Source organism: Nocardiopsis sp. L17-MgMaSL7 (assembly GCF_003182025.1).
Classification (GTDB): Bacteria; Actinomycetota; Actinomycetes; order Streptosporangiales; family Streptosporangiaceae; genus Nocardiopsis; species Nocardiopsis prasina.
Genome location: NZ_QGTF01000009.1, coordinates 1 through 114,188 on the forward strand (window position 1 = coordinate 1; position 114,188 = coordinate 114,188).

Genomic DNA, 114,188 nt, shown 5'->3' on the forward strand with positions numbered 1-114,188 from the left:
CCCTGGGAGTAGCGGGAGCGCACGAAGCCGAGCGAGTCCTCACCGTCCAGGTTCTGGAGTCCGGCGTCCAGCACCAGGTGCGCCTTGGGGTCGTCCACCGGCTCGGGGATGCACATCTCCACCCCGCCGATGGAGTCCACCATGTCCTTGAACCCGATGAAGTCCATCATCAGGAAGTGGTCCAGGTGCACGCCGGTGACCTGCTCGACGACCTTCCACTGGCAGCCCACCCCGCCGAAGGTCATCACGGAGCTGATCATGCCCTCCTGCGGCTGCATGCCCTCGTACCCCTCCACGGCGTCGCAGCCGGGCAGGTCGACCATGAGGTCGCGGGGCAGGTTCACCAGCGTGGCTGCGCCGTTGTCCACGTTGATGCTCGCGATGAGCATCGTGTCCGGCCGCTCGCCCTCGGCGGCACCGTAGTCGGCGTTCTCGCCGGAGCGCACGTCCGAGCCGATGACGAGGATGTTCAGGACGCCCTCGACGTTCGTGGGCCGGTCCCACTCGTCGGTGTCGACCTGGGCGGTCGTGATGTTGCCGACCAACCCCCGGTACCAGCCGTAACTGAGCAGGCTCGCGATGATGACCAGCGCTGTCGCGGCGCAGGCGACCCACTTTCCAGTGGAAAGCCCCAGGGATGGCGAACCCGACAAATCCCCGTCTCCTCTCGTTCCGGCCGAACCCGAACAGCGTGTCAGTGGTTTCTGAGTACTTCCTGAGGACAACCTGAAGACGCCCTTCAGGTTGGGGCCGGAAGCCGTGGCGCGGCGTCGCGCCACCGCGAGCGCGGGACGTTCAGTCGTGCGCGCGAACGTCCTCGACCGCGCCGGAGAGGTCGAGGATCACCTCGTAGTCCTGTCCGTCCGCACCCAGGACCCGGACCGCCCACCCCTGCCCGGCGCCCTCGTCGAGCCGCTCGACACCGGTGGCGCTGGCACCCTCGCCGACGGCCTCCTGGGCGGTGGCGGAGACCTCCTCGCGGTCGGCCTCGCGCCCGTCCCCGGTGTCCTCCCACGGGGCGGGGCCGCCGTCGGTGTCACGGAACTGGAGCCCGTTGACGGTGAAGACGACCGCGCCGTCGCGGGCACCGTCGCCCTCGGGTCCGTAACGGACTCCGAGCGTCACCTCGGTTCCCTCCAGGGCTCGCAGCTCCTCCAGGATCGTGCCCGCGGTGCCGTCACCGTCGAAGTCCTCCACCACCGGGTCGGTGAGCAGCCACGCCCGAGGGCCGAAGTCGACACCCACTCCGGCGACGTACCAGTCCTCGGGGGCGCCGCCGGCACGCAGTTCGCCGATCAGCTGCTCGAAGCCGTCGACCGGCCTGGACGTTCCCTCACCGACCGGGTAGCGGAGCGTGGGGGCCCCGGTGAAACCGTCGAGGCGGATCGTTTCCACCGTCAGTTCCGGGTCCTTGAGCACGACGTACCCGCCCGCGCCCAGGACCGACAGGGCGGCCGCCGCGCAGGTGACGAGGATCGTCCTGCGGCGTCGCGTCATCGGTCCCTCCAACTCCGGGTGTCGAGAGGACCCCATTGTCCATCAGGTCGATGATGGGAACCTGAAACCAACCTGAAGACGGCTTTCAGGTTTCCTTCATCATGGGCTCAGCATCGACCGGCATGCTGGGCTGTCCGAGGCAAGGGGAGGGTTGGGCGCGGTGGCGATTCTGGTGGTGGAGGACGAGGAGGGCATCGTCTCCTTCCTCCGGCGCGCTCTGGAGAACGCCGGCCACACGGTGGTGACCGCCTCGGACGGAGTCGACGGGCTGGTCATGGCGCTGTCGACCGACGTCGAGCTGGTCGTCCTCGACCTCGGGCTGCCCGGCCTGGCGGGCGAGGAGGTCCTGCGCCGACTCCGGCTGCGCCGTCCCTCGGTACCGGTCATCGTGCTCACCGCCAAGGACGCCGTCAGCGATCGGATCGTCAACCTCGACGCCGGGGCCGACGACTACGTGGTCAAACCGTTCAGCGTGAACGAACTGCTGGCGCGGATCCGTGCCAGGCTGCGCACCAGCGCGCCGGACCGCGCCGACGCCGTGACCGCCCGGGGCGTGACCCTCGACATGGGAGGGCACACCGCCTTCGTGGACGGAGTCGTCGTCGCCCTGTCCGCGCGGGAGTTCGCCCTGTTGTCGGTCCTGCTCCACCACCCCAGCCAGGTCTTCTCCCAGGCTCAGCTGCTCGACCTGGTGTGGGGCTACGACTTCGACGGGGCCTCGAACGTCGTCGAGGTCTACGTCAGCCAGTTGCGCCGCAAGCTCGGAGCGGACCGCATCCAGACCGTGCGCGGAGTCGGCTACCGGCTGAGCGGCGGCGAGGGGTGAGCCTCACCAGGCGCCTGGTCCTGCGGGCACTGACGGTGATGGTGCTGGTGATCGGTGGCGTCACCGCCCTGACCCACCAGTTGGTCCTCGTCTCGGGCCGCAACGACGTCGACGACCTGCTGCGCCAGGAGTCCGCGCTGCTGAGCGACACATTGGGGGAGCAGCTGCCCGCCGCCGCCGGGCTGGACGGCATGGTGTCGGGCCCCGAGGCCGAGCGCGCCGCGCACCGGGCACTGGCGATCCGCCCCAGCGGCCCCCGGCACGTGTCGCTGGTGCACGTCGACGGGGTCCGTCTCCAGAGCACCGGCGGCCCGGCCGAGGTCGCGGGGCTCATGCGCGGGGACGACGCGCCCGCCTCGGCGCCCGGGGTCGCCCGCACCCTGGACACCGACATCGGTCGGGTCCGGGTGCTGGACACGCCCCTCACCGACGCGGCCGACGAGAAGATCGCCGTCGTCACCGTCGCCGCGCCGTTGGACACGGTCCAGGACACGGCCACCACGGTCCTGCTGTTCACCGCCGTGGCCGGGGCCATCGGCATCGGCGGGGGAGGGGTCGCGCTGTGGCTGGTGGTGCGGCGCACCCTGACTCCGGTGCGGAAGGTGTCGGCGGCCGCGCAGAGGATCTCACCGACCGACCTGGCCACCCGGGTGCCGGTGCCGGACACCGGCGACGAGATCGCGGAGCTGGCCTCCGAGATCAACCGGATGCTCACCCGGATCGAGCAGGCGGACACGGGGCGGCGCCGCTACCTGGCGGCGATCTCCCACGAGATCCGCACCCCCCTGGCCGTCGCGGAGGGGCACCTGGAGCTGCTGGGCGGCCCGGAGGCGGAGATCGTCCACGCCGAGCTGGAGCGGTTGCGCCGTGTGCTGGAGGACCTCATGGCGGTGGCGCGCGGCGGTGACGGGATCGACGCCGACCGCGGCCCGGTGTTCCTGCCCGACCTGTTCGACGCCGTGCGGGCCAGGGTCGGGTCCCTCTCCCACGCGCGGTCCGTGGTCTTCCACGAGGCCTCCCCGCAGGTCGTGCTCGGGGACCAGGCCCGGTTGGAGCAGTGCCTGATGAACCTGGTCTCCAACGCGATCGACCACAATCCGGCGCACGTCCTCGTTGACGTCGCGACCAGGGTCGAGGGGGACACGGTGGCCCTGACTGTCGCGGACGACGGGAACGGGATCGACCCCGACGTCCTCCCCCTCGTGTTCGAACCCTTCGTGACGACCCGCCCCAACGGGGCGGGCGGGCTCGTCGGCCTGGGACTGTCGATCGTGCGGTCCCTGGTGACGGCCCAGGGCGGAGGCGTGGACCTCGAGAGCGGCCCCGAGGGAACCACGGTCCGGATCCTCCTGCCCATCGCCAGGGCCTGACCGAGGCGCCCGGACGGGAGCGGGACGCCTCCTGCGGAGATTCGGTCACCTCCCTCCGCAACCGCCGACAGCACGTCAGAACCGCCTGGTTGTGGCAAACCTCGCGTTCGGCGACCCCCAGCGGGCCCTGGAGAGACGGTTTTTGTGGAGATCCCACAAAGCCTCGGCCCCGGCGTGAGCAATTCGGGACATTGGTGTACCTCCAACTGATCCACCAAGCTAGAGGAAGGTGCAGGCGGCGCTCCGAGATCCGGACGTCGCCTTCTGCGTTGAGGTACTTGGGAGGGGCATTCGGTGTTCAGTCGTGTCGCCATCGTCAATCGTGGAGAGGCCGCGATGCGGCTCATCCACGCCGTCCGGGACCTCTCGGCGGAAACCGGGGCACGGATCGAGACGATCGCCCTCTACACCGACGCCGACCGCAACTCGACCTTCGTGCGCGAGGCCGACGTCGCCTACGACCTCGGCCCGGCCTCGGCCCGGCCCTACCTCGACCTCGCCGTCCTCGAACGCGCCCTGCTGGAGACGAAGGCCGACGCCGCATGGGTCGGCTGGGGGTTCGTCGCCGAGGACCCGGCGTTCGCTGAGCTGTGCGAGCGGATCGGCGTCACCTTCGTCGGCCCCAGCCCCGAGGCCATGCGCAAACTCGGCGACAAGATCGGCTCGAAGCTGATCGCCGAGGAGGTCGGCGTCCCCGTCGCCCCCTGGAGCCGGGGCGAGGTGGCCACCCTGGAGGACGCCCTGCGCGCCGGTGACGAGATCGGCTACCCGCTGATGCTCAAGGCCACGGCGGGCGGCGGCGGTCGCGGTATCCGCATGGTCGCCTCCGCCGAGGACCTCACCGACGCCTACGAGCGCACCAGCCAGGAGGCGCTGCGCGCCTTCGGTTCCGGTGTGGTCTTCCTGGAGCGCCTGGTCACGGGGGCCCGACACGTCGAGGTGCAGGTCATCTCCGACGGCCAGGGCACCGCGTGGGCGCTGGGCGTGCGCGACTGCTCCGTGCAGCGCCGCAACCAGAAGATCATCGAGGAGTCCGCCTCCCCGGTCCTGGAGCCCGAGCAGGCCGCCGAGCTCAAGGCCTCCGCCGAACGCCTCGCCGTGGCCGTCGGCTACCGGGGCGCTTGCACCGTCGAGTTCCTGTACCACCCGGGTGAGCGGCTCTTCGCGTTCCTGGAGGTCAACACCCGCCTCCAGGTCGAGCACCCCATCACGGAGATCACCACGGGCACGGACCTGGTCCGCATGCAGCTCTTCGTGGCCTCCGGCGGGAAGCTGGAGGGCACACAGCCCGGGGAGATCGGGCACGCGGTGGAGGCCCGCCTCAACGCCGAGGACCCCGACCGCGACTTCGCGCCCTCCCCGGGCCGCATCACCCGTCTGGACATGCCCTCCGGCCCCGGCATCCGCGTCGACACCGGTGTGCGCGAGGGTGACAGCATCCCCGCGGACTTCGACTCGATGATCGCGAAGATCATCGCCTACGGCCGCGACCGCGAGCAGGCGCTGGGCCGCCTCCGCCGCGCCATGTCCGAGACCACCGTCATCATCGAGGGCGGCGCGACCAACAAGAGCTTCGTCCTCGACCTGCTCGACCAGCCCGAGGTGATCGACGGCAGCGCCGACACCGGGTGGATCGACCGCGTGCGCGCCGAGGGCCGTCTGGTCGCCCACCGGCACTCCGCCGTCGCCCTTGCAGCGGCGGCCATCGAGGCCTACCGAGACGAGGAGGAGGCCAGCCGCCAGCAGCTGCTGTCCACCGCCCATGGCGGCCGTCCGCAGGTGCAGCACGACACCGGCCGTCCCCTGGACCTCAAGCTCCGCGGCGTCGGCTACCGGGTGAGCGTGGCGCGGATCGGGCACAACCGCTTCCGTGTCGGCGTGTCCGGCGGCGGCGACGTCCACCCCGCCGACGTCCAGGTGGAGCGGTTCGACGCCCACAGCGGGCACATCACCGTCAACGGCCGCCGGTACCGGCTCGTGTCAGCCACGCACGGCCCGGTCCACCTCGTCGAGATCGACGGCGTCACCCACCGGGTCAGCCGCGACGAGGGCGGCGTCGTTCGCTCGCCCGCCCCCGCCCTGGTGGTCGCCACGCCGCTGTCCGTGGGCGACGAGGTCGAGTCGGGCGCCCCGATCCTGGTCCTCGAGAGCATGAAGATGGAGACGGTGCTGCGGGCGCCGTTCCGCGCCCGGGTGCGCGAGTGCCCCGTCGCGGTGGGCGGCCAGGTCGAGACCGGAGCCCCGCTCATGCGTCTGGAGCCCCTGGGCGACGACGACGCCGAGGACACCGACGACCAGGCCGGGACCGTCGAGATCGACCTGCCCGCACCGGTTCCGGCCGCCTCCGCGGGACAGCGCGCCGACCAGGGGCTCAGCGACCTGCGCGGTCTCCTGTTGGGCTTCGACTTCTCCCCGGAGGAGCGCTCGCGTGTGCTGGCCGGCTACCTCACCGCCCGTGAGGAACTCGGCGCGGAGCCGATCGAGGGCGAACTCGACCTGCTCACCGTGTTCGCGGACCTGTCCGAGCTGAGCCGCAACAAGCCGGGCGGCGCCGTCGACGCCGAGCAGGACCACCGGGTGCACAGCCCCCGCGAGTACTTCCACAGCTACCTCCAGAGCCTCGACGTCGAGCGCGCCGGGGTCATCGAGGGCTACCAGAACAGGCTCACCCGGGTCCTCGCCCACTACGGCGTCACCGACCTCGACCGCACCCCGGAGCTGGAGGACGCGGTCTTCCGGATCTTCCTCGCCCAGCAGCGCATGGGCGGCTACGTCACGATCGTGACGGAGCTGCTGCGCCGCTGGCTGGCCGACGCTCCGCCCCAGGAGCCGCTCGGCGAGCGCGCAGGGCTCGCCCTAGAGCACCTGATCGAGGCCACCCAGGTCCGCTTCCCGGCCGTGTCCGACCTGGCCCGGGGCGTGGTGTTCCGCTGGTTCACGCAGCCGCTGCTGCGCCGCAACCGCGCCAGGGTCTACGCGTCCGTCCGTGACGAGCTGCGCCACCTGGACCGCGAACCGGACTCCCCGGACCGCGCCGACCGGATCCAGACCATGGTCGCCAGCTCCGAACCGCTGGTGCGACTGATCGGCCAGCGGATCGGCCGCCCCGGCAAGGACCACGCCCCGCTGCTCGAGGTCCTGACCCGCCGCTACTACGGCAACCGTGGCCTGTCCGAGGTCTCGGCCAGCCAGAGCGGCGGTTGCCAGCTGGTCACCACCGAGCACACCAACGCCCAGGGGGTGACCCGTGTGGTCGCCACCGCCGTGGACCTCGCCGACCTGCCCGACGCCCTCGGGGCCGTCGCCGAGCTGGCCGCCGACGCCCCGGAGCACGGACTGGTCGCCGACCTGTACGTGACCTGGGAGGACCAGCCGGACGCCGACGCCATGGCGGTGCGGCTCGCCCGGATCCTGGCCGACCACACGCTGCCCAAGGGTGTGCGCCGCGTCACCGCCACCGTGGCCGGGACCAGCGGCGCGGTCATGCACCACCACTTCACCTTCCGTCCTGAGGGCGGCGAACTGGTCGAGGACCGGCTGATCCGGGGTCTGCACCCGCAGATCGCGCAGCGCCTCCAGCTCCAGCGGCTGCGGGAGTTCGACCTCACCCGCCTGCCGTCCGCCGACGAGGAGGTCTACCTCGTCAAGGCCGTGGCGCGCAGCAACCCGTCCGACGAGCGGCTGATCGCGCTGGGCCAGGTCCGCGACCTCACCCCGCTGCGCGACGCCGAGGGCCGCCTGGTCGCGCTGCCCGCCGTGGAGGGCACGCTCGCCGCCTGCCTGGACGCGATCCGCAACATCCAGGCGCAGCGCCCGCACAACAAGCGCTTCGACACCAACCGCATCCTCATGTACGTGTGGCCGCCCACCGAGCTGAGCATCGACGAACTCAACGCCCTGGTGGAGCGCATCCTGCCGACCACCGACGGCGCCGGGCTGGAGGAGGTCCAGTTCGTGGCCCGCCAGCGCACCGACGAGGGCGAGCTCACCGAGATGGCCGTGCGCGTGGCCCTCGAACCGGGCAGCGACGCCCGCGTGCACGTCGGGGAACCGTCCACCGAACCGGTGCTGCCGCTGGACGACTACCGTCAGAAGGTCCTGCGCGCCGCCCGGCGCGGAACCGTCTACCCGTACGAGCTGACCGACATGCTCACCGGGACCGACGGGACCTTCGTCGAGCACGACCTCGACGAGAACGGCGTGCTCGTTCCGGTCGACCGGCCCCGGGGACGCAACACGGCGGCGATCGTGGCCGGCGTGGTCACCACTCCCACCGAGCGCCACCCCGAGGGCGTCACCCGCGTGGTGCTGCTCGGCGACCCGACCAAGGCGCTGGGCGCACTGTCCGAGCCCGAGTGCTCGCGGGTCATCGCCGCGATCAACCTGGCCGAGAACACGGGGGTGCCCCTGGAGTGGTTCGCGCTCTCCGCCGGCGCGCGCATCTCGATGACCTCCGGCACCGAGAACATGGACTGGGTCGCGGCCGCGCTCAAGCGGATCGTGGAGTTCACCCAGGACGGCGGCGAGATCAACATCGTGGTCGCCGGGATCACGGTGGGCGCCCAGCCGTACTGGAACGCCGAGGCGACCATGCTCATGCACACCAAGGGCATCCTGGTGATGACGCCGGACTCCGCCATGGTGCTCACCGGCAAGCAGTCGCTGGACTTCTCCGGTGGTGTGTCGGCCGAGGACAACTTCGGTATCGGCGGCTACGACCGGGTGATGGGCCCCAACGGCCAGGCGCAGTACTGGGCGCCGAACCTGCCCGCCGCCCGCGACGTGCTGATGGCGCACTACGACCACACCTACGTGCTGCCGGGCGAGGACGGGCCGCGCCGGGCCGTCACGAGCGACCCCGACCACCGGGACGTCTCCGACTTCCCGCACTCCGTCGAGGGCAGCGACTTCACGACGGTGGGGGAGATCTTCTCCGCCGAGCACAACCCGGACCGCAAGAAGCCGTTCGACATCCGCACGGTGATGCGGGCCCTGGCCGACCAGGACCACCCGGTGCTGGAGCGCTGGGCCGGGATGGCCGACGCCGACACCTCGGCGGTGCAGGACGCGCACATCGGCGGTTGGCCGGTCTGCCTGGTGGGCATTGAGTCCCGCTCGGTGGCGCGGCGCGGGTTCCCGCCCACCGACGGGCCCGACACCTACACGGCGGGCACGCTGTTCCCGCGTTCGTCCAAGAAGACCGCGCGGGCGATCAACGCGGCCTCGGGCAACCGCCCGCTGGTGGTGCTGGCCAACCTGTCCGGCTTCGACGGTTCGCCGGAGTCGATGCGCAAGCTCCAGCTGGAGTACGGCGCGGAGATCGGCCGGGCGATCGTCAACTTCGACGGCCCGATCGTGTTCTGCGTGATCTCCCGCTACCACGGGGGAGCGTTCGTGGTGTTCTCCAAGGCGCTGAACCCGAATATGACGGTGCTGGCCCTGGAGGGGTCGTTCGCGTCGGTGCTGGGCGGCGCTCCGGCCGCGGCGGTGGTGTTCGCCGGTGAGGTGAACAAGCGCACCGCGACGGACCCGCGCGTGACCGAGTTGCAGACCCGGGTGTCGGAGGCCAGTGCCGCCGAACGCGCCGAGCTCAACGCGGAGCTCTCCGAGGTGCAGGCCTCGGTGCGCGCCGAGAAGCTGAGCGAGGTCGCCACGGAGTTCGACGGCGTGCACAGCATTCAGCGCGCGGTCGAGGTGGGTTCGGTCGACGCCATCATCAGCGCCGCCGAGCTGCGCCCGAGCATCATCGACGCCATCGCCAAGGGCATGAAGCACTAGACGGTACGGAAACGGCCAGCCCCGTTCTGGGGGCTGGCCGTTTCCGTGTGTCCCTGTGGAATGATGTCCGCCAAGCCTTCGCTAATACGAGCCAGGCGATTATCAAGCGGAGATAACGGCCCGCATCGCCGCAGGTCATTAAGTGTGAGCCCCGCGCACGCGGGGATGGGGCCCCTGCGGAACCCGGACCCGGCCGGTACAGGATGCGTTGATGCGATCCGTCGGGCCCGCTTAGGGTGTCGGCATGCCAACCCCCGCAGGCCCGGAACCGTCAGAATCCACCGGTTCGTCCTCCTTCCAGTCGCAAAGGCGAACCCCCTCGCGCCGGTTGATCCTTGCGGCGGGAGCTGGCGTGCTTGCCGCAGTCGGGATCGCCTGGCTCGTACTCCCAACAGGACCGATGGAGCTCGGTGGCCCGCCCCCGGTGGGGCCCGGAGACCATGCCCCGATGCCGGTATGCGCCAGCGCAGACGGGACGATTCTGCGCGCTGACCTGGACGGTGACGGCCGCTTGGACGAAGTACGCGACCCGGAACGTGAGGGCACGGTCGCCGTCGTCTCCGATAGTGATGGAGACCCGTGGCGGGCGGACCTCGATCAGGCCCTGGACTGGTGGCACTCAAGGACTTCAGGCCTGGAGGCGCGGGGCACATTCGGAGACTTCGACGGTGACGGCTATGTCGACCTGGCCTTGTTCTTCAGCGAACCACACCTGGGCGACGATCCGGTGGACAATATGCCCGTCCACGAAGTGCGTTACGGGCCGCTCGCCCGTGACCTGTCGAGCGACAGGGTGGGCCCCATCCGCATCGGCTGGGGCGGGTTCGTGTACGGAGTACGTGCCACCGACCAGGATGGCGACGGCCGCGCCGAACTCCAGGTGTTCCAGACCGCAGGAGACGGAGCAGTCAACCACTTCACCGGCCGTCAGGACGACGGCGGCGTGACCGTGAACGAGGAAACGGTTGACTTCCACGATCGCTCAAGCTGGAAGGCGACCGATCTGGGGTGGAGCGATTTCGGCACCTGCCCCGAGGATTGAGCATGCCGACTGGCCCATCCCCAGACGGGTGCCCCCACCACCCGGACCGGTGGCGGGGGCTGGTGCCTACTCCATCTCCTCACCGGCGGGGAGCGGGAGCGGGAGCGCCGGTGGACCGACCGGCAACTCCCCCTCCAACGCCCTCCAGGCGGCCGCCCACCGCTGGAAGTCGGCGGACGTTCCCTCGAGAGCGACGACGAAGGCGTTGAGCAGGGCGAACGTGGGGAGCCTGTCGGATCGGAGCGCCTCGCAGAAGCGGGACGAGGACCTCACACCCACCCGGTCCGCCATCACCCTGAAGGACGGCGATCCGGCCCAGCGCCGGTACTTGTTCATCAGTTCGATGAACTCGGGGACGCTCTTGGCCTGCACCGGGTCCGGCTTCATCCCGGCACCGGGCAGATCCTCGGGAACCTCGGGTACGAATCGCGCCTGCACGAAACTCCGCTCACTCGGGGACCAGATGTGGGTCCGGCGTTCGGGACCGACCGGTCCCTGGACCAGGAGGACGGGGACTTCGCCCCAGAGGTTGCCGTCCTCGTCCATACGGATGTTCTGGGGGTCGACGTCGGTCTGGACGACGTACCTGGGTCCGCGTGCCTGGTCCATCAGCTCGCCTCCCGGGAACGTCGGTTTCCCGGGGAATCCGGGTGTCGATGTGCGGTCAAAATGGGAGAACCCTTCATGGCTGGTTTTCATGTTCGGGGTTTTCGTGGTCGGCTGGATGATCGCCTGGCCCATTTGTGTGCAGATCGGGGCGAGGGATTGGAGACGCCGCAGACCGGCTGGGAGGTGACCGATGACCGATGAGGGGAAATTACCTCACCAAGAGGCCGCATGCCCACCAGGACACTGGAGGTATGTCCGCCCCTGGTCGCTTAGGTGTCGTAATTGACTGTGTCGCCATTAGGCACGGATTTGTCACCGGTGCAGTCCTATGGTGTTCGGAAGTGTTCGATAATGTTCGTTTGGCGTCGAATGTCGTTCGACGGCTTTAGAATGTGGACTGATGGGTATGAGTGTGTTCGGTCGCGGGTCTTTGTTCGGGCCATTTTCGGTCTTGCGGATACCCGCATTGCGGCATAATGCCAAATGGGAGGGACGGCTGGATGACGGTCGGTTGGGACTGGAGACCCCAGTCGACCGGCGACGGGCCCTCCACGCACAAGGGCCGCACCCCGAGGGGTGCGGCCCTTGCTCACGGCGAACCGGTCAGATCCAACCGTGCTCCGAGGCGATCCGCGCGGCCTCATGACGGTTCGAGGCGTCGAGCTTGGAGATCACCGAGGCGAGGTGGTTGCGCACGGTCCCCCTGCTGAGGCAGACACGTCGGGCGATCTCCTCGACCGGCGCGCCGTCGCGCGCCAGGGCGAGGACGTCGGACTCACGCGGACTGAGCGGGGAGTCCCCCGCGCTGATCGCCTCGGCGGCCAGGTCCGGGTCGACGTGCCGACCACCGTTCGCGACCTTGCGCACGACCTCGGCGAAGGTCCGGGAGGACACGGTCTTGGGCAGGAAGCCGCGCGCGCCCGCGGCGAGTGCCGACTTCAGGTAACCGGGGCGTCCGTGCGAGGTGACGATCACACAGCGACATCCCGGCAGCTCGGTCGATAGCCGACGGGTCACCTCGATGCCGTCGGGCCCGGGCAGTTGCAGGTCGAGCAGCGCCACGTCGGGGCTGACACGAAGCGCCGTGGCCAGTGCCTCGTCGCCCGACGCCGCCTGGCCGACCACCTCGAAGTCGTCCTCCAGAGCGAGCAGTCCGGCGATGGCGTCCCGGATGAGGTGTTCGTCATCGGCGACGAGGAGACGGATCACGCCTGGCCCCCTCTGCGGAGCGGGATCGCGGCGTGGAGCCGGAACCAGTCGCCGTCATGGCCGGTGCGCACCCGTCCGCCGATCGCGCGCACGCGCTCGGACATCGCGTCCAACCCGGTCCCCTCGGCGAGCCGCGCGGGATCGGCGGGACCGGCTCCGTCGTTGGCCACGCTCAGGTGCATCTCGTTGTCCTCCTCCTTGGTGGTGAGCGTGACCCGCGTCGCCGTCGAATGACGCAGCAGGTTCGTCACGCCCTCTCGTACGACCCGTGCCAGCGCCTCGGCGTGCGCCGCGGGTACGGGATCCCCGGTCACCGTGCAGCGGATGCCAGCGGACTCCAGGAGGGATCTCGCTCCCGACAGTTCGTCCTCCCAGGTCGTGCGGTGTTCGCCCCGCACGACTCGGCGGACCTCGCTGCCCGCGTCCTCCGCGAGGCGCCGCACCTCGGTGATCTCCGCCGCGGCGCGTTGGGAATGGCCACGATGAACGAGCTCCGAAGCGAGGGAGCTCTTGACCGCCATGGTCGCCAGGGTCCGGCCGAAGACGTCGTGGAGGTCGCGGGAGATGCGCAGGCGTTCGTTGGCGAGGGCGAGCGCCGCGCGGTCCTCGTGTGCGGCCTGGAGGTCCAGGAGTACTCGAAGCATCCACGCGCTCGACCAGCAGAGCCACAGGACGACGGTGACCATGACCAGCCCGACCACCAGGAGAACGGGATCGCCGCAACCCACCAGCGCGACGGTGAGGGCGAGCGCCGCGGCGTTGAGCAGCAGCATCCGGTCTCCGCTGAGGGAGAGCCCGATGCTGGCGCCGCTCGCACCGATCGCCGCCGCGACGGTCAGGCCCGGAGCGGGGAACGGAAGCGTGAGGGTCACCGCGACGAAGGCGGCGAGGACCAGTACCCACGCTGACACCCAGATCAGGGGGAACCGCCCCGCGCGGCCGACCACGGAGTCGACGCTCCAGTTGGCGACGAGGACGTTTCCGGTGACCAGGACCAGGGTCAGCGCCCCCAGCGCGACCAGTGACACTGTGGGCGCCGCGGTCGGGCCCCCGGCCTCGACCACGCTCCTGAAGAGGGTCCCGGAGGGGATCGTGGTGGCGAAGTAGGTGGACCAGCGCAGGTACGCCTCGAACCTGCGCGGGCCGACCGAGGGGGAGGCGTTCATGGCCCTCATTCTCCCCTCACCGCTGCTCGGGGTGCGGGCTCGCGGGGGTCAGGGCCGGTCCGGTCCTGTGCGAACGCCACCACACCACGGCGGCGATCACGGCGACCGTGAGGGTGGGAACCAGCAGGACCGCGGACCCCGCACCCGCGGACCGGTCCGTCACGGCGGAGCCGATGTCCGTGTGCAGGGCCGCGGCGAGCACGAAGGTGACCGTGTTGAGCAGGGCGTGGATGACGACCGCGATCTCGATGCCGCCGGTGCGCCAGGTGATGACGGCCAGGCTGGCCGCGAGCGTGAAGTACCAGAGGTTGATCCAGGGGTCGTCCGCGCCGTGGAGGACCGTGAACAGTGCGCTGGAGACGAGGACGCCGAGGAAGAGCGAGACGCGTGGTCCGCGTCCCCAGCTCCCCGCGATCCGGAACACGAGGCCGCGCAGCCCGTACTCCTCACCCGCTGATTGCAGGGGGGTCAGTAGGAGGGTGATCACGATCAGGACCACCAGAGAGGCGGCCGACCAGTGCGTCCGTTCCCCGGCGGGGGACAGGTTCAGGACGAGTAGCGAGAGCAGCCAGACCGGGCCGATGAACACGAGGGCCCGACCGAGGACGTCGAACCTGAACCGGGAGGCCACCGAGTGCAGCGAGGCTCCCCTGACTCCGTAGAGCCAGCGCTGGAGCACCATGCTCCACGGGATCAGGAGGGCGAGGGAGAACATGGTCGCGCCGTGGTAGAGCGGTGTGTAGTCGGTTCCGCCCATGGCCGGGTTGACCCTGCCCATCCTCAGGTCGGCGAAGCCCGCTGCCTGGGCGGCGGCGAAGCTGAGGACGAACATGCCGAGGATCAGGAGCGCGATGGCGAGGAGCCCGCGTCCGACGCGGCGTTTCCCTCCGGCGAGGACCCGGTGGTACTCGACCCCGGGCGGGACGTGTCCGCGTGCGCGGACGTGCTGTTCTCCGGCTTCGGGCTGCGGAAGCGTGTCGTTGAGGCTCATGTCCCGAACCTAGGCAGACGAAGCCCTGTCACACAGTGTCACCAGTCAGGGTCTGGTTCGGTGTTCCGCATGGAGTGGCCATGACAGATGTCATGGGCCGGATCGACTGTCCCGGCCCGGTGCGCAACCTGGGTTGACAGAGATCGGCCGCGCAACCTAGGTTGACACCCATGGACGCGATGGAACTGGCGGCCACCGCCTCGGACACCTCCACCCCCGTCGAGGGGCTGCGCGCGGTCTCCTCGCTGCGCACCCTGGTTGACGCCTTGGAGCTGCGGCAGGTGGAGGAGGCGCTGCGATCCGGAGAGTCATGGACCTCCATCGCGGCGGCCCTCGGGGTGACCCGGCAGGCCGTCCACAAGAAGTACGGGAAGAGACTGCGCCACATCACGGAGAGAGGCCGGGCATGACCAACCAGTCCGCGAGACAGGGCCTGCTGAGCATGGGGAGCGACCGCGCCGCCATCGAGATCGCGGCGGGCCGGGAGGCCTCCCTCGCCGGTCACGCCGAGGTGGGGTTCGAGCACCTTCTGCTGGGCGCCCTCGTCAGTGGCGGTCCCGGCGCCCGCCACCTGATGGACGCGGGGCTGGACCTGACGGAGGCGCGTGCCGCCATCCGTACTCTGCTGCGTGACGATCTCGCCCTGCTGGACATCGACACGTCGCTGACCGCTCAACCGGGCGGCAAGGAGGAGGCCGTCCGGCTTCCCCAGTCCGAACGCGTGAGTGAACTCCTCGTCGACTGCCCCTGGGCCGGAGGCGACGTCGCCCTGATCGCCGCGCTCATCGACGACGAGGGAGGGCGGGTCCGGCGTCTGCTGGAGCGTTCCGGTGTGGACCCCGACCTCGTGCGCGAGGGCCTCGACGGGCTCTCCCCGGGCTCCATGGAGCCCGTCGGGGCGGCCGATCCGGGTTCCGTGCCGGACGGGTGGGACAGCCTCACATACGAACGGGAGGTTCCGGTCTCGGCCGCGCGCCTGTGGGCCCTGGTCTCCGACCCTGAGCGTCGGGCGGAGTGGGAGCCCGGCCCGACCGAGGCGCGGGTGGTCGGTGACGGAGCGGTCGACCTCGTGTCGCCGGACCAGCCCGTGCGGAGGGAGGCGGTCACGCACCGGGTCGAGGGACGGGAGATCGTCTGGACGCGGGACGACGAGGGGGCAAGTCGGGCGCTCCTGATCGTCGTCGAGCCGCTCGGTGAGCGCGCCCGGCTGCGGGTGCGCAGGAGCTGGCCGAGCGCGCTGCGCCACCGGCGGATTGCCAACCGCCTGCTCCACTGGATCGTCCGCAAGCAGCTGCGGATCCACGTCCAGACCATCACCCAGGCCGCCGCCTAGGACGATCGTCCGCGCCCCGAAGCGCGTCTAGGACTCTGCGCTGAGGAGGGCGGACACGCGCTCGGCCTCGGCCGTCAGGAGGGCGCCCAGTTCGGCGACGCGGGGCTGGTCCAGACGATAGACCGGACCCACGACGCTGAGGGCCGCGACGATTCCCGTCGCGGCCCGCACCGGGGCGGCGACGGCCATGACCTCGGGTTCCACGATGGAGACCGTGGCGATGAACCCCTCGGGAGGGGTGGCGTCGCGCAGGGCCTGACCCACGGCGGACCCGTCCTGCGGGAAGCGGTGCCCCACCCAGCTGACGTGGCGGATCGTGTGGCTGCCCTCGGCTTGGGCGATGTACAGGACTCCCTGGTCCGGCGTGCCCACGCACAGGTAGCTGGACTCGCCGGTCGCGCGGGCCAGCTCGCCCAGGGACGGCTGCGCGAAGGCGACGAGTGAGTCGTGGCTCAGCGCCCTGGCCCCGATGCCGATCAGCCGGTGACCCGGGCGAAAGGCACCGTCCTCCCCTCGGAGGGCGAACCCCGTGGACTCCAGGGTGCGCAGCAGGCGCAGGGCGGTGCTGGGCGCCAGGTCGGTTCGGCGCGCGCATTCGGTGAGCGAGACCTCGCCCTGTTCGGCGACAACCGCCAGGAGTTCCAGGGCCCTCTCGACGGTCCGGGTCGACTGCTCAGCCACGTCGTTCCTCCGGTGAGAAATCCGCCCGGGAGACGGGCGAACCTCGGGTTCGTTTCATACAATGGAATCAAGCTGCCACCTGATGGCAGACTATCGCCCCGGGAGGTTGAGGGAGGCGGGCATGCTGAACCTGGACGGATCTCCTCTGGACTGTGGCCGGATCGCGCGGGCGGCACGGTTCGAGGAGCCCGTCGCGTTGACGTCCGAGGCCTGGGCGCGGGTCGCGGCCGCGCACCGCGGGGCCGCGAGGGCCACGGAGCGCGGTCCGGTCTACGGACGCAACACCGGGGTGGGTGCGAACCGGGACGTCGCGGCCGGAGCCGAGGGGCACGGCCTGCGCCTGTTGCGAAGCCACGCGGCGGCGGGCGGGGCGCCGTTGCCCGGGGAGGCGGTGCGCGCGATGCTCCTCGTGCGGATCAACCAGATCGCGGTGGGCGGCTCGGGGATCTCCCCGCAGACCACCCGGGCACTTCTCAGCATGCTCAACACCGGGGCCCTCCCCAGCGTCCGGGAGCACGGCACCGTGGGCACCGGTGACCTGGCGGCACTCGCCGGGGCGGGGCTGACGTTGGTGGGCGAACGGCCGGCGGACGCCCCCTGGGCGCCGATGCGAGGCTTCCCCGAGACGGACGCGTTGGCGCTGATCAGCAGCAACGCACTGACCCTGGGCAGGGCCGCGCTCGCGGTCGCCGACCTGGACCCGCTGCTGCGCGTCGCCACGGTGACCACGGCCCTGTCCGCGCTGGCCTGCCGGGCCAACCCGGAGGCCTTCTCCGCTGAGGCCGCCCGCGCCGCCGTCGTGCCGGGCGCGGCCACCGTCGCCCGGGGGCTGCGTGAACTCATGGGACCCGTTCGGCCCGCACGGGTCCAGGACGCGTTCGGGTTCCGAGCGGCGCCCCAGGTCCAGGGGGTCGTCGTCGACGCGCTGACCGAACTCGCCGGGCTGGTCGGCTCGCTCACCGCCGCCGCGCAGGAGAACCCGTTGGTCGTGGCGGACGGGGTCGTGCACCACGGCGGGTTCCACATGGCCGGGTTGACCCTGCGTCTGGACGCCCTGAGGCTGGGCCTGGCCCAGGCGGCCCCGTCGCTGTTGGGGCGGTTGCGTGCCCTGTCCGACCCGGCGGTCACCGGGCTGCCCGCCTTCCTCGCCACGGGGCCCGCGGGTTCCTCGGGCACCATGATCATCGAGTACACGGCGGCCTCCGCCTACGGTGTCCTCCGAGCGTCGGCGGCCCCGGCATCCCTGGAGACCGTGGTCCTGTCCCGGGGGGCGGAGGAGGACGCCAGTTTCGCGCCGTTGGCGGTGCGGCAGACGGAGACCGCCACCGCCGCTCTGCGCACCCTCCTGGCCTGCGAGCTCCTCACCGCCCTGCGCGCGCTGTCGTTGCGGGGGAGCGACGCGTCCGTGTTCCACCGGGCCCGGCACGCCCTGCGCGCACAGGGCGGTGAGGACGACGACACCGGCGACCGCGACCTCCAGGAGGACCTGGACGCGGCCGAACGCGCGCTCCCGCAGCTCGGGGCTCCGCTGGTACCGCAGTCGGACACGGTGTCGGAGCGGGCGGAGGCGAGCGGGTTCTGACCGGCAGACGGGACCAGGACGGGCGAGGCTCTGGGTGGGTGCGGCCCACCCACCCACACCACTTCCGGCCGAAACCGCCCTCGGCCTAGCCTTGACGCCATGGGCACCGACCGAAGCTCCGATCCCCGCTTCCACCTGGGGGAGTTCCTGAGCGCCAGACGTTCACGGCTGCGTCCCGAGGACCTCGGGCTGGTCGCGTACGGCCGCCGCAGGGTTCCCGGCCTTCGCCGCGAGGAGGTGGCGCTCCTGGCCGGGGTCAGCACCGACTACTACATGCGCCTGGAACAGGGTCGCGAACGCCACCCCTCCGCGCAGGTGGTCGAGGCGCTGGCCAGGGCGCTGGACCTGGACGGGGACGCCGCGGACCACCTGCGTCGCTTGGCGCGCGCCGAGGGACGCCCGCGCGGGCGGGCCCGCCGGGACACACGGGTCTCCCCGCACCTGGCCCGTCTCCTCGAACGCTGGAGCGACACTCCGGCCTTCGTGCTGGACCACCCCCTGGACATCCTGGCACGCAACCGCCTCGCCGAGGCCCTGCACTCCGACTTCGCCCTGGACGACAACCTGGCGCGCATGGTCTTCCTCGACCCGGCCGCGCACCGATTCCACCGCGAGTGGCGCCGGACCGCCTCGGCGACCGTCGCCGAACTCCACCGCGCGGCGGGCCTGAACCCGGACGATCCCCGGCTGAACGAGGTCGTCGGTGAGCTCGCGCTCAAGAGCGCGGAGTTCCGTTCGCTGTGGGCGCGACACGACGTGCGGGGCAAGACAGGCGACGCCAAACCGCTGCACCACTCCGAGGCGGGTGACCTGGACCTGCGCTACGACAGCTTCACGGTCAACGGCGCACCCGGGCAGCAGCTGATCGTCTACCAGGCGGAACGGGGGAGCCCCTCGGAGGGCGCTCTGGCCCTGCTCGGATCCCTGCACGCCGATGTCCACGATCGGGGCGACCAGACGGAGCTGGACCGCAACGGCCGGGACCGGTTCGATTCGAGACCGGGGTTCCGGGAGGCGCCGCCCCGGTGACTGGGAGTCGCGCACCAGGGATGACGGCGACCTGGTTGCCCCGCCGGAGCGGGACGAGACTTCGGGGTGAAGGCGGTGGAACCCTCCACCGCGCGGCATCCGACCGAGGAAGCATTCATGAGCTCCGAGACCATCGAACACGACCCCGGGAGCCCCGTCCTCCTGGAGGAGATCCGGCGTCGGGCCGACGACCCCGGGCGGCGTGTCCTGTTCACCAACGCGACCGTGGTCACCATGGACCCGGAACTCGGGACCCTGGAGCGCTCGGACGTCCTGGTCGAGGGGGACTCGATCGCCCAGGTGGGTCCCGGCCTGGAGGCGGGGGACGCGGTGGTGGTCGACGCCACGGGCACGATCATCACTCCGGGTTTCGTGGACACCCACCGGCACGCCTGGCAGTCCCAGCTGCGCAGGATCATGCCGGACGTGGACGATCTCGTGGACTACGTGACCACCACGCTGGCCGGTTACGCGCCTCTCTACGAGCCCCGGGACATGTACGTCGGCACCCGGCTGGCCGCGCTGTCGGCGATCGACAGCGGCATCACCTGCATGCTCGACTTCTCGCACAACTCGAGGTCGCGCGAGCACTCCGACGCCGCGGTCCGGGCGCTGGTGGACAGCGGCGTCCGCGGTGTCCACGCCGCGATGGGGCCGCACTTCGGCGCCTGGGACCAGCAGTGGCCCGGAGACCTCGCCCGGCTCCGGGAGGAGTACGCGGACGGTTCGGACCGGATGCTGACCCTGCGGGTCGGGGCGCTGGCCACCGACGAGATCGCCGGACCGTCCCTGGCCTACGGGCCGGAGCTGGCGCGCGTCGCCAGGGAACTGGATATCGGGGTCAGCGTTGACGCGGTCTTCGGTACCGCGTCGTCCCGGTCCGTGCGGGCCTGGGCAGACCAGCGGCTGCTGGGGCCGCACGTCACCCTGATCCACGCCACCGGCCTCACCGACGAGGCGTGGAAGCTGATCGGGGACACCGGGACCACGGTCTCCCTGGCACCGACCTCCGACGCCCAGATCGGTCTGGAGACCGCGATCCCCGCGGTCGACGAGGCACTCGCCGTGGGAGTGCGCCCGGGGCTGAGCATCGATGTGGAGGTGGCCCTGGCCGGGGACATGTTCACCCAGATGCGGGCCCTGCACACCGTGCAGCGGATGCGCGCGGTCAACGCCGCCTACGGCGCCGAGACCGAACCGGTCCGGATCGGCGTGCACGACGTGCTGGACTTCGCCACCCTCCAGGGGGCACGGACCAACGGGCTGGCCGGAGTGACCGGTTCGCTCACCCCCGGCAAACGCGCCGACCTCCTGGTCATCGGCGCCGAGGACCTGAACAACATGCCGCTGAACGACCCGGTCGGCACCGTGGTCCTGGGCGCGGACGCCCGCAACATCACCGCCGTCCTGGTCAACGGCGAGCCCCGCAAATGGGGCGGAAGGGTGCTGGACGTCGACCTGGCCGACCTGCGGGAACAGGTCCACGTCTCACGGGACCGGCTCCTCGCTCAGGCGAGGGCCCGGAGATGACCGCACGAGCGGAACCGAACGACCACCGACGCGTGAACGCCACCAAGCGAGAACAGGACACACGGAGCACCATGAACAACATCCCGACGACCACCCCCGCGTCGAGCGGCACGGGGCCCGCGATCCAGCCGAGGCGCGACGAGGCGCTGCTGGCCCAGGTAGGTGAACCCGGCGGACGCCCGCTGCTGCTGACCGGCGGCGTCGTCATCACGAACAACCCGCTGATGGGCGACTGGCAGCGGGCGGACGTCCTCATCGGAGGAGAGGTGATCGTCGGGGTCGGTCCGGGCCTGCTGACGGCGGCCGGAGACGACGGCATGATCGTGGTCGACTGCTCGGGAACCGTCGTCCTGCCCGCCACCCTCGATCTCACCCGGGACCACGTGGGCGGCACCCTGACCCCGGGCGGGCCCGCGGATGTCGCCGTGTTCCGGGTCGCCGACGAGCCCGGAGCCCCCAAGGGAACCGCCCCGGCCGGGAACGGCCGCCTCGACGTGCAGATCACCGGCGGGCGGGTCCGGGTCTGGGACGGACAGCCGGTCCAAGGGCCGGGCTCCGCCCCGGAGCGGGCGAAGGAGCCCGTCCATGACCCGCACCACCCCCACACGGGGCTGTGGGTGGAGGAGAACGGGTTCGTCCGCCAGGAGCTGCTGCCGAACGGTCGCTACGACGAGGCACGGGGGGACAGGGAGAGCGCCTACACCGGCCGGTACTGGATCGACGGATCCCGGATCGACTACCTCGACGACCTGGGTTTCTGGGCCTTCGGAGAGTTCGACGGAGACGTGCTGCACCACGCCGGATACCGCTTCACCAGGCGCTGAGGTGCTCGGGCGGCGCCGAACGGTCACGGGCTGACATGGACGGTGCCGCCCGGGACTCACCGAACGACGTCGAGGATCTGCTTCTGCACGCCGTTGGAGTACACCTGGTGCTCGACGAGTGCGAGCCGGGTCAGGTCCTTGTCGGTGTCGCTGAACAGCCGCTTGCCCGCTCCCAGGAGCACCGGGAAGACCAGCAGGTGGTAGCGGTCGACCAGTCCGGCGTCGGCGAGGGCGTGGCCCAGGGTGGCGCTGCCCTGGACGGAGAGCGGACCGCCCTCGGTCCTCTTCAGTTCGGCGACGTCCTCGACCGTGCGCAGGATCGTGGCGGGCCAGCGCGGGTCCTCCTCGGTGAGCGTGGTGGACACCACGTAGCGCGGCTTGCGGTTGTACCCGGCGAACTCCTCCATGCGGGGCCACACCCCGGCGAACGCCTCGTAGCTGCGCCGGCCCAGCAGCAGGGCGCCAGCCTCCTCCTGTTCCCGGCCCTTGATCTCGAAGGCGGCCTCGTCAGGCTCCACGGAGTTCATGGTCCAGCCGGAGTTGCGGTACCCGCGTTCTCCGCCCGGGGCCTCCATGACCCCGTCGACGGACACGAAGGCGGTGACGATCAGGCTGCGCATGGTGGCTACCTCGCTGCTGGGGCGTTGGCTGTCCCGGGTTTTGTACCACCGGGGTCCGACGATCCGGGGTAGGCGGCCGCCATGCCGGCGGCGCGTCGAACACGCCGAGCCGGGGACATGGGTTGATCCGGTGGGGTGACCGGTGACAGGCTCCTGTGCGAGGAGACCGCCACGACAACGGCGTCGTGGCGGCCTCCCTCCGCACCGTTCAGTCCCGGCTCGGCGGTTCCTCTCCGAGGAAGAAGGCGGTGGTCCGGTCCCGGGCCGCCTCGGCCTGGGGACGCGATTCCCCGGAAGCCACGCCGGCCTCGGCCCACTGCGCGCTGCTCGCCGTGATGAATCGGCGGCCCTCGTCGGTGCGCTCCCAGCCCTCCGCCTCCTGAGGCGTGAGCGCGCCCGCGTGCAGGTGCTGGGCCAGCCCGAGCAGGGCCAGGTCCCAGCCCACACCGGTGGCGCCCGGGCCGAACTGCTCCCAGAACTGAGCCACCGAGTCCGCGTCCGCGGTGTGTTCGAGGGTCAGCCGCGCGCCGTCGCCGTCCGGGTCCACCCGGACCGCGATCCAGCTGACGTCCCCGCCGTACTCCCAGGTGGCGCTGAAGGAACGGGGTGCCTCACAGGTCTCGACGGTGCCGTTCGCGTTGCCCTCCACCTGGTATCGGCCGCCCGGTCGCAGGTCGCCCGAGACGGGGGCGAACCAGCGGGGGAGCCGTTCGGCGGAGGTGCAGGCCTCCCACAGGTCCTCGACCGTGGTGGAGTAGCGCTGGCTGATGGACGACACCAACGTCCGGCGTCCGTCACGTTCCCCGGTCTCCAACGCTCGGGAGACGGCTTCGATCTGCCCGTCCACGTCGACGGGGTCGCGCTCGCTCATGGTCACTCCTGGGTGCGTCGTTGTCGCTTTCCCCGGGCGATCTCGGTCTCCAGGGCGGCCAGCCGCGGCGCCCAGAACCGGCGGAACGGATCCAGCCAGTCGTCCACGGGGCGCAGCGCCTCGGCGTCGATGGAGTACAGCCGCCGGGCCCCTTCGGCGCGCACGGTCGCGAAGCCGTGGTCCCTCAGCACCCGCAGGTGCTGGGAGACGGCGGGCTGGCTGATCCCGAACTCCTCGCGGACCACCGTGGTGAGTTCGCCGGAGCTGAGCTCCCCGTCGGAGAGCAGTTCGAGGAGCCGCCGTCTGACCGGGTCACCGAGAACGTCGAAGGCATGCATGACCAGAGTATATCAACCTTGGCTTATATAAGTGGAGGCTGAGGTAAAGGATCTCGGGGACGACGGAGCCCCGCGAGCCGACCGTGCGGCTCGCGGGGCTCCGTGGGGAGTCGGGGTCAGCCCAGGACGACGGGCAGGCGGTCGAGACCGCTGGAGACGATGGAGGCCGTCTCGGGGAACTCCTCGCCCTCGGCCAGGCGGAGGTTCGGGAACCGCGTGAACAGCTGCTCCAGCGCCGTGACCCCCTCCAGTCGGGCCAGCCCGGCGCCGAGGCAGAAGTGCGGGCCGTGCGAGAAGGCCAGGTGCGAGTTCTGGGCGCGGCGCAGGTCGAAGACGTCCGCGTCCCCTCCGTGCTGGGCCGGGTCGCGGCCGGCGGCACCGAAGCCCATCAGCAGGGCCTCGCCCTTGGGCACGCTCACCCCGCCCAGGGTGACCTCCTCGGCCGTGTAGCGCAGGGGCATGTACTGGACGCTGGCGTCCCAGCGCAGGGTCTCCTCCACGGCGTCGGCCCAGGACGCCTCGCCGCTCCGGATCAGGGCGAGCTGGTCCGGGTGGGTGAGCAGGGCGTGGACCGCGTTGCCGATGAGGTTCATCGTGGTCTCGTAGCCCGCGCCGATCATGAGGATCAGGGTCCACACGAGTTCGCTCTGCGACAGCCGCTCGTCGCCCTCGGCGCGCGCGTCGAGCAGGGCACTGGTCATGTCGTCAGCCGGGTTCCTGGCCTTCTCTGCGGCCAACTCGCCCAGGAAGCTCTGGAGGTCCGCGTTGGTCTGGGCGGCCACCTCGGGGGTGATGGTCGCGTCGAAGACCCGGTGGATCAGCGTGTGCAGGGTGTCGCGGTGCTCCTCGCCGACACCGAACAGCTCGGAGATCACCGTCATCGGCAGGGGCAGAGCCAGGCCCGCCCGGAGGTCGACCGGACCCGGCCCGGCGGCCTCGACGGCGTCGAGCAGTCGCGCGGTGATCGCCTCGACGCGGGGACGCAGCGCCTCGACCCGGCGCGGGGTGAACGCCTGGGACACCAGGGCGCGCAGTCGCCGGTGCCTGTCCCCGTCCGCCGTGAGCATGTTGTCCGGGGCCACCCAGGAGATGAGCGGCCAGTCCATGGGGATCTCGCCCTCGGCCCAGGGACGCCAGTGACGCGCCTCCTTGCGTACGCCGGGGTGGGAGAGCGCCTCCATGAGCACATCGTGTCCGGTCAGCGCCCGAACAACCACGCCACCAACGATCTCAACTTCGACGACGGGGCCTCGGGAGCGGAGTTCTGTGGTCTGTCGGTGGAGGTCGTAGGGGTGGAGGACGGGGATGTCTGTTGCCATGGAGGTGTCGTGCCCTTCGAAGAGACGGGGGTGAACGTTACCGGCAGCTGGGAGAGAGCCAGGGCGAACGGGGCGGGTCGTCGGTGGACGTCCTCCTTGTTCGTCCGTAGGTCGGGCAGACGCTTGGTAAGGGTCTCGACTCCGACCTGCGCGATAGCGTACGCGAACCCCTGCGCCGGGCATCGGTGAGGTCCGACCCCGAACGCGAGGTGTGCGCGGTTGCCCGACTCGATGTCCGGGCCCTCTCCGGCCATGGTCGCGTGCGCGGCCGCGTACCCGAGCAGGATCGGCTCACCGGCCCGGATGACCGTGCCCGTGCTGACCCGCACGTCCTTCACCGGGTACAGGACGGGGTAGTTGTTGACCGGGGGGTCGATCCAGAGCAGCTGGTCGATCGCCTCGCCGATCCCCACGCGGGCACCTCGGAAGGCCTGCCGGACCTCGTCGTCCGCGAGGAGGGTGTGGGTGGTCCCGGAGATGAGGTTAGCGGTGGGTTCGGCCCCGGCCCCGATCGTCACCACGAGCTGGTGCAGGAGCTCCTCGTCGCTGAGTCCGGACCGGTGCTGGAGAAGCCAGGAGGTGACGTCCTCGCCGGGCTGGGCGTGCTTGGCGGAGATCGCGTCGGACAGCGCCCGTTCGTACTCGCCGTTGGACTTGACGACGTCGATGCCGTCCCACAGGGCGCTCAGGGAGTTCAGCACGCGCTCACCGACGTCGCGGGAGAAGCCGAAGATCTCGCACAGGACCAGGAGCGGAAGCAGGCGGGCGTACTCGGATACGAGCTCGGCCTCACCGCGTTGGCAGAAGGCGTCGATGAGGATGTCGGCGTGCTGGCGGGTGATGTCCCCGATCCGGCTCTCCGGGACGCGGCCCAGGGAGTCGATCACCGAGCGCTTGAGGCGGGCGTGCTCGTCGCCGTCGGAGTACAGGAGGTTGGGCCGGTGCATCATCATCGCCACGACCGGGGCGTCGTCGGGGATGCGGCCCTCACGCCAGTCGAGCCACAGGCGTGAGTCGCGGCGGAAGGTGCGGGTGTCCCGGCACCACGCGGTGATCAGTGCGTAGTCGGCGACGACCCAGGCCTTGATCCCGGGGAAGATCTCGGCGGGGAACACGGGGCCGTGTTCCTTGACCATGCGCCGGTTGACCGCGTGCGGGTCGGCGGTGAATTCAGCGGAGTGCAGCTCGGCGTACGGGCATCGGGGGGCCACGGGCATCCTGTTCTGGGAGGCGACGAAGCGCCCAGTCTAATGAAACTTTGGGTACTTTTTACATCTTGCGTCACTCCCAAATCTCTTGCCCCAGGGGGTCTGCGGTCTGTGGACTCACGCCGGGCGGGTTCGGACATCAAGGTGAAAAACGGGCGTCATTGCGCTGACCAGGCAGGCCGCTGGCGAACTCGCCCCCACGGTCTGGAGGGGCCCCGCCAGTGAGTTCGGCCGGTGTTCGGCCCGCGTTGGGGAACCCTTCGGATCGCCGGTGACCGGCACCACCACCGGTCCGCTCCGCCCCGTCGCCGGGCGTCCGCGCGGTCGGGCAGTCGGGCGGTCGGTGCACCTAGCCGAGGAGGGCCTGTTCGATCTGACGGGTGGTCTGCGCGGCGATGTCCGGGTGCGCGGCGGCGTGGACGACGTGCGCGATCAGACCGGTGGCCAGGGCCCAGCCCCGGCCGCGCGCCCACAGCGCGTCATCCTCCCCGGGACCCAACCCGAACTCCGTTCCGAGTTCCGCGCGAAACTCCGCCCGGGTGGCCGGGGACATCAGGGTGAAGGCCATCATGAGGTCGCGTGCGGGGTCGCCCAGGCCCAGACTGCCGAAGTCGATCACCGCGCTCACCTCACCACCGGTGGTCAGCAGGTTGCCGGTGTGGAAGTCGCCGTGGAACCAGACCGGTGGCCGGTTCCACGCGGGGGCGTCGAGCGCGGACTCCCAGAGCGAGGCCAGGGCCCGTGCGTCGAAGGTGTCGGCGACCATGGCGATGGAGGACCGGGTGTCCGGGTCGCGAAGCGCGAGTGGTTCACCCGCCAGGCGTTCCGGGACGTCGCGTGGTGTGCTCCGCTGGAGGGCGGCCAGGAAGCGGGCGAGCCGTCGGGCGCAGACGGCGCTGTCCGCGAGCGCCTCGACCGTCGCCGTCTCACCCGGCAGCCAGCGCGACACCGCCCAGGGCCACGGGTACCCGAACCCCGGTTCGCCCACGGCCACGGGTTCCGGCACGGCCAGCGGGAGGTGCGGGGCCAGGCGCGGCAGCCACAGTGACTCCTTGTCCGCCTGCCCGGCCGCGTCCGCGTGGCGGGGGAGCCGGACGGACAGGTCGTCGCCCAGCCGGTGGATCACGTGGTCGAGGCCGCCGGGGCTGACCGGCCGAAGCGGCAGCCCGGCCCACCGGGGGAACCGGTCGTCCACGAGCCGCCGAACCAGACGGGTGTCGATATCGGGGCACCCGGGTGGGGCGGTCTCGGTCATCAGGGGCCACGTCCTTCTCTTCGTCTGCTCGTGAGGCGGTACCCCCATCCCACTCCCCGGCCCCAGGGTCCGTCCACTGCATTTCCCCGTGCGAGGTGGTGGAGCCTGGTCAGGTCCCGGGGCCGGTGGCGTGGCCGAGGGCCACCGCGCCCCGGTAGCCGTCCGGACCCATCGTGGACATCGCGTCGAGAGAGGCGTCGGGGACGGGCAGCAGGTGCGCGTCCACCCAGGTGTCGCCCGTGGCGGCGTTGGTCCAGGGGTCCTCGACCACCACGGCCCCCGGCACGGCGCCGTGGCAGAGCACCCAGTGGGGTACGTCGAACCCCTGCATCGTGGCGAGTGAGAGCAGCAGGAGGACCTGTCCGCCCCCGGTGACGGTCGCGCGCAGCTCCTCCGGGGACAGGCGGCGGGGGTCGACCGGCAGCCCGGCCCGGGCCGCGTCGGCCCGGGAACCGCGCTGGAGGACGGCGCGCCACTCCCGCTCGTCCCCGGAGTAGGAGTCGAGCAACACGGGGGCGTCGGTGTCGAGACGCACCGTGACGGTCGCGTCCGGCCGCGCGCGGTGGACAGCGAGGCCCAGGCCGACGGGTTCGCAGGCGGGGAAGTTGGTGGCCTCACGCCACAGGGCCAACTCCGCCGCGCGGTCGAGGGACCCGGCTGACAGCGCCCCCGCCCGGACACCGGCGGTGAGCGCGGTGACGGCCCCGCAGGTGAAGTTGGTGGTCTGCCGGTAGTACGGGGGCTCGGCCACCTCGGAGTCCACCAGCCAGCGCACGTGGCCGGAGGACGGCTGACCGGGGTCGTCCACCTGACCGCGCGGGCTTTCCAACGGGGTGAAACCGAGGGCGCCCGCCTGCCTGGGACTCACGGTCCACCCCTCCCACTTGACCTGGGAGAGCCCCCGCTCCTCGGCGAGTGCGACGGCCGCCGCGACGGCGCTGGACGCGTCGCCCACCGCGTCGACGATCTTCGCGTACGCCGAACCGGGCCGGGAGGTCACCAGGGCCGCCCCGGTCCAGGCGCCCGACGCCCCGTCGGTGACGGCCACGATCACGGGGGAGTGGGTCGAGCGGTCGGGAGCCCCCCAGCGTTCACGTACCCCGGCCGGGACGACCGGCACCAGCTCCGGTGGCGGCGCGGCCGGGTCGAACGGGACGACGACCCGGTGCACCGGAGGTCGCGCGTGGTGGGAGTGCATTCGGTACTCCGTGAGTTCTCGGGGCGGACGGGGGCCACGCGGGCGCCGTTGGTCGTTCACGCGCGGGAGCGGCGCAGGATCCAGATCAGGTAGGGGCCCCCGACCAGGGCGATCATGAGTCCCGCCGGGACCTGCGCGGGGGCGATGAGGGTGCGGCCCAGGGTGTCGGCGACGCAGACCAGCAGCGCACCGGAGACCATCGCCACCGGCACACTCCGTGCGTGCCGGGCCCCGACCAGGGCGCGCGCCAGATGGGGAGCCACGAGCCCGACGAAGCCGACCACCCCCACCGCGACCACACTGACGGCGGCCAGGACGGCGGCGACGGTCAGCAGGGCCAGCCTGGTCCGGCCCACCCGCATGCCGAGGACGCGCGGGGTGTCCTCGTCCACCGCCAGCAGGTCCAGGTGGCGGCTCAGCACCAGCACCAGCGGTGTCGCCACGAGCAGGACCACGGCGACGGGCAGGACGTCGGGCAGGGTCCGGCCGTACGTGGTCCCGGACAGCCATGTGAAGATGCGCGGTGTCTGCCAGGGATCGGCGCGCAGCAGGAGGAACGTGGTGACGGCGCTCAGGCTGTACCCGCACCCGATGCCGATCAGGACGAAGCGGTCCGGGCGCAGCGCGCCCCGCCAGGCGAGTACGCAGATCAGGGCGAAGGTGGCCAGGCCCGTCAGTACCGCCATCGTGGTGAGCGAGGCCACGCCCCCGGCCGGGTTGGAGGTCACGACGATCACCGCGCCCAGGCCCGCCCCGGCGGTGATGCCCAGCAGGCCGGGCTCCGCGAGGGGGTTGCGCACGGTGCCCTGGACGACACTTCCGGCCAGGGCGAGCGCGGCTCCCGCGAGGACGGCGGCGGCCACACGCGGAAACCGATCGTCCAGGGCCCGGCCGACCAGGTCCGGGGCGGTCCCCTGGAACCAGAGCGCGAGGTCTCCCGTGCGGAGCCACAGGCTGCCAGCGAGCACGCCGACCAGTGCGGCCGCCGCCAACAGCGCGGCCACCACGAGCAGGACCACCACGAACCGCCGTGTGGAGCGCGGACCGGCCCCCGCCCCCGGTGGGCGGCGGAGCGGGCCCGCGTCGCGCAGACGCAGGGCCAGTACGACGATGAGGAGGCCGCCGAGCAGCGCCGTGGGCACGCCGGTGGGAATGGAGGCGGCGCCCTCGGCGCCCAGCAGCGCGCGCAGGGACGCGTCCGCGAGCAGGATCAGCGCGGCGCCGAGCAGCCCGGAAACGGTCACCAGGAACAGGTGCCGGTGCAGGGCGGGAACGCGGGAGGCGATCAGCCGCGCCAGCACGGGGGCGCCGAGCCCGACGAAGGCGATCGGACCGGCGAGCGTCACCGACGCACCCGTCAGGATCACCGCGCAGACCACCGCCGTGATCCGGGTGGAGCGCACGGGGACACCGAGTGAGGACGCGGTGTCCTCGCCCAGCCCGAGGACGTCCAGCCGACGGCTCAGCAGCAGCGCCACCACCAGCACCGCCACGATCAGCGGCATCGCGCGCAGGGACGCGTCGACGTTGAGCTGGGCGAGGGATCCGCTGCCCCAGGCGAAGAGCCCGGTGGTGTTCTCCTTGAACAGGATCAGCAGCATCCCGGTGGCCGCGTCCAGGGCCATCGCCAGCGCCGAACCCGCCAGCACCAGCCGTGTGGTGGCGGTTCCGGCGGCGCTGCCCGCGATCGCCAGCACGAGTGCCGCCGCCAGCAGGCCGCCGCCGAAGGCCACCAGGCCCGACGCCCAGAGCGGCACGGCGAGGCCGAACGAGGCGACCAGGGTCAGCGAGAAGTAGGAGCCCGCCGTGACCGCGAGCGTGTCGGGGGAGGCCAGCGGGTTGCGTGTGACGGACTGGAGGAGTGCCCCGGCCACGCCCAGGGCGAAGCCCACGGCCACACCGGCGAACAGGCGGGGGAGCCGCGAACCCTCCAGCACGTGGCCGACGGGCACCCCGCTGACCTCCTCCCGGTCTCCCGCGAGGAACCGTACGAGGTCCCACCACCCCACACCTGAGGTGCCCTGCGTGAGGTGCCACAGGCCCAGCGCGCAGATCGCGGTGACCAGCGCCGTGACCACCGCGGCCCCGGCGGCCCCGCCGCGCGGGCCGGGGCCCGGGGACGGAACCGGCCGGGGCCCGGCGGAACGGAGTTCGCCCATTACCGCGTGAGGGAGTCGACGAAGGCGTCGATGGCCTGGGCGGTCGAACGCGGGCCGCCCGCGCCCCACACCCTCGGGGGGAAGGCGTGCGCCCGCTCCTCCTTGACGGCCGGGAGGGAGGTCCAGATCGGGTTCTTCTCCAGCTCCTCCACGTAGCCGCCGACACCCTCGTCGTTGGCGTAGAAGAGGGTGGCCTCACCCACGGCGGTCAGGCCCTCGACATCGGTCTGCGCGAGACCGTAGGAGGGGTCGACGCCGCCGTCGCCGTAGGCGTCGTTGATGTCGTCGGTCCAGGCGGAGGTCATCCCGAGCTCCTCGCCGAGCGCGGTGAACAGGGCGCCCTGACCATAGGGGCGGATGGTGAGGTTGCCGCCCTGGAGCCATCCGTCGAAGAACAGGAAGTCGGTGGTGGGGAGGTCGACGTCGGCCACCTGCTCGCGGGCCCCGGCCAGGTGGTCCTCGAACTCCCGAACGACCTCGTCGGCCCGTTCGGTGCGGCCGGTCGCCTCACCGATCATCTCGAAGACGTCCAGCATGTTGCCGATGGGGTCGGCCGGGTCGGCGCCGCGGGTGACGAGGACCGGCACGCCGCGCTCCTCCAGCCGGGCGATGATCTCGTCGTCGGGTCCGGCGGCCTCCACGACGACGAGGTCGGGGTCCTGCGCGTACAGGGTGTCGAGGTCGGGCTCCTCGCGGTTGCCGATGTCCGTCACTCCCTCGGGCAGCTCCTCCGCGCTCACCCACGTGCTGTAGCCCTCGGGGTCGGCCACGGCCACCGGGGTGACGCACAGCGTGAGGGCGTCCTCGACCTGCTGCCACTCCAGGACCGCGACGCGTTCGGCGGGCTGGTCGAGTTCCACCTCCCGGCCGACGCCGTCGGTCAGCGTCACCGGGTCGGTCGAGGTGGCCGTGGCGTCCTCGGCGCAGTCCTCCGAAGGGGGCGCCGCGAGGGCCTCGGGCTCGGTCTCGTCGACACTGGTCGTGCCGCACCCCGAAGCGATCAGGGCGACGGCCACGGCGGTGAGGGTCGCGAGTCTGCTGGCACTGGTCATGGTGGGTTCTCTCTGCTTCGAACTGCTCTGGGGACTTCGCTGAGGGGTGGGGGCGCCGGGCACGGGCAAACGAGGGGCGGTGCCGGTCAGGAAGGGAAGGACCTACCGGTGGGCCGGGTGACGGCCGACCGGGTCCATGCGGAGCCGGCCGGTGGGGTCCCGGGTGACCTCGATCCGGAGGCCGTAGACCTCGCTGAGGTTGTCGGTGGTGAGCACTGCGGAGGGCGGCCCCTCGGCGTGCGCGCGACCGGAGCTCAACAGCAGCACCCGGTCCGCGACGCGAGCGGCGTGGTCCAGGTCGTGCAGGACGACCCCGACCGCGACCCCGTGGTCCTCGGCCAGGTCCCGGATCAGGTCGAGGGTCTCGATCTGGTAGCGCAGGTCCAGGTGGTTCGTGGGTTCGTCGAGCAGCACCACTCCGGTGTCCTGGGACAGGCAGGCGGCGAGCCAGACGCGTTGCATCTCCCCGCCGGAGAGCTGCCCGGCGGCCCGGTCGGCCATGTCCCGCACCCCGGTGACCCGCATCGCGCGTTCGATCGCTTCCCGGTCCTCGGCGGACGGGCCCGCGAAACCGCGGCGGTGGGGGTGGCGACCGAAGGCGACGACCTCGCTCACCGTCAGTCCCTCCGGCACGGGCCGGGACTGGGCGAAGAGGGTGACCTCCCGGGCGAACCGGCGTGCGCTGAGCAGGGACACCGGACGGTCCGGCGCACCGTCGCCGCCTCCGAGTGTCACCTGGCCGCCGTCGACACGGTGGAGGCGGGCCATTGCGCGCAGGAGGGTGGACTTTCCGCTGCCGTTCGGTCCGACCAGTGCGGTGACCTGACCGGTGGTCAGGGTCAGCGAGGTTCCGTGGACGACGGTGGTCCCGCCGTAGCGCAGGACGAGCCGGTCCCCGTTCAGGGCGCTCACGCGCGGTGCGGTGCTCGGCGCACCACCCGCCCGAAGAGTGTGGCGCATCGGACGTGAGCAGGGCCGACGCGGCAAGAAGTTAGGTTAGCCTTCACTCACTCAGAATAGGTTCGGGTGCGTCCTGGCTGCAATCAGGACATCCGGACAGTCGATACGGAGAACCGGTCACTGCCCGCGTGAGTGACCCGTGAACGCGCCCGGGGTCGTGCCCATCACGCGGCGGAAAGCGTCGATGAACGTGCTGGTCTGGGCGTATCCGAGCAGTTCGGAGACCTCCTGGACCTCGTTTCCCTCGCTGAGCAGCGCCAGGGCCCGGTGGACGCGCAGTGACTGTCGCCACTGCGCGAAGGACAGACCCGTGGAGGCGCGGAACACACGAGTGATCGTGCGGGGGCTGGTTCCCAGGCCGCGCGCCCACTCCTCCAGTGAACGGTCGTCCGAGGGATCCGCCATGAGTGCCCCGGCGATGCTGTCGGCGCGGGCGTCGCCCGGCAGTCGCAGTGCCAGGCGCGGAGCGGTCGGCTCCAGCAGGTCGAACACGACCGCCTCCGCCCGCGAACGCGCCCCGGTGCCGATGTCCGTCCGGGCCAGGTGGATCAGCAGCGACTCCAGCGCCGGGGTCATCGCGATGGCCGTCGGCTCCGCGAAGGCGAGGGGCGTACGGTCCGGGGAGAAGAAGGCGTTGTGCAGCCCGGCTCCGGCCGTCAGCCGACCCGTGTGCACCTCACCGGCGGGCACCCAGAGCCCGCATCCCGCCGAGACGGTGAACAGGCGGTCTCCCGCACGGGCGGTCAGCGCTCCTTGGCGCACCCACACCAGCTCGTGTGCCGGATGCGCGTGCGGCTCCCACTCCGTGGGTCCTCCCGGCTCGTGCGACTCGGAGACGATCACGAAGGGGGAGGGTGCTCCCTCGGGCAGTGCGGAGGCCCGGCGCAGACGGGTCCTGGGCTCACGGCGCCAGGCCCCCGCCCCGGCGCCCTCGGAGGCCACGGCGAACTCGGTCACACCCACTGGCGCCCCACTCCCTCCGCTCCGGGAAGCCACCGCCGACGACCTGCGCCGACACCGTAAAAATAGCCGAATTCCCCCAGGTCATCACATCGGGGTCGACACACGCGCACTTCGGGTGTGGGTGGTTCGCAGAGGGAGCACGCGGGTCAGGTCGTGGTGCTCCCCTGCCCGCTCCGGTGGCGCACGCGCACCAGTTGGGCGAGCAGGGCCAGAACGGGCAGTTCCAGGAGCGGTCCGACCACCAGGGCGACCGCGATGAGCGGCCGGTCGGGGAAGGCCGCGACCGCGATCGCCAGAGCGATGGGCGAGTTGCGGGCGGTGGTGACCATGGTCAGGGCCACCCTCTGGTCGGCGGGCAGACGCGCCAGCCGGGACAGACCGACCGCGACCAGTGGCAGGACCACGAAGAACACCGCCAACGGGAGGAGCAGCGCGAACAGGTCGCCGAGGTGTTCCAGGACGGTGCGCGCCTGCCAGGCGAACATCGCGAACACGGCCGCGTACAGCAGCGGTAGCACCAGGCGCCCGGCCGGTCCGGTCACGTGGCGCTCGCGCCAGTCGGCGTCCCGGAACCGGGCCGCTCCCCACCGGACCAGGACCGCCACAGCCAGCGGCACCACCAGCACGAGCAGGACCGCCTCGGCGAGGGTGCCCGCGTCGACCATGGCGGCCCGCCCGCCCAGCAGCAGCACGTACACCGGCAGCAGGGCCAGCTGGAGGACCAGGTTGACCGGTAGCAGGGCGGCGGCGATACCGGTGTGGCCCCGCGCCATGGCGGTGAAGACCAGGTACCAGTCCGTGCAGGGGGTGACCAGCAGCAACAGCAGACCGATGCGCAGGTCCGGCTGCCCGCCGAGCAGGCCCGCGCCCAGGGCCCAGGCCAGTGCCGGGGTGAACACGAAGTTCAGGACCAGGCTGAGGACCACCAGGGTCCTGGCCCGCCGGACCTCGCCCACGTGGGCGGCGTCCATCTGCACGAACACGGCGGCGAGCATCACGAGCAGCGCGGGCAGCACCACGTGTTCGGCCGCCGGGCCGATCGGCACCAGCAGCCCCGCCACCAGGCCGGCCACGGCGGCCAGGGCCACGAACAGGCTCTGGAGGCGTTCGGCGATCGACATCGGTCAGGTTCCGTTCACAGTGCGGCGAGGAAGTCCAGGAGGGCCCGGTTGACCTCCTCGGGGCGTTCCTGCTGGGTCCAGTGGCCGCAGCCGGGCAGAGTCAGGTCGGTGTGCAGCTTAGGAGCGATCAGGGTGAGCGCCGCGCGGAGTTCGGGCACGCCCCGGAGGGCGGAGACCATGTCGCGGTCGCCCACCGCGTACAGTGCCGGAACCTCGATGCGCAGCCCCTGGAACGCGGCCATCAGGCCCTGGTTGCGGTCGATGTTGCGGTACCAGTCAAGGGGGCCGGTGAAGGCGTCCGGTGCCGCGTAGTCCCCGGCGAACACCTCGACGTCCTCGGCGGTGAGCCACTCGGGCAGCTCCTCCGGCTCGGGCAGGGTGTCGATCAGCCGTACCCCCTCGGGGACGACCCACGGCCGCGGCGGGCTGGCCCCGGAGGCCCCCACCAGGATCCGCCGCAGCGTCGAGGCCGGGTCCGCCGACATCTCGGCGTCGGCTCGGCCGGGCTCCTGGAAGTAGGCCTGGTAGTAGCCCTCGCCGTAGGCACGGCGAGAGGACTCGACGGAGGGCAGCCCGGCGGGCGGCAGCGGCGGAACGCTGAGCCCGGCCACGGCACGGACCAGATCGGGCCGCAGTAGCGCCGTGGTCCACGCGACCACCGCTCCCCAGTCGTGGCCGACCACCACGGCCTCCTCGGCGCCGAGCGCGCCGATCAGCGCGGTGACGTCGCCGACCAGGTGCGGCAGCGTGTACTCCTCCGAGCTGGGCGCACGGTCGCTTCGAGCGTACCCGCGCTGGTCGGGGGCGACCACCCGGTACCCGGCGTCGGCGAGGGCGGCGAACTGGTGCCGCCAGGAGTACCAGCTCTCCGGGAACCCGTGCAGCAGCAGGACCAGTGGCCCCTCGCCCTGTTCGGCGACGTGCAGGCGGAGGCCGTTCACCTCGACGTGGTGGTGCTGGACGCTCAACGCGACTCCTCTCGTACCCCCGCCGGGAAACCCGACGAGGGGGACCGGACCGGCGGGGGTCAGCCTAGGGGAGCGGGGCGGACGTCGGCACGCCACCGCCGCCCCGGTCCGGGGACCCGCGGTCGGCTGGGGGAACGATCACCGGGGTGCCCGACTCCGGGTCGGTGAGCCCCGAGGGCTCCACCGGGAACGCCTCGTGGAGCGCGCCTGCGCCACCACTTCGGACGGCGGCCCCTGTGCGCCGACGCGGCCCGCCCGCATGGCCACGACGTGGAGGGCGTACCGGAGGGCCGGGTCGGGGTCGAAGGGCACCATGGTGCCGCCGCGCTCCCGGGTAGCGGCGGCACTACCCCTCCCTGGCCACCCGGGGCAGTCGAACCCACGGGCCGGGCCGCGTGCGGGACCCGGTTCAGCGTTCGCGGTTGAAGGCCCAGACCGACAGCGGGGCGAACACCGCGACCAGCGCGGCCGACCAGGCCAGCGTGAGGGCGACCGAGTCACCCGCCGGGGTGCCGGTCAGCAGGGCTCGGGCGGCGTCCATGGCGTGGGTGACCGGGTTGGCCCCGGCCCAGGCCCGCAGCCAGTCCGGCAGGGTCTCGACCGGCGCGGCCATGCTGGTGCCCAGCAGCAGCGGCAGGATCGCGACGAAGGTGATGGCCATGACGGCTCCCTCGTCGCGCAGCAGCACGCCCAGGAACACCATCACCCAGCTCAGGCCGAATCCGAAGCCGATGGCCAGCGCGCAGGCGGCGATCGCGGAACCGGGGTCGGTCTCCACGCGAAAGCCCATCAGGTGCCCGATCGCGAACAGGACCAGCACCGTGACGAGGTAGCGGACCAGGTCGGCCAGGACGGAGCCGAGCAGAGGGGCCGAGCGGCCGATGGGCAGACTCCGGAAGCGGTCGTAGACGCCCTTCTTCATGTCGATGTTGATGGTCAGTCCCGACGAGAGCATTCCGGCGATGCCCGCGCCCATCACCAGGACGCCCGGGAAGAGGTACTGGAGGTAGGCGCCGGTGGAGCCGGACACCGACCCGCCGAACAGGTACACGAACAGGATCATGAACAGGGCCGGGGTCATCACGCCGTTCACGAGCGAACCCGGGTTGCGCAGGGATTTGGCCAGGCCGCGCCGGGCCAGCACCAGGCTGTGCCGGATGAGGGGCGCGGGGCGAGGGGCTGCCGTTCGTGTCTCGACGGTGCTCATGCGGCGGACTCCTTCTCCGTGTCGGTGTTCCGGGGTGCTCCGGTCAGCGCGAAGAACACCTCGTCGAGGCTGGGCAGGTGCAGGGAGAACTCGGTCACCGTGATCCCCCGCTCCCGCAGTTCCCCGGCCACGTCCCAGGCCGAGGAGTCACCCTCGACCGGGACGGACAGGGTGTGGCGGGTGTGCTCGGGTTCACGGCCCGTGACCCGCCGCATGACCTCCGCGGCCTCCTCGGCTCGAGCGGGGTCGGCGGTCCGGAGGGAAACGGCCTGCCCGCCCACCACGCGTTTGAGTTCGGCGGGCGTGCCGTCGGCGATCACGCGGCCCCGGTCGATCACCGCGATCTCGTCGGCGAGGGCGTCGGCCTCCTCCAGGTACTGCGTGGTGAGCAGCACGGTGGTCCCCTCCGCCGTGAGTTCGCGGATCATCCGCCACAGGTCCTCGCGCCGTCCGGGGTCGAGTCCCACGGAGGGTTCGTCGAGGAAGACCACGCTGGGCCGCCCCACCAGGCTGGCCGCCAGGTCCAGGCGGCGCCGCATGCCTCCGGAGTAGGTGGTGACGGGGCGCCGGGCGGCTTCGGTGAGCCCGAAGCGGGTCAGGAGGTGGTCCGCGCGGGCGTGGGCCTCTCCTCTTCGCAGGTCCAGGAGTTGACCCAGGAGCACCAGGTTGGCGTGACCGGAGAGTTCGTCGTCGACCATCGAACCCTGGCCGGTCAGCCCGATCAGGCGGCGTGCCCTTGGTGCCTCGCGTACGACGTCGAAGCCGCCGACCGAGGCGGTGCCCTCGTCCGGGCGGGCGAGGGTGGCCAGGACACGGACGGCGGTGGTCTTGCCCGCGCCGTTGGGGCCCAGGACGCCCAGGACCGACCCGGGCCGGGCGGCCAGGTCGACCCCGGACAGCGCGGTCGTCCGGCCGAACCGTTTGACCAGGCCGCGGGCCTGGAACGCGTATTCAGGCATGATTCACTCCCTCTTCCGGAAGTTCAGATGATGTTGTCATTTGGATGTTGAGGGTATCTGAGTGCTGGTGGTATCTCAACGTAGGATGGGGGGACCGAGACGAGGAGGAAGATGGTCCGGCTCAGCAGGGCACAGCAGCAGGAGGCCAACAGGGCGCGCGTGCTCGTGGCGGCGCGCGAGGAGTTCGCCGAACGCGGCTTCCGCGAGACCAAGATCGACCGCATCGCGGACCGCGCCGACCTGACGCGGGGCGCCGTCTATTCCAACTTCCCGGGCAAACGCGCCCTGTACTTCGCCGTGCTGGCCGAGGCCGCCGAGCGCGAACCCCTGGCCGGGGCCGCGGAGCCTGTCGGCGACGCCCCCCGGGCCCTGGGTGCCTTCGCTCGCGCGTGGGTGGCCCGCCTGCCCCTCACTGGCACCGATGATCGGGTCGGGGCCGAACTCATGGCCGAGGTGACCGCCGACCCACGCGTGAGCCGGGTGTTCGCGCAGGCCACGGCGGTGCAGGCGATTCTGCTCGGACGCGCATTGGAGAGTCTGGCCCCCGAGTCCCCTGCGGGTCGGCGCCGGGTCAGGGTCGCCGAGAGCGTGCTCACCAGCCTGCACGGGGCCGGGCAGTTGGCCGCGGCGGCTCCCGGGTTCGTCGACCCCTTCACGGTCATCCGGTCCTGCGAACGCCTGGCCGGGGTTGACCTGGACGACGGTTGGCCCCTGCCGCACATCGCCCACGTCCCGGACGCCCGCCCCGTGGACGAACCCTGGTCGGCACCCACCGCGCGCGACGTCCTGCACGGTGAGCGGTTCCCGGTCGAGGACGGGATCGTGGCGGTGTTGGGGCTGCACCGGTTGGAGGCAGTGGAGGAGGCACTGCGCGCCGTCTCCGAGGACGTGCCGGTGACGATCGTGCCCGTCACCTCCGAACCCGCCGAACTCCTTCCCCTGGTCCGGCTGGTCCTGGCCGAACTCCGCTCCTGCCTGTTCTCGTCCTTTCCCGCCGGGGCCTGGGCGCGGCCGAGGTTCGTGCTCGACCCGGGGCTGGCCATGGCGGTCGGCGTCACCGACCCGCACGACGACACCGAGAGCGCGCTCCGTCTGCACCGTGGCCGGGTCGTCGCCCGATCCGAGGGGCGCGGTGCGGCCCACGCGGTGGGCGCCCCGGTTCCGCAGGGAGGCGCGAGGAAGGGCGGGAACGGGGCTCGGACCGCTCGCTGATCGAGGGGACCGCCGGGAGTGCCGTGCGTAACCGGTGAAGGGTGCTCTCGCCCGCCGGGGCGTCGGAGGGCCGCACGGGGTCCGCCTCGTCTGCTCACGGGTTCGGGTGCGGGATCGTCGAAGGTGAGGGTCATCGGTCCTCCCTGGGTCGTGGAGGGGGCGCGGGTGTCGCCAACCCCGCCTCTAGTCAATCTAGGTTGACTTCCCGAAAAAGTCAATCAAAGTTGACTCTTGTGGGGTGAGGGTCGAATCCACCGGTTTGACCTGCTAGGGGACACGCCAGTCGAAGGCTGGGAGAGCGGCGTCCCCGGTGCGACACTGGGGTGCGGAAGCCGGGGACCCCCGACCGGCCCGACCGGTGGGGGTGGGCATGGACGAGGAACACGACGAGGTACCGCTCGGGGAGAGCGAACTGCTGTTCCAGAACCTCGTCAGGTCAGTGCACGTCAGCGGCCCCATCGAGGTGCTGGAGGCCGCCGACCGCTACGGAGCGGCGATCGGCCTCGGCAAGATCACCGTCCACCTCGTGGACCTGCAACAGCGCCTGCTGGTTCCGCTCACCGGGGGACCCATCCTCGACGTGGAGACCACCGTCGCCGGGGAGACCTACCGCTCCGACACCCTGCGACTCGCGGAGGGCGGCGCGGACGCGCTCAGTCTGTGGCTCCCGCTCAAGGACGGTGCCGACCGCATCGGGGTCGTGCACATCCGCACCTCCTGGCTCGACGAACCCACGCTCCGCCGTTGCCAGACCCTTGCCGCCCTGCTCGCCCTGGTCATCACGTCCAAACGCGCGTACAGCGACACCTACGTGCGCCGCACCCGCGCCCGGGACGTGCAGCTGCGCGCCGAGATGCTGCGCGCCTTCCTCCCGCCCCGCACCCTCGGAACCCGGCGCGGGGTCTCCACCGCCGTCCTCGAACCCGCCTACGAACTGGGTGGTGACGCCTTCGACCACTCCCTCACCCGTGACACCCTGCACGCCGTCATCCTGGACGCCATGGGCCACGACCTCGCCTCAGGCCTGACCGCGTCGGTCGCCATGGCGGGGGCACGCAGCGCCCGCCGCAACGGGGCCGACCTCGCCGAACTCACCGAGAACGTGGAACGCGCACTGGTCACCTGGCTCCCCGAGCGGTTCTGCACGGCCATCTTCGCCACCCTGGACCTGTCCACCGGCGTGTTCTCCTGGGCCAACTGCGCCCACCCCGCGCCGCTGCTCATCCGCGACCAGCGCCTGGTGGAGGGCGCCCTGGACCGCGCCCCCGAGCTCCCGCTCGGACTGGACGGGGTGGTCGCCGACACCACTGCGCGCACCGTCCACCACACCACCCTCGAACCCGGCGACCAGGTGCTGCTCTACACCGACGGCGTCACCGAGGCGCACGACAGCGACGGAAGGATGTTCGGGCTGGAGCGCTTCGCCGACTTCGTCATCAGAGCGGCCTCCGCCGACGAGCCCGCCCCCGAGACCCTGCGGCGCCTGATCCACGACATCCACGCACACCAGCGCGGCGGATTCACCGACGACGCCACCATCATGCTGCTGGAGTGGACCCCGGGCGGAGCGGTCCGGGGCCACCTCTGAGCCCCGGAGGGCTCACCAGAGGGCGAGGACCCGGCTGGGACCCCCGGAGGCGTCGAGCCCGGGCAGCACGCCCACCGTGATCAACGCCCCGCTCGGCGGGAGCCGGTCCAGCCCGGTCAGGGCCTCCAGCCCCCAGCGGTCCGCCCGCCCCACCACCTCATGGGCGGCGAAGTCCGTGGAGGAGCCGGGGTCCGTGCTGAGCGTGTCCACCCCGGTACCGGCGACGGCCCGCTGCGAGACCAGGAAGTCGCAGGCCTCGGGTGAGAAACCGGGGAAGTGCCAGGAGCCGTCCTCGGCCACGCCCCGGACGCGGTCGTCACCCTCCGACCAGCGTGCACTCCACCCCGAGCACATCAGGACCGCCGCCCCGGCGGGGATACGCCCGTGGACGCGCTCGTAGGCGTGGACGTCGTCCACCGTCACCGTCGTGTCGGGGTCCTCGGCGGCCCGGGCGCGGATGTCGATCACGGCGGCCGGGGCCACCAGCTCGGCCGGGTCGATGTCGGGTACGAGTCGGCCCCCGCCGATCACGTGGCCGGGCGCGTCCAGGTGCGTCCCCGTGTGCTCGGTCATGCTCCACCGTTGCAGGTAGAGCCCGAACTCACCCGGGGCCGCGCTCGGGACGACGGTCTCCCGGACGGGCTTCTCCTCGTCCCACGACGGCATGTCGGGGGAGATGGTGTGGCTGAGGTCCACGACCCGCCGGAACCCCTTCGGCCAGGGGAGGGGGCTGACGGGCGCGGTCGGTGGCCCGGCGGGCGCCGCGTGCTCCGTTCGGGCCCTCACGGTCTCACCTGTTCCGTGCAAGCACATGGCGTCCCCTTCGTCGAGCGAGTCCCCGGGAGTGCCCTGGGGAGAGTCGGGTCAAAAGTAGCGGCTCGGGGAGGTCGGCGCCGAGCGAATTCGTTCACGGTCCCCACGGTCACCGGTGAGCGGGTCACGCACCGGCCCGCCACCGTCACGGCCGGGGAACCCGGTCAGGAACGTGCTGAGGGGACCGAGGGCAGGTTCCGGACCGGGCGCAGGAGCAGCAGGGCCAACCCCACCGCGACCGTCGCGGTCCCGCCGACCAGCAGCACCGTCCGCGCCCCGAGGACCTCGGCGACCGGACCGGCCAGGGCCTGGCCCACCGGGAGCATCGCCAACGAACCGGCCACCTCGTAGGCGTGGATACGCCCCAGCACGGGGCCGGGAACCTGTGTCTGCACGCTGGTCATCCACATCACTCCCCAGAACCCCATGGCCGCGCCGCTCACCGCCGCGCCCAGCGCCAGCGCGGAAACCCCCAGCCCCAGCCCGACCGCCACCGAGTACGCGCCCGCCCCGAACAGCGCGATCGCTCCCACACGCAGGGGGAAAACGCGGCCGGATCCGCATGGCGAGCACCCCGCCCAACGCCGTACCGCCCCCCAGTGCGGAGCTGACCAGCCCGAACGCCTGGGCGCCGTGCCCGAGGACGATCTCCGCCGAGGTCAGGGGGATCTGCGGACCCCACATGGTCACCATCAGAACCATCCACAGCAGGATCACCGACCACATCCAGGTCCGCGAACGGAACTCGTGCCACCCCTCCAGCAGGTCGGCCAGATACCCCGGCCCCTCACCCCGCCGCCGGGCGGGCTCGGGGAGCCGGATCAGCGCGAGCAACAGCGCCCCCACCGCGTAGGTGGCCGCGTGCACACCGAGGACCCCGGCCGCCGACACCACCGCCACCAGCAGCCCCGCCACTGCGGGGCCGACCAGCATCGCCAGCGCCTCCGCGGTGCGGATCACCCCGTTGGCGCCCTGCACGTCCCGGGCCACCCTCGGCACCACCGAGGCCACCCCTGGCTGGAACGCCCCGGCCGCGATCCCGTTGACCGCGCCGACCACGCAGATCTGCCACAGCACCACGTGCCCCGACAGGAAGAGGACGGCGGCGGTCCCCTGGGTGACCACGCGCACCAGGTCGGCGGCGACCATCATGCGGCGGGCGCCCCAGCGGTCGGAGAGCACCCCGCCGAAGGCCACGAACCCCACGAAGAAAGCCGAGAACGAGGCCATCGCCAGCCCGACACCGGCGGCCCCCATCCCGTGCGCGAGCAGCCCGGCCGCCAGCGCCACCGGGAGCATCCCGTCACCGGTCTTGGCCACCGCCCGCGCGGCGAAGAAGAGAGCGAAGTCCCGGGACCACAACCGGGGCCCGGCCTCCGTCTGTCGCTCCGGTCCTCCTGCCGCCCGGTCCAGCCCTTCCGTGGGTTCGCCACGCTCCATGGGAGCACCCTTCCGTCACCCCGCGCGCATCGTGAGGGCCCGTGCACCCTACCGGTCCAGACCAGTTCCCTCCAGAGGCTTCCCCCGCGAAATCCACCGACGGAAGCCGCCGCGATTCCCCTCCCCAACGGGAGCCCGGAACGATTGAATGGTGAGCCGGCCACGAGCGGAAGGAACACATGCCCGAACCCAGCGCCGACTGGTGGAAGTCAAGCGTCGTCTACCAGATCTATCCGAGCAGCTTCAACGACAGTGACGGCGACGGTGTCGGCGATCTGCCCGGGATCATCGAGAAGCTGGACTACCTCAGGCTGCTGGGCGTGGACGTGGTGTGGCTGTCGCCCGTCTACCCCTCGCCGTGGGACGACAACGGTTACGACATCAGCGACTACACCGGCATCGACCCCCGGTTCGGCACCCTGGAGGACTGGGACCGGCTGAGGGACGGCCTGCACGAGCGCGGCATGCGCCTGGTGATGGACCTGGTCGTCAACCACACCAGCGACCGGCACCCCTGGTTCACCGCCTCCCGTGAGGGTGACGAGGACAAGCGCGACTTCTACTTCTGGCGGCCCGGCCGCGACGGCGGACCGCCCAACAACTGGGGCTCGGTCTTCTCGGGCCCGGCCTGGACCTACGACGAGGGGCGCGGCGAGTACTACCTCCACCTGTTCAGCCCGTCGCAACCCGACCTGAACTGGGAGAACCCCAGGGTGCGCGCGGCCGTGCACGAGGTCGCCCTGTGGTGGCTGGCCCGTGGCGCGGACGGCTTCCGCATGGATGTCATCAACTTCGTGTCCAAGAACCCCAAGTTTCCCGACGGGCCGGAGTCGGGCGACCACGGTGACTTCGCCGAACACGCGGTCAACGGGCCGCGCCTGCACGAGTTCCTGCACGAGATGCACGGGACCGTCTTCGCCGGGCGCGACGCGCTCACGGTGGGGGAGATGCCCGGGGTGAGCGTGGAGCAGGCGCGCGTCCACACCAACCCGGTCAACCGCGAGCTGGACATGGTGTTCCAGTTCGAGCACGTCGACCTGGACCACGGGCCCGGCGGAAAGTTCGACCCGCGCCCGCTGGACCTGGTCCGGCTCAAGGCCTCGCTCAACCGCTGGCAGTCGGGGCTCAACGACCGGGGCTGGAACAGCCTGTACCTGAACAACCACGACCAGCCGCGCTCGGTCTCGCGGTTCGGCGACGACGGCCGGTACCGGGTGGAGTCGGCGACGGCGATCGCCACCACGCTGCACATGATGCAGGGCACCCCGTACGTCTACCAGGGCGAGGAACTGGGCATGACCAACGCCCACCTGGGCGACATCGCGGACTACCGCGACCTGGAGACCCTCAACTACCACCGCACCATGGTGGAGACCGGCAAGGTGGACGCCGGGGCCGCCATGGCCGGGATCGCCCGGATGAGCCGGGACAACGCGCGCACCCCGATGCAGTGGACCGCGGGGGAGCAGGCCGGGTTCACCACCGGTACACCGTGGATCGGGGTCAACCCCAACCACGTGGACGTCAACGCGGAGGACGCCGTCGCCGACGAGGGGTCGGTGTTCCACCACTACCGACGTCTGATCGCGCTCCGCAAGGAGTACCCGGTCATCGTGTACGGACGGTTCGCCCCGCTGCTGGAGGAGGACCCCCGTCTCTACGCCTACACCCGTGCGTACAACGGCCAGGTGCTGCTGGTGCTGGCCAACTGGAGCGACCGGACGGTGGAGGTGGACCTGCCCGCGGACGTGGCGGGCTCCGACCCCGAGCTGCTGATCGGCAACCTTCCCGACCCCGGAGCGGTCCTGGCCCCGTTGCGCCCGTGGGAGGCCCGCGTGCACCTGGCCCGATGATCCACCTCTGAGGGGCCCTGCTCCCGCGACCGGTCGGTGAGTACTGTGTTGGGCAGCCGATCGAGCGGGAGCGGGGACCTTCATGAGAGTCGTCATCGTCGGAGCCGGTGTGGGCGGGCTCGCCCTGGCCCGGGGACTCACCGGACGGGGCCACGAGGTCGAGGTCCACGAGCGCGCGTCCGAACCGCGCTCCGGAGGCGCCGGACTCGGCCTCCACTCCAACGGGACCGCCGCCCTGCGGGCCCTGGGGGTCGACCCCGGCGGGATCGGCCGTCGCCTCGACGGACTGGAGAACCGGGACCCCGCAGGGCGGCCGCGCTACACACTCGACGTCGACGCGGTGAGCGACCACTACGGGTTCGAGAGCCGCACCGTGCCCCGGCGCGCACTCCTGGACCTGCTCGCGGACGGACTGCCCGAGGGCACCGTGCGGTACGGCCGGGTGTGCACCAGGGTGCGGATCAACTTCGACGGCACGGTGAGCGCGCTCTTCGGGGACGGCACCAGCGCCACGGGTGACGTGGTGGTTGGCGCGGACGGCGTGCGTTCGGCGGCCCGGCGCGACCTGTGGGAGAGCGATCCGGCCCGCCCCACCGGCTGGGCGAGCTGGCAGGGGCTCACGCGGGTGCCGACGGACCTGGCGGCGGGCACGGTCGCGGCCGTGGTCCAGGGGCGCCAGGGCGTGTGCGGGATGATGCCCGCCGGGGACGGGCTCGTCCAGTGGTGGTTCGACGTGCGCTGGCGCCCGGAGATCCCCCGGCCCGCCTCCCCGGCCAGGGTGCTGCGCCGCCTGTTCGAGGACTGGACCGACCCCGACGTGCGCGCCGTCCTGGACCACGCGAAGGGCGAGGACCTCACGCTGTTCGAGCATGTCCGCCACCGGGTCCGCCGGGTCTGGGGCGAGGGCGGGGCGACCCTGCTGGGCGACGCCGCGCACGCCTTCCCGCCCTCCACCGCACAGGGCGCCAACCAGGCACTGGAGGACGCGTGGGCGCTGAGCCTGGCGCTCTCCGACGAGGCGGCCGCGGCCGACCCCGCGGCCGCGCTGCGCCGGTACGAGTCGGTGCGGCGCGGGCCGGTGAACCTGGCGTCGCTGGCCTCTGGCGCGGAGGCGATCACGCGCCTCACACCGCCCCGGTTCCTCGGCCGCGAACGGCTGGGTGCCATGGTCACCCGCCAGTTCATCGGCTACCTCGGCGGGGTGAGCAACGTTCTCACCGACCGCCGCCCGTGAATCGCGGTCACACACCGGTGGCGGTGGTCGCGCCCCCCGTCAGCGGTACGAAGGCTCATACCCGGCGCGAGGTCCGGCCAGGGCCGTGACCGGGCGCTTCCGAACCGGGAGGGGACAGCCCCTCCCGGTTCAGATTTTTTGAAATCCCCCAAGTGAGGTTAGACTAACCTTGCTTGATGTCGGGGTTCTCCCGTTTTGTTGGTTCCCTCGTGCTGCCCTCCTCCGAGGACTCCCCCTGCGCGCAAGCGGCCCGCCCTGAGCGACGCGGCCGCTCCCCGTGACTAAGAAAGCAGTGAGCATGTACTCCACCCTGCGCCGAGTCGGCGGCATCGCACTCACCTCGGCCCTCGCCCTCGGTCTGGCCGCCTGCGGCACCGACGGCGAGGACACCCCCTCGGAGGCCAACGCGGACGGGACCTTCCCCGCCACCATCGAGAGCGCCCTCGGTACCGCCGAGATCCCCGAGCGCCCCGAACGCGTCGTCACCCTCGGCCAGGGCTCCGCCGAGACCGCCATCGCCCTGGGCACCGTTCCGGTCGGCATCGAGAGCTACGAGTGGGGCAGCGACGACACCGGCTACCTGCCCTGGATCCACGAGGCCGTCACCGAGTCCGGCGAGGAGCTGCCCGAGCAGTTCGCCGGGGCCGACGACATCGACTTCGAGGCGATCATCGAACTCGCCCCCGACGTGATCCTCGCCCCCTGGTCCGGAGTGACCCAGGAGCAGTACGACATCCTCACCGACATCGCCCCCACGGTCGCCTACCCCGACCTCGCCTGGAGCACCGACTGGGACGAGCAGATCGAGATCATCGGCCGGGCGCTCGGCCAGCCCGAGGAGGCCGAGGACCTCGTCACGGAGATCGAGGGCCGGTTCGAGGAGGCGGCAGCCGAGAACCCCGAGTTCGCCGACCTCACCTTCTCCTACGTCTACACCGACGGTCCCGGCACGCTCGGCGTCTTCCTCCCCGACGAGCAGCGCGTGGCCATGGTGCGCGGTCTGGGCCTCGAGGTCGACCCGGTCGTGGAGACCTTCCCCGAGACCGAGGGCACCGACTCCGCCCTCATCGGCCTGGAGAACGCCGACCAGTTCGGTGGCAGTGACCTCATCTTCACGTTCTACTCCGACCCCGAGACGCGCGCCGAGATCGAGTCCCAGGACCTGTACGGCTCCATCCCCGCCATCGAACGCGGCTCCGTGGTCACCAGCGACGACAACTCGTTCGTCACCGCCTCCTCCCTGATCAACCCGCTCACGGTGCCCTGGGTCATCGACCGCTACGTCCCCCTCATCGAGGAGGCCGCCGGGACCCTGGACGACTGAGGCGACCCGACGACGTGATCGTGAAGACACTCGCGGCACCGCCCCGTACGGGCCCCGCCCGCGCCGCGCTGGTCCTGGGCGCGGCCGGGACGGTCCTGTTCGCGGCGGTCCTGCTCAGCCTGGTCGCGGGCAGCAAACCCACCTCACCGGTCGAGGTGTGGCAGGTGTTCCTCGGCGAGGCCGACCCCCACACCACCGCCGTGGTCGAGAGCCGCTACCCGCGCACCCTCCTCGGCATCGTGGCCGGGGCTGCGCTGGCCCTGTCCGGCACCCTCATGCAGGGGGTGACCCGCAACCCGCTGGCCGACCCCGGCCTGCTGGGTGTCAACGCGGGGGCGGCCGCCGCGGTGGTCACCGCCACCGCCCTGCTCGGCCCCGCATCCACCACCGCCACCGTCTGGTGGGCCCTGCCCGGCGCGCTGCTGGCCGGGTTGGCCGCGCACACGGTGGGCACCCGCGGTGGCGACGGCGGCATGGTCCGCCTGGTGCTGGCCGGTGCGGTGGTCTCGGCGGTGCTCATGGCCTACGTCCAGGCGGTCTCACTGAGCATGCCCGACGTCTTCGACAGCTACCGCTACTGGGTGGTGGGCTCTCTGGCCGGTCGCGGCTACGACGTGGTCCTCGCCGTCCTGCCGGTGATCGGGGCGGGGGTCCTGCTCGCGCTGCTGGTGATGGGGTCGCTCAACGCCCTGGCCCTGGGGGAGGAGGCGGCCGTGGCCACCGGCGCCAACGTGTTCCTGGCGCGCTCGGGAGGGCTGCTCGCGGGCACCGTGCTCGCTGCCGGGGCCACTGCGGCGGCGGGCCCGATCGCCTTCGTTGGCCTGGCCGTCCCGCACGTGGTGCGCGGGCTGGTCGGGGTGGACTTCCGTCTCCAGGTGCCCTTCGCACTGTTGGTCGGCCCCTCCCTGCTGCTGGTCGCCGACGTCGTGGGCCGCGTCCTGGTGCGGCCCATGGAACTCATGGTGGGCGTGGTCACCGCCTTCGTGGGGGCGCCCGTGCTGTTGTACGTGGTCCGGAAGTCGAGGTCGGCGACGTGAACCACCCGCTGCGATCCGCCTCCGCGTCCGACCGGGCCTCCGAAGCCCCGACCGGCACCCCGCCGGAGCCCTCGCCCGCACCGCGTCCGCCGTTCCCGGTCCTGCGCCTGGGCCGCCGCGTCGCGCTGCCCCTCCACCGGCGCTCACTCGTGGTGGGCCTCCTCGTTCTGGTGCTCCTGCTCGCGGCGGCCGCCGCCACCCTGAGCCTGGGACGGCTGGGAGTGCCCCTCACCCAGCTGCCCGCGGTCCTGTCCGGGCGGGGTGAGGCCACGCACCTGTTCGCCCTCGAACGGCTGCGCGGCCCCCGGCTCTCCGTGGCCGTGGGAACGGGCGTCGCCCTGGGACTGGCCGGGGCGCTCTTCCAGTCCGTGACCCGCAACCCGCTGGGCAGCCCCGACGTGATCGGACTGGGCGCCGGTGCGGGGGCGGGCGCCGCCCTCGCCGCGCTCATGTTCCCGGGGATCGTGCCGGTACCCCTGGGGGCGTTGGCCGGGGCCGCCCTGGCGGTGGTGGTCGTGGCCGCGGTGACCGGCACCGGGCTGCGCGACCCCGGACGGCTGATCGTCGCGGGCATCGGTGTCGCCGCCATGGCCCAGGCCTTCACCCACTTCGTGGTGTCGGTGATGGCCCGCGACAAGGCCAGTGTCCTGGCCGCCTATGTCAACGGCAGCCTGGGGGCCCGCTCCTGGGAGCACTCCACCACCATCTGGCTCACCCTGGCGCTGGCGATCCCGCTGGTCGTGGCCCTGGCCGGAGCCATCACCGTCAACGAGATGGGCGACGAACTCGCCGACTCCCTCGGCGCCCGGGCCGCGAGCAGCCGCACCGCGGCCGTCGTCCTGTCCGTGGTGCTGTCGGCGGCGGCGGTGAGCGTGGCCGGGCCGATCGCGTTCGTGTCCCTCACCGCGCCGCAGATCGCCCGCAGGCTCAGCGGCGCGCCAGGACCCAACCTGGCGCTGTCCGGCCTGGTGGGCGCGCTCCTGCTGGTGTCCGCCGACCTGGCCGTCCAGCACGCGCCCGTCGCGGAGGGCCTGCCCGTGGGCGTCCTCACCCTGGCGATCGGCGGCGTGTACCTGGGCTACCTGCTCATCCGTGAATGGCGAAAGGGACGACTGTGAGCCAAGAGACCGCCCCGGTCCTGGCGGCCGAGGGCCTCACCCTGGGCTACGGCGCGGACCCGGTCGTGCGCGACCTGGACCTGACCATCGCCGAGGGCGAGTTCACCGTGATCGTGGGCCCCAACGGCTGTGGCAAGTCCACCCTGCTCAAGGCGCTGGGACGGGTCAACCGGCCGAGCACCGGAAGGGTGCTCCTGCACGGCCGGGACGTGCGCGCGCAGCGGCCCAAGGCGGTCGCCCGCCAGCTGGCGCTCCTGCCGCAGAGCCCGTTGGCGCCCGAGGGGATCACCGTCCGCGCGCTGGCGGCGCGCGGACGCTTCCCCCACCACACCCTGTTGCGGCAGTGGAGCCCGGAGGACGAGACCGCCGTCTCCCGTGCCCTGGAGCTCGCCGGGCTCACCGACCTCGCCCAGGTCCAGGTGGGGTCGCTCTCCGGAGGGCAGCGCCAGCGCGCCTGGGTGGCGATGGTCCTGGCGCAGGACAGCGGCACCCTGCTGCTGGACGAGCCCACCACCTACCTGGACATCGCGCACCAGTACGACCTGCTGGAACTCTTCGCCGACCTGCACCGAAGCGGTCGCACGGTGGTCGCGGTCCTGCACGACCTCGCCCAGGCGGCCCGGTTCGCCACGAGGGTGGTGATGATGGACGGGGGAGCGGTGGTGGCCGACGGCACCCCGGAGGAGGTCGTCACAGCCGAGCGGGTGGCGTCGGTGTTCGGGCTGGCCTGCGACGTGGTCCCCGACCCCCGGACCGGCACCCCGTTGGTCATCCCGCACGAGAGGGCGCCCGCGTCAGCCTGACCTCAGGAGGGCCCTTCGGGCTCGGCGTCCGTGGTCACCGGATCCGGCGGGGTTCGCTGGTCACGGGCGGCCTTGTACTCCTCCCAGTGCTCCAGCAGCACGTCGTGGTAGCCGTCGAGCCAGGTCATGTAGTCGTACATGTTGTGCAGCCGGGTGCGGGAGGACTCGCCCAGGTCCGGGAGGCGATCGAGCGCCGAGGCGGCGAGGTCGCGCTGTTGGCGCAGGTAGGAGCGCTCGTTGCGCAGGAACCCGCCCCAGACGTCCTCGTCCATGCTGATCAGCCGTGAGCGGTGGTCGGGGGAGTCCACGAGAGTGACGAACCCCAGCTCGCGCAGGCGGCGGACCGACTGCGAGACCGAGCCCCGGCTCACCCCCGCGCCCTCGGCGACGGCCTCCGCGCTGACCGCGTCCCGGTCGGCCACCAGCAGGTAGCCCACGATGCGGCCCTCGGCCTTGGGCCGTCCCTGGGACTGCCAGTAGGCGGCGAAGCGGGCGACGAAGTCGTCGCGGAACGCCTCCGCGCCGTCCCGTCCACCGCACCCGCCTCCAAAGCCCGCTCCCCCCGTACACCCTGCGTCATGGGGGCCACGATATCGCCCACGCGGGCGGCCTTCCGTCGGTCGGGGCAGGTTCGCTCAGGGGGCGGCTCAGGGGGCGGTGCGCAGCGACTCCGGCCTGGCGTTCGCGGGTCGATTACACGCCCACCTCGTCGCCTTCGCCCTCCGGTCGGCTGCTGGCGCGTGCTCGGGGTACCATCCGGTCGGTATGCTGGCCGGGTTGGTGTTCGACACCCCGCCGGGGGAACCGTGGGGGACACGAGGTGAGGCGGGACATGGCGCGAGGACGGCGGACGACCGAGGTCGAAGCCGGGCGCGGATCCGTGCCCGAACGACTGCTGGAGGCGGCCACCCGGCTCTTCGCTGAGCAGGGGTTCGAGAGCACCTCGGTGCAGGAGGTCGTGGCTGCGGCGGGCGTCACCAAGGGGGCGATGTACCACTACTTCGGCTCCAAGGACGACCTGCTCCACGAGGTCTACGCCCGCGTCCTGCGGATGCAGACCGAGCACCTCCGGGAGATCTCCTCGCGTGAGGCGCCCGTGGCCGAACGGGTCCACGCGGCCGCCGCTGACGTCATCGTCACCAGCGTCGCCAACATGGACGACACCAAGATCTTCTTCCGTTCCATGCACCAGCTCGCGCCCGAGAAGCAGCGCAGCGTGCGCGCCGAACGCCGCGGATACCACGAGATCTTCCGCGCGATGATCGAACAGGGCCAGAACGAGGGAGTCTTCCGCACCGACGTTCCCGCGGACCTGGTCGTGGACTACTTCTTCGGTTCCGTGCACCACCTGGGCACCTGGTACCGGCGCGACGGCGAGCTCACCGGCGACGACGTGGGCCGCCACTTCGCCGACCTGCTCGTCGCGGGCCTGCGCCCGCAGACCTGAGCGGTGGAGGGGCCCAGCGGCGGTGGGTGACACGCACAGGGGCCGGGGTGCGTACCGCCCCCCGGCCTCTCACGTGGACCCGCACGCGCGGCTACCGGCGTTCCTCTCTCACGCGTACTTGCGCAGCTCCGCGCGGGCCAGCGAGCGCAGGTGCACCTCGTCCGGACCGTCGGCCAGCCGCAACGAGCGCACCCCCGCCTGCCACCCGGCCAGCGGGGTGTCCTGGCTGACCCCGGCCGCGCCGTGCGCCTGCACGCACCGGTCCAGGATCCACTCGACCGTGCGCGGGGTGGCGATCTTGATCGCCTGGATCTCGGTGTGCGCCCCCTTGTTGCCCACGGTGTCCATCAGGTAGGCGGTCTTGAGCACCAGCAGACGCAGCTGCTCGATCGCCACCCGGGCCTCGGCGATCCACTCCCGGACCACGCCCTGCTCGGCCAGCGGGCGGCCGAACGCCACCCGTCCCAGCACCCGCTTGCAGGTCAGCTCCAGGGCGCGCTCGGCGATGCCGATCGAACGCATGCAGTGGTGGATGCGCCCGGGGCCGAGGCGGGCCTGCGCGATCGCGAACCCCTCGCCCTCGCCGCCCACCAGGTTCCCCACCGGCACGCGGACGTCCTCGAAGAACACCTCGGCGTGGCCGCCGTGGTCGCTGTCGTGGTAGCCGAACACGCTCATGCCGCGCTCGATCCGCAGCCCCGGGGTGTCCCGCGGCACCAGCACCATGCTCTGCTGCCGGTGCCGCTCCGCGTCCGGATCGGTCCGGCCCATCACGATGAGGACCTCGCAGGCCGGGTTGAGCGCCCCGGTGATGAACCACTTGTGCCCGTTCACCACGTACTCGTCGCCCTCCCGGACGATCCGGGTGGTGATGTTGGTGGCGTCGGAGGAGGCCACCTCGGGCTCCGTCATCGCGAAGGCGGACCGGATCCGCCCGTCCAACAACGGCTCCAGCCACCGCTCCCTCTGCTCGGGGGTGCCGAACATCGTCAGCACCTCCATGTTCCCTGTGTCCGGGGCGGCGCAGTTGAGCGCCACCGGGGCCAGCTGGGGACTGCGCCCGGTGATCTCGGCCAGCGGAGCGTACTGGAGGTTGGGCAGACCGCCGTGCTCGGGGTGCCCGGCGAGGAAGAGGTTCCACAGCCCCCGTCGGCGGGCCTCGGCCTTGAGTTCCCCGACCACCGGCGGGACCGCCCAGGGGTCCTCGCGCTCGGCCAGTTGGGCGGCGAACACCGGTTCGGCCGGGTGGACGTGCTCGTCCATGAAGGCCAGCAGCCGCTCGCGCAGCTCCTCGGTCCGGGCGTCGAATGCGAAGTCCATCGGTCCTCAGTCCTCCCTCAACACGGAGTGGGCGCGCCGCACCAGGGGGACGACCACGTCGCCGATCCCGTCGAAGCCCGATCCCACGGTCAGTCCCCGCTCGTGCCGGTAGTGGATGCCCTCGGCGATCACCGCGAGCTTGAAACAGCCGAAGGCCACGTACCAACCGAGCCGGGACACGTCCCGGCCGGTCGCGGCCGCGTACATCCGGGCCAGCTCGGGGGAGGAGGGGAACCCCTCCGCCGAGGTGGCCGGTCGCCCACCGCCGGTCACCGGCTGCTCCCGGTAGACCAGCATCAGGCCGAGGTCGACGAGGGGGTCGCCGAGGGTGGCCATCTCCCAGTCGAGGACGGCGGTGAGCCGCCCGTCCTGGGTGACCAGCACGTTGTCGAGCCGGTAGTCACCGTGCACGATCGCGGGCGCGCCCTGTTCGGGGAGCGTGGCGGCGAGACGGTCCCGCAGTTCGTCGATCCCGGGGAGGTCCCGGCTGCGGGAAGCCTCCAGCTGCCTGCTCCACCGGCGCACCTGGCGTTCCAGGAAACCCGCCGGGCGGCCGAAGTCGTCCAGGCCCACCTCCCCGGGGGCCACGGCGTGCAGCTCGCCCAGCGTGGTGATGAGGGAGTCGGCCACGGCGCGGACCCCCGGGGCCCCGAGCGGCGCGATCTCGTCCAGGGTGCGCAGGGGCGTGCCCGCCATGTGCTCCATGACGTAGAAGGGCGCCCCCAGCACGTCGGTGTCCTCGCAGAGCAGGTGGGTCCGCGGTACCGGTACGGCGGTCTCCCGCAGCGCGGTCATCACCCGGTACTCACGGGGCATGTCGTGGGCGGTGGCGAGCACGTGCCCGAGCGGAGGGCGGCGCACCACCCACGAACCGGTGCCGTCGGTGACCGTGTAGGTGAGGTTGGACTTGCCTCCGGTGATCACCCGCCCCCTGAGCGGTCCCGCGACCAGCCCGGGCACCCGGCGGTCCAGGTGGGCGCGCAGCCTCCCCAGGTCCAGGCCGGGCAGTTCCTCGCTCATGCCTGCTCCTCGGTGGTGAACACCCGCGCCTGGATGCGGCGCATACCGGCCAGCCAGGCGTCGGTGTCGGTGGCGCGGGCGGCGTAGTAGTCGGCGACCCGGGGGTGCGGAAGGATCAGGAAGCGCCCGTCGGCCAGCCCCGCGATCACGGCGTCGGCGACCTCCTCGGCGCTGATGGCCTCCCCGGCCAGGATGGCCTGCCCCTCCGGTCCGCTGGCGTCGAGCATGTCGGTGCGCACGCCCAGGGGACACAGGCACTGGGTGGTGATGCCCCGGTCACCGTAGGTGGCCGACATCCACTCGCCGAAGGCCAGCGCGGCGTGCTTGGTCACCGAGTACGGGGCGCTGCCCAGCATGCTGAGCAGCCCGGCGGCGGACACGGTGGTGAGCAGGTGACCCCGGCCGCGCTCCAACCACCCCGGCACCAGCGCGCGGGCGGCACGCACGTGCGCCATCACGTTGACCTGCCAGGCGAGTTCCCAGTCGGCCTCCGGCGCCTCGGGTCCGCCCGTGACGGCGACCCCGGCGTTGGCCACGTACAGGTCGATGCCGCCCAGCCGTTCCTCGGCCTCGGTGATCAGGGCGGTCACGCCCTCCTCGCTCGCGGCGTCACCGGGGACGGCGGTCCCACCGATCTCCCGGGCCACGGCCCGGGCGGCGTCCGCGTCCAGGTCGTTGACCACGACGCGCGCCCCCGCGTCGGCCAGTCGGCGGGCGACGGCCGCTCCGATCCCGTTGCCGCCGCCGGTGACCACGGCTCCGATCCCGTTCGGTTCCATGCCGTTCACATCCCTCCGGTGAGGGTGACCCCACCGTCCAGCACGAGGGTGCGGCCGGTGACCCACGCGGCGTCCTCGGAGAGCAGGAAGGCGACCGCGCCCGCGACGTCCTCGGGCACGCCGAGGCGACCGAGCGGGTACTGGGCGGCGACCTTCTCCTCCCGTCCCTCGTACAGTGCCTCGGCGAAGCGGGTCTTGACCACGGCGGGGGCGACCCCGTTCACGCGGACGCCCGGGCCCAGTTCGACCGCGAGCTCCTCGGTGACGTGGGTGAGCATGGCCTTGGTGGCGCCGTAGAAGCCGATGCCGGGAGCGGGTTTGGTCCCGGCCACGGAGGAGACGTTGACGATGGCGCCGCCGTGCTCGGCGAACCACGCGCGGTGGGCCCTTTGGACCCAGGAGATCGCGGCGAGCACGTTGACCTCGAAGATCTTGCGGGCGGCGTCGAGGTCGAGGTCGACCATACGGCCGTAGACCGGGTTGATGCCGGTGTTGTTGACGAGTAGGTCCACGCTGCCGAAGGCGTCCAGGGTGGCGGCGATCGCGGTGTCCTGGTGTTCGGGGTCGTCGGCCCGGCCGGGGATCCCGATGGCGTGTTCGGGGCCGCCTAGGGCCTCGACGGCCTCCCGCAGGGGTTCGGGCTTGCGCGCGGTGACGCACACGCGAGCCCCCTCGGAGATGAGCCGCTGGGCGACGGCCAGGCCGATGCCGCGACTGGCACCGGTGATGATGGCGGTGCGCCCGCCGAACCGCGATGTCATGCGTACTCCCTAGACCGACTGGTCGGTATGTCACGGAGACTCTATGTCCGCGAGGGCGCGTGCCGCAAGGGGACCGCGGGCAGGCCAGGGGACAATGAATCGGACGAGGGCGCGGTCGCCCGCGTCGCGCACACAGGAGGTTCCACCATGGCCACCGAGGTCACCGACGTTCCCGAGCGCCGCCGCTACGAGGTCAGAGCCGACGGGGAGGTCGCCGGGTACGCGGAGTACATCCTCACCGACGAGCTGATCACCTTCACGCACACCGAGATCGACCCCGCCTTCGAGGGGCGGGGGCTGGGCAGCGTCCTCGTCCGCGAGGCGCTGGACGACGTGCGCACTCGCGAGCTCGCCGTGCTGCCGCTGTGCCCCTTCGTCAAGGGGTGGATCGAGCGCCACCGCGAGTACGCCGACCTCGTGTACCGGTGACGGGCCCGCACGGAAGGGAGCCGCGAGCGTGAGTACCGACTACGGGCGCGAGATCGCCTTCGGGGTCTTCCCCTCCCCGAACGCTGACCCGGACTCCCTGCGACGGACCTGGGAGGTGGTCGGGGCGGCCGAACGCGGCGGCCTCGACTTCGCGGGGTTTCAGGACCACCCCTACCAGCGCCGCCACCTCGACACCTGGAGCCTGATGGCCACGGCGCTGGCCCGCACCGAGCGGCTGCGGGTCTTCCCCGACGTCGCCAACCTGCCCCTGCGGCCGCCGGCGGTCATGGCCAAGAACGCCGCCAGCCTGGACGTGCTCTCCGGTGGCCGGTTCGAGCTCGGCCTGGGCGCCGGGGCGTTCTGGGAGGCGATCGAGGCGATGGGCGGTGAGCGCCTGACCCCGCGCGAGGCCGCCGACTCCCTCCTGGAGGCGATGGAGGTGATCCGGCTGATGTGGTCCGACCAGCGGTCGGTCCGCTTCGAGGGGGAGCACCACCGGCTCGCCGGGGTCAAGCCGGGGCCCGCGCCCGTACACGACATGGGGATCTGGCTGGGAGTGGCCGGCCCCCGGCTGCTGGGCGCGGTGGGTCGCGGCGCGGACGGCTGGGTGGCCTCGCACGCCTATGTCGGACCGGACCGGTTGCCGCAGGCGCACGCCCGGATCGACGCGGGCGCCGCCGAGGCCGATCGGGACCCGGCGTCCGTGCGCCGCGTGTACAACCTGTGGGGCACCATCACCGGCCACGGCGTCCAGGGCGATCCGGGTGATCCGCTGCGCGGTCCGGTGGAGGCGTGGGTGGAGGCGATCACGGGGTTCGTGCTGGAGCACGGCATGGACACGTTCGTGCTGGGTCCGGCGGAGGACTCGGCCGCCCAGGTGGATCTCTTCGCCGCCGAGGTGGCTCCAGCGGTCCGCGAGGCGGTGCGGGCGGCGCGGACCTGACGGGCCGGGGCGATTCCTCCGTTCCGGGGCACCGATCCGGAACGGAGGAATCGGGCAATAGTGAATCTACTTCGTAAAGGTGGCGAGGTGGAGGATCCGCTCCCGGGGCGTCTTCCTTGATGCCTTCGGCGGTGCCAGCGGAGCCCCTCCGTGCGAGCGGCCGTCTTCCTACTGCTGCGCCCCGCTACGCGGACACCGCGGGCGTCCGTCAAGGGTGCTGGCGGGCGACGGGTGGAGGGAACGGTCCACCGAACAGCACATCTAGGCCGAGGGGTCGAGCGTCAGTTTGCCCACGGTCCCGCGGGACCGCAGGTCCTCGTGAGCGCGCCGGGCCTCGGAGAGGGGATAGATCGTCCCGAGCACCGGCCGGAGGGCTCCCTCCGAGACCAGGCCGAAGAGCTCCCTCATCGCCTGACCGACCACGTCGCCCGGCAGCAGGAAGGCGTGCGGCAGCCACATGCCCCCCACCGAGGCGGAGTGCCGCATCAGGTTGGGCAGCTTCACCGGGGAGGGCAGCTCGCGCGAGGCCATGCCGTAGAAACCCAGTCGGCCGAACGGCGCCAGCGCGTGCAGGCTCTCGTCGGTGATCCGGCCGCCCACCATGTCCAGGACGATGTCCACCCGCCTGCCCTCGTTGGCGTCGATCAGTGCGGTGGTCATGTCCGGAGCGGAGGAGTCCACGACGGCGTCCGCGCCCAGCTCCAGGGCGAGGTCGCGCTTGTCCCCGGTGCTCGCGACGGCGATCACCCGACCGGCGCCGAACCGCTTGGCCAACTGCACGGCGAGGGTGCCCACGCCGCCGCCCGCGGCGTGCACCACGACCGACTCCCCGGGTTCGATCCGGGTGGTCCTGCGCAGCAGAACCCAGGCCGAGGCGCCCTGCACGATCAGGGCGAGTGCGGCCGCGTCGGTCACGTCGTCCGGGATGTCGTAGGCCAGGTTGGGGTCGGCCGCCGCTCGCTGCGCGTACCCCCCGCCCCCGTTGAGCAGGGCCACGACCCGGCGGCCGTCCGCGGTGCGCCCGGCGACCTCGCTGCCGGGGACCATGGGCAGCGACGAGGGGGAGAGATAGCTGTTCTCGGCCTGGTGCGTGTCGGCGAAGTTCACCCCGCTGAGGGCGACGTCGACCAGGACCTGGCCGGGGCCCGGCTCCGGGTCCGGCAGCTCCGTGGGCACGAGGACCTCGGGTCCGCCGAACTCGGTGATCTGGATGGCGCGCATGGTGGGCCCTTCCTGATGGTGGAGCGGTGTCGGGCGCACATCATACCGACCAGGTGGTATGTACCGTGGGTGTACCCCTTCCATGGGCGTGTGGCGTCAGGAACGGAACAGGCCCCTCGCCCGCGGTCGGTCACCGGGACGAGGGGCCTGTGCGCGTGTGGCGGTCGCTACCTGCGGCGAGAGGAACCGCCACTGGAGCGCCCGCCTCCGGAGCGGCCGCCGCTCGACCGGCTGGAACCGCCCGAACGGCCGCCACTGGACCGGCTGGACCGGCTGGAACCGCTCCCCCCGGACCTGCGGAAACCACCCGAGGCGCGGGCCGCCCCGCCCCGCGAGACGGAACTCCGGGACGAGGTGCCGCGCGACGCTGAGGCGCTCCGTGACGATGAGGACGAGGTCCCCCTTGAGGAGGTCCCCCGTGACGATGAGGTGCCGCGCGAGGAGGACGACCCGCGGGAGGAACTGCGCGAGGAACGGTTGATCCCCATGGGCAGGCTCCAGGAGGAGCCGCCGGAGCTCCCGGTCATCCCGTCCTTGGCGCGTGCGGCCGTCCTGTTCCCCGACACGTCCCGCTTGACCCTGGCGGCACGGGAGGTGCCTCCTCCGCCATGGGAACGTCCCTGGCGTTCGCGGCGGGAGGTGGAGCCGCTCGCCGGGGCCTCCGACCTCGAGGCGAACCCCGCCCCGCCCCTGCGCTCCACCCTCGGGGTCCTGGTGGCACGGGGCGCGGGGGCCTCGGAGCGGCTGGACAGCGGTCGGTAGCCGCGCCGGGAACCCCCGACGGACGCGCTGGGGGTCGCGCGGGACCGGCGGCGCACCGGCTGGAAGGTGTGGACCACCAGCGGGCGGCGCTGGCGCCGGGTGACCACGTAGCCGCGCCGGGGGTGGTGCCAGTGGTGGCGCGGCTGGTACCCGTACTCGGGGTAGCGGCGGAAGTCCGCGTAGTGCGAGTGATAGAACTCCGGTTCGCGCTCGTGCAGCAGCACGTCGATGGTGATCGCGGCGCCGATCACCAGGCGGCGCAGCGGCCAGGGCAGGTCGAAGGCGAACTCCAGCGCGTAGCGGTCCTCGGTGGTGAAGAACTGTCCGCCCAACCCGGGGTGCTCCTTGCCGATCCGGGCGATCTCGATCCCGGCGTGGTCGAGGACGGTGAAGTCCCAGCCCCTCCAGTCGCCCCGGATCTCGGCGACGGTGTGGCCCCGGGGGTCGTTGAGTCGGAACCGCGAGCCCAGGAAGGAGCGGTCCTGGACGATGCTGCCGTAGGGCTCGTTGTGCGGGCCGCTCACGTGGATGTAGGGGCGGCCGCGGTCCCAGGGCTTGTCCAGGGTCAGGAGGGGGTGGCCGTCGGGCGCGTAGATCGTGAACCGGTGCGGAAGCTGCGAGCTGCGCCGGTGGGAGTGCGACCACGCGGTCATGTGTTCGTTCACGTACGCGAGCGGCTGGCCGTGGTCGCTGAGGACCTCGTAGTGGCCTTCGGCGGCGAACAGGCGGCGGGGTTGTTCGACCAGCAACACGGGCGCGGTGAACAGGGGTGCGTGCATGTGGGGGCCTTTCCGGCGCCGTCGGCCCGTGGGCGACGTGGTCGGTTGGGTGCGAGGCGGTTGGGTCTGCGCAGCGGGGAAATTCGGGATAATCCAGCTGAAAACCTATCGTCGCTTCGACGACGCGGTGCCCTCGCGGGTTCCGCCTGTTCGCGTGGGTCTTGCGCGGACAAACCTAACGGTGTTAGGTGGTGGTATCGACCCCCTGGAGGCATCCGTGAACGCCGAGCACATCGTGGAGACCGCGAACGGACCGGTGCGCGGCACCTCCTCCCCCCGGTCCGAGGACGGACGGGTCACCGTGCACCGGGGCATCCCCTACGCCGCCGCGCCCTTCGGGGAACACCGCTTCACCACCCCCGCGCCCGCCCCGGCCTGGGACGGGGTCCGCGACTGCACCCAGCCCGGTCCGCCCGCGCCGCAGAGCGCCAGCTTCATCGGTACCGAGCCCTGGGACGCGGGCACCTCCCTGGACTGCCTGGTCCTCAACGTCTGGTCGCCGACCACCGGGATCGGCCCCGAGGACGGCACGGCCCCGGTCATGGTGTGGATCCACGGCGGCGCCTACATCGTCGGCTCCGGTTCCGAGGCCACCTACGACGGCACCCGTCTGGCCGAGACCGGGATGGTCGTGGTCAGCGTCAACTACCGGTTGGGCTTCGAGGGCTTCGGTCACGTCCCCGGCCGCCCCGACAACCGGTGGCTCCTCGACCAGGTCGCCGCACTGCGCTGGGTCCGTGACAACATCGCCGCGTTCGGCGGGAACCCGGCCGACGTCACCATTGCGGGGGAGTCAGCCGGGGCCGGTTCGGTGGTCTGCCTGATGGCCTCACCCGAGGCGCGCGGGCTCTTCCACCGCGCCATCGCCCACAGCGTTCCCGGCGACATGATCACCGTGGACACCGCGCGCGAGGTCGCCCGGGGTGTGGCCGACATCGTCGGGGTGCCGCTGGAGGCCGGGGCCCTGGCCGGGGTACCGGCGGAGAAGCTGCTGGCGGCGACCGACACGATCCTCTCCGGCACCGGAAGGACCGGCAAGGGCGTGCGGACCAAGGCGTTCACCTGCTACGGGCCCGTGGTCGGCTGCCCCGAACTGCCCGAACCGCCGCTCGAAGCGATCGCTCGGGGCGTCGCGGCCGACGTGGCGCTCCTGGTGGGCCACAACACCGACGAGTTCACCCTCTTCACCGGCCTGGGCCAGAAGGTGGAGGTCGAGGACGAGTCGGCCCTCGCGGTCACCGCCGACCGCCTCGGTCTGGGGGAGGACGCGGTGGAGGTCTACCGCGCGGCCCACCCCGAGGCGTCCCTCGCCGAGCTGTACGTCGCGATGCGCGGTGACGCCATGTTCTGCGAGTACTCCACCCGTGTCGCCGAGGCGCAGGCCGCGGCGGGCGGCAGCGCCCACCTCTTCCGGTTCGCCGCGCGCAGCCGGGTCCTGGAGGGCACCCTGGGGGCCTGCCACGCCTTCGACCTGCCCTTCGCGTTCGGGAACATGGACTGCGAACTGGCCCGGTTCCTGTGCGACGGCCCCCCGGACGCCGCCCACCTCGCGCTGTCCGACAGGATGACGGCGGCCTGGAGCGCCTTCGTGTCCGGCGGCGACCCCGGATGGGGTCCGGTCCGGCCGGGAACGACCACGGCCCGGGTGTGGGACCTGAAGGACTCACTGAGCGAGGGGGGCCGCTCCCCGCTGCGCGCCCTGTGGTCCGGGGCGACCTTCGCGCCGAGGTAGCTCCCGCATCCCCGTGGGCTCCGGTGGTCGATAGCATTCGATTACGGGGTTTGGTACTGGTGTGACGGGGGTCGATTCGTGGTGGAAGACGTTCCGGAGGCGTTGCTGGCGGCTCGTGACGACGTCGCGCGCTTCCTCCTCTCGTACAAGTTCGCCATCGACACCGTGATGGCGAAGGTCAACATCCTCAACGAGGAGTTCCGCTACACCCACGACCACAACCCGATCGAGCACGTGAGTTCCCGGCTCAAGACCCCGTCCAGCATCATGGAGAAGGCGCGGCGGCGCGGGGTGCCCTACGACCTCAACGAGATCCGCGGGTCCATCCTCGACATCGCCGGGATCCGCGTCACGTGCAGTTTCGTCTCGGACACCTACACGATCCGGGACATGCTGGCCGGGCACGAGGACATCCGGGTGATGGAGGAGCGCGACTACATCCGCTCACCCAAGCCGAACGGCTACCGGAGCCTGCACCTGTTGGTGGAGACGCCGGTGCGGATGTCGGACCGGACCGAGGACGTGCCGGTGGAGATCCAGATCCGCACCATCGCGATGGACTTCTGGGCCAGCTTGGAACACAAGATCTACTACAAGTACGGGAAGTCGGTTCCGGTCGGTCTGCTGGACGAGATCCGCGAGGCGGCCGAGACCGCCAACCAGCTGGACGTGACCATGGAGCGCCTGCACGGCGAGGTCCGGGAACAGGGGGACCGGGCCAGGGGGCCGCTGCCCGGCCCGGAGGAGCTGCGCAAGCTGCCCCTGGCCGACGAGCTGCTGCGGGCGCTGGCCCAACGGGTCAACTCCGAGCGCTCCGACTGACCGGCGGGTCGAAGGACCCGGCCAGTACGCGCGCGACACGTGCGGGTCGTCCACTGTCGGCCGCCAGGTGTCCGAGGCCCTCGGACTCCACCCGGCTGGCGCGTGCCAGAGCCCCCTCCAGGGCGTCCAAGGCCTCCCGTGGGTCGTCGGCGCTTCGGGGCCTTGACACGGATCCGCCGCGCGCCACGTGGATCGCGGTCACGTCCGAAGCAGGGGAAAGGGGTCCCCGACCGGCGGGAACCCCCTCACCACACCTCGCGCGGCCCCCTCCTCGTGGGGGCGGCGCGCGTTACTTGCCCAGGCCCGCGCGGCGGAGGGCGTCGGCCATCGCGCTCGAGGGCGCCGGCGCGTTGTCCCGTCCTCCGTTGCCGCGGCCGCCGCCGTTGCCACGGCCGCCGTTGTTCTGACGACCGCCGCCACGGCGCTGCTCACTGCCGCGACCGCCCCCACGGGGCTGGCCGCCGCCCTCGCCGCCACGGTTGCCGCGCTCGCCGCGACCGCCGCCCTGACCGCCGGCGGCCGGGGCGTCGTCGTCCAGGCGCATCGTGAGCGAGATGCGCTTGCGCGGGATGTCGACCTCGCGCACCTTGACCTTGACGATGTCACCCGGCTTGACGACGTCGCGCGGGTCCTCCACGAACTTGTGCGACAGCGCCGACACGTGGACCAGTCCGTCCTGGTGCACGCCCACGTCCACGAAGGCGCCGAAGGCGGCCACGTTGGTGACCACTCCCTCCAGGATCATGCCCTGCTCCAGGTCGTCCAGCTTCTCCACGCCCTCCTTGAAGGTGGCGGTGGTGAAGGCGGGACGCGGGTCGCGGCCGGGCTTCTCCAGCTCGCTGAGGATGTCGGTGACGGTCGGCAGGCCGAAGGTGTCGTCGACGAAGTCCTCGGGACGGACACCCTTCAGGGCCTTCTTGTCACCGATCAGCGAGGGCAGGTCGCTGCCGGTCCGGTCCAGGATGCGCCGCACCACCGGGTAGGCCTCGGGGTGCACCGCGGACGTGTCCAGCGGGTCGTCGCCGCCCGGCACGCGCAGGAAGCCCGCGCACTGCTCGAAGGCCTTGGGGCCCAGCCGGGGCACCGAGCGCAGGGCCTCGCGGCTCCGGAACGGGCCGTTGGCGTCACGGTGCGACACGATGTTGCGGGCCAGGGTCGAGGTCACGCCCGAGACCCGGGTCAGCAGCGGGACGGAGGCGGTGTTGACGTCCACGCCCACGCCGTTCACGCAGTCCTCGACCACGGCGTCCAGCGAGCGCGACAGCTTCGCCTCCGCGAGGTCGTGCTGGTACTGGCCCACGCCGATGGACTTGGGGTCGATCTTGACCAGCTCGGCCAGGGGGTCCTGGAGGCGCCGGGCGATCGAGGCGGCGCCACGCAGGGACACGTCCAGGTCCGGAAGCTCCTCGGAGGCGTAGGCCGAGGCCGAGTACACGGAGGCGCCCGCCTCCGACACCATCACCTTGGTGAGCTGGAGTTCGGGGTGGCGCTTGATGAGGTCGCCCGCCAGCTTGTCGGTCTCACGCGAGGCGGTGCCGTTGCCGATCGCGACCAGCTCGACGTCGTGGGCGGAGCACAGCTTGGCCAGGCGGTCGATCGAGCCGTCCCAGTCGCGACGCGGCACGTGCGGGAAGACGGTGTCGGTGGCCACGACCTTGCCCGTGGGGTCGGTGACGGCGACCTTCACGCCGGTGCGCAGGCCCGGGTCCAGGCCCAGGGTGGACCTGCTTCCGGCGGGCGCGGCCAGCAGGAGGTCGCGCAGGTTGGCGGCGAACACGTTGACGCCGTCGTCCTCGGCCTGCTGCCACAGGCGCATGCGCACGTCGATGTCGAGACGGACCAGGATCCGGGTGCGCCAGGCCCAGCGCACCGTGTCCTGGAGCCAGCGGTCGGCGGGGCGGCCCCGGTCCACGATCTCGAAGTGGGAGGCGATGGCGTTCTCATAGGAGCTGCGGGGGACGGTGCCGTCCGCGCCCGCCTCGGGGGTCTCCTCCGGCTCCAGGTTGAGGGTGAGGACCTCCTCCTTCTCGCCCCGGTACATGGCCAGGACCCGGTGGGAGGGGAGCGCGGTGAGGGGCTCGGAGAAGTCGAAGTAGTCCGCGAACTTGGCCCCGGCCTCCTCCTTGCCCTCGCGGACCGTCGAACCCAGACGGCCCTTCTCCCACAGCCGTTCACGCAGCGTGCCGGTGAGGTCGGCGTCCTCGGCGAACCGCTCCACCAGGATCGAGCGGGCCCCGTCGAGGGCGGCCTTGACGTCGGTCACGCCCTTGTCGGCGTCGACGTAGGCGGCGGCGACCTCCTGCGGGTCCTGGTTCGGATCGCCGATCAGCCCCTCGGCGAGCGGTTCGAGACCGGCCTCGCGCGCGATCTGGGCCTTGGTGCGGCGCTTGGGCTTGTAGGGGAGGTAGATGTCCTCCAGACGGGCCTTGGAGTCGGCCTCGTTGATCCGGGCCTCCAGAGCGTCGTCCAACTTGCCCTGGGAACGGATCGACTCCAGGATCGCGCTCCGGCGTTCGGCCAGTTCACGCAGGTAGCGCAGCCGCTCCTCCAGGGCGCGCAGCTGGGCGTCGTCCAGCGCTCCGGTGGCCTCCTTGCGGTACCGGGCGATGAAGGGCACGGTCGACCCGGCGTCGAGCATGTCGACGGCGGCACTGACCTGGTGCGCGCCCACGCCGAGCTCCTCGGCGATGCGCTGGTCGATCGTGGGTGTCACAGGGGTCGTCACGAGTTAACGTCCACTCTCTGGCTGTTCGGTGCGCGGACATTCTCGCGGTGCGCGGGACCGTTGTCATCCCGGCGCGTCGCCGTCCGCACTCCCAGGTTCCCGCACGATCACCCCTGCCCGGACCCGGGGGCGTGTGGAGGCGGGTAGGGAAGCCGGGCGGGTTCGGGTGGTTCGGTGGGATTAGTGGTGAATGAGGTTTGTGAGGCGTGTGTGGAGGCGTGACTCAGGGGCCGGTGCCGTCGAGGTAGTCGGGGGCGTAGTACTCGTCCACGGGGAGCGGGCCCCGGTAGCCCTGGCACATGCACTGGCGGTAGGTGGAATTGGCCTGGCCGGTCCAGCGGCCGGGGATGACGACCTGGGTCTGGCAGCGCTTCGTCTCGTGGTCGTGGAAGACCAGGTTGTGGCCGCAGCCGCAGACCGGCTGGGGGGTGCGCTGCCCGCGGTCCGGGATCTGCGGGGTGCCCTGGTGCTGCTGGAGTTCGCGGCGGGCCTCGCGGCGAGCGGTGCGCCGCCCCGCCAGGAAACCGGCGGCCGCGATCGCCGCGCCGATGACCATGAAGAACGGCTCCATGAGCTGACACCCTCCTCGGTTCCGGGGTCCCGTCCCGCCACGGGGTTGCGCCCATTGTCGCCCATGGGTGCGCTTTTCAGGGGGTGGGGTGCCCCGGTAGGTCGAACCCGTACGTCGAAAGTTTTCCAAAGAAAGCTCTGCAAAGTTCTTTTTGCAAAGAAGTCTTTGGAGTACGGTTCAGGCATGTACGAGGAAGAGCAGCCGGAAGCGACGGAACCGGATCACGCGTCCATGGAGGTGGGGGCCGAGGCCCTGCGCGGGCTGGCCCACCCCCTGCGGGCCCGCATCCTGGACGAACTCACTCTCGAGGGGGCCGCGACCGCGACCATCCTGGCCGAACGACTGGGCGAGAGCAGCGGCTCCACCAGCTACCACCTGCGCCAACTCTCGCGGTACGGGTTCGTCGAAGCCGACCCCGGCCACAGTGGGCGCCGCGACCGCTGGTGGCGCATCCGCCCCGGCGGCTGGCGCATGAGCGGTCTCGACCACCTGCGCAACCCGGCCACCCGCGAGGCGGCCGAGATCGTCCTGGACCGCTACTACGGCGGCCGACGCGAACGGCTCGACCAGTGGCGGAACCGGGTCAGGACACAGCCGGACGACCCGGTGGTGCGGCGCTGGCAGACGGCCATGCAGGACTCCCTGTCCCACGCGCGGATGACCCCGGAGGAGACCGAGGAGTTCGCCGGAGCGCTCCAGGAGTTCGTCCGGTCCTGGACCCGCCGCTTCGAGGGCCGCACCGCCCGGAGCCACCCCGACACCGAGTCGGTGGAACTGCACACCGACCTGTTCCCCCACCTCGGCGGGGCGCCCGACGCGGACGACGGGAAGCCCCCGGCACGGAGCGGCGAGGACGACGGCCCCACGTCTCGCTGACCAGGCGAAGCCGTGACGCCACCTGAACCCACCCCCCACTCAGGAGCCCCATGACCACCGCACCTCCCACCACGCGCCCACCCCGGTCCGAACGCCTCGGCGCGGACTTCCACCGCTTCTGGGGCGCCGGGGTGTTCACCAACCTGGCGGACGGCATGCTCGTCGTGGCGCTGCCGCTGATCGCGGTCTCCCTCACCCAGGACCCGCTCCTCGTCGCGGGCCTCACCGCCGTGCGTTTCCTGCCCTGGCTGCTGCTGGCCCCGCTGTCGGGCGTACTCATCGACCGGGTGCACCGCGTGCGGGCCATGGTCGTGTCCAACACGGTCGCCACCCTGGTCATGGCCGGTCTCATCCTGGCCGTGGTCACCGGGAGCCTGTCCGTGTGGCTGCTGTACGCGGCGATGTTCGCGCTGATCTGCTGTGAGACCGTGACCGACCCGGCGAGCCGGATCGCCGTGGTCCAGCTGGTCCCGGCCCGGTTGCTGGACCGGGCCAACAGCCGGGTGGAGGGAGGCCGACTGGTCGCCCAGGAATGCCTCGGCCGCCCGGTCGCCGGGTTCCTGTTCGCGGCCGGTGCCGTCGCGCCCCTGGTGGGGATCGCGGGATCCTACGCGCTGTGCGTGGTGCTGCTGTGCGCCGTGCCGCTGGTGTGGCGCCGCTCCGTTCCCAGTGAGGGGGAGCCCGCGCGGACCGAGGGCTTCCTGCGCTCCACCGGTGAGGGGTTCCGGCAGGTCCTCGGCGATCCGATCCTGCGCGGCAACATGCTCTGCAACGCCGGGATGATGGTCGGCGCGAACATGGGCGGCGCGGTGCTGGTGCTCCACGCGCAGGACGGCCTCGGGGTTCCCGCAGTGTTCTTCGGGGCCTTCATGACCTCCTCCGCGATCGGGGGAGTCCTCGCCAGTCTGACGGCCGACCGGGTGATCACCCGCTTCGGCAGACGAACGTCCGTGATCGGCGGCTACCTGGGGATGGCCGTCTGCTTCACGGGCGTGGCCCTCGTCGGAGAGCCGTACTCGGCCTTCGCGCTGCTCGCGGTGTCCGGCTTCTGCATGGTCGTGTCCAACATCGCCGCGAGCCCCTACCACCAGACCGTGGTCCCGGACGCCGTGCGCGGCCGCGTCGCGGGGGTCAGCCGGATGATCGGCTGGGGCGTCACACCGCTCGGCGCCCTGGCGGGCGGACTGCTCGGCCGGATCGACCTCGCGCTGGCCTTCCTCCTGGGCGGTGTGATCATGGCCGGCACCGTTCTTCTGTCCCGGCGGGTGATAGCCGAGACCGCCCGCCGCGCGGACCTGGCCCTGACCGAGGCCGCCGTGCGGCCCGTGTTCGATGAGGAGAACCGATGACCACCACTCCACCCGCCCCGAAGGTCCCCGGAGCCCCGGAGCGGGAACGGTTGAGTGGCACCTTCCACCGCTTCTGGGCCGCGGGGGTGTCCACCAACTTCGGGGACGGGCTCCTGGCCGTCGCCCTCCCCCTCCTCGCGGCCACCCTCACCGGGGACCCGCTTCTGGTCGCCGGGCTCACCGTGGCCCGATTCCTGCCCTGGCTGCTCGTCGCGCCCCTCAGCGGGGTGCTGCTGGACCGGGTGGACCGCCTGCGGGCGCTGGTGGTGTCCAACACCGTGGCCGCGGCCACGGTGGCACTGCTGGCGGTCGCCCTCGCCAGCGGACACGCCACGGTGTGGGTCCTGTACGCGGCGATGTTCGTGGTGATGTGCTGCGAGACCATCAGCGACCCCGCGAGTCGTCTCGGCCTCACCCGGCTCGTCCCGCGAAGGCTGCTGGACCGGGCCAACAGCCGAGTGGAGGGCGGTCGACTGGTCGCCCAGGAGTTCGGGGCCGCCCCGGTGGCCGCCGTGCTGTTCGCCGTGGCCGCCGTGATCCCCGTGGCCGGGGCGATGGTCTCCTACGCCCTGTGCGCGGTGCTGGTCGGCACGGTCGTCGTCATCCTGCGCCGAAGGCCCCTGGACCACCAGGTGGAGCAACCCCGGGAGGGGGATGAGGCCTCCTCACGCGGCCCGTTGCGCGACCTCGCGGAGGGGCTGCGCTACGTCTTCGGGGACCGGCTGCTGCGACGCCTGGCGGCGTGCAACGCCGGGACCATGATCGGGCTGAACACGGGCCTGGCTGTGCTGGTCCTGTACGCCGGTCAGCGCCTGGAACTGCCCGCGTCCCTGTACGGGGTCCTCGTCGCGGGGCTGGCGGTCGGAGGGGTGTCGGGCACCTTCGTGGTCGGCTGGGTGCTGCGCCGGCTGGGGCGGCGCACCGCCTTCCTGGGCGGTTACCTCGGAGCGGCCGCCGTCCTGCTGGGACTGGGGGTGACCACCCACGCCGCCGTGGCGGGCCTGCTCCTCGTGGGGATGGGCCTGTGCATGGCCGTGTCCAACATCGCCGGTTCGGTCTTCTTCCAGAGCGTGGTGCCCGACCGCATCCGGGCCAGGGCGGGCAACGTCCACCGTGCCGTCGGTTGGGGCGCCACCCCGGTGGGCGCGCTGCTCGGCGGGGTGCTGGGCCGGATCGACCTGGGCCTGCCCTACCTGGTGGGCGGCGTGATCGTCGGTCTCGTCGTGCTGTGCCACGTGCGCACCATCTTCGAGACCTCCGACCTGTGTGACCGCGCCGTGAGCGAACAGGAGAGCCGACCGGTCCAAGGGTGACCGGGGGTTACCGACGCCCCGGTCCGGCCCCTACGACGGGACCGGACCGGAGCGCGTGGGCTCAGGCCTCGGCGCGCAGCTTCTTCAGCGTCCGCACGTCCTCGGCGTGCGGACCCTCCGGGCCCGGGGTCTCCAGGGTGATGGGGACACCCGCGGTCACCGGGTGACGGAACAGCTCCGTGAACGGCTTGGCGCCGATGTGGCCCAGACCGATGTTCTCGTGCCGGTCCCTGTTGCTGCCGCAGGGCGCCTTGGAGTCGTTGCCGTGGATCAGCTTGAGCCGGTCGGCGCCGACCACCTCGCCGAAGCGGTCCATCGTCTCGCGCATGCCCTCGACGGTCGAGATGTCGTGACCGGCCGCGAACAGGTGCGCGGTGTCCAGGCACACGCCCACGTTGGAGTGCCAGTCCAGGGCCTCCAGGTAGGGGACGAGGTCGTCGACCGTGGCGCACAGCACCTGGCCCTGCCCGGCCATCGGCTCCAGCAGCACCGGCGGGACGTCGTCGCCGAGCCGCTCCAGCAAGGGGAGGATCCGGGAACGGACCCGCTCCAGTCCGGCCTCGCGCCCGCCCGAGACCGCCGAACCGGTGTGCATCACCACGCCGAGGGCGCCGATTTCCGCACCGCGCCGCAGGGCGTGCTCCAGGGAGACCAGCGACTTCTCGGCGGTCTCCTCGTTGGGGGCGCCGGGGTTGATCAGGTAGGGGGAGTGCACGAACACGGGCAGGTCCGTGCGCTCCCGCATCTTCGCGTCCTGCGCCGGGTCGCCCGCGTTGGTCGCCCAGCCGCGCGGGTTGGACACGAAGACCTGGACGGTCTCCGCGCCGATCTGCTGTGCGTACGCCAGGCCCTTGGTGGCCATGCCGCCCGCCACGGGCACGTGCGCCCCGATCGGGGTCCGGGGCCGCTTCTGCTCAGTGTTGTTCATCGCGAACCAACTCTAGGGCCGACCAGCGGGTGGGCGTGGTCTGCGGTGTCCCACTCGGCGCGGCGTCCTCACGCGGCCCGGCCGGTCAGGACCGGTCGCGCAGTTCGGCGAGCAGGTCGGGGAGTTCCCACAGCACGGTGACGTGTCCGTGCCCGGGGAGCACGCGAAGCTCGGCCCCCGGGACCAGGCCCGCGGTGTGCCGCGAGTGCGCGATCGGAACGATCGTGTCCGCGTCACCGTGCACCACGACGAACGGGGAGTGCGCGGCCGCCGGGTCGAAGGCCCAGGGGCGGCCCTGCACCCAGGAGTCCTGGGTGTAGCCGCCCACACCCTGGGCGAACGCGTCCTTGGCCGCGGCCGCCAGGTGCGGGACGTACCGAGAGGCGAACAGCCGGCTGTCGGGTTCGGGCCACTCGGTCGGAGAGGAACCCAGGTGGCGCTCGCCCCACTCCAGGGCGGCCCGCTCGTCCGGCAGGCGCATCATGGCCCGCTCGACCTCGGAATAGCCCTCCCAGCCGGGTTCCCACGCGAAGTCGGTGACCCCGCCCAGGACGACGGTGCCGCGCACACGCTCCGGCAGCAGGGCGGAGACGGCCACACCGTAGGGCCCGCCCGAGGAGTGCGCCGCCACCAGGAAACGGTCGACGCCGAGGGAGTCGGCGAGCGCGGCCGCGTCGTCGACCCAGCCAGTGAGAGTGCGCCCGGGGGCGGGGGAGGAGCCGCCGTAGCCGGGCCGGTCGGCGGTGATCACCCGCAGCCCGGCGGCGGCGAACGCCTCGTCCTGGTCGCCCAGGTTGCGTCGGCTCATCGGGGCGCCGTGCGCGTACAGGACCGGGGTCCCCGCCGGGTCGCCGATGTCGGTGTAGGCGACCGTGCGCCCGTGGAGTTCGACCGTCGCGTCCCGCATGCCGCACGCACCCTCTTCCCTCGACCTCATCGCACGCTAGACGCCGCGGTCGACGCCCACAAGGCGGAACGGGCGTCGGATCGGTCGAGGAGGAAAGTGGAGTCGCACCCCTCGGTGCCGACCGGTGCCGGGTGGATCCGCGCGGAGCCCCTGGAGCTGTGACAGTACGGGGCGACGGCGCCCTCCCCCCGACACCGGCGCACCCGCCGAGGCCGAGGAACGGCTGAGAACCGGAGACGCCCCTCTGCCGCGCCCGTCCCGTTGACCGCCGGTCCGGACGGAGCGCTAGTCTCGTGCCCGTGAGCACCTCGACCGCGCAGCCCTTCACCCTGTCCGACGTCACCGCCGCCTTCGAGGAGGTCTACCCACCCCAGTGGGCCGCCTCCTGGGACGCGGTCGGCCTGGTCTGCGGGGACCCCGCGCAGCCGGTGGAGCGCGTCCTGTTCGCGGTCGACCCCGTGGACGCGGTGGTCGACGAGGCAGTGACCTGGGGCGCGGACCTGATCATCACGCACCACCCGCTGATGCTGCGCGGCGTCACCAGTGTCGCCGCCAACACCCCCAAGGGCCGGATCGTGCACCGCCTGATCCGCTCCGGGGTGGCCCTGTACACCGCGCACACCAACGCCGACACCGCCGCACCCGGGGTGTCCGACGCCCTGGCCCGCGCTGTCGGCCTCACCGGTCCGCTGCGACCGCTGGACCCCGACTCCACCGACCCCGAGGGACGGCGCGGAATCGGCCGCGTCGGCGAGCTGGACGAGCCCATGGTCCTGCGGGACTTCGCGGCCCGGGTGGCCCAGGGGCTGCCCGCCACCGCCGGGGGCGTCCGCGTGGCCGGTGACCTGGACCGCCTCGTCACCACCGTCGCGGTCTCGGGCGGGGCGGGCGACTCCCTGCTCGGCGCCGCCCGCGCCGCCGAGGTGGACGCCTACGTCACCTCCGACCTGCGCCACCACCCCGCCTCGGAGTTCGTCGGGGAACCGGGCGGCCCGGCACTCGTGGACACCGCCCACTTCGCCAGCGAGTGGCCGTGGCTGGCCGACGGCGCCGCCCACCTGGCCGACGCCCTCCGGCGCACGGGCGGCCCGAATGGGGCTAACGTGGAGACCCGCGTGTCGACCACCGTGACAGATGCCTGGTCACGGACCTTCCCACACGCGTAGCACCCCCTCGACGACCACAACTGCACAGGGCGCGGGCGGCCTCCCCGGCCTCCCAACCGCGATTCCCAGGAGACTCCAAGTGAAAGCCGAACCCGCCGCTCAGGCCAGACTGCTCGACCTCCAGGAGCTCGACACCGAGCTCCAGCGCCTGGACCACCGTCTCCGGAGCCTGACCGAGATCGCCGAGGCGGCCCGGCTCAAGGAGCGGGTCGACGCGATCGACGCCGAGCTCATCACCGCCCAGACCCGCGCCTCCGACATCGAGCGCCACCAGCGCAAGGCCGAGAGCGACGTCGACCAGGTGCGTTCGCGCGCCGACCGCGACACCAAGCGCCTGGAGTCGGGGCAGATCACCAACGCCAAGGAGCTCCAGAACCTCCAGTCGGAGATCGCCTCGCTGGGCCGCCGCCAGGCCGAGCTGGAGGAGGTCGTCCTGGAGGTCATGGAGGAGGCCGAGTCCGTCAGCTCGGACGTCACGCGCCTGACCGGGGAACGCGAGGAGGCCGTCGCCCGCTTCACGGAGGTCACCGCTCGCCGGGACACCGCCGCCGCCGAGATCCAGTGGGACCGCACCCGCGTCACCCAGAACCGTCAGCGGGTCAGCGAGGACATCCCCGCCGACCTGCTGAAGCTGTACGACAAGCTGCGGTCCCAGTACGACGGGGTGGCCGCCGCCCCGCTGCGGTACGGCCGCTGCAACGGCTGCAAGCTGGCGCTGAGCACCGTGGAGCTCAACGAGATCCGCGCGACCGCCGCCGACGAGGTGGTTCGCTGCGAGGACTGCCGCCGCATCCTGGTGCGCACCGAGGAGTCGGGGCTCAACGCCCCCGCCGCCGAATGAGCTGGGGCGCGCCGGACAGCGAGCCGACCCGCCTGGTCCTGCTCCGCCACGGGCAGACCCCGCTGTCCGTCGAACGGCGTTTCGCCGGACGCGGTGACGTCCCCCTCACCGAGGAGGGGCACGCCCAGGCCGAAGCGGCCGCGCGGCGCCTGTCCGGGTGGGGGATCGACGCGGTGGTCTCCTCCCCGCTGTCGCGTGCCCGGCACACCGCCGGGTACGCGGCCGAGCTCCTCGGTCTCCCGGTGGAGACCGACGAGGGGTTCGTGGAGACCGACTTCGGGGCCTGGGAGGGCCTGACCTTCGCCGAGGCGCACGAGCGCGACCCCGAAGGAGTCGACCGGTGGCTGGCGGACCCCGAGGCGAGCCCGCCCGGAGGGGAGAGCTTCGCCGAGGTGGCCCGCCGCGTGGGCGCGGCACGGGACGCGCTGCTGGAACGCCACCGGGGCCGCCGGGTCCTGGTGGTCAGCCACGTCACCCCGATCAAGGTCACCGTCCAGCAGGCCGTGCTCGCGCCGATCACGGCGCTGTACCGGATGCACCTGGACACCGCCTGCCTGACCGAGGTGGACTGTTACGCGGACGGACCCCAGGTGGTGCGCTCCCTCAACGACACCGCACACCTGGACCAGTAGCGGTTCCGGCCCCCCGTGAGCCCGCTAGACTGGGTCGCAGAGGGAGTCGGCCAGACGGTCGCGGACCCGCGCCCGGCGCGGGTTCGAGGAAAGTCCGGACTCCACAGGGCAGGGTGGTCGGTAACGCCGACCCGGGGTGACCCGCGGGACAGTGCCACAGAAAACAGACCGCCACCTCTCGCGGTGGTAAGGGTGAAACGGTGGTGTAAGAGACCACCAGCGGCCGGAGCGATCCGGCTGGCTAGGTAAACCCCACCCGGAGCAAGGTCAAAAAGGGAACCTCCGGGTTCCCGCGCGGATGTTCGAGGGCGGCCCGCCCGAGTCCGCGGGTAGACCGCACCGAGGTCGTCGGCAACGGCGGCCCCAGATGGATGACCGTCCGGTCGAGAGACCGACAGAATCCGGCTTACCGGCCGACTCCCTCCTCCTTAGCCTTCTGACCTGCTGATACTTCGAATATCAGCCTTGTGTCCGCACCACTGAACACCCCTGTTTATCTGCGGTTATCCGGAGCTATCCGGGCTTGTCCCGGGATGAATCCGGGATGAGAAACGGGACGCCCGACCGGGTGGCTAGACCTGGTCGGGCGCGGTGGGCGGGCCCTGTTCAGAAGGCCCGAACCATGAATCACCCTACCCAGCTCACCCCTGACTCCGTGGTCGAAGCCGTCGCGCGCACAGTTGCCGCCCTCGGCCTGGTGCTCGACCACCACCCCCTCACCACCCAGGCCCACCGCGCCCTGACTTACGCGCACAACGACCTCACCGGGCCCTACCGATACACCCGGCAGACCCTCGACGACGTCGGCGCTGCTCTGAGCACACTGCCCGACCTCGACGCCCTGGGCGACGACACCCGAACCGCCCTCGACCCGGCGCGGCAACAGCTAGCCGTGGCCGCCGGTGACGTCCCCGGCGCGTCGGTCATCCGCCCGGCCCCGAACGTCGCCGTCTTGGTGCACGACGCAGAGCTGCCCGCCCGGTACCCGCTCATGCTCCGCTCGCAGGAGCGGCACGGGCTCCTGTTCATCTGCCTGGTGTTCAACGCCAGGCAGACCACCGCCGCGCGTGCACGATGGGTACAGCAGGCAGCGGAGCGCGGCACGGTGCTCTCGGCGGAACTCGCCGACCAGATCGCCGAGGAGATCACCCGGCGCGGCGCCCAGGCGGTGAACCGATGAGCACGAACCCCACGGTCGGGCTGGTCGCCGACATCTTCGCCGTGCTCGACGCCCACGGGTACCAGCGCGGCGATGACAGCGCGGTCGGCGCGTCCATCATCCTGCTGGCCGACGTGGTGGACGCCTACGAAGGCCGGATCAACTCCGCCCGCCTGCCGCGCGTCCAGGGAGACGAGGAGGCGAGCCGGTGAAGCGCGGGAACCTCATCGCCTGGCTGGCGTTCATCACCGGCGCCGTGGTGTCGGTCGGCGCGAACGTCCTTCACGCCCTGGAGGGCGACGGCCCCACCGACCTCGGACGGCTGATCGCCGCCGGTTGGGCACCCGTCGCCCTGCTGCTCGTCGCCGAGCTGGTCGCACGCGCCCGCCAGTCCGGCCCGAAGTGGATCATCGCTCTGCGCTGGTTCGGCACGGCCGTGGTCGCTGGTGTGGCCGCGGTGGTGTCCTACGGGCACATGCGGGACCTGCTGCTGTCCTACGGGGAGAGTCACCTTGTCGCGCACCTGCTGCCGTTGTCCGTGGACGGTCTGCTGTTGGTCGCCTCGCTCGCGCTGGCCACTCCTGCCGAAGGGCAGACGGCCGTGGCGCGGCACGAGGAGCACGAGCGGGCGGGGGGTACGCACTCAGCGCGCACCCCTGCCGCTCCCACCGAGGGTGAACGATTCGTTCACCCTGCCGCCCCGGCTCCGGTGTCTGCCGCCAGCGGCACGAGCGGCACACGCGACATGGTGACCGTGCCGCTCGATGACGCCCATGGGGGCGCCGACGAACCCGCCGAGGAGTCCGGCGACGACCGGGCCCGAGCGCGGCAGGCCTACCGTGCCGCGCGAGCCGAGGGCGTGCCGCTCACCGGAAAGGAGCTTGCCGCCCGGTTCGGCCGCTCCGCCTCATGGGGCCGGACGCGCATCCGGGAAGCCGAGAGCGGGTGATCGGCCGGGGGTGACTCGGAGAGCCGCGGGCCCTTGCGGGGGTTCGCGACTCTCCGCCTCCCGGGCGGGGAGTAGGAACTCCTACCGCTCCATCGCGGCATACAGCCAGTCCAGCGTGCCTTGCTCCAACGTCGCGTCCGCGAGTGCTTGTCCGCTCTTCGTCTTGATGCGGCCCCTGCTTCCATCGATCCATCGCTGAGCGGCAGCGTGGCCCTGGGCGCGGTACTCGATGCCCTGGACCATGCATTCCAGCTTGTCGGCGTCCTTCGCACACAACGCCTCGACGGAGTCCTGTTCCTCGTAGGACGCGACCGCGGCACGCACCATCTCACCCACCTGTGCAGGAAGTCCGGCTGTTTGGTCAGCGGCGATGTCCCGGGCGTCTGGCTTGGTTCCGACGTACTTCTGCCCCAGGTGGTTGATGTCCCCGGACCGGGTTTCTCCGGTGTCGTGCCATACCGCGATCAGTGCGGCCTTGGCCGGGTCGGCACCCTCCATGGCCGCGATCACCGACGCGATCAGGGCTGTCCGCCAGGAGTGTTCTGCGACCGACTCAGGGTCGCGGACACCGGCCATCCACCAGCCTGTCCGACGCTGGTTCTTCAGGGTGCCCGCCTCGTACAGCAAATGCGCGGCCCGAGTGGTCTCGTCGCTCATGAGGGGTCTTCCTTCTACGCCTTCGTGAGGCGGATCGCGTACCGGATGCCGTCCAACTCCCGACGCGCGGACGCCGAGGTGTCAGGGCTATCCAACAGCACACCCACGCTCGCGGCCAGCCGCGCGGACGCTTCGGGGTCCGATGCCAGCAGGCGCGGCCGAGCGGCCAGTAGTGCCCATACGGTGTGCACGTACAGGTCCAGGTACCCGTGCCCCGGGGCGAGACGGTCCAGTAGGTGCCGAAGCAGCCGTCGGCCCTCCCAGACACCGAGGCGGCTCGACGCCATGAAGTCGTCGGAGAGTTCAAGGTCCAATTCCCCGACCCAGTACGCCCAGTAGGCGAGGTTCGCCGCTTCGCCTCGATCGTTGTCCATGAGCGTGGAGTCGATGAAGTGGGTGAGCCGGTCTGTGTCGCCGTATCGGGTGGCAACCGAGGCAACCGAGCGGGAGGTCAGCCACCGGGACAACCAGTCGTCAGGCGCTGGATGCCGCTGTTGCTCGGCCAACCACGTGGACATGTCGGCGCCGTTGTCGTAGCCGCACAGGTACAGGGCCTGGCGGCGCAAGAGGAAGTCCCGTGGTGCCGTGGCTTGTTCGGCGGTGCGGCGCAGGTTCGTGAACAGCTGGACCCGTTCGGCGGGGGTGATCTCGGGGCCAGAGGGGACGGGGCCGCGGCGGGGCCTGCGCGGCGCTGGCATGTCTCGCAAGGTCTCGGGCGGTGTCCCCGTCAGCGGCCATGCCATCACCTCGACCAGGTCTCGTTGCATCACCCACGCGCCCAACGGGGCGTCATCAGGGTCGTCGGAAATGACGCTGGCCAACAGGACGTCGGCCTCCATGGCTTTGTCCAACGCAGCAAGCAGAGCTGGTTGTGTGCCGAGGCGCAAGAGCCGGTGCCGAAGGACCAGCATCTGCGAGACCGGGACAGCGGTCAACGCCCGTCGTCCGGTCTCCCACCCAGCGACGGTGTCGACGGACACGCGGAGTCGGTCGGCGAGGTCCTCTTGGGAGAGGCCGAGCTGTTCCCGGGTGAGCCTCAGGACGTACCCGGCGATCACGCCGTTTCGGGGCCGTGACTGCTTTCCCTGACCGGCAGTCAGGGCGGCGGTGGGGGACTTCGGCATCGGTGCCTCCTGCGGGACGCATACCGGTACTGGGGGTCACTACAGGCGGACCGGGGAAATCCGTAGCGTCGGTACCCAGAATACAGACGACGTTTGGGCTGGTGGGTGTGATGAAGCAGGAAGGTAACCACGGTCGAGTCCGCGAGCGGAGAGCGAAGAGCATTCATTCTCCGGACCCTCTGGTCACAGCGATCGCCAGCGGGGCCCTGGATGAGAGACAGCGGCAGGCACTCGCCGACCTCGTCCAACTGGTCGCCACCGAGGCGGCCGGGGACGCCATCGCCCGTGACGGCACGCTGATGGACCGCGCCATCGTCGACAGTGGCCGTTGGTCCACCATCCGCGTCGCGTGGCAGCGCCTCCAGGGCGACCTGTACCCGCAGGGGGTGCCCCGGTGACATTCGCCGAGTTCGCCCGACTCACCCAACCGCGCGTGACCCGTGACCCTGCCCCCACCCATTTCGGTGGACCGCTCCCGCGCCGAGTCCCCCGTGCGGCCGGTGTCGTCCCTGCGCCGCGCCGTCCCGAAGAGAACCCCGGCCCGCCCCGGCCGAACTAGACCCCCGCGCGCCCGCCCCGTATCCCTGTGTGGGGTCGTCTCCCCGGTGGGCGCGCGGGACCCAGACGGCCGCGCCCCGCGTTGGGGGATGACGGGGCGCGGCCACCCCACCCGGCATGCTCGACCAGTCAGTCAGGGTCGAGCTGGAAGGCCTCGGACAGACCAGCGGTTGGTGGTCCGAGGTTCGGGTGCGGTGAGGGTTTCATCCGTCGAGCGGACCGAATCCGGCCCGAAGGGTAACGGATCGGAACCCTCCCGATTCCGTCAGAGCCCGTGACGCAAAAGCGCAGCCACCGCCGCGGGGAAGGGCCCATCACACTGTGACGGGCCCTGGCTCACTCCACCACCCGCGGCTGCGGAAGCTGGCGGTCGCGGAACTGGTGGGCCTCCTCGACCACCCCGGGCGGGGGAGGCTCGACATCCGGCAACCGGGCGGCCGGAAGCGGCCCGAACATCCGGCCCGGCCCCTCCCACGCTGGCCACGCCTCAACGCCTGTCCGGCGCTCCCAGGCGTCGCACGCGGCCAACCAGAGCAACACCGCGCGGACCGTGTCCCCCTCGGCGTCCCAGTGCTCGACCACGCAGTGCCGCACCCAGCCCGGCACCTGCATTGGTACGGGCCGGTGTCGGCGCCTCACGAGAGTGACCGCACACCGTAGGCGCCCCGGGCGGCGCCGCGCCGCTGCGGACGGGCATCCTCGTCGCCACTGGGCAACCGAAGCGACGCCAGGAGCTTCGCCAGCAACGCGGACTGCTGGCGCGACTCCACCAACAGCGGGTGCGAGACCTGGTCGCCGTGCCGGTTGGCCACGGTCAGCGAGGCACCGGTGAGCGCTTCGGCCATGGCGTCGAGGCGGTCGGCGCACCGCACGGCCTGGACCAGGAGCAGCTCTTCGTGGGGGTCGAGACCGAAGTCGGTCACCACCGATGCCCAGAGCTTGCGCCCGGCCGGACCGGTGCCCGGGGGTGGGCCGGGGATCTTCTCTTCCATGCTCATCACCTCTGTCTGTTACGGAAGTAGGTCGCTGACCTGCGTTTTTGTGGACTCGGGGTGTGGGGGGCGTCGAGCGGCACCGTGAGGACGGTTTCAGGTCCGGCAAAACCGCAGGTCAGAGGGTTGTCATAGGGTCTTTTCAGGTCTCAGCCCCTGGCAGCGGCTATGACAAGGCGGTCTGTCGGTCACCGGGGGGAGGGGGCGCCCCCCTGGGGGCAACCCTCCTAGCAGTGCTGTGACCTGCGCGAACAGCGCGCGAACGTCTCGCGTGGCGCAGTCGCCGCGCGCTGCTCTTCCTCTTCGCGCTCACAACTCTTCTTCGCTTCTTCCTCTTCGCGAACTTCGAGTTCTTCGCGCTTGGAACTGCTCGCGCTAGTCAGCGTTGCCGAACCTCACGTCTGCGGGTTCCGGCGGCGGTCCGTCGAGCTGCACACCGCCGCGCTCGTTGGTCTGCTTCCACTCCCGGAGCTTGCGGCGGGCGGCCGCGTCACCTCGGCGGGCGGCCGCGGTCAGCTTGCCCCGGTTCATCGGCGTGTCGTCCATCGCCTCGAAACGGGTCTGGTTGGTCTTGCCGTACCGGCGCTGGTACTCGCGCCGTCCGTCGTCCACGGTCGTCATCGTGTGTCCTTCCAGTGGTTTACGGGGGTAGCGATTCGCTACCCCTTTGTGTGTGGGGATGGCCCCGGGGGTCCGAGGTAGCCCGGACCCCCGGGGCACGCTGGCGTGTACCCCTGAAGCCAGCGGGTCAGCGCCAGATGGGCCGGTGGTTCTCGGCGCGGTTGCGGGCGTCGATTCGACGCTTGGCCGCGGCCACTTCCGGGTGCGGGCGGTAGTTCTCGCTGGGGCTCATGTCCTCGGGTGGGGTGTTCTTGACGGCGCGCTCCAGCTGGCCCAGGCGATGTTCCTGGGCGGCACTGAGCGGGGCGCCCTTGTGGCGCCGCGCGGCCTTGAGGTGGTTGTACTCGGCGCGCTGGTGGGCTTTCTTGAGTCGCTGGTGGGCGTCGGCGTACTGGTCGCTGGTGGGTACCCAGGTGCGCGCTCCGGGTGTGGTGGCCACCCAGGCCAGGTGTGCGGCGGTGGGGCGGCCGGGGTCACCTGGCCAGGGGGCGTCTTCTCCCCAGGGCTGGAGTTCGTCGGTGTTGGCGAAGTAGTGGGCGCTGGTCAGTTCGGTGCGGCTCAGGGCTTCGGCCTGGGAGCGGCGGAGTTCGGCCAGGTCGGCGGTCAGCTCCTCCAGGCGCAGGAGCGCGGCCCGCTGTTCCTCGCCCAGGCGCAGGGCGTCGTTGCCGGTGGGGATGTCGGCCGGTGTGATGCCCAGGTCCCGGGCCTGGTCGATGATCTGCCCGAGCCGGGTGTGCAGGTGGGCGGCCACGGTGTCAGGGCTGGCGCGGTAGATGTGCGCGAGGTGATCGAGCAGTGAGGCGGCTGCGTTGCGGAGCGCTTCGTGCTCGATCCCGGCGACGGCCGCCCGGTCGCGGAGTTCGGTGACCTGTTCCCCGATGGGGGCGGGGAGCGGCTGGTTGTGCACCATGGCGTCCACGATCTGCGCGGAGTGGGCGCGGGTCAGGTCGGCGATCTGCGCTTCGTGGTTGGTGTTGGGTAGGGCGCGGAACGCGGCGACGACCTTGTCGCGTCCGGCGAAGGCCGCCTTCCATTCAGGGATGGTGTCCAGGGCGGCCGCCAGAGGGCGGGACGCGCGGGGTGTGGGTCGGGGGACTCCGGAGTGGGAGAGCGCGGCGTTCTCCAGCGCGGTCAGATAGCTCATGGTGGGTTCCTTCCTTCGGGGTGGGCGCCCGCCGGGTGCGGGCGCCCTGTGGGTGGGTCAGGCGGCGGTGGCTTGGTGGGCGTAGCAGTGGCCGTTGGGGTACAGGTCCAGGGCCACGCGGGTGCCGCATCCGGGGGTCTGACAGTTCTGCGTGGCGGTTTTCTCGCCCTGTGCCGTACCAGCCGTACCAACATCGTTTGTGCTGGTCAGCGTGGTACGGATGTTTTCCTGGTACGGATCGTTCCGTACCGGCCCGTTCTGCCGTACCTGGTCTGAGCTGGGCAGATGAGCTTGGTACGGCTGGTACGGGTCACCCTCACCGTTCGGTGCCGTGTCAGCCTGTTCCGGGGCGCAGTAGCGTGCCCAGGCGTCGGAGAACTTCAACCGGAGGTAGCCCTTGGCGCGGTCGGTGCGGCCCGGCGCGAAGTCGATGTTGCTCGACCTGATGTCGTACTCCACGAGGAGATCGGCGAGCTTGCGCGCGGTCAGACCGTCGCGTCCCCACTCCGCCCAGGGCGCCTCACTGATCTTCTTCAAGCCCTCGACGAGCGCGGCGGACTTCACGGCCGTGGGGTGGCCCAGCTCGGCGAACACGGTCCGGCAGTCGGTGAGCAGCCGAACGCCTACGGACGTGGTCCCGTCCGTGTCATGGGCGCTGGTGAGCGTCTTGGCTGCCTGGCGTGCGCGCTCCGGCCAGGAGCCCCCGGCGACGTCGGCCAACGCGATGAGCGGTTCCCAGGTGTCGGCCGCCCGGTCCTCCACCGGCATGTCGGGTTCGGCCTCGCCCAGGGCGTCGAGGTGGGTCGCGATGACGTCGCCCAGGCGCTCGCGCAACGCGTGCAGGGGGAGCTGGTCGCGGCGGTAACGGAACTTCTCCACCCGCTCACCCGGGGCGCGGCGGCGCATGGTGATGATCACGGCCCGGTCCTCGATGGTGTCGGGCATGGACCCGATCCCTGCCAGCGCGGCCATGGCGAAGGTCGGGAACTCGGCCACGGTCTGCTCTGTGCCCTTGCCCACGACGCGGCGGGCGGGGCGGCCGCGCTGGTGTCCTGCGTTGAGCAGGCCGCGTAGCTCCTCGTTGTTCTCGGCGACCTTGCCGCCCTTGGCGGGGAAGATCGTGTCGGCCTCGTCGAAGATCAGCGTCGGGGGTTCCTCGGCCTCGATGCTGCGGAAGATGGCCGCCGGTGTGGCGTTGACGGCCACGATGGGCTTGAAGCTCAACGCCTCGACGATGTCCAGGCAGCGGGACTTGCCGCACCGCTTTTCTGGGGCCTTGATGACCAGTCGCGGGGCGTGGTCAGCAGCGGCCTGGGCGTGGGTGGCCGCGCACCACAGCGCCACAGCGTCGGCCGCCTCGGCGCTGGGCAGCACCACGTACCGGGTGAACGCCGCGTGCACGTCATCGAGGAGCGCGGCGAGGGTGTCGCCCTGGTCGAGGTCGCCCAGGGTGTACTCGGTCTGGTCGCTCACGCGCTCACCCCCTTGTGGCGCATCGCTGAGCGGATGGTGGCCCGCGCCGGACCTTCGGCGAGACCGATACTGAGCGCGGCGTTCAGGAGTCGGTCAAGGTCGCTGCCCTCGGCGCCGCTCTCCACCGCGCGGCAGGCTGCCCAGAACAGGGCGTTGTTGCGGTTGCCCTCCCGCTGGCCGGAGAGCCAGGAGACGAGGCCGGCAACTCCTTGCGGGGTGTGGCCGGCGCGGGGCGCGGCTGGCCGAACGGGGCGGGGCGGGTCGAGGATGCGCTTGATGCGCGCCCAGTCCACCGGGGTGCCGGTGGGGCGGTGTTCGGTGAGCACGTAGGGGCGTCCTTGCACGGTCGAGGGCGGGGCGATGACGTAGCCGCCCCGGGCCTTGAAGTCGATGAAGTGGGAGCCCAGCCGCCCGCACCCTTGGTCGGTGCCGGTGCGGTAGGCGTGGATGCCGCCGGACGGGGTGCGCACGAGCGCGAGGGTTCCGGCCAGGACTCCGGCGCGCACGAGGCGGTTGAACGCGGCGAATCCGTCGCCGTCCGGCTTGTTGTCCACGTCGATGACGTCCACGGCCGGGGCTCCGGTGGCGATGGCTACGTTCGCGTCGGGGCGGCGTGTCCACCACGCGGTGATCCGGGCCGGTTCGGTGGTGGCGTTCTTGACGCCGTGCGGCACGAGGGTGCCGAGTGGGGCTTTGCCGTCCGGTTCGCAGGGGAACACCGGCCAGCCGCGGGCGGCGTAGTAGAGAGCTGCCTTCAGGCGCACGGCCGGGTCGGCTACGATGGGCTCAGCTAGTTCAGTGGTGAGTTCCACTTCACGACCCTCGGCCAGGCCCGGCCGGGGGTCGTTTGCGTTCGTGCTCATGCGGCCGCGCCGCCCTGCTGCCGCGCTTCCATCCACGCGATCACCTCGGCCTCTGCGTAGCGGATGCGCCCTGAGCGCGCGGGGCTGGTCTTCACGTACCTCGGCCCGCGTCCTTCGTAGCGCCACATGCTGAGCGTCTTCACGGAGTAGCCCGTCAGGTCGGAGACCTGAGTGGGTGTCAAGTATCGAGCGTTCATCTCATCCCCATTGGGTGAAAAATTCATCCATCTAGGTTGACAACTTCATCCATCGTGGGCAAAGCTACCACTGCAACAGAGGTAAACGCCAGCCGAAGTGGGTGAAAGAGGGAATGGGTCGATACAGTGCCAGGCATGGCTAAGAAGAGGCAGGAACTCGGGGCCACATCGGTCCAGGTAGCGAAGAACGTGCGACGGCTCCGTCAGGGACAGGGCATGTCCCTCGACGACCTCGTCAACGGCACGCGAGGAAGGCTCTCGCGAGATTCCGTCAAGAAGATCGAGGCAGCCGCGAACCTCGAAGCCGCGTCAGTTCGTCGCGTCGATGTCGATGACCTTGTCGTGTTGGCCCAGGCGCTCAACACATCACCGCTTGCTCTGCTGCTGCCAGTGACTGATGACCCTTACGCGGGTGTCGAGGTCACCGGGAGCTCGGAAACGTCTGCGGTGTCGGCCTGGGCATGGGGCATCGGGCTCCGCCCGCTGTCCGCAGAGGTGGCCGGGTCGGGCTCCGTGGAGGACGGCAGGAAGCGGTACCAGCGAGAGGCGTTGTTCCGGGCCTACGCGCGGCCCGGGTGGCTCTTCGAGCGGGTCGAACGGAAGTTCCACGGGGGCGACTGGCTCCCCGACGACGATACAGAACACGAACCAGGAGACGAATCCCCAGATGGCACGGATACGTGACCTTTGGAAGAACAAGGACGGGTCGAGGTCCACACGCGACGGCATCGGCAAGCGCTGGTGCGTCGTGTGGACCGACCCCGCCGGTGACGAGAAGAACGAGTCGTTCGCCAAGAAGCCGGACGCCGAGCGCTTCAAGACCCAGATCGAGCACGACCTCATGGTCGGCGACTACATCGACCCCGACCGGGGCAAGACCGCGCTGAGCACCTACGTCGCTGAGAAGTGGTGGCCCGCACAGGTTCACCTCGCCGACGGCACCCGCGAGACCTACGACCGCCACCTGAGGAACCGCATCCTTCCCGCCCTCGGAGCGCGGTCGCTGAACAGCATCCGCAAGGCGGACGTCAAGGAGTTCGTGGGGCGTATCACCGGCACCGTGTCGGCGCGGACTGTGCAGACCACGTGGGCCACCCTGTCGACCGTGCTCTCCTCGGCGGTCGATGACGAGCTGATCCGGCGCAACCCGTGTGCCGGGGTCAAGCTCCCGAAGATTCCAGAGCGGGACGTGATCATCTTCCCCGCTGCGGATGTGCTGCGCGTCGCCGAGACGATCTCACCCCGGTACCGGCTCGCCGTACTTCTCGCGGCCGGGGCCGGGCTCCGGCAAGGTGAGGCGCTGGGGCTCGCCGGGCGCCGCGTTGACGTCGAGGGGTCACGCCTGCTGCTGCGGGAGCAGATGCAGGGCGGCAAACTCGCCCCGCTCAAGACGAAGGGCAGTAGGCGCACGGTCCCCGTTGACTCCGGTCTGCTGGCTGAGATCACCGCGCACATGGACGCGTACCCGCCCGGCGCGGACGGCGTCCTGATCACCAACACCAAGGGTGCGGCCATGATCCGCGGCCGGTTCGTCGAGGCCTGGGCGAAGGGCGTCGAGCGCGCCGGGCTGCCCAAGGGCACCCGCTTCCACGACCTGAGGCACTTCTACGCCTCGGCGCTGATCGCTGCCCAGGTGAACGCGAAGGTACTCCAGCGCCGCATGGGGCACGCCTCGATCACGGAGACGTTCGATACCTACGGGCACCTGTTCCCCGATCACGAGGACATCGGGCGCGGGGTTCTCGACCAGGCGCTCAACCTCGCTGCGTAGTACCGCTTCCCGGGATGAAACCGGGATCAGAGGCCTGTGAAACGGCCTCCATGGCAGGTCAGAGGCTATGTGTGGCTCAGAGTCCGGCTTACCGGCCGACTCCCTCTCTTTCAGCTTCCCCCAGGTCCGCTGTCCGGGTGCTCGGCCCCGGGTCGGGCCGGGGCCGAGCGGCTCACTCAGCCCACCAGGGCCCGCCAGGTGAGGGGACCGGCCTCGCCGTCGACGACCAGTCGGTTGACCCGCTGGAACTCGCGGACGGCGGTGTTCACGACCGGCCCGAAGTTGCCGTCGACCACCAGCCCGGCGCTGCGCTTGTTCATCGCGGTCTGGAGCGCTCGCACGTGGGATCCGTCGCGGACACCCTGCTTGAGTTCGTACACCAGGTGGGGCCAGGTCCTCGGCCCGACCTGGCCATCCGCCACCAGCCCCTTGGACCGTTGGAACGCCTTCACCGCGTTGACCGACGTCGGGCCGTAGTACCCGTCGGCCACGAGGGATGTGCCGCGCTGGGTCATCAGGTGCTGGATGACGGAGACCGTCACCCCTCTGGCCTCGGGGTCGACACTCGGCCAGCCGCCGCCCAGGTCCACACCGCGGGACCGCATGAACGGCACCGGGTTGGTGATGCCCCCCAGGCGCCCCGTGTGGGTCTCGAAGTGCAGGTGGGGGCCGGTCACGTTTCCGGTGGCCCCCATGTCGGCGATGCGCTGGCCCGCGCTGACCCGGGCATTGAGGGCGACCCGGTAGACGCTCAGGTGACCGTAGTAGGTGTACACGTTGTTGCCGTGGGAGATGACGATGGCCTCGCCGGTCCGGCCGGGGAGGCCGCCTCCCCAGGAACGGCCGACCACGGTTCCGGCGGCCGCTGCGTACACGGCGGTGCCGGTGCTGTTGGTGACGTCCTGACCGGCGTGGGTGCTGCCGCCCCGGGGAGCACCGAAGTGCCCGCCGGAGGGGAAGTAGCCCAGGGCCGGGTTGCACCAGGAGGCGTTCATCGCGGACGCGGCGTGCGCGGCGGTGCCGCCCAGGCCGGTCAGGGCCACGACCGCTCCCAGTCCGGTGCCGAAGAGCACGCGGCGCGACCAGGGGGAGGAGGGTTCACAGGCGCGGGGGTCAGAGACGGGCGCCGTGCAGGACTCGCACATCTTGTCTCCTGTGAAGGAACATGCCGAAGGAGGGTCTGGAATGGATGGTTTCCTTCGGTCCCCTGGAGATTAGGGTGCGCGGTCCGATGTGTACAGGGGGTTTCGCGGCACTTTCGGCCGGACGGGAGGGCTTCGGGGACACATTCCTGAATCGCCACGGTGATGGCCGGATCGCCTTGTGGGGCGGTAGATTGACCCTTGCGCTCCGTACCCCGGAAGCCCCGGAGCGCGAACGCCCGTGGGCCGACCGGGGTCGACGGCCCGACGGGCATCCGCGTTCACGGGAATGGGTGACTCTTGTTCGACTCCACCGCCTTCTGGGTGGTCCTCTTCGGCCTGCCGATCCTGGCGATCGTGGCGATCATCCTGCTCGCCACCTACCAGGCCTCAGGTGTTCAGCAGGACGGACGGGACGACACTCCCGACGACGACTCGTCCAGCGACTGACCCTCGGCCGCTCCCTCGCGAGGGAGCGGCACGGCCTCGGGCACGTCCTGGACGCCCTGAACGGGGGAGAACTCCCCGGTCTCGGCGTCCAGCAGGTGCACCTTGGCGGTCTCCAGGTCGTAGTACATCCCGGACAGCGTGAGCTGCCCCGATTCCACCCTTTCGCGCACGACCGGGTACCCCATGAGGTTGCCGAGCTGCTCGATCACGTTGGCCTGGGCCAGCCGCCGCAGGGCTTCCGACGCGGGCAGCCCTGCCAGTTCACCGTGGTCCGCCCCGGCCCGGCGCAGGCTCCCCTGTCCGTTGGCCAGCCACCGGCGGATGTGCGAGCTCTCCTCCTCGACGGGTCCCTCGTGCGCCCCCTCCGCCAGGGCCCGCATCGCCCCGCAGTGCGAGTGCCCGCAGACCACGATCGAGGGCACCCGCAGGACGTTGACCGCGTACTCCACCGCCGCCCCCGCGGAACCGTCGGCGCTGCCGTGCCGGGGCACCAGGTTGCCCACGTTGCGCAGGGTGAACAGGTCGCCCGGACCGCTCGCGGTGATCAGGTTGGGCACCACGCGTGAGTCAGCGCAGGTGATGAACAGGGCCGTCGGGTTGTGGCGGTGTGAGAGGCGGCTCATCACCGCGCGCATCCGGTCCGCGGTGCTGGCGTGGTATTCGCGGGCCCCCGCGGTGAGCAGCCCCAGCGGGTTCACCGCCAGGTCGGCGCCGGACTCGCGGCGCATGTCCCACGGGGCCCACCAGCGGCCCTTGGGGATGGTCTTGGCCGCCGGGGCCGACCTCTCGGAGCTGCGCGCGTACCAGTTCTCGTGGACCTCGTCGATGTCGACGCTGCCGCCGGTGCGCTCGTGGTCCACCCGCCAGGCGTGGATGGCCTCGAAGGCGGCGTGGTCCATGAAGTCCACGTGCAGGTCCAGGTCGACGCTGGCCCCTTCGGGGATGGTCCGCAGCACGTGCGCCAGCCGGGGAACCCCCAGGAAGGTGAGTGATCCGTGCACGGTCACGTGCACCCGCCCGGCGCGCTCCTCGGTGACCACGGTGAGCTTGGTCAGGCGGCGCAGCGACACGATCATCGCGAGCGCGAAGCCGATGAACACCCCCTCCAGCAGTCCGATGAACACCACGCCGAACAGGGTCACCAGGTAGACGCTGGCCTCGTGGTGCTTGCGCAGGTCGCGCAGGTGGGCCAGGGACACCATCTGCACGCCGATGAAGACGAGCAGCGCGGCCAGGGCGGGCATCGGGATCAGCTCGACCACGTGCGCGAAGAACGCGACGAAGAGCAGGATCCACACTCCGTGCAGGATCGTGGAGAGCGGGCTGCGGGCCCCGGCCCGCACGTTGGCGGTGCTGCGGACGATGACACCGGCGATGGGCAGGCCGCCCAGGGCACCGCTGACGGTGTTGGCGGCGCCCTGCCCGCACAGCTCCCGGTTGAGCTGGACCCGGCGGCCGCTGTGCAGCCGGTCCACCGCGATGGCGGCCAGCAGCGACTCCACACTGGCGACCATGGCGACGGCCGCCACGGCCAGGGCGATGCCGTGCCACTGCCCGGCCTCGGGCAGCATCGGCCCGTTCCAGGCGTCGGCGAGGGAGCCGGGCAGGGCCACGGTCTCGACCTCCCAGCGGCCGAGGGTGGCGATGACGGTGGCGGTGCCCACCGCGACCAGCGCGGCGGGGATCATCCCCGGCCGGACCTTGCCGATCGCGGGCAGCCGGTTCCAGCCGAACATGATCGCGATCGTGATGACGCCGACCGCGACCGCGGCGGTGTGGTTGTGCGCGATCTGTTCGGGCAGGTCGGCGATGTTGGCCAGGGCCGAGCTCTGCGGGGCCCCTCCCAGGACCACGTGGAGCTGTGCGAGGGCGATGGTGACGCCGACCCCCGCGAGCATGCCGTGCACGACGGCGGGGGAGACGGCGAGGGCGGCCCGCGCGATGCGGAACGCGCCCAGGGCCAGTTGGACCAGCCCGGCCAGCAGGGTGATCAGGCAGGTGACCCGCCATCCGTAGGTCATGATCAGGTCGGCGACGATGATGGTCAGTCCGGCGGCCGGGCCGCTGACCTGCACCACCGATCCGCCGACGAGACCGGCGACGATACCGCCCACGATGGCGGCGATGATTCCGGCGATCAGCGGGGCGCCGGAGGCGACCGCGATCCCCAGGGACAGGGGGACGGCGACCAGGAAGACCACGAGAGAGGCGCCGAAGTCGGCGGCGACCCCCTTGCGATCCGTGTGGGTCCCGGGCCGTTCGGAGGTGGTCTCCGGTCGGCCGGGTGGTGCTCCCTGGGCGTCGTTGCGCATGGTTACTCCGTTCGGGTTGGACCAGGCAAGGCGTATGCGTAGGCGCACGGGGACGGCAGAGTCCGAACGGGGGGTACGTGGCTGAACGCGTCACGACGACGAGACCGCGAAGGGTGCTTCGTCAATAACTAACTGTAGTCAACAAGAATGACTGTGTGTTACGGGCTGTTGTGCTCTTGGTGACCATTTTCCCGACTTCACATGTACGCGGGGACGAATCAGGACAGAAAAAACCCGAGGTGGCGGGGGTTTCCCGCCACCTCGGTGGTGTGAAGTGGTGATGGCGCCTGTCGCGCCAGGAGGGTCCGCGGAGACCTAGCGGAACCGGCCGTCCTCGTAGCCGCCCTCGTAGTGTTCCTGCTCCGGGGCGGGGTGGCCGTAGGGCGCCTGCCCGTAGGGGCCCTGGCCCTGTTGCTGGCCGGGTCCGCCCTGGCCGTTGGCACCCTCCGGAAGCGGCGGCTGCCAGCCCTCCACCGGCGGGTAACCGTAGTCGGGTTCGGGCCGCTGCGGCGCGAACCCGCCCCTCATCGGGTCGGTGTGGTCCGGTCCTGCGAAGCCGCCCTGTCCTCCGTGCGGCTGCTGACCGTAGGGGTCGCCCTGCTGGGTGTGCCCCGGGAACGTGGTCGGGAGTTCACCGCGCAGCTGGTCCGCCTGATAGGCGCCGGTCGGGTAGGCGGGCGGCCCTCCGTAGGCGGGACCGCCGTGGCCGCCGACCGGGCCGCCCGGTCCGGGAGGAACGGGGCCCTGTCCGAACGGGGAGGGCTGACCCGCGTGGTGACCCCCGCCCGGCGCCGTCGGCTGGCTCGGCTGGCCGAAGCCGCCCGAGTCGTCCTGACCGCCCCACAGCGGCGCGTTCGAGCCACCGGGAACACCGGGCGTGTTCTGTCCGGGCAGTCCGTTCTGTCCGCCGATTCCGCTCTGGCCGGGCATTCCGGACTGGTAGTCGCGGGTGTGTGCGCCGGTGTCGTAGGGGCTGCGCTGGTGGGTGCCGGTGTCGTATTCGGGCCGGGTGAAGGAACCGCTGTCGTAGGACGAGCCGGACGTGAACGAACTCGCCGCGTACCCACCGGTCAGAGGATCGGTGGAACCGGGGAGCTGGTGCCCGGGGACGGTCGGGCCGCCCATCGGCTGACCCGGCGAGGGCTGCGCGCCGGCGCCGGGAGCGGAGTGGGCGCCGCTCGGGCCACCGTGGCCCGCTCCGGACCCGAGTCCACCCAGCGAGGACAGGTCGGGGCGCTGGTGGGCGCCGGTGTCCATGCTCGACCAGATCGGTGAGCTCAGGTCGTGGCCGCTGGCCGGGGTCGGACGGAACCCGGGGTCCAGGGGGTCGGAGGACGCGGGAACCGACCCGCCGACACCGCCGCCGGGACCCGTGCCGCCGCTCAGCGGCGGGTAGTCGGAGTGGTTCGTCGACCCGCTGTCGTACGACGAACGCCCCTCGCCCAGCGGTCCACCGCCGAGTGAACCGCCGCCCGGGTTGCCGCCGCCCAGCGGTCCGCCGCCGAAGGAGCCGCCACCCAGTGGGTCCTGCGAGATCGGTTCCCGCCGCTCAGAGGGTCGGATCGGCTCGCGGCCCTCGAAGGGGTCACCGGTCGAGGGGGGACGCGGGCTCCAGGAACCCGGCCCCAGCGGGTCGTCGTCCAAAGAGGAGGGGGAGGGAGCCGCGGCCCGGGCCGGGGGGAGCCCCTGCGTGGGGGGCAACCCTTGCGTGGGGGGCAGACCCTGGGTCGGCGGCAGCGCCGCCGGGCCCTGGCCGAGCCCCTGCTCGGGCGGGCGCTGCTCCCGGTGGCGCGGAGCGGGCTCGGGCGGCGCGGGCGTGTTGCTCTGTCCCAGACTGGCCAGCATCGCCAGGTCGGTGGGGCCGGTGGGGCCGCGCTCCGGCTGGGCGGGAGAAAGGGCACTCGCCCCGGCGGGCGGGGCCTGGATGACGGTGTCCTGGCGCGCCGACGCCCGGTCGTCCTCGTAGTCGTCTTCGTAGTCGTCCGCGTAACCGTCGTCGTCACCGGGTCCGGTGGCGTCCGCGCGCCCGCCGGAGCGGGCGGGGGCCGCGTCCTCGTCGCTCAGACTCGACCAGAAGTCATTGTCGGAGAGCCCGTCGGAGTCGTCCTCCCAGTCCACACCGCGCTGGCGCTTGCCCTTGGAACGCCGTTCCGGCCTGCCCCCGGCGTCCTGGCGCGATCTGCGGGACCGGCCCCTGGGGGCGACCTCGTCGTCCTCGGGGTCATCGTCCCGCTCCCGCCGGTCGCGCCGGTCGTCGCGGTCGTTGTCCTCGACGTCGTCGTACTCGTACTCGTCGTCGTAGTCGTCCTCACGCGAGCCGATGCTGAGCGCGCGCATCCCCAGGAGGAGGAGCACGAGCACGGCGAGCACGACGATGACGGCGGTGATGATGATGACGGTGACGGTCATGGTGTACGCACTACCTTGGGGAGGTCGGCCGCGCCCGGGGAGCGCCTGGGACCGGCCTGGCGAGTACCGGTCGGGGGTGGAAGGCGGCGGCCCGGTTCCGCGTGGACCCGACGTGCCGGGGCCCAGTGGCTGGCAGGGCGCGACCGCCGGTGATCCGACGCGGTCTCGGGTCAGGGTGCCGCGGGGCGGTTGGACGGGTATCGGTCAACTGAAATGGGGTGAGGGGCACGGACCCACTGTATGCGCTGTCGCGCGCTGTGTGCAGAGGGCGACGGGTGCTTCCTCAGTTGTTCCCCGTGCGGTCGGTCGGGCGGGTCCGTCCGGTTTCGAGCGCGGAGAATCGCTGACTATGACCCATTTCACTCGCTGCTGGTGAGCAGCGTACCCCGGGCCACGGCCTGGTTCGCGATGGCCTCAAGGGTCAGGTCCAGGGCCGCCCCCTCGGGCAGGTCCAGGTGCCCCTCCAGGGCGTACACGGTGAACCGAAACTCGTGCACGTCGCTCTCCTCGGGGCAGGGAGCCCCGTAGGCGGCGTCACCGGCGGTGTTCTGTCCCTGCTTCGCGTCGCCCGGGACGGTGTTCTGCCGTAGCTCGACCAGCTGCGGGTCCAGGTCGTAGACCATCCAGAACACGACGGCGGCGCTCGGGTCGTCCACCACCAGCGCGATCGAACCCACGTCGTCGGGAAGACCCGACCAGCTCAGCGGCGGCGACACCGGCTCGCCGTCGGCCTCACACGAGTACGCGGCGGGAAGGGGCTGCCCCTCCTGCATCATCGGGCTGGTCACGTTGATGTCGGTCGGCATCTCACCGCTCAGCTCCGAGGAGACCCCGCAACCGGTCGACGCGAGCAGGGCGGCGCCCACCGCCACGGCACCCGCGCGGGTACCGGGAGAGGTTCGGGGCAGACCGTGCGCGGCGGTGGTCCGGAGGGAAGGCAAGACCGGGAACAATGGGGCTCCTGCTGGACTTTCGGGCCAAAAGGCGAGACTCGCGGTACGTCGGACCGGGCGCGGGGGGACCCCGGGCCGGTCACGAGGGAACCGTGCGCACGGGCACCTCGACGGTCGGCGCGACACGGTCCTGAGCGAACCCTACTGCGATCGGCCGCGACCACGGCATTCCGGACCGTTCACGGACCCGCGTCGCGAGGGCGTCCCCGCCCGCCGCGGCCCGGCCACGACGCCCGGGTCGCCCACCGGATCGGTGATGATGGGTCGGTGCGGTTCTCCCTTCTGGGGCCCCTCCAGGTGCACGACGCCTCCGGAGAGCCCCTCACCATCGGCGGCGCCCGTCTGCGCGCCCTCCTGACGCTCCTCCTGCTCCGCCCCGGCCAGCAGGTGTCCACCGAACAGCTCACCGACGCGATCTGGGGTGAGGACGCACGCGTCGCCTCGGGCAACGCGCTCCAAGCCCTGGCCTCCCGCCTGCGCCGCGCCCTGGGCGGTGGCGTGCGTCTCCATGGTGACGCCTACGGGTACCGGCTGGAGGTCACCCCGGGGCAGGTGGACCTCCACGAGTTCGACGAGCTCGCCAGGCACGGGCGGGAGCGGCTCCTCGCCGGTCGTCCGAAGGAGGCCGAGCGCGCCCTGTCGGCGGCACTGGCCCTGTGGCGCGGACCGGCCCTGCCCGACCTCACCGTCCACGGTGTGGCCGAGGACATCGCCCTGCGCCTGTACGAGGCCCGACGCACCGCGCGCGAGGACCACCTGGAGGCCCGGATCGACCTCGGCCGCTTCGTGGAGGCTCTGCCCGAGGCGGAGGCGCTGGCCGCAAGGGAACCGCAGCGCGAACGCCCCGTCGAACTCCTCATGCGCGCCCTGGCGGGCAACGGTCGGACCGCCGACGCCCTGGCCGCCCACGAGGCCTTCCGGGAGCGGCTCGCCGACGAACTCGGTCTGGACCCCTCCGACCACCTCGGGCGGGTCCACCTGCGGCTTCTGCGCGGAGAACTCGTGCCCGACGGCTCCGTGCCAGCGGAACCGCAGCCGCCAGCGGTGGTCCGTCTGCCCCGGCCCCTGACCGGTTTCGTCCCACGCGACGCGGAGGTGCGCGCGGCGGTGAAGGGCCTCTCCGCCGCGCGGTTGGTCACCCTCACCGGGCCGGGTGGGTCTGGCAAGACCCGGCTGGCGGTGGAGGCCGCCGCCCACCTGGCCGAACACGCACCGGAACTCGCCGCCGGAGGTGTGTGGTTCGTCGGTCTGGCCCCGGTGCGTCAGGGCGCCGACCTGCCCGACGCACTGGCCACCGCCCTGGACCTGCGCGGGCAGGCTGTCTTCCAGACACGCGCCGCCGTGCTGCCGCTGTCCCCCCTCGAACGGGCCGTCTCCTTCCTGGGGGAACGCTCCGGGCTGATCGTGCTGGACAACTGCGAGCACGTGGTGGACGCCGCCGCCCGCCTGGTCGAGGTCCTGCTCACGCGCTGTCCCGACCTACGCGTGCTTGTCACCTCCCGGGAACCCCTGGGAGTCGGGGGCGAGATCCTGCTGCCGGTGCCCTCGCTCGACCAGCCGCCCGAGGACGCGGGGGTGGAGGAGGTACGGAGCTACCCGGCCGTGACCCTGTTCTCCGAGCGCGCGCGGGCGGTGCTCCCCGGCTTCACCGTCGACGCCGACAACGTGGGCCACGTCGTCCGGATCATCCGCGAACTCGACGGCATGCCGCTCGCGCTGGAACTGGCCGCCGCGCGCCTGCGCGCGATGTCGCCAGCCCAGCTCGCCGACCGCCTCCGGGACCGGTTCCGCCTGCTCACCAGCGGTAGCCGCTCGGCACTGCCCCGCCACCGCACCCTGCGGGCGGTGGTCGACTGGAGCTGGGAGCTGCTCGACGAACCCGAGCGCCGCCTCCTGCGCCGCCTGGCCGTCATGCCCGGCGGGGCCACCCTGGAGGCGGTCGAACGGGTCGGGTCCGACCCGGACGGCCCGGACGGGACCGTGGCCGGGCACGATGTCTGGACGGTCCTGTTCGCCCTCGTCGACAAGTCGCTCGTGGTGGCGCAGACCCCCGAGGGAGAGGACACCCCCGCCCGCTACCGGCAGTTGGAGACCGTCCGCGCCTACGCGACCGAACGCCTCACCGCCAGCGGTGAGGAGGAGCGCGTCCGGGACACGCAGGCCCGTTACGCGCGCGACCTGTGGCGTCAGGGCGACCCCGAACTGCGCGGCCCCGGCCAGCGGCACTGGTTGGCCCGGCTCGGTGCGGAGTCCGACAACTGCGTGGCGGCCTTCCACTGGGCGGTGGAGCGGCGAGACGCCGCCCTGGCCCTGGACCTGGTCGAGCACTCCCAGTGGTACTGGTCCCTGGACGAGCACTGGCAGCAGACCGCCCGGTGGTCCCGTCAGGTCCTGGAACTGGTGGGCGACTCTCCTCCTGAGGGGCACGAGGTCGCCTACGCGAGCTGCCTCTTCCACCGATCCGGGGAGATGGACCTGGGCCGCGCCACCGTCGTCGAACGCCTCGGCCGGGTCGAGGAGGTGCTGGCGGGGGCCGGGCTCCGTGCCGAGGACCACCCCGTGCTCATCCTCTGCCTGGTGTACCGGTCGATGACCGACGGGTATCCGGGAGGCCCGTCCCGCACCCGCCTCGAGGAGAGTCTCCGGGACCAGAGGGACCCCTGGGCCCGGGGGATGACGCACCTGATGCTCTCGCTCCTGGACGGGGTCCACGGGGACGCGCGCGGGGCCGTGGAACGGGCCACCACCGCGTTGGAGTCCATGCGTGAACTCGGCGACGTGTGGGGGCAGTGCAACGCGATCGTGCACCTGGTGGACGTGGTCCGTTACACGGACCTGGAACGCTGCCGCCGCCTGCTCGACGGGGGGATCGCCCTGGCGCAGGAGGGCGGACTGGAGGGGGTCGTCGCCATGTTCCGGACCCGGCGCACCCAGATCCTGGTCGACCTCGGTGAGGTGGCGGAGGCCGAGCTGGACCTCAGGCGGCTCCTGGGCGGTTCGGCCGAGGACGAGCACCTGGTGTCCCTCCGGCTCACCCAGATCCAGTGGCTGTGCGCCGCGGGCCGCATGGTCGAGGCCCGGCGGCTCCTGGAGGAGACCGAACCGTCCGTGGCCGCCCTGGGCGGCTTCGCCCCGGCCTACGTCGAACCCGCGTGGCGGGTGCAGGCCGCCGACCTCGCCTGGGCGCAGGGCCAGACGGACCTGGCCTGGCGGGAGGTGGGCCGGGCCTGGTGGCTGGCCCGGTTCGGGCTGGGACCGTTCGGCGCCGACGTCCTGGACACCATGGCGTCCATGGTGGCGGGGGAGGAGCCGGAGTGGGCCGCCTTCATGCTCGGTTACGCCGCCCAGCTGCGTGGGGTCGCCGACACCGCCACGCCCAAGGGGCGTCGGGTCCGTGCACGGCTGGAGGAGGATCTGGGGGCGGAGGGGTTCGCGCGTCTGCTCGCGGAGGGCGAGGACAGCGATCGGGAGGCCGCTCGGGACCGGGTGGCGCGGTGGCTCGCCCCGATCGTCCCGGACGACGTCGACCTCGGGGACTGGGCACTGTGAGGATCCCGCCGGACCCCGCGTGACCCCAGGGCGCCCCGGCGCGCTGGACACCGCCTCACACGGCGGCGCCCAGCGGCCCGGGGATCAGGTGCGGCGGCGGTAGGCCCATACGGCCAGCGGGAAGAAGATCGCCGTGATCACCACGGTCCAGAACAGGGTCCAGGCCACGGGAGCGGCGGCGTCACCGCCGAGCATGAGCCCGCGCATGGCGTCCACCACGTGCGTGACCGGGTTGTTCGCCGCGATCGGAGCCAGCCAGCCCGGCATGTTGTCGGGAGCGACGAACGCCGAGCTGCCGAAGGTGAGCGGGAACAGCAGGATCATCCCGAACGACTGCACCGCCATCGGCGTGCGGACGAGCATGCCGACGAAGGCCGACATCCAGCACAGCGCGAACGCGAACAGCAGGATCAGGGCGCTGGCCGCCAGCACACCGAGGAACCCGCCCTCGGGACGGAAACCGATCGCCACGCCGACCAGCACGACCATGACGACGGTGATCGCGTACCGGACCAGGTCACCCAGGATCGCGCCGATCAGCGGGGCCGAGCGCGCGATGGGCAGGGACCGGAACCGGTCGAAGATGCCCTTCTCCACGTCCTGGCTCAGGCTGAAGCCCGTGCCCATCGTGGCGAACACCACCGACTGCGCGACGATGCCTGGCATGAGGAAGTCGCGGTAGCTCTGCCAGTCGCCCATCATCGCCTGTCCGAAGACGAAGACGAACAGGGTCACGAACATCACCGGTTGCAGCATCAACCCGAAGACCTCTTCGGGGTTGGCCCGGATCTTCAGGACGCTGCGCCAGGTGAGCTGGAGCCCGTGCTGGACGGTCGTCAGAGGGGAGATGTGCGCGGGCGCCACCGGCGCGCCCTCCTGTGCCGACCTCGGCCGGGTCGTCACGGCGCTCATGCTGGGGTCCCTTCGTTCGCGGGCTGACCCGCGGTCTCGTCATCGGCGGGGTGGCCGGTCAGGGCGAGGAACACCTCGTCCAGGCTCGGCTTGCGCAGGGAGAGTTCGGCGACGGACACGCCCTGCTCGTCCAGGCGGCGCACCGTCTCGGGCAGCACGCCCACGTCGGTGACCGCGACGCTGGCCAGCAGCCCGTCGGTCGTCACCGGTGAGCTGGTGACGGCCTCGACGATCCGGGTGGCCAGCGGCAGCTGCGCGGGGTCCACGGTGCGCAGTTGCAACACCTGGTTGCCCGCGTGGCTCTTCAGCTCCTCGGGAGTGCCCCGGCTGATCACCTTGCCGTGGTCCAGCACGACGATGTCGTCCGCGAGCTGGTCGGCCTCCTCCAGGTACTGGGTGGTGAGCAGCACGGTCACGCCGTCGGACACGAGGTCGCGCACCACGTCCCACAGGCCGTTGCGGCTGTGCGGGTCCAGACCGGTGGTCGGCTCGTCCAGGTAGAGCAGCGCGGGGCGGCCCACGAGGCTCGCGGCCAGGTCCAGGCGGCGGCGCATGCCGCCCGAGTAGGTCTTGGCGGGGCGGTCGGCGGCGTCGGAGAGCCCGAACCGCTCCATCAGCTCCCTGGACCGGGCCCTGGCGCCGGCGCGTCCGAACCCGAGCAGGCGGGCGATGAGCACCAGGTTCTGGGTGCCGGTCAGCTCGGCGTCGACCGCCGCGTACTGGCCGGTCAGGCCGATCTGGCGGCGTACCTCGTGTGGTGCGCGCACCACGTCGTGGCCGCCGACGGTGGCGTGTCCGGCGTCGGGCCGCAGCAGGGTGGAGAGGATGCGTACGGTCGTCGTCTTACCGGACCCGTTGGGTCCCAGGACGCCCAGTACGGCCCCCGCTCTCGCCGTCAGGTCCACTCCGCCAAGGGCGGTCTTGCCCTTGAAGTGCTTGACCAGACCCTCCGCGCGGATGGCGTCAGTCATTGGTCCTCCGTTTCAACGTCTGTCCCCAAGTGTGCCGACCTGCACTGACAGAACGCTGACAGCATGGTTCGCCCCGTCCTGACATCATTGGCGCCCGCTGTGGTCCGGGGGGGACGTCCTAGACTCGTGCACGTGATGAACACCCCGCCCCACGACGCCATTCCCCCCTCGGGACAGTTCCCCGATCCGCCCGGACCGGCCGGGACCGCGCGGCTACGACCTCCGTTGCGCAGGGTGAGCGGGCGTGCGATCGGAGTGTGGACGCTCCGGCTGCTCTTCGGCGCGGTCTTCAACCTGGTCCTGTTGAGCCTGGTCGCGTGGGCCGCGAGCGCGGCTCCTTGGGGCTGGATCCCCGAGTGGGCCTCACACAACGCCTGGGCGCTGCCGGTCGCCTACTCGGTCTACGCCGTGGCCAAGATCGCGATCGTCCCGTCCTGGCGGTACCGAGTGCACCGCTGGGAGGTCGCCGACGACGTGATCTACACCCGTGAGGGGTGGATCAGCCGCGCCTGGCAGCTGGTCCCGGTGAACCGGCTCCAGACCGTGGACCACACCCAGGGATGGCTGGAGAGGATCTTCGACGTGGCCACACTCCAAGTGCAGACCGCCTCCTACGCCGGTTCCTCGACCATCGAGGGGCTGGACGCCGACGAGGCACGCAGGCTCAGCGAGGAGCTGGCCGTGCGCGCCGGAACCCTGCGGGACGACGCGACCTGATGGACGAACAGCACGGACGCCACGAAGAGCGCGGGCCGGACGAGCCGGACGGGCCCGGCACGGACCCCGCCGGTCCCGATCCCGACGCGGCCGGGGGAGCGAGCTCCTGGGTAGCCCCGGGCAGCACACCCTCCGAACCCCCGACCGCACCGGACGGAGGCGGTTGGGCGGCTCCTGGCGCGGCGCCCCGCCACGTCTCGGAGCCGTGGCCGGTGGATCACCGTCCCGGGGACCGCTCCTGGACCGGGAACCACCCCGGGCAGGGGGCCAGCCAGCCCGGACCCGGTCCGCGCTCCGGGCCGCCCGATCACGGTCCCGTCCGCGGTCCGGGCGAGGGTCCCCGCACCTGGTCCGCCCCCGGACCCGCCCCGGGGTCGAACCCCTGGACCGGCCGTGACCCCGGACCCCGGCAGGGGCCGGGCACCGCCCCGGGCGCCTGGTCCGGCCAGGGGACCGCCTCCTGGCAGGGCGGCGCTGCGGGCGACAGCCCCGGCGACGAGGGCGGGGGCGCGGGCGGGCCGGGCTCGGGCCACGGCCCGGGACCCTCGCCCTGGAACCAACCGCAACAGCCGTATCAGCCGTACCCGCCGCAACAACCGCAACAGCCGTACCCGTGGCAACAGCCGAACCCGCCGCAGCAGCCGCACCCGCAGGGCGCCGGACCGTACCCGTGGCACCCCGTGCCTCCGGGGCAGGTCGCCGGCGGAGGGACCCCCGGTGGCGAGACCGCCCGATCCTGGTGGGGAGAGGCGCAGCCGCCCCCTCCCTCGACGGGATTCGGGGCGGAGAGCGCGCGGAGACTCAGCCCGCGCACCATGGTGGTCGGGCCGATCAACCAGCTCAGGAGCCTCCTCCTTCCGGTCCTCGCCGGTCTGGTGCTCGGAGGGTTCAACCCGTGGTTGCTGGCCGCAACGGGAATGGGTGTCGTCGTGCTCCTCGTCGGCGGGTTCGTCACGTGGCGGACCTTCCGCTACGAAGTGGGTGCGGACCGGGTCGAGATCAGCAGGGGCCTGATCCGGCGTTCACGGCGCACGATCCCCCTGGAACGGGTGCGGGGGGTGGACGTCACCAGCTCCCTGCTCCACCGCCTGCTGGGTGTGGCCGTGGTTCGGATCGAGGCCGCCGCCGGTTCGGCGGCCGGGACCGAGGACGGCAAGCTCGACGCGGTCTCCGCCGAGGAGGCAGAGCGGCTGCGCCGGGTCCTGCTGCACCGCAAGGCCGTGCTCACCGAACAGGAGAGCGGCCCGGGGGCGGCCGTGCCCGGAGAGTCCGGCGGTACCGGGGGAGTGCCCCCCACCGAGGGTTCCGCGACCACGGGTGTGCCCTCGGGAGAGGGGGACCCCGACGAGACCGTCACGTACTTCAGCATGCCCCGGAGGTGGTACCTGTACGGGGCGCTCAGCCTGGGCTACCTGCTGACGCCGTTCGTGGTGCTGGCGACCCTGTTCGGCATGGTGCAGCAGTCGGCCGGGCAGATGGTGACCGACTACTTCATTGACTGGGTGACCACGGCGGACCGTGCCTTCCTCGTGTTGTTCGGGGCGGTGTTCGCGGGTGTCCTGGTGCTGCTGATGCCGGTGTTCGCGGTGGTCTCCTACGCCATCACCCACTGGGGCTTCTCCCTGAGGGATCGAGACGGGTCGCTGGTCGCCGAGCGCGGCCTGTTCACCCGGCGCAGCGTCACTCTGGAGAAGCGGCGCATCAGAGGGTACGAGTTGCAGGACAACCCCCTCGAACGCACCCGCGGGGTGGTGGGGCTGCGCGCCATCGTCACCGGCCTGGGTGACGCCGCGACGCGCGCCGTGCTGCTGCCGGTCGGTCCGAGGTCGACGGTGGAGCCGGTGGTGGACCGGGCACTGACCCTGTTTCGGGGGCGACTGGTCCGGCACCCCCGCGCCGCGTTGTTCCGGCGTCTGACCCGCGCGGTCCTTCCCTTCGCGGCCGTCGCCTCGGTGGCCGCGTACTTCGACGTCACCTGGCTGGCCGTGGCCGCCGGGGCCCTGGCCCTTCTGGGGGTGCCCCTCGGGATCGACCGCTACCGCTCACTGGGGCACGGCTACGACGGCGAACGGGTGAGCGTGCGGTCGGGCTCGCTGTCCCGTTCGCAGGCCACGGTCGAGCGGTCGGCGGTGATCGGGTGGACCTGGACCCAGACGCTCTTCCAACGCCGCTCCTCGCTGGCCAACCTCCAGGTCACCGTGGGCGCGGGCACGGGAGGCTACACGGCGCAGGACGCCGCGCTCGACGGGTCCGTGGCCTTCGCCGCGCGGATCACCCCGGAGATGGTGCGGCCCTTCCTGGCTGGGGAAGAGCAGCGCGGGCCCGGTGACGGCGCCGGTGAGGCGCCCCGGGGCTGAGTCGGCGGACCACCGGGCACAGCGGTGAGGGGCGGTCGCACGATGGCGACCGCCCCTCACCGCTGTCCGCCCGGCCCCGGAGACCACTGGTCCCCGGGGCCGGGTTCGCTCACTCGCTCTTCTTCGAGCCGAACATGATCTCGTCCCAGGAGGGCACCGAGGCCCGGCGCCCCCGCCCCTTGCGCTTGGCCGCTCCGCCCGCCGGGGAACCGGTCGCGGCCGTCGGGACGGCCGGAGCCGGGGGAGCCTGGTCGGCGGCGCGGCGCGGCGTGCCCTTGTCGTTGAGGTCGATGGTGGCCCGACGGCGGCGCGGGCGCTGCTGCGGGTCCTCAGCCGCCGGGGTCTCGGCCGGTTCCACGTGGGGCGCGGGCGCCGGTGCGGGCCGGGCGTCGAGCCAGTCCGGCGCCGAGGGCGGCTCCGGAGGCTGCCGGTACTCGTGGGGCTGGACCTCGTGCCTGAGCGGCTCGGGGCGCGCCGGGGCCTCGTGGGCGGCGGAGGCACTCTCCTCGAAGACCGTTCTGCGGGGCTCGGGACGCTGTGGTGCGTACCGCTGCGGCTCGGGGCGCGCGGGCGGAGAGTCGACGGGCTCGGCGTAGCGCCTCGGGGCCGGTTCCGGGTGGTGCGCCGTGTGCCTCGGAGCCTCGGGCCGGGGCGCGGCGGGCGGCATCTCGTTCCGCTGCCCCGCGAACCTGTCACCGGGCGCCTCGAAGGCGCGCCGGGGCTCGGGCTCCTGGCGCGGCGGCGCCTGACGGCGGCGCTCCTCGCGGATCGGAACCCCGAACTGGTCGGTCTCGGACGGATGGGACACGGGACGCAGCGGTTCGTCCAACGGCGTGTCCTGCGCGGGTGACAGGCGGCGCTGGGCGACGTGGTCGGGACGTCGCTCGGCGGCGGACTGCGCGTCCAGGCGGGGCAGGTCGGTGGGCTCGCCGCGTCGCGGGGAGAAGGGTGTGACGTTGGTCCCGGGCCCCGGTGCGGCGTCCAGGGGCTCGTTGGAGGAGAACCGGGCGGCCTCCTCGTCGGCGGGCGTCACGCTGTTGTGTCTGGGCTCGTACAGCCAGTGGGCGACCCGTTCGTCGCCGCCGTGCAGGAAGACCAGCTTGAGCTGCCATGAGCGGTCCTCGCGCTTCCACGAGTCCCACTCGGCGTCGCCGGTCTCCAACTGGTGGGCGCCGATCCGCTTGCTGACCACCTCCTCCAGGGAGGGGCCGGGGCCGGTCTCACCGTGTGAGCGCACGGTGGCCCGCTGGGCCTGCTGGGCGATGTACCCGCGCTCCTGGAGAACGGGTCCCTCGAACCAACGCACCCGTTCGATGGGTATCCCGGAGATCTCGGAGATGGCCTCCGCGGTCTCGCCGGACCGGATGCGGGCCTGGATTTCCTTGGGGCGCAACGGATTCTCCACTTCGATCTCGTACTGGCCGAGCCGGGAGAACTGGCCGCGTACCGCGGCACGGAGGCGGTCGTCGACGGGCAGCATGAAGCGGGTGCCACGGCCGGTGCTGGCGAGCACCAGGTAGGTGCCGTCCTCGCTCACGGCCACGAGGCGAAGCTCGTGCATCGCCCTCCCTTTCGCGTCCCGTCGAGGGTCGATCCGGTGGACCGTCCCCCGCGTTCTCCAAGTCTGGTCGGCCGACAACGGTTCGGCCAGTACCGCGCCCGGCATGTCCGAACTGTGCCCGCCTCCCGGCCCGTGGTGGACACCACGGTGGGAGCCGCCCCGGGGCCGGGGCTCTTATGGTCACTTCCGGTGCCAATCTTGACACGGTGAACCTTCCGTGACCGGGAGCGATCGTGGGGGAATGTCGCGGATCCCGCACGAAGGCTCCGCCGTGATGGTATCTCGGGCGCCTCGAATCCCCCCAGGCCCGGGGAAAACTCCGATCTCGGCCGTGTCCGAACATGACGCACCCCGTCGTTCGCAACTCGACACGCCGTTGGATGCCACACAGTGATCATTCCAATTTCATGGCGTTATCAGCGGCGAGTCGCCCGTAAGGTGAAGTTTCCACTTATGGGCTGTTTGCGAAGTTTGGGGTCCGCGGGTGTGTCCGCCCCGCCACACACCCATCCCACGACCAAGTGCCCCGCCGCGCCGACCGCGGCCGACAGAGGGGGGAGGGCGCGATGCCAAGACCCGATCACGAGGACGAGTCCGAGGCGCGAGGGGAGGGCCCGGAGGAGGGCGGCAGGAGGAGGCGCATCGACCTGAGCCTGGCCCAGGTCGCCGGAGCCGGGGTCGCGACGCTGACCGCCGCCACCGCCGCCTCCTACCTCAACGTCTACGGAACCGTCATCGGCACCGGCGTCATGGCCGTGCTGAGCACCAGCGCGGCGCCGATCATCCAGCACTGGATCACCCGCAGCGGCGAGCAGGCCAAGGGCCTCGCGGAGAAGGCGGAGAAGAAGGCCGCCAAGCACACCGTGGCGCGCTCCCTCGTCGACACCGACGCCGAGGCGCGCACCGACGAACAGCTGTCCGGGTTCGGGACGGCCGAGTTCGGTCAGGCCGGTACCGGTCAGGCCGGGTTCGGGGGCCCGGCCGCTCCCGGCGCGACCCGTGTCGCGGACACCGGGTTCCCCGAGCCGTTCGACCTCCCCGAGGACGACGACGCCACCCGGACGATGGCCATGCCCACGGTCGGGCGCGACCTGCCGGGCCAGACCGTCGCGCACGGCTTCGGCAACCCCGAGGACCCCACCCTCGTGGGTGGCCCCGCCGAGGCGGACGCCACCGCGCTGATCCCCTCTGTGAGCGGCCACACCGCTCGCCTCACCGGTGCGGCCGACGACGAGGACGCGGACGGGGAGTCCGGCGCGGACCGGCCCAGACGCGGTTGGCGTGCCGCGGTCATCTCGGCCGCCGCGGTGTTCACCCTGGTCATGTTGGTGATCCTGGCCTTCGAGCTGATGACCGGGCGCTCACTGACCGCCTGGACCCAGGGGCAGGACGAGCCCACCTCGCCCTCACTGTTCGGCGGCCACTCCGCTCCGGCGCAGGTTGAGGAGGACACGTCCGAGACGCCCGAGACCGACGGCGGGGACCAGCCCGCCGACGAGGGCGACACCGGGACCCAGCAGCCGGGGACCGAGCAGCCGGTCGGCCCCGAGACCGGCACGCCTCCGGTCGAGACCGAGCCCGAGACGCCCGGCGGCGGACAGCCCGACCCCACCGGTCCTCCGGCGGACGGGGGAGAGCCGGAGGAGCCGGGCGGCGGAGAGGTCCCCGACCCCGGGTCGCGGCCCCAGCCCGAGGGCGAACCCGCTCCCGAGCCCGCCACCACCCCGGTCGGCTAGGGAGTCCGTCTCAACCGGCGACCCGCCTCACCCGAACACCTTGTCGAGGTAGGCGTTGCCGAAGCGGCGGTGCGGGTCCACCCGGTCCCGCACCGCCAGCGCCTCGCCCAGGCGGGGGTAGACGGCCTCCAGGTAGGCGCGGTCGCGGGTGTGCATCTTGCCCCAGTGCGGACGTCCGCCCACGGAGGTGAACACCGCCTCCATGTCGGCGAAGTAGCTCTCGTAGGGCGTCCCCTGGTACATGTGCACCGCCACGTAGGCGGTCTCGCGCTCGTACGCCGTGGACAGCCACACGTCGTCGGCCGGGGCGAACCGCACCTCCACCGGGAAGCTCACCCGGTGGTCGCCCCGGTCCACGATGGACCTGGCCTCCCGCAGCACGTCCACCAGGTGCTCCGCCGGGATCGCGTACTCCATCTCCACGAAGCGCACGTCGCGCACGGAGGCGAACACCTTGTGCGAGACGTCCGTGTAGCTCCTGGCGGACAGAGCGCGCGAGCTGATCTGGTTCACCGTGCGCACGGCCGACGGGAAGCGGCGGCACACCCGGTTGATCCGGTCGAAGACGGTGTTGGACAGGAAGTCGTCGTCCAGCCAGCCCTTGAAGGCCGACAACGGCTCGGCCGGGCCCTCGGAGACGTTGTTGCGCTTGGTGTTGGTGTTCCCGGTGTGCGGGAACCAGAAGAACTCGAAGTGGTCGTTCTTCGTGCGCAGTTCGGGGAGCCGTTCCAGTACCTCGTCCAGGGGCATGGGCTCCTCCTGGGCGTGGAGCAGGAAGGCGGGGACCACCGCGAACGTCAGCGCCGTCACCACCCCGAACGCGCCCAGCCCGACCCTGGCCGCGTGGAACAGTTCGGGGTCGCGGTCGGCCGAGCACTCGACCACGGAGCCGTCGGCGAGCACCATCTCCAGCCCCACGACCTGACCGGCCAGGCCGCCCGCGTCCCGTCCGGTGCCGTGGGTGCCGGTCTGCACGGCTCCGGCGACGGTCTGCACCGCGATGTCACCCATGTTGGCCAGGGCCGCACCCGCGGCGGCGAGGGCGTCGTTGAAGTCGCACAGGGGCATCCCCGCCTCGACGGTGGCGGTCCCGGCCCCGACGTCGATCGAACGGACGCGGGTCAGCGAGTGGGGGGCCAGGAGCAGGCCGTCGGTGACGGCCACGTCCGTGAAGGAGTGCCCGGTGCCGACCATGCGGACACGCAGGTCCTCCTCCGCCGCTGACGTGACGGCGGAGACGATGTCCTCGGTGCTGTCGGGGGTCGCCGTTCGGCGCGGGCGGGCCTGGTGGGTGTGGGCCCAGGTGTGCCACAACACATCAGTCATGCGGCGACATTACCCATCGGTCACTTGCGTGACCAGACCAGGAGTGTCCCTGGTCACGGAAGGAACGAAAGTCCCGTCACTCGGGCCGGGGCGGATCGAGGAGGTCGCGGGGAGCTGGTTTCATGAGGTGCATGAGGCCTTACGACGCGTTTCTGCTGATCTCCTTCGGTGGCCCGGAGGGCGAGGACGAGGTCATCCCGTTCCTGGAGAACGTCACCCGCGGGCGCAACATCCCCCGCGAACGGTTGGCGGAGGTCGGTGAGCACTACTTCCTCTTCGGTGGAGTGAGCCCGATCAACCAGCAGTGCCGGGACCTGCTCGCCGCGGTCACCGCCGACTTCGAGACCAACGGCATCGACCTGCCGATCTACTGGGGCAACCGGTTCTGGGAGCCGATGCTCACCGACACCCTTGAGCGGATGCGGGATGACGGTGTGCGCCGTGTGCTGGCGCTGCCCACCTCCGCCTACTGCAACTGGTCGAGTCGGACCGCCTACCACGAGGACATCGAGCGAGCCCGCGCCGCGCTCGGGGAGGACGCCCCCGAGGTCGACCTGATCCGCCCCTTCTACGACCACCCCGGCTTTGTCGAGCCCCTGGCGCAGTACACCCAGGAGTGTCTGGAGCGGCTCCCCGACGACCAGCGTGAGGGAGTGCGCCTGCTGTTCTCCGCGCACTCCATCCCCACCGCGATGGCCGAGGCCAGCGGCGGCCCGGACCAGGGGTACGGGGAGGCGGGCGCCTACGGGGCCCAGCTCGCCGAGGTGGCCCGCCTGGTGGTGGAGCGCCTGGACCGCGAATACCCCCACGAACTCGTCTACCAGAGCCGCAGCGGCCCGCCCAGTCAGCCCTGGTTGGAGCCGGACGTCAACGACCGCATGGAGGAGCTGGCCGCCGAGGGTGTCCCCGCCGTGGTGGTCGTTCCGCACGGGTTCGTCTCCGACCACATGGAGGTCAAGTTCGACCTCGACGTGGAGGCCCGCGAGACCGCCGAGAAGCTGGGGATCGGCTACGAGCGGGCGCTCAGCCCCGGCACGCACCCCGCGTTCGTGTCGATGGTGACCGAGCTGGTGCGCGAGTACACCGGCCGGACCGACGAGCGGCGGCTGACCTCCCTGCCGCGCTGCGCCGAGGCGGGCGGTCAGTGCTGCAAGCAGCGTTGACCGACGCCGTCCGGTAACCGGGGCCCGGTGACCGCCGTACCGGTGCCGGTCGCGTCGGCACGGCGCCGGGCTCAGGTTCCGAGCGCGAGGTAGTCCGTCGTCCGGACGATCTCCTCGCGCTCGGCGAACGACGCGAGTGAGTCCGCGACGGCCGAGCTGTCACCGTCGCGGACGATCGCCGCCAGCACGTCCTCGCAGGCCCTGATCACAGCCCGCTGGAGGTCGGAGGGGATGATGACGAGGCGGTACCCCAGCTCGGCCAGGCGTTCCCTGGGTACGACCGGGGTCTTCCCCCCGTGGAACATGTTGATCAGCTTGGGCTCGGGGACCTCCCGGGCGATCAGCTCGATCTGCTCCACGCTCTCGGGAGCCTCGACGAAGATGACGTCCGCCCCGGCGTCCAGGTAGGCGCGCGCACGCTCCAACGCCGCGTCGATCCCCTCCGAGGCGATCGCGTCCGTGCGGGCGATCACGACCAGGTCCGGATCGGTCCGCGCGTCCAGCACGGCGCGGAGCTTGCCCACCATCTCGCCGGTGGGGATCAGGGACTTGTCGTCGAGGTGGCCGCAGCGCTTGGGGAAGGTCTGGTCCTCCAGGTGCAGCCCGGCCACGCCCGCCCGCTCGAACAGGCCCACGGTGCGGACCGCGTTCACGGCGTTGCCGAACCCGGTGTCGGCGTCGGCGACGACCGGCAGCGACGTCACCGCCGTGATCTGGGCCAGGCGGTCGGCGACCTCCGTCACGCCCAGCAGACCGATGTCCGGCACCCCGTGGCCGCGGGCGATCGCGCCACCGCTGGCGTAGACCAACTCGGCACCGCTCCGCTCGGCCAACCGGGCGGTGAGCCCGTCGAACACCCCCGGAGCGACGTGGGTCCCGCCCCCGTCGACCATTCCCCGAAGCCGTGTGGTCGCCCTCATGCCCGGGCCCCTCTCCTCGTGTCCAGGGGCAGCGCAATCGCTGTGCACACCCTGGATACCGCTTGTATACAATCCGGTCAGAGCTTGGCCCGCCAGGGTGGACGATGTCAAGCGGCGCGGTCGAACGCCGCCGGACCCCTCCGGCGCGAACCCGGGAGGAATGCGGAGTGGGACAGGGCGAACTGGTGTACGAGCGGCTGCGCGAGGAGATCGTGGAGTGGGAGCTGGCCCCGGGCACGCACCTGAACGAGACCCGGCTCGCCGAACGCCTGGGCGTGTCCAGGACACCCCTGCGTGAGGCGCTGCACCGGCTCACCCGGGACGGCCTGGTGCGGATCAGCCCCGGCCGGGGCGCCTTCGTCACCGAGATCGCGCTCCGGGACGTCGTGCACCAGTTCCAGATGCGCGAGGCGCTGGAGACCCACGCCGTCCGGCTGTGCGCCCGCGCCGAGCGCCGCACCGTGTTCTCCGACCTGGAACGGGAGTTCCTGGGATGGCGGGCCCGGTTCGAGGACGGTACCGGGGGCGACGACGCGGACTACTACGCCCTGACCGAGCGCCTGGACACCGCGGTCTCCGAAGGGGCGGCCAATCCCTACCTGGCCGAATCCCTCACCTTCGTCCGCCAGCACCTGCGGCGGCTGCGCCGGATCGCCCGCCGCACCCCGGACCGTATGGCGCTGAGTGCCCGCGAGCACGCCCTGATCTGCGCCGCCGTGGGCGAGGGCGCCGAGGACGAGGCGGCGCGCGCGGCGTCGGCCCACGTGAACAACAGCCTGCGCCACATCCTGGGCGTCATGGGCGGGGGAGCGGCGCCGACCTCCTGAGAAACCGGCTCCCCACGCGCCCCCGTGTCAACAATGTTGACCACCTCTGAGGTGGGGTGATTCAGGTCACCGGGGGCGATAGGGTCGACTCGGACCACAAGTCGACCTTTTCAGGAGTAACTGTCTTGGTTCGTTCCTGGTATGAACTTCCAGAATACGTCCGCCTCCGCCGTGTCAACGGGCTGCGCCTGTCCCCGGACGGCACCCGGCTCGTCGCGCCCGTGAGCGACATCGCCCCCGACGCCAAGTCCTTCCGCAGCGCCCTGTGGGAGATCGACGTCGCCCCGGAGGCCGAGGGCGGCAGCGCCCCCAGGCGCCTCACCCGCTCCACCAAGGGCGAGTCCAACGCCGAGTTCCTCCCCGACGGCTCGGTGCTCTTCACCACGGGCCGGGTCGACCCCGAGGCCAAGGCCGAGGACAAGCCCAAGCCCGCCCTGTGGCTGCTCCCCGCCGACGGCGGCGAGGCCCGCCAGGTCGCCTCACGACCCGCCGGTGTGGGCGCCTTCACGGTCGCCCGCGACTCCGGGCTGGTCGCCTTCATGAGCAACCTCCTGCCCCGCTCCGAGGACGCCGACGCCGACACCGAGGCGCGAAAGGCTCGTGACGAGGCCGGAGTGACCGCGATCCTCCACGAGGCGCTCCCGGTTCGCTCCTGGGACAGCGACATCGGCCCCGACCACCCCCGCGTGTTCACGGCCACCCCGCCCGAGGACGACGAGGCCCGCCTCGGCGAGCCCCGCGACCTCACCTCCGACGCGGGCCTGGCCCTGCTCGGCTCCGCCCCCGAGTTGACCCCGGACGGCTCCACCCTGGTCATCGGCTGGGCCGTGCCCACCGCCGGCGGTTCCCGCCGCGACGAGGTCGTCGCCATCGACACCGACTCCGGCGACCGCCGCACCGTCGTGGGCGGCCCCGACGCCGCCTACGAGTTCGGCGGACCCCTGGTCTCCCCGGACGGCACCAGGGTCCTGACGCGGGCGACCACCGAGGGCAGCTACCACGGCGAGCCCCGCGACGCCACGTTGTGGATCACCGACCTGGCCACCGGAGAGGGCCGCGACCTGCTGCCCGACCACGAGCTCTGGCCCCGGGACTACGCGTGGTCGGCCGACTCCGGCACGGTCTTCCTCATCGCCGACCAGAACGGCCGCCGCCCGGTCTTCCGCCTGGACGTGGCCACCGGCGAGCTGACCCGGATCACCGGTGACCACGGGGCCTACAGCGCCCTGAACCCGTCCCCGGACGGCCGCCACGTCTTCGCCCTGCGCGACGCCTGGGACGCCCCGCCCGCACCGGTCCGCCTGGACGCCGACGCCACCGACGGCCAGCCCGCGTACCTGCGCACCCCCGGCTCCGAGCTGAGCATGCCGGGCACCCTCACCGAGATCGAGACCACCGCCGACGACGGCACCCGCGTCCGCTCCTGGCTGGTGCTGCCCGAGGAGGCCTCGGCCGAGTCGCCCGCCCCGCTCATGCTGTGGGTCCACGGCGGTCCCTACATGAGCTTCAACGGCTGGAGCTGGCGCTGGAACCCGTGGATCCTGGCGGCCCGGGGCTACGCGGTCCTGCTCCCGGACCCGGCGCTGTCCACGGGGTACGGACAGGACATGCTGCGCCGCGCGTGGGGCCAGTGGGGCCCGCGCACGCACGCGGACGTCATGGCCATCACCGACGCCGCCGAGGCCCGCGAGGACATCGACGCCGAGCACACCGCCATGATGGGCGGCTCGTTCGGCGGGTACATGGCCAACTGGATCGCCGGGCACACCGACCGGTTCAAGGCGATCGTCTCCCACGCCTCCCTGTGGCAGCTGGACGGGTTCAGCGGCACCACCGACTACCCGCCGGTCTGGGAGAGCGAGTTCGGCACGCCCCTGGCCCAGCCCGAGCGCTACCAGCTCAACTCGCCCCACCTGCACGCGGACAAGATTCGCACGCCGATGCTGGTCATCCACGGTGACAAGGACTACCGGGTGCCGATCGGCGAGGGCCTGCGCCTGTGGCGCGACCTCCTCTTGCACGAGGTCGACGCCAAGTTCCTGTACTTCCCGGACGAGAACCACTGGATCCTCTCTCCGGGCAACGCACAGGTCTGGTACGAGACGATCTTCGCCTTCCTGGACCACCACGTCCACGGCAAGGAGTGGATCAAGCCCGAGCTGCTCTAGCGCGTCTTCGGCGCACGCACTCCTGGGAGGGTCCCGGCACACGCCCGGGGCCCTCCCCCGTCGTCCGGGAGCCGTCCGTTCCTCCGGTGGGGGAAGGGAGCGCCGCATAGAGTGCGGTGGCGGACGCTCCGGGCACGACGGACCCGGACACCACGAGCGGAAGGGTGCATGTGACCACCATCCAGTCCCCCCACGATCCGGAGAAGCTGCGGGACCTGGCCGTCGCTGTGGCGGCCGAGGCCGGGAAGTTCGCGGCCAAGGGGCAGGAGGGAATCACCGTCCTGGACACCAAGTCCAGCCCCACCGACGTCGTCACCGAGATGGACCGCGCGACCGAGGACCTGATCCGGGACCGGCTGCTCGCGGCACGACCGCGCGACGCGGTCCTCGGGGAGGAGGGCGGCGGGGTTGAGGGGACCAGCGGCGTTCGATGGGTCGTCGACCCCATCGACGGCACCGTCAACTACCTGTACGGAGGCCCCGACTGGGGTGTGGCGGTCGGCGCGGAGATCGACGGCGTGATCGTGGCCGCCGCCGTCCACCTCCCCGCGCACGGGCAGATGTTCGAAGCCGTCCTGGGCGGCGGGTCCCGGCTCGACGGCCGGGTGCTCCGCGCACCCGAGGCGGTGCCGCTGGACCGGGCCCTGGTCGCCACCGGATTCGGGTACCTCCCCGAACGCCGCCTCCAGCAGGCGAAGGTGCTCACTGAGGTGATTCCGTACATCCGTGACATCCGCCGGGTCGGGTCCGCGGCCGTCGACATCACCGGCCTCGCCACCGGGCGCTACAACGCGTACTACGAGCGCGGACTCCACCTGTGGGACTGGGCCGCTCCCGGACTGGTCGCCAGCGAGGCCGGTCTGCGCGTGGGCGGACCGCAGGCGGGGCCGCCCAGCAACGACCTGGTGATCGCCGCCCGCCCCGGACTCTACGAGGACCTCGACGCCCTCCTGGCGCCGCTCGGCGCCGACACCGACGGCTGACGCGGACACGAGGACGCCCCGGGTGCCGGTGGCACCCGGGGCGCGGGGGAGACGGGGTCGCGACCCCTCACGAGGAGGTGGCGCGCCCCGCCCCGACGTAGCCTGCCCCGGAGCCACAAGAGCCGGGGGCGGCGTCCGCCGCTCCGGTCAGGAGTGGGCGTCGACGCCGTTGCGGGCCGCGATGCGGTAGAGATCCTCCAGCTCTGACGCATGGGTGTCGGCGAGGAACTCGTCCCCGGCGTCCCTCGCCGATTCGATCGACCGGTAGGTCTCATGGATACGGACCTTGATCTCCGCCATGAACTCGCCCATTGCACCTCTTCCAGGGGTAGGCACCGGGGCATGGTGGTGCCCCGGCGCAATCCGTATGCGCACGCCTGCGCGTACGCACGAATCGAAGACGTCACGACCCTGTGACATGCGTGCCCGTCGCGGTCCGGGTGGGTTCCCGGTGTCCACGCGTGCGTCTCCTACCTCTACCGCACTGTGATCCAGGTCAAACTCCCACTCCCCGCGTGTGACGATTCCGTGATTCCCCGGCGGGGGAGGAGCCGCTTCCGTAGAATGAAAAGGTCCGCCTCAGCGGGACGCCGGCACCGAGCCGGACACGGGCGCGTGAGCACGGGTCAAGCGACGACAAAGAGTGTCGCAAGACACATTTTCCGAACAGGGCTTGTGCTTACTTGTTTCTTATTCTTGATGTGTCAGATTTGAGATGTGCGGGGTTGAGCCGTCGCCGACGGTTGGGGGATTCGCCGGCGGCGGCCGCCCCGTGCACAGGGGGAGCCGCAAGGCTCCCGGCCCAGCGCCCGTGCCACACGGGGGCGAGGGGAACGAGGAAACCCACGGGTTTACCGTCTCCTTACCTCCACTGTGGGAGAACGGTTGACGCGGCCGGGACCAAGAACGCCGCTGCCGGTGTGTTGGGGGATGCGCCGGCAGCGGCCCCCTTTTTGTTTCCAGACACCGACGCTCCAGAAGGACAACCTTGCGCGTACTCGTGGTCGAAGACGAACGGGTCCTGGCCGACGCCGTGGCGGTCGGGCTGCGGAGGGAGTCCATGGCGGTCGACGTCGTCTACGACGGCGACACCGCGCTGGAGTACACCTCGGTCAACGACTACGACGTCGTCGTCCTGGACCGCGACCTCCCCGGCACGCACGGGGACGACGTCGCCCGCTCCCTGGTCAACGAGAGCTACAACGGCCGCATCCTGATGCTCACCGCCTCCGACGGTGTCGATGACAAGGTCGAGGGACTCACCCTGGGGGCCGACGACTACCTGGCCAAGCCCTTCGCCTTCGCCGAGCTCATCGCCCGCGTGCACGCCCTGGGACGGCGCTCCGCGCCCCCGCTGCCGCCGGTGCTGGAGCGGGGCGGCATCACCCTGGACCCCGCCAACCACCAGGTGCGCCGGGACGACCGCGAGGTCTCGCTCACCCCCAAGGAGTTCGCCGTCCTCCAGGTGCTCATGCGCGCCCAGGGGACCGTGGTGAGCGCGGAGGGGCTGCTGGAGAAGGCCTGGGACGAGAACGCCGACCCGTTCACCAACGTCGTCAGGGTCACCGTCATGACCCTGCGCAAGAAACTCGGTGACCCGCCGGTCATCCAGACCGTTCCGGGGGCGGGGTACCGGTTGTGAGACCGGGGGAGCGCCCGGAACCCGGGCAGGTCGAACCCACCCGCCCCGGGGACACCGGGACCTGGCGCAGCCTGAACTCCGTCGCCCCGAGCGGCGACGGAGCCGAACGCTCCTCCGCGCACACGACCGTCCACGCCACGGTCCACCGCTTCACCGACAACCTCAGCCTGCGTGCCCGCCTCACGCTCATCTACGGGATGCTGTTCTTCGCGGCGGGTTCCCTGCTGGTCCTGGTCAACTACCTGGTCGTCGCGGTCCTGCTCAACGCGCTCCTCGCCGAGGAGAGCCCGGCGGAGCTGATCGAGAACAGCCACTACATCGAGCAGGTCCTCACCCACGTCACCCGGTTCTCCCTGCTCGCCCTGTTCCTCGTGGGCCTGCTCGCGGTGGCCCTGGGATACGCCGTGGCGGGCCGTGCGCTGTCGCCCCTCCAGAAGATCACCCGCATCGCCAGAAGGCTCTCCGAACGCTCCCTGCACGAGCGCATCGCCCTGTCCGGACCCGACGACGAGATCCGTGAGCTCGCCGACACCTTCGACGGCATGCTCGAACGCCTCGACCGGGCCTTCGACGGGCAGCGGCGCTTCGTCGCCAACGCCTCCCACGAGCTGCGTACGCCCCTGGCGATCAACCGCACCCTCCTGGAGGTGGCCCTGAGCGCCCCGGACGTCTCGCCGGACCTCAAGACCGTCGGACAGACCCTCCTGGAGACCAACGCCCGCCACGAACGCCTCATCGACGGCCTGCTGTTCCTGGCCAAGAGCGACCGCGAGCTGGAGTCCAAGGCCAGGGTCGACCTGAGCGAGGTCGCCGGAACGGTCCTGAGCCAGCTCTCCGGCGACATCGACAAGTCCGGGCTCTCGCTGCGTCAGGACCTGCGTCCGGCCCCGGTGGTCGGCGACCCCGTGCTGCTGGAACGCCTCGTGGCCAACCTGGTCGAGAACGCCCTCAAGTACAACGTCGACGAAGGCGAGATCACCGTCCGCAGCGGCATGTACGAGGGGATGCCCGCCGTCCAGGTGGAGAACTCGGGCAAGGTCATCCCCGCCTACGAGATCGAGGGCCTGTTCGAACCCTTCCGGCGCGGTTCCGGCGACCGCGTGGGCTCCGGGCGCAGCGCCGGTCTGGGTCTGTCCATCGTGCGATCGGTGGTGCGCGCCCACGCTGGCGTG

The 114,188-nt window shown here is 71.7% G+C and carries 100 protein-coding genes and 1 other RNA gene (1 of these 101 running past the window's edge); 47 read left to right on the top strand and 54 right to left on the bottom strand.

The features are described 5' to 3' along the window. Both BDW27_RS16955 and BDW27_RS16960 read right to left on the bottom strand, forming a co-directional pair. A partial coding sequence (locus tag BDW27_RS16955; protein ID WP_199560681.1) for an LCP family protein occupies window positions 1-653 on the bottom strand: 653 nt, incomplete at its 3' end. Between the two features lie 142 nt (window positions 654-795). Next, a complete protein-coding gene (locus tag BDW27_RS16960) occupies window positions 796-1,497 on the bottom strand; it encodes a hypothetical protein (RefSeq protein ID WP_110050191.1) in 702 nt (233 codons plus the stop codon). Between the two features lie 160 nt (window positions 1,498-1,657). Here BDW27_RS16960 and BDW27_RS16965 point away from each other — a divergent pair, with 160 nt between their 5' ends. The 4 genes from BDW27_RS16965 to BDW27_RS16980 all read left to right on the top strand — a co-directional run bounded on the left by BDW27_RS16965 (window position 1,658) and on the right by BDW27_RS16980 (window position 10,513). Further along, window positions 1,658-2,323, top strand: a complete 666-nt coding sequence (locus tag BDW27_RS16965) for a response regulator transcription factor (protein WP_110050193.1) — start codon at window positions 1,658-1,660, stop codon at window positions 2,321-2,323. After that, window positions 2,320-3,693: a HAMP domain-containing sensor histidine kinase gene (locus BDW27_RS16970; protein WP_110050195.1), complete on the top strand. Its 1,374-nt coding sequence runs from the start codon at window positions 2,320-2,322 to the stop codon at window positions 3,691-3,693. The genes BDW27_RS16965 and BDW27_RS16970 overlap by 4 nt, the downstream gene beginning before the upstream one ends. A 294-nt stretch (window positions 3,694-3,987) precedes the next feature. Beyond that, a complete protein-coding gene (locus tag BDW27_RS16975; RefSeq protein ID WP_110050197.1) occupies window positions 3,988-9,471 on the top strand; it encodes a biotin carboxylase N-terminal domain-containing protein in 5,484 nt (1,827 codons plus the stop codon). Between the two features lie 511 nt (window positions 9,472-9,982). Then, a complete protein-coding gene (locus tag BDW27_RS16980) occupies window positions 9,983-10,513 on the top strand; it encodes a hypothetical protein (RefSeq protein WP_233515791.1) in 531 nt (176 codons plus the stop codon). Between the two features lie 66 nt (window positions 10,514-10,579). Here BDW27_RS16980 and BDW27_RS16985 read toward each other — a convergent pair whose 3' ends face one another. The 4 genes from BDW27_RS16985 to BDW27_RS17000 form a co-directional block, all read right to left on the bottom strand. After that, window positions 10,580-11,122 carry a hypothetical protein gene (locus BDW27_RS16985; RefSeq protein ID WP_110050200.1) on the bottom strand — a complete coding sequence of 181 codons (543 nt, stop codon included), beginning with the start codon at window positions 11,120-11,122 and terminating at the stop codon, window positions 10,580-10,582. A gap of 603 nt (window positions 11,123-11,725) precedes the next feature. Then, window positions 11,726-12,331 carry a DNA-binding response regulator gene (locus BDW27_RS16990; protein ID WP_110050202.1) on the bottom strand — a complete coding sequence of 202 codons (606 nt, stop codon included), beginning with the start codon at window positions 12,329-12,331 and terminating at the stop codon, window positions 11,726-11,728. Continuing rightward, the gene (locus BDW27_RS16995; protein ID WP_110050204.1) at window positions 12,328-13,497 is read right to left on the bottom strand and encodes a sensor histidine kinase; all 1,170 of its coding nucleotides are present in this window, start codon (window positions 13,495-13,497) and stop codon (window positions 12,328-12,330) included. The genes BDW27_RS16990 and BDW27_RS16995 overlap by 4 nt, the downstream gene beginning before the upstream one ends. Before the next feature lie 16 nt (window positions 13,498-13,513). Further along, window positions 13,514-14,488 carry a CPBP family intramembrane glutamic endopeptidase gene (locus tag BDW27_RS17000; protein WP_110050205.1) on the bottom strand — a complete coding sequence of 325 codons (975 nt, stop codon included), beginning with the start codon at window positions 14,486-14,488 and terminating at the stop codon, window positions 13,514-13,516. A gap of 170 nt (window positions 14,489-14,658) precedes the next feature. Between BDW27_RS17000 and BDW27_RS17005 the strand changes: the two genes are divergently transcribed. Together BDW27_RS17005 and BDW27_RS17010 are read left to right on the top strand one after the other, a co-directional pair. Beyond that, window positions 14,659-14,898 (top strand): hypothetical protein, encoded by a 240-nt coding sequence (locus BDW27_RS17005; protein WP_017545073.1) that lies wholly within the window; start codon window positions 14,659-14,661, stop codon window positions 14,896-14,898. Then, window positions 14,895-15,821, top strand: a complete 927-nt coding sequence (locus tag BDW27_RS17010; protein WP_110050207.1) for an SRPBCC family protein — start codon at window positions 14,895-14,897, stop codon at window positions 15,819-15,821. The genes BDW27_RS17005 and BDW27_RS17010 overlap by 4 nt, the downstream gene beginning before the upstream one ends. Window positions 15,822-15,848: 27 nt before the next feature. Here the strand turns inward: BDW27_RS17010 and BDW27_RS17015 are convergent, their stop codons facing one another. Beyond that, window positions 15,849-16,502, bottom strand: a complete 654-nt coding sequence (locus tag BDW27_RS17015; protein WP_110050209.1) for an IclR family transcriptional regulator — start codon at window positions 16,500-16,502, stop codon at window positions 15,849-15,851. 121 nt (window positions 16,503-16,623) lie between these two features. On the opposite strand from BDW27_RS17015, the gene BDW27_RS17020 reads away from it, so the two are divergent. The 4 genes from BDW27_RS17020 to BDW27_RS17035 all read left to right on the top strand — a co-directional run bounded on the left by BDW27_RS17020 (window position 16,624) and on the right by BDW27_RS17035 (window position 21,467). After that, the gene (locus tag BDW27_RS17020; protein ID WP_158543586.1) at window positions 16,624-18,084 is read left to right on the top strand and encodes an aromatic amino acid lyase; all 1,461 of its coding nucleotides are present in this window, start codon (window positions 16,624-16,626) and stop codon (window positions 18,082-18,084) included. Window positions 18,085-18,183: 99 nt separating this feature from the next. Beyond that, the gene (locus BDW27_RS17025; protein ID WP_110050213.1) at window positions 18,184-19,113 is read left to right on the top strand and encodes a helix-turn-helix domain-containing protein; all 930 of its coding nucleotides are present in this window, start codon (window positions 18,184-18,186) and stop codon (window positions 19,111-19,113) included. A gap of 117 nt (window positions 19,114-19,230) precedes the next feature. Continuing rightward, window positions 19,231-20,643 (top strand): amidohydrolase family protein, encoded by a 1,413-nt coding sequence (locus BDW27_RS17030; protein ID WP_110050478.1) that lies wholly within the window; start codon window positions 19,231-19,233, stop codon window positions 20,641-20,643. 71 nt (window positions 20,644-20,714) lie between these two features. Continuing rightward, window positions 20,715-21,467 carry an Atu4866 domain-containing protein gene (locus tag BDW27_RS17035; protein WP_110050480.1) on the top strand — a complete coding sequence of 251 codons (753 nt, stop codon included), beginning with the start codon at window positions 20,715-20,717 and terminating at the stop codon, window positions 21,465-21,467. 56 nt (window positions 21,468-21,523) lie between these two features. On the opposite strand, the gene BDW27_RS17040 is transcribed toward BDW27_RS17035, so the two are convergent. From BDW27_RS17040 to BDW27_RS17110, 15 genes are all read right to left on the bottom strand, one after another. Further along, entirely contained in the window at window positions 21,524-22,087 is a 564-nt protein-coding gene (locus tag BDW27_RS17040; RefSeq protein ID WP_017545066.1) for a dihydrofolate reductase family protein, read from the bottom strand. A 208-nt stretch (window positions 22,088-22,295) separates the two neighbouring features. Then, window positions 22,296-22,958 carry an SRPBCC family protein gene (locus tag BDW27_RS17045; protein ID WP_017545065.1) on the bottom strand — a complete coding sequence of 221 codons (663 nt, stop codon included), beginning with the start codon at window positions 22,956-22,958 and terminating at the stop codon, window positions 22,296-22,298. Window positions 22,959-22,960: 2 nt separating this feature from the next. Continuing rightward, window positions 22,961-23,296, bottom strand: a complete 336-nt coding sequence (locus tag BDW27_RS17050) for a helix-turn-helix transcriptional regulator (protein ID WP_049568273.1) — start codon at window positions 23,294-23,296, stop codon at window positions 22,961-22,963. A 116-nt stretch (window positions 23,297-23,412) separates the two neighbouring features. After that, window positions 23,413-24,513, bottom strand: coding sequence for a cytochrome P450 (locus BDW27_RS17055; protein WP_026129349.1), 1,101 nt, complete (start codon window positions 24,511-24,513; stop codon window positions 23,413-23,415). After that, entirely contained in the window at window positions 24,495-25,826 is a 1,332-nt protein-coding gene (locus BDW27_RS17060) for a cytochrome P450 (RefSeq protein ID WP_017545062.1), read from the bottom strand. Before BDW27_RS17060 ends, BDW27_RS17055 begins: the two co-directional genes overlap by 19 nt. Before the next feature lie 346 nt (window positions 25,827-26,172). After that, window positions 26,173-27,078, bottom strand: coding sequence for an aminoglycoside phosphotransferase family protein (locus BDW27_RS17065; protein WP_110050215.1), 906 nt, complete (start codon window positions 27,076-27,078; stop codon window positions 26,173-26,175). Between the two features lie 109 nt (window positions 27,079-27,187). After that, window positions 27,188-28,276: a peptidase C39 family protein gene (locus tag BDW27_RS17070; protein WP_110050216.1), complete on the bottom strand. Its 1,089-nt coding sequence runs from the start codon at window positions 28,274-28,276 to the stop codon at window positions 27,188-27,190. Between the two features lie 56 nt (window positions 28,277-28,332). After that, entirely contained in the window at window positions 28,333-30,435 is a 2,103-nt protein-coding gene (locus BDW27_RS17075) for an iron ABC transporter permease (RefSeq protein WP_110050218.1), read from the bottom strand. Beyond that, window positions 30,435-31,487 (bottom strand): iron-siderophore ABC transporter substrate-binding protein, encoded by a 1,053-nt coding sequence (locus BDW27_RS17080; RefSeq protein ID WP_017545058.1) that lies wholly within the window; start codon window positions 31,485-31,487, stop codon window positions 30,435-30,437. The genes BDW27_RS17075 and BDW27_RS17080 overlap by 1 nt, the downstream gene beginning before the upstream one ends. 102 nt (window positions 31,488-31,589) lie before the next feature. Further along, on the bottom strand, window positions 31,590-32,399 hold the full coding sequence (locus BDW27_RS17085; RefSeq protein ID WP_304592453.1) for an ABC transporter ATP-binding protein: 810 nt from the start codon (window positions 32,397-32,399) through the stop codon (window positions 31,590-31,592). 165 nt (window positions 32,400-32,564) lie between these two features. Further along, window positions 32,565-33,410, bottom strand: a complete 846-nt coding sequence (locus BDW27_RS17090; RefSeq protein WP_017545056.1) for an AraC family transcriptional regulator — start codon at window positions 33,408-33,410, stop codon at window positions 32,565-32,567. Window positions 33,411-33,556: 146 nt separating this feature from the next. Then, window positions 33,557-34,531 carry an arsenic resistance protein gene (locus BDW27_RS17095; RefSeq protein ID WP_110050222.1) on the bottom strand — a complete coding sequence of 325 codons (975 nt, stop codon included), beginning with the start codon at window positions 34,529-34,531 and terminating at the stop codon, window positions 33,557-33,559. A gap of 14 nt (window positions 34,532-34,545) precedes the next feature. Further along, window positions 34,546-35,499 carry an alpha/beta fold hydrolase gene (locus tag BDW27_RS17100; protein ID WP_110050224.1) on the bottom strand — a complete coding sequence of 318 codons (954 nt, stop codon included), beginning with the start codon at window positions 35,497-35,499 and terminating at the stop codon, window positions 34,546-34,548. A gap of 409 nt (window positions 35,500-35,908) precedes the next feature. Beyond that, window positions 35,909-36,706, bottom strand: coding sequence for an ABC transporter permease (locus BDW27_RS17105; RefSeq protein WP_110050226.1), 798 nt, complete (start codon window positions 36,704-36,706; stop codon window positions 35,909-35,911). Continuing rightward, the gene (locus tag BDW27_RS17110; protein ID WP_110050228.1) at window positions 36,703-37,665 is read right to left on the bottom strand and encodes an ATP-binding cassette domain-containing protein; all 963 of its coding nucleotides are present in this window, start codon (window positions 37,663-37,665) and stop codon (window positions 36,703-36,705) included. The genes BDW27_RS17105 and BDW27_RS17110 overlap by 4 nt, the downstream gene beginning before the upstream one ends. A gap of 111 nt (window positions 37,666-37,776) precedes the next feature. Here BDW27_RS17110 and BDW27_RS17115 point away from each other — a divergent pair, with 111 nt between their 5' ends. Continuing rightward, entirely contained in the window at window positions 37,777-38,877 is a 1,101-nt protein-coding gene (locus BDW27_RS17115; RefSeq protein ID WP_110050230.1) for a TetR/AcrR family transcriptional regulator, read from the top strand. 370 nt (window positions 38,878-39,247) lie between these two features. Then, on the top strand, window positions 39,248-40,465 hold the full coding sequence (locus BDW27_RS17120) for a PP2C family protein-serine/threonine phosphatase (RefSeq protein WP_110050483.1): 1,218 nt from the start codon (window positions 39,248-39,250) through the stop codon (window positions 40,463-40,465). 12 nt (window positions 40,466-40,477) lie between these two features. On the opposite strand, the gene BDW27_RS17125 is transcribed toward BDW27_RS17120, so the two are convergent. Next, on the bottom strand, window positions 40,478-41,278 hold the full coding sequence (locus BDW27_RS17125) for a cyclase family protein (RefSeq protein ID WP_026129345.1): 801 nt from the start codon (window positions 41,276-41,278) through the stop codon (window positions 40,478-40,480). Window positions 41,279-41,329: 51 nt separating this feature from the next. Beyond that, window positions 41,330-42,718: an MFS transporter gene (locus tag BDW27_RS17130; protein WP_233515793.1), complete on the bottom strand. Its 1,389-nt coding sequence runs from the start codon at window positions 42,716-42,718 to the stop codon at window positions 41,330-41,332. Window positions 42,719-42,897: 179 nt separating this feature from the next. Here BDW27_RS17130 and BDW27_RS17135 point away from each other — a divergent pair, with 179 nt between their 5' ends. From BDW27_RS17135 to BDW27_RS17160, 6 genes are all read left to right on the top strand, one after another. Then, window positions 42,898-44,571: an alpha-glucosidase gene (locus BDW27_RS17135; RefSeq protein WP_110050231.1), complete on the top strand. Its 1,674-nt coding sequence runs from the start codon at window positions 42,898-42,900 to the stop codon at window positions 44,569-44,571. Between the two features lie 82 nt (window positions 44,572-44,653). Then, entirely contained in the window at window positions 44,654-45,805 is a 1,152-nt protein-coding gene (locus BDW27_RS17140; protein ID WP_110050233.1) for an FAD-dependent monooxygenase, read from the top strand. Between the two features lie 298 nt (window positions 45,806-46,103). Further along, window positions 46,104-47,129, top strand: coding sequence for an iron-siderophore ABC transporter substrate-binding protein (locus BDW27_RS17145; RefSeq protein WP_017545045.1), 1,026 nt, complete (start codon window positions 46,104-46,106; stop codon window positions 47,127-47,129). 14 nt (window positions 47,130-47,143) lie between these two features. Next, on the top strand, window positions 47,144-48,166 hold the full coding sequence (locus tag BDW27_RS17150) for an iron ABC transporter permease (protein WP_110050235.1): 1,023 nt from the start codon (window positions 47,144-47,146) through the stop codon (window positions 48,164-48,166). Beyond that, the gene (locus BDW27_RS17155) at window positions 48,163-49,284 is read left to right on the top strand and encodes a FecCD family ABC transporter permease (RefSeq protein ID WP_370446527.1); all 1,122 of its coding nucleotides are present in this window, start codon (window positions 48,163-48,165) and stop codon (window positions 49,282-49,284) included. Before BDW27_RS17150 ends, BDW27_RS17155 begins: the two co-directional genes overlap by 4 nt. Further along, the gene (locus BDW27_RS17160; RefSeq protein ID WP_040693925.1) at window positions 49,263-50,087 is read left to right on the top strand and encodes an ABC transporter ATP-binding protein; all 825 of its coding nucleotides are present in this window, start codon (window positions 49,263-49,265) and stop codon (window positions 50,085-50,087) included. Before BDW27_RS17155 ends, BDW27_RS17160 begins: the two co-directional genes overlap by 22 nt. A 2-nt stretch (window positions 50,088-50,089) precedes the next feature. Here BDW27_RS17160 and BDW27_RS17165 read toward each other — a convergent pair whose 3' ends face one another. Continuing rightward, window positions 50,090-50,716 carry a GbsR/MarR family transcriptional regulator gene (locus BDW27_RS17165; protein WP_370446531.1) on the bottom strand — a complete coding sequence of 209 codons (627 nt, stop codon included), beginning with the start codon at window positions 50,714-50,716 and terminating at the stop codon, window positions 50,090-50,092. A 203-nt stretch (window positions 50,717-50,919) separates the two neighbouring features. Between BDW27_RS17165 and BDW27_RS17170 the strand changes: the two genes are divergently transcribed. Continuing rightward, entirely contained in the window at window positions 50,920-51,534 is a 615-nt protein-coding gene (locus BDW27_RS17170; RefSeq protein WP_017545040.1) for a TetR/AcrR family transcriptional regulator, read from the top strand. Between the two features lie 108 nt (window positions 51,535-51,642). On the opposite strand, the gene BDW27_RS17175 is transcribed toward BDW27_RS17170, so the two are convergent. From BDW27_RS17175 to BDW27_RS17190, 4 genes are read right to left on the bottom strand one after another with little or no spacing between them, the layout of a single operon-like run. Continuing rightward, window positions 51,643-52,854: an acyl-CoA dehydrogenase family protein gene (locus tag BDW27_RS17175; protein ID WP_110050236.1), complete on the bottom strand. Its 1,212-nt coding sequence runs from the start codon at window positions 52,852-52,854 to the stop codon at window positions 51,643-51,645. 6 nt (window positions 52,855-52,860) lie between these two features. Then, window positions 52,861-53,874 carry a phosphotransferase family protein gene (locus BDW27_RS17180; protein ID WP_110050238.1) on the bottom strand — a complete coding sequence of 338 codons (1,014 nt, stop codon included), beginning with the start codon at window positions 53,872-53,874 and terminating at the stop codon, window positions 52,861-52,863. Next, a complete protein-coding gene (locus tag BDW27_RS17185) occupies window positions 53,871-54,653 on the bottom strand; it encodes an SDR family oxidoreductase (RefSeq protein ID WP_110050486.1) in 783 nt (260 codons plus the stop codon). Before BDW27_RS17185 ends, BDW27_RS17180 begins: the two co-directional genes overlap by 4 nt. A gap of 5 nt (window positions 54,654-54,658) precedes the next feature. After that, on the bottom strand, window positions 54,659-55,414 hold the full coding sequence (locus tag BDW27_RS17190) for an SDR family oxidoreductase (RefSeq protein ID WP_110050240.1): 756 nt from the start codon (window positions 55,412-55,414) through the stop codon (window positions 54,659-54,661). 147 nt (window positions 55,415-55,561) lie between these two features. On the opposite strand from BDW27_RS17190, the gene BDW27_RS17195 reads away from it, so the two are divergent. Together BDW27_RS17195 and BDW27_RS17200 are read left to right on the top strand one after the other, a co-directional pair. Continuing rightward, entirely contained in the window at window positions 55,562-55,843 is a 282-nt protein-coding gene (locus BDW27_RS17195) for a GNAT family N-acetyltransferase (RefSeq protein WP_017545035.1), read from the top strand. Between the two features lie 28 nt (window positions 55,844-55,871). Further along, window positions 55,872-56,786 carry an LLM class flavin-dependent oxidoreductase gene (locus BDW27_RS17200; protein WP_110050241.1) on the top strand — a complete coding sequence of 305 codons (915 nt, stop codon included), beginning with the start codon at window positions 55,872-55,874 and terminating at the stop codon, window positions 56,784-56,786. 261 nt (window positions 56,787-57,047) lie between these two features. Here BDW27_RS17200 and BDW27_RS17205 read toward each other — a convergent pair whose 3' ends face one another. Together BDW27_RS17205 and BDW27_RS17210 are read right to left on the bottom strand one after the other, a co-directional pair. Next, on the bottom strand, window positions 57,048-58,007 hold the full coding sequence (locus tag BDW27_RS17205) for an NADPH:quinone oxidoreductase family protein (protein ID WP_110050243.1): 960 nt from the start codon (window positions 58,005-58,007) through the stop codon (window positions 57,048-57,050). A gap of 167 nt (window positions 58,008-58,174) precedes the next feature. Continuing rightward, the gene (locus BDW27_RS17210; RefSeq protein ID WP_110050245.1) at window positions 58,175-59,548 is read right to left on the bottom strand and encodes an LURP-one-related/scramblase family protein; all 1,374 of its coding nucleotides are present in this window, start codon (window positions 59,546-59,548) and stop codon (window positions 58,175-58,177) included. A 217-nt stretch (window positions 59,549-59,765) separates the two neighbouring features. On the opposite strand from BDW27_RS17210, the gene BDW27_RS17215 reads away from it, so the two are divergent. Both BDW27_RS17215 and BDW27_RS17220 read left to right on the top strand, forming a co-directional pair. Next, window positions 59,766-61,280 carry a carboxylesterase/lipase family protein gene (locus tag BDW27_RS17215; RefSeq protein WP_110050246.1) on the top strand — a complete coding sequence of 505 codons (1,515 nt, stop codon included), beginning with the start codon at window positions 59,766-59,768 and terminating at the stop codon, window positions 61,278-61,280. Window positions 61,281-61,358: 78 nt separating this feature from the next. Then, complete coding sequence (locus tag BDW27_RS17220) at window positions 61,359-62,102, top strand: GTP pyrophosphokinase family protein (protein WP_026129341.1); 744 nt, start codon at window positions 61,359-61,361, stop codon at window positions 62,100-62,102. A gap of 289 nt (window positions 62,103-62,391) precedes the next feature. On the opposite strand, the gene BDW27_RS17225 is transcribed toward BDW27_RS17220, so the two are convergent. Both BDW27_RS17225 and BDW27_RS17230 read right to left on the bottom strand, forming a co-directional pair. Beyond that, the gene (locus BDW27_RS17225; RefSeq protein ID WP_110050248.1) at window positions 62,392-64,827 is read right to left on the bottom strand and encodes a Tex family protein; all 2,436 of its coding nucleotides are present in this window, start codon (window positions 64,825-64,827) and stop codon (window positions 62,392-62,394) included. Between the two features lie 223 nt (window positions 64,828-65,050). Then, the gene (locus BDW27_RS17230) at window positions 65,051-65,398 is read right to left on the bottom strand and encodes a hypothetical protein (protein ID WP_017545028.1); all 348 of its coding nucleotides are present in this window, start codon (window positions 65,396-65,398) and stop codon (window positions 65,051-65,053) included. 183 nt (window positions 65,399-65,581) lie between these two features. Between BDW27_RS17230 and BDW27_RS17235 the strand changes: the two genes are divergently transcribed. Genes BDW27_RS17235 through BDW27_RS17245 form a run of 3 tightly spaced genes read left to right on the top strand, consistent with a single transcriptional unit; the run spans window position 65,582 to window position 68,936 of the window. Then, window positions 65,582-66,274 (top strand): helix-turn-helix transcriptional regulator, encoded by a 693-nt coding sequence (locus tag BDW27_RS17235; RefSeq protein WP_017545027.1) that lies wholly within the window; start codon window positions 65,582-65,584, stop codon window positions 66,272-66,274. 50 nt (window positions 66,275-66,324) lie between these two features. Further along, the gene (locus BDW27_RS17240) at window positions 66,325-67,623 is read left to right on the top strand and encodes an MFS transporter (RefSeq protein WP_110050250.1); all 1,299 of its coding nucleotides are present in this window, start codon (window positions 66,325-66,327) and stop codon (window positions 67,621-67,623) included. Further along, window positions 67,620-68,936: an MFS transporter gene (locus BDW27_RS17245; RefSeq protein WP_110050252.1), complete on the top strand. Its 1,317-nt coding sequence runs from the start codon at window positions 67,620-67,622 to the stop codon at window positions 68,934-68,936. The genes BDW27_RS17240 and BDW27_RS17245 overlap by 4 nt, the downstream gene beginning before the upstream one ends. A 61-nt stretch (window positions 68,937-68,997) precedes the next feature. Here BDW27_RS17245 and BDW27_RS17250 read toward each other — a convergent pair whose 3' ends face one another. Both BDW27_RS17250 and BDW27_RS17255 read right to left on the bottom strand, forming a co-directional pair. Beyond that, complete coding sequence (locus BDW27_RS17250; protein ID WP_110050254.1) at window positions 68,998-69,864, bottom strand: deoxyribonuclease IV; 867 nt, start codon at window positions 69,862-69,864, stop codon at window positions 68,998-69,000. Between the two features lie 85 nt (window positions 69,865-69,949). Further along, entirely contained in the window at window positions 69,950-70,771 is an 822-nt protein-coding gene (locus tag BDW27_RS17255) for an alpha/beta fold hydrolase (RefSeq protein WP_110050256.1), read from the bottom strand. Window positions 70,772-71,064: 293 nt separating this feature from the next. On the opposite strand from BDW27_RS17255, the gene BDW27_RS17260 reads away from it, so the two are divergent. From BDW27_RS17260 to BDW27_RS17290, 7 genes are all read left to right on the top strand, one after another. Further along, window positions 71,065-71,937, top strand: coding sequence for a Nif3-like dinuclear metal center hexameric protein (locus tag BDW27_RS17260; RefSeq protein ID WP_017545021.1), 873 nt, complete (start codon window positions 71,065-71,067; stop codon window positions 71,935-71,937). Between the two features lie 79 nt (window positions 71,938-72,016). Next, window positions 72,017-72,778: a zinc ribbon domain-containing protein gene (locus BDW27_RS17265; RefSeq protein WP_017545020.1), complete on the top strand. Its 762-nt coding sequence runs from the start codon at window positions 72,017-72,019 to the stop codon at window positions 72,776-72,778. Continuing rightward, on the top strand, window positions 72,775-73,410 hold the full coding sequence (locus tag BDW27_RS17270) for a histidine phosphatase family protein (protein ID WP_110050258.1): 636 nt from the start codon (window positions 72,775-72,777) through the stop codon (window positions 73,408-73,410). The genes BDW27_RS17265 and BDW27_RS17270 overlap by 4 nt, the downstream gene beginning before the upstream one ends. Window positions 73,411-73,452: 42 nt before the next feature. Further along, window positions 73,453-73,835: RNase P RNA component class A (gene rnpB / locus BDW27_RS17275), an RNA gene on the top strand. A 197-nt stretch (window positions 73,836-74,032) separates the two neighbouring features. Next, a complete protein-coding gene (locus BDW27_RS17280; RefSeq protein ID WP_146223269.1) occupies window positions 74,033-74,590 on the top strand; it encodes a hypothetical protein in 558 nt (185 codons plus the stop codon). Further along, window positions 74,587-74,781 (top strand): hypothetical protein, encoded by a 195-nt coding sequence (locus BDW27_RS17285; RefSeq protein ID WP_110050261.1) that lies wholly within the window; start codon window positions 74,587-74,589, stop codon window positions 74,779-74,781. Before BDW27_RS17280 ends, BDW27_RS17285 begins: the two co-directional genes overlap by 4 nt. Continuing rightward, on the top strand, window positions 74,778-75,518 hold the full coding sequence (locus BDW27_RS17290) for a DUF2637 domain-containing protein (RefSeq protein ID WP_110050263.1): 741 nt from the start codon (window positions 74,778-74,780) through the stop codon (window positions 75,516-75,518). Before BDW27_RS17285 ends, BDW27_RS17290 begins: the two co-directional genes overlap by 4 nt. Before the next feature lie 81 nt (window positions 75,519-75,599). Here the strand turns inward: BDW27_RS17290 and BDW27_RS17295 are convergent, their stop codons facing one another. Both BDW27_RS17295 and BDW27_RS17300 read right to left on the bottom strand, forming a co-directional pair. Further along, window positions 75,600-76,175: an HD family hydrolase gene (locus tag BDW27_RS17295; protein WP_110050264.1), complete on the bottom strand. Its 576-nt coding sequence runs from the start codon at window positions 76,173-76,175 to the stop codon at window positions 75,600-75,602. Window positions 76,176-76,189: 14 nt separating this feature from the next. Next, complete coding sequence (locus BDW27_RS17300; RefSeq protein ID WP_110050266.1) at window positions 76,190-77,299, bottom strand: DNA-binding transcriptional regulator; 1,110 nt, start codon at window positions 77,297-77,299, stop codon at window positions 76,190-76,192. A 110-nt stretch (window positions 77,300-77,409) separates the two neighbouring features. Here BDW27_RS17300 and BDW27_RS17305 point away from each other — a divergent pair, with 110 nt between their 5' ends. Then, window positions 77,410-77,697 carry a hypothetical protein gene (locus BDW27_RS17305; protein WP_110050268.1) on the top strand — a complete coding sequence of 96 codons (288 nt, stop codon included), beginning with the start codon at window positions 77,410-77,412 and terminating at the stop codon, window positions 77,695-77,697. A 496-nt stretch (window positions 77,698-78,193) separates the two neighbouring features. Here the strand turns inward: BDW27_RS17305 and BDW27_RS17310 are convergent, their stop codons facing one another. From BDW27_RS17310 to BDW27_RS17340, 7 genes are all read right to left on the bottom strand, one after another. Then, complete coding sequence (locus BDW27_RS17310; RefSeq protein ID WP_158543587.1) at window positions 78,194-78,496, bottom strand: hypothetical protein; 303 nt, start codon at window positions 78,494-78,496, stop codon at window positions 78,194-78,196. Continuing rightward, on the bottom strand, window positions 78,493-78,849 hold the full coding sequence (locus BDW27_RS17315; RefSeq protein WP_199560682.1) for a hypothetical protein: 357 nt from the start codon (window positions 78,847-78,849) through the stop codon (window positions 78,493-78,495). The genes BDW27_RS17310 and BDW27_RS17315 overlap by 4 nt, the downstream gene beginning before the upstream one ends. Window positions 78,850-79,224: 375 nt before the next feature. Then, on the bottom strand, window positions 79,225-79,470 hold the full coding sequence (locus tag BDW27_RS17320) for a hypothetical protein (RefSeq protein ID WP_110050273.1): 246 nt from the start codon (window positions 79,468-79,470) through the stop codon (window positions 79,225-79,227). 127 nt (window positions 79,471-79,597) lie between these two features. Further along, window positions 79,598-80,614: a hypothetical protein gene (locus BDW27_RS17325; protein WP_110050275.1), complete on the bottom strand. Its 1,017-nt coding sequence runs from the start codon at window positions 80,612-80,614 to the stop codon at window positions 79,598-79,600. A 57-nt stretch (window positions 80,615-80,671) separates the two neighbouring features. Further along, window positions 80,672-82,087: a DUF3631 domain-containing protein gene (locus tag BDW27_RS17330; protein WP_199560683.1), complete on the bottom strand. Its 1,416-nt coding sequence runs from the start codon at window positions 82,085-82,087 to the stop codon at window positions 80,672-80,674. Further along, window positions 82,084-82,950, bottom strand: a complete 867-nt coding sequence (locus tag BDW27_RS17335) for a bifunctional DNA primase/polymerase (protein ID WP_110050277.1) — start codon at window positions 82,948-82,950, stop codon at window positions 82,084-82,086. Before BDW27_RS17335 ends, BDW27_RS17330 begins: the two co-directional genes overlap by 4 nt. Next, a complete protein-coding gene (locus BDW27_RS17340; protein ID WP_199560684.1) occupies window positions 82,947-83,132 on the bottom strand; it encodes an AlpA family transcriptional regulator in 186 nt (61 codons plus the stop codon). The genes BDW27_RS17335 and BDW27_RS17340 overlap by 4 nt, the downstream gene beginning before the upstream one ends. 150 nt (window positions 83,133-83,282) lie before the next feature. Between BDW27_RS17340 and BDW27_RS27270 the strand changes: the two genes are divergently transcribed. Then, complete coding sequence (locus BDW27_RS27270; RefSeq protein WP_158543588.1) at window positions 83,283-83,831, top strand: helix-turn-helix domain-containing protein; 549 nt, start codon at window positions 83,283-83,285, stop codon at window positions 83,829-83,831. Further along, entirely contained in the window at window positions 83,815-84,918 is a 1,104-nt protein-coding gene (locus BDW27_RS17345) for a site-specific integrase (protein ID WP_158543589.1), read from the top strand. The genes BDW27_RS27270 and BDW27_RS17345 overlap by 17 nt, the downstream gene beginning before the upstream one ends. A gap of 176 nt (window positions 84,919-85,094) precedes the next feature. On the opposite strand, the gene BDW27_RS17350 is transcribed toward BDW27_RS17345, so the two are convergent. After that, complete coding sequence (locus tag BDW27_RS17350; RefSeq protein ID WP_017545018.1) at window positions 85,095-86,063, bottom strand: peptidoglycan-binding protein; 969 nt, start codon at window positions 86,061-86,063, stop codon at window positions 85,095-85,097. 297 nt (window positions 86,064-86,360) lie between these two features. Between BDW27_RS17350 and BDW27_RS27530 the strand changes: the two genes are divergently transcribed. Beyond that, window positions 86,361-86,510, top strand: coding sequence for a hypothetical protein (locus tag BDW27_RS27530; RefSeq protein WP_017545017.1), 150 nt, complete (start codon window positions 86,361-86,363; stop codon window positions 86,508-86,510). Here BDW27_RS27530 and BDW27_RS17355 read toward each other — a convergent pair. From BDW27_RS17355 to BDW27_RS17365, 3 genes are all read right to left on the bottom strand, one after another. Then, window positions 86,459-88,822 (bottom strand): bifunctional SulP family inorganic anion transporter/carbonic anhydrase, encoded by a 2,364-nt coding sequence (locus BDW27_RS17355; protein WP_017545016.1) that lies wholly within the window; start codon window positions 88,820-88,822, stop codon window positions 86,459-86,461. The genes BDW27_RS27530 and BDW27_RS17355 overlap by 52 nt on opposite strands. Window positions 88,823-89,137: 315 nt before the next feature. Further along, complete coding sequence (locus BDW27_RS17360) at window positions 89,138-91,231, bottom strand: hypothetical protein (protein ID WP_110050282.1); 2,094 nt, start codon at window positions 91,229-91,231, stop codon at window positions 89,138-89,140. 359 nt (window positions 91,232-91,590) lie between these two features. Beyond that, window positions 91,591-92,184 carry a YbhB/YbcL family Raf kinase inhibitor-like protein gene (locus tag BDW27_RS17365; RefSeq protein WP_017545014.1) on the bottom strand — a complete coding sequence of 198 codons (594 nt, stop codon included), beginning with the start codon at window positions 92,182-92,184 and terminating at the stop codon, window positions 91,591-91,593. Between the two features lie 267 nt (window positions 92,185-92,451). On the opposite strand from BDW27_RS17365, the gene BDW27_RS17370 reads away from it, so the two are divergent. Beyond that, window positions 92,452-95,733 (top strand): BTAD domain-containing putative transcriptional regulator, encoded by a 3,282-nt coding sequence (locus BDW27_RS17370; RefSeq protein ID WP_110050284.1) that lies wholly within the window; start codon window positions 92,452-92,454, stop codon window positions 95,731-95,733. Between the two features lie 84 nt (window positions 95,734-95,817). On the opposite strand, the gene BDW27_RS17375 is transcribed toward BDW27_RS17370, so the two are convergent. Together BDW27_RS17375 and BDW27_RS17380 are read right to left on the bottom strand one after the other, a co-directional pair. Next, a complete protein-coding gene (locus BDW27_RS17375) occupies window positions 95,818-96,645 on the bottom strand; it encodes an ABC transporter permease (RefSeq protein WP_110050285.1) in 828 nt (275 codons plus the stop codon). Beyond that, window positions 96,642-97,616 (bottom strand): ATP-binding cassette domain-containing protein, encoded by a 975-nt coding sequence (locus BDW27_RS17380; protein WP_110050287.1) that lies wholly within the window; start codon window positions 97,614-97,616, stop codon window positions 96,642-96,644. The genes BDW27_RS17375 and BDW27_RS17380 overlap by 4 nt, the downstream gene beginning before the upstream one ends. Before the next feature lie 135 nt (window positions 97,617-97,751). Between BDW27_RS17380 and BDW27_RS17385 the strand changes: the two genes are divergently transcribed. Both BDW27_RS17385 and BDW27_RS17390 read left to right on the top strand, forming a co-directional pair. Further along, entirely contained in the window at window positions 97,752-98,333 is a 582-nt protein-coding gene (locus BDW27_RS17385; protein WP_193374240.1) for a PH domain-containing protein, read from the top strand. Then, window positions 98,333-100,690: a PH domain-containing protein gene (locus BDW27_RS17390; RefSeq protein ID WP_370446528.1), complete on the top strand. Its 2,358-nt coding sequence runs from the start codon at window positions 98,333-98,335 to the stop codon at window positions 100,688-100,690. Before BDW27_RS17385 ends, BDW27_RS17390 begins: the two co-directional genes overlap by 1 nt. A gap of 109 nt (window positions 100,691-100,799) precedes the next feature. Here the strand turns inward: BDW27_RS17390 and sepH are convergent, their stop codons facing one another. Then, complete coding sequence (gene sepH, locus BDW27_RS17395; protein WP_110050289.1) at window positions 100,800-102,251, bottom strand: septation protein SepH; 1,452 nt, start codon at window positions 102,249-102,251, stop codon at window positions 100,800-100,802. 566 nt (window positions 102,252-102,817) lie between these two features. Between sepH and BDW27_RS17400 the strand changes: the two genes are divergently transcribed. Then, window positions 102,818-103,987: a hypothetical protein gene (locus tag BDW27_RS17400; protein WP_110050291.1), complete on the top strand. Its 1,170-nt coding sequence runs from the start codon at window positions 102,818-102,820 to the stop codon at window positions 103,985-103,987. Between the two features lie 27 nt (window positions 103,988-104,014). On the opposite strand, the gene BDW27_RS17405 is transcribed toward BDW27_RS17400, so the two are convergent. Further along, complete coding sequence (locus BDW27_RS17405; protein ID WP_110050292.1) at window positions 104,015-105,313, bottom strand: D-arabinono-1,4-lactone oxidase; 1,299 nt, start codon at window positions 105,311-105,313, stop codon at window positions 104,015-104,017. Window positions 105,314-105,444: 131 nt separating this feature from the next. Between BDW27_RS17405 and BDW27_RS17410 the strand changes: the two genes are divergently transcribed. After that, window positions 105,445-106,476 carry a ferrochelatase gene (locus BDW27_RS17410; RefSeq protein ID WP_199560685.1) on the top strand — a complete coding sequence of 344 codons (1,032 nt, stop codon included), beginning with the start codon at window positions 105,445-105,447 and terminating at the stop codon, window positions 106,474-106,476. A 71-nt stretch (window positions 106,477-106,547) separates the two neighbouring features. Here the strand turns inward: BDW27_RS17410 and BDW27_RS17415 are convergent, their stop codons facing one another. Continuing rightward, window positions 106,548-107,396: an oxaloacetate decarboxylase gene (locus tag BDW27_RS17415; protein ID WP_026129335.1), complete on the bottom strand. Its 849-nt coding sequence runs from the start codon at window positions 107,394-107,396 to the stop codon at window positions 106,548-106,550. Between the two features lie 167 nt (window positions 107,397-107,563). Here BDW27_RS17415 and BDW27_RS17420 point away from each other — a divergent pair, with 167 nt between their 5' ends. The 3 genes from BDW27_RS17420 to BDW27_RS17430 all read left to right on the top strand — a co-directional run bounded on the left by BDW27_RS17420 (window position 107,564) and on the right by BDW27_RS17430 (window position 111,374). Then, on the top strand, window positions 107,564-108,223 hold the full coding sequence (locus tag BDW27_RS17420; protein ID WP_199560686.1) for a GntR family transcriptional regulator: 660 nt from the start codon (window positions 107,564-107,566) through the stop codon (window positions 108,221-108,223). Window positions 108,224-108,348: 125 nt separating this feature from the next. Then, window positions 108,349-110,391 carry a S9 family peptidase gene (locus BDW27_RS17425; RefSeq protein WP_110050296.1) on the top strand — a complete coding sequence of 681 codons (2,043 nt, stop codon included), beginning with the start codon at window positions 108,349-108,351 and terminating at the stop codon, window positions 110,389-110,391. Window positions 110,392-110,561: 170 nt separating this feature from the next. After that, a complete protein-coding gene (locus tag BDW27_RS17430) occupies window positions 110,562-111,374 on the top strand; it encodes an inositol monophosphatase family protein (protein ID WP_017545002.1) in 813 nt (270 codons plus the stop codon). Window positions 111,375-111,521: 147 nt separating this feature from the next. Here BDW27_RS17430 and BDW27_RS27535 read toward each other — a convergent pair whose 3' ends face one another. Further along, complete coding sequence (locus tag BDW27_RS27535) at window positions 111,522-111,686, bottom strand: hypothetical protein (protein ID WP_017545001.1); 165 nt, start codon at window positions 111,684-111,686, stop codon at window positions 111,522-111,524. 676 nt (window positions 111,687-112,362) lie between these two features. Here BDW27_RS27535 and BDW27_RS17435 point away from each other — a divergent pair. Beyond that, entirely contained in the window at window positions 112,363-113,016 is a 654-nt protein-coding gene (locus BDW27_RS17435) for a response regulator transcription factor (protein ID WP_017545000.1), read from the top strand. Continuing rightward, window positions 113,013-114,188, top strand: the 5' portion of a protein-coding gene (locus BDW27_RS17440; protein ID WP_110050298.1) for a cell wall metabolism sensor histidine kinase WalK. Its footprint extends 96 nt past the window's final position; only the first 1,176 of its 1,272 coding nucleotides appear in the window; it begins with the start codon at window positions 113,013-113,015; its stop codon lies beyond the right edge, outside the window. The genes BDW27_RS17435 and BDW27_RS17440 overlap by 4 nt, the downstream gene beginning before the upstream one ends.

Excerpts from the sequence above, each read along its gene's own strand:
- BDW27_RS16960 (WP_110050191.1), bottom strand. The coding sequence starts at position 1,497 with ATGACGCGACGCCGCAGGACGATCCTCGTCACCTGCGCGGCGGCCGCC.
- BDW27_RS16985 (WP_110050200.1), bottom strand. The coding sequence starts at position 11,122 with ATGGACCAGGCACGCGGACCCAGGTACGTCGTCCAGACCGACGTCGAC.
- BDW27_RS16995 (WP_110050204.1), bottom strand. The coding sequence starts at position 13,497 with ATGAACGCCTCCCCCTCGGTCGGCCCGCGCAGGTTCGAGGCGTACCTG.
- BDW27_RS17000 (WP_110050205.1), bottom strand. The coding sequence starts at position 14,488 with ATGAGCCTCAACGACACGCTTCCGCAGCCCGAAGCCGGAGAACAGCAC.
- BDW27_RS17005 (WP_017545073.1), top strand. The coding sequence starts at position 14,659 with ATGGACGCGATGGAACTGGCGGCCACCGCCTCGGACACCTCCACCCCC.
- BDW27_RS17010 (WP_110050207.1), top strand. The coding sequence starts at position 14,895 with ATGACCAACCAGTCCGCGAGACAGGGCCTGCTGAGCATGGGGAGCGAC.
- BDW27_RS17020 (WP_158543586.1), top strand. The coding sequence starts at position 16,624 with ATGCTGAACCTGGACGGATCTCCTCTGGACTGTGGCCGGATCGCGCGG.
- BDW27_RS17025 (WP_110050213.1), top strand. The coding sequence starts at position 18,184 with ATGGGCACCGACCGAAGCTCCGATCCCCGCTTCCACCTGGGGGAGTTC.
- BDW27_RS17030 (WP_110050478.1), top strand. The coding sequence starts at position 19,231 with ATGAGCTCCGAGACCATCGAACACGACCCCGGGAGCCCCGTCCTCCTG.
- BDW27_RS17035 (WP_110050480.1), top strand. The coding sequence starts at position 20,715 with ATGAACAACATCCCGACGACCACCCCCGCGTCGAGCGGCACGGGGCCC.
- BDW27_RS17040 (WP_017545066.1), bottom strand. The coding sequence starts at position 22,087 with ATGCGCAGCCTGATCGTCACCGCCTTCGTGTCCGTCGACGGGGTCATG.
- BDW27_RS17045 (WP_017545065.1), bottom strand. The coding sequence starts at position 22,958 with ATGAGCGAGCGCGACCCCGTCGACGTGGACGGGCAGATCGAAGCCGTC.
- BDW27_RS17050 (WP_049568273.1), bottom strand. The coding sequence starts at position 23,296 with ATGCATGCCTTCGACGTTCTCGGTGACCCGGTCAGACGGCGGCTCCTC.
- BDW27_RS17065 (WP_110050215.1), bottom strand. The coding sequence starts at position 27,078 with ATGACCGAGACCGCCCCACCCGGGTGCCCCGATATCGACACCCGTCTG.
- BDW27_RS17070 (WP_110050216.1), bottom strand. The coding sequence starts at position 28,276 with ATGCACTCCCACCACGCGCGACCTCCGGTGCACCGGGTCGTCGTCCCG.
- BDW27_RS17075 (WP_110050218.1), bottom strand. The coding sequence starts at position 30,435 with ATGGGCGAACTCCGTTCCGCCGGGCCCCGGCCGGTTCCGTCCCCGGGC.
- BDW27_RS17080 (WP_017545058.1), bottom strand. The coding sequence starts at position 31,487 with ATGACCAGTGCCAGCAGACTCGCGACCCTCACCGCCGTGGCCGTCGCC.
- BDW27_RS17095 (WP_110050222.1), bottom strand. The coding sequence starts at position 34,531 with ATGTCGATCGCCGAACGCCTCCAGAGCCTGTTCGTGGCCCTGGCCGCC.
- BDW27_RS17105 (WP_110050226.1), bottom strand. The coding sequence starts at position 36,706 with ATGAGCACCGTCGAGACACGAACGGCAGCCCCTCGCCCCGCGCCCCTC.
- BDW27_RS17110 (WP_110050228.1), bottom strand. The coding sequence starts at position 37,665 with ATGCCTGAATACGCGTTCCAGGCCCGCGGCCTGGTCAAACGGTTCGGC.
- BDW27_RS17115 (WP_110050230.1), top strand. The coding sequence starts at position 37,777 with ATGGTCCGGCTCAGCAGGGCACAGCAGCAGGAGGCCAACAGGGCGCGC.
- BDW27_RS17120 (WP_110050483.1), top strand. The coding sequence starts at position 39,248 with ATGGACGAGGAACACGACGAGGTACCGCTCGGGGAGAGCGAACTGCTG.
- BDW27_RS17125 (WP_026129345.1), bottom strand. The coding sequence starts at position 41,278 with ATGTGCTTGCACGGAACAGGTGAGACCGTGAGGGCCCGAACGGAGCAC.
- BDW27_RS17130 (WP_233515793.1), bottom strand. The coding sequence starts at position 42,718 with ATGGAGCGTGGCGAACCCACGGAAGGGCTGGACCGGGCGGCAGGAGGA.
- BDW27_RS17135 (WP_110050231.1), top strand. The coding sequence starts at position 42,898 with ATGCCCGAACCCAGCGCCGACTGGTGGAAGTCAAGCGTCGTCTACCAG.
- BDW27_RS17140 (WP_110050233.1), top strand. The coding sequence starts at position 44,654 with ATGAGAGTCGTCATCGTCGGAGCCGGTGTGGGCGGGCTCGCCCTGGCC.
- BDW27_RS17145 (WP_017545045.1), top strand. The coding sequence starts at position 46,104 with ATGTACTCCACCCTGCGCCGAGTCGGCGGCATCGCACTCACCTCGGCC.
- BDW27_RS17160 (WP_040693925.1), top strand. The coding sequence starts at position 49,263 with ATGGCGAAAGGGACGACTGTGAGCCAAGAGACCGCCCCGGTCCTGGCG.
- BDW27_RS17170 (WP_017545040.1), top strand. The coding sequence starts at position 50,920 with ATGGCGCGAGGACGGCGGACGACCGAGGTCGAAGCCGGGCGCGGATCC.
- BDW27_RS17175 (WP_110050236.1), bottom strand. The coding sequence starts at position 52,854 with ATGGACTTCGCATTCGACGCCCGGACCGAGGAGCTGCGCGAGCGGCTG.
- BDW27_RS17180 (WP_110050238.1), bottom strand. The coding sequence starts at position 53,874 with ATGAGCGAGGAACTGCCCGGCCTGGACCTGGGGAGGCTGCGCGCCCAC.
- BDW27_RS17185 (WP_110050486.1), bottom strand. The coding sequence starts at position 54,653 with ATGGAACCGAACGGGATCGGAGCCGTGGTCACCGGCGGCGGCAACGGG.
- BDW27_RS17190 (WP_110050240.1), bottom strand. The coding sequence starts at position 55,414 with ATGACATCGCGGTTCGGCGGGCGCACCGCCATCATCACCGGTGCCAGT.
- BDW27_RS17195 (WP_017545035.1), top strand. The coding sequence starts at position 55,562 with ATGGCCACCGAGGTCACCGACGTTCCCGAGCGCCGCCGCTACGAGGTC.
- BDW27_RS17205 (WP_110050243.1), bottom strand. The coding sequence starts at position 58,007 with ATGCGCGCCATCCAGATCACCGAGTTCGGCGGACCCGAGGTCCTCGTG.
- BDW27_RS17210 (WP_110050245.1), bottom strand. The coding sequence starts at position 59,548 with ATGCACGCACCCCTGTTCACCGCGCCCGTGTTGCTGGTCGAACAACCC.
- BDW27_RS17230 (WP_017545028.1), bottom strand. The coding sequence starts at position 65,398 with ATGGAGCCGTTCTTCATGGTCATCGGCGCGGCGATCGCGGCCGCCGGT.
- BDW27_RS17235 (WP_017545027.1), top strand. The coding sequence starts at position 65,582 with ATGTACGAGGAAGAGCAGCCGGAAGCGACGGAACCGGATCACGCGTCC.
- BDW27_RS17240 (WP_110050250.1), top strand. The coding sequence starts at position 66,325 with ATGACCACCGCACCTCCCACCACGCGCCCACCCCGGTCCGAACGCCTC.
- BDW27_RS17245 (WP_110050252.1), top strand. The coding sequence starts at position 67,620 with ATGACCACCACTCCACCCGCCCCGAAGGTCCCCGGAGCCCCGGAGCGG.
- BDW27_RS17250 (WP_110050254.1), bottom strand. The coding sequence starts at position 69,864 with ATGAACAACACTGAGCAGAAGCGGCCCCGGACCCCGATCGGGGCGCAC.
- BDW27_RS17255 (WP_110050256.1), bottom strand. The coding sequence starts at position 70,771 with ATGCGGGACGCGACGGTCGAACTCCACGGGCGCACGGTCGCCTACACC.
- BDW27_RS17270 (WP_110050258.1), top strand. The coding sequence starts at position 72,775 with ATGAGCTGGGGCGCGCCGGACAGCGAGCCGACCCGCCTGGTCCTGCTC.
- BDW27_RS17280 (WP_146223269.1), top strand. The coding sequence starts at position 74,033 with ATGAATCACCCTACCCAGCTCACCCCTGACTCCGTGGTCGAAGCCGTC.
- BDW27_RS17285 (WP_110050261.1), top strand. The coding sequence starts at position 74,587 with ATGAGCACGAACCCCACGGTCGGGCTGGTCGCCGACATCTTCGCCGTG.
- BDW27_RS17295 (WP_110050264.1), bottom strand. The coding sequence starts at position 76,175 with ATGAGCGACGAGACCACTCGGGCCGCGCATTTGCTGTACGAGGCGGGC.
- BDW27_RS17300 (WP_110050266.1), bottom strand. The coding sequence starts at position 77,299 with ATGCCGAAGTCCCCCACCGCCGCCCTGACTGCCGGTCAGGGAAAGCAG.
- BDW27_RS17305 (WP_110050268.1), top strand. The coding sequence starts at position 77,410 with ATGAAGCAGGAAGGTAACCACGGTCGAGTCCGCGAGCGGAGAGCGAAG.
- BDW27_RS17315 (WP_199560682.1), bottom strand. The coding sequence starts at position 78,849 with ATGGAAGAGAAGATCCCCGGCCCACCCCCGGGCACCGGTCCGGCCGGG.
- BDW27_RS17320 (WP_110050273.1), bottom strand. The coding sequence starts at position 79,470 with ATGACGACCGTGGACGACGGACGGCGCGAGTACCAGCGCCGGTACGGC.
- BDW27_RS17325 (WP_110050275.1), bottom strand. The coding sequence starts at position 80,614 with ATGAGCTATCTGACCGCGCTGGAGAACGCCGCGCTCTCCCACTCCGGA.
- BDW27_RS17335 (WP_110050277.1), bottom strand. The coding sequence starts at position 82,950 with ATGAGCACGAACGCAAACGACCCCCGGCCGGGCCTGGCCGAGGGTCGT.
- BDW27_RS27270 (WP_158543588.1), top strand. The coding sequence starts at position 83,283 with ATGGCTAAGAAGAGGCAGGAACTCGGGGCCACATCGGTCCAGGTAGCG.
- BDW27_RS17345 (WP_158543589.1), top strand. The coding sequence starts at position 83,815 with ATGGCACGGATACGTGACCTTTGGAAGAACAAGGACGGGTCGAGGTCC.
- BDW27_RS17350 (WP_017545018.1), bottom strand. The coding sequence starts at position 86,063 with ATGTGCGAGTCCTGCACGGCGCCCGTCTCTGACCCCCGCGCCTGTGAA.
- BDW27_RS17355 (WP_017545016.1), bottom strand. The coding sequence starts at position 88,822 with ATGCGCAACGACGCCCAGGGAGCACCACCCGGCCGACCGGAGACCACC.
- BDW27_RS17360 (WP_110050282.1), bottom strand. The coding sequence starts at position 91,231 with ATGACCGTCACCGTCATCATCATCACCGCCGTCATCGTCGTGCTCGCC.
- BDW27_RS17375 (WP_110050285.1), bottom strand. The coding sequence starts at position 96,645 with ATGAGCGCCGTGACGACCCGGCCGAGGTCGGCACAGGAGGGCGCGCCG.
- BDW27_RS17380 (WP_110050287.1), bottom strand. The coding sequence starts at position 97,616 with ATGACTGACGCCATCCGCGCGGAGGGTCTGGTCAAGCACTTCAAGGGC.
- BDW27_RS17385 (WP_193374240.1), top strand. The coding sequence starts at position 97,752 with ATGAACACCCCGCCCCACGACGCCATTCCCCCCTCGGGACAGTTCCCC.
- BDW27_RS17390 (WP_370446528.1), top strand. The coding sequence starts at position 98,333 with ATGGACGAACAGCACGGACGCCACGAAGAGCGCGGGCCGGACGAGCCG.
- sepH (WP_110050289.1), bottom strand. The coding sequence starts at position 102,251 with ATGCACGAGCTTCGCCTCGTGGCCGTGAGCGAGGACGGCACCTACCTG.
- BDW27_RS17400 (WP_110050291.1), top strand. The coding sequence starts at position 102,818 with ATGCCAAGACCCGATCACGAGGACGAGTCCGAGGCGCGAGGGGAGGGC.
- BDW27_RS17405 (WP_110050292.1), bottom strand. The coding sequence starts at position 105,313 with ATGACTGATGTGTTGTGGCACACCTGGGCCCACACCCACCAGGCCCGC.
- BDW27_RS17410 (WP_199560685.1), top strand. The coding sequence starts at position 105,445 with ATGAGGCCTTACGACGCGTTTCTGCTGATCTCCTTCGGTGGCCCGGAG.
- BDW27_RS17415 (WP_026129335.1), bottom strand. The coding sequence starts at position 107,396 with ATGAGGGCGACCACACGGCTTCGGGGAATGGTCGACGGGGGCGGGACC.
- BDW27_RS27535 (WP_017545001.1), bottom strand. The coding sequence starts at position 111,686 with ATGGGCGAGTTCATGGCGGAGATCAAGGTCCGTATCCATGAGACCTAC.